Source organism: Brevibacterium sp. Z349TD_9 (genome assembly GCF_056173565.1).
The window spans coordinates 1,597,643-1,712,985 of sequence record NZ_CM149680.1 but is presented as its reverse complement, the minus strand read 5'-3'; the positions used below and the strand labels follow the sequence as shown (position 1 = coordinate 1,712,985).

The following is a 115,343-nucleotide window of genomic DNA, read 5'->3' as shown; positions in this document are numbered from 1 at the left end:
ATGAGCGAATCACCCTGGCCGCCGCCACCGCAGAGGGCAGCGACACCCGTGCCGCCGCCTCGGCGCTGGAGTTCGAGGGCAAGGGTGAGGACGATGCGGGCGCCGGAGGCCCCGATCGGATGCCCGAGGGCGATCGCTCCCCCGTTGACGTTGACCTTCTCCGGATCGATGCCGAGGTCCTTCGTGCTCGCGAGGCCGACGGCGGCGAACGCTTCGTTGATCTCGTAGAGGTCGAAGGAGTCAGCGGCCACGCCTTCGGACTCGGCGGCCTTGCGGATCGCCTGCGAGGGCTGGTGCTGGAGGGTCGAGTCGGGTCCTGCCGTCCAGCCGTGGGCGCGGATCTCAGCGAGGATCGGCGCACCGAGCTCCTCAGCCTTCTCCCGAGACATGACGACGACAGCGGCCGCGCCGTCGGAGATCTGCGAGGCGTTGCCCGCGGTAATCGCCCCGTCCTTGCGGAAGGCCGGGCGCAGCTTCGCCATCGATTCGACCGTCGTGTCCGGGCGCACGCCCTCGTCGGTGTCGACGGTGACGTCGCCCTTGCGGGTGCGGATAGTCACGGGCACGACCTCGTCCTCGAACGCGCCCTTCTCCCAGCCGGCGGCAGCCCGCTGATGCGACTGCGCGGCGAAGGCGTCCTGCTCCTCACGGGAGAACTCGGACTCGCCCTTGTTGGCCTCTTCGGTCAGTCCGCCCATGGCCTGGTCGGTGAAGGCGTCCCAGAGACCGTCGTAGTCCATGTGGTCCTTGGCGACGACGTCACCGTACTTGTATCCGGCGCGGGACTTCTCGAGCAGGTGCGGGGCAAGCGTCATCGACTCCTGCCCGCCGGCGACGACGACGTCGTACTCGCCGGCGCGCACGAGCTGTGCGGCCTGGGTGATCGCGTTGATGCCGGAGAGGCAGAGCTTGTTGATCGTGATCGCGGGAACGCTCATGGGGATCCCCGCCTCGGCGGCGGCCTGTCGGGCCGGACCCTGACCGAGGCCGGCCTGGAGCACCTGGCCCATGATGACGTAGTCGACCTGGTCTCCGGAGATGCCCGCCTTCTCGAGGGCTCCCTTGATCGCTGCGGCACCGAGGTTCACCGCCGTCTGCGTTCCGAGCGCTCCCTGGAGCCGCCCGAACGGGGTGCGGGCACCGGAGACGATCACTGCTTCAGTCATGTTTCCTCCTCGAAGGACTGTGGCTCCGCGAACAGCGGGACGCGTGCAGCGGAGAGCTGTTGAGTACAGGGTAGTCGAGGCCGATGTGGCCTCCGTCACCGGGGTCGCCGAGGCGGTCGCCCGCAGGGGGATTCGGACCCAACACTCATCTTGAGTCCGATAGAGTAGGGACCGCGCAGGCATGACCAGATCCCCTTGACATGACAGGAGTCAGCTTCAGTGACGCCCACCGAAGAATTCCGCACAGCGATGCGCGGGTACGAGAAGAGCGAAGTCGATTCCCGACTGCAGCAGCTGCGCACGGAGATCGAATCCGTGCGGAAGGCGCTGTCGGATGCGCGCAGTCAGGTCATCAACGCCGATCGCGCGAAGCTCCAGATCGCCGGCGAGCTGTCCGAGGCGAAGGCTCAGCTGAAGAAGGCCGCCAATGAGAACGCCGAGGCGGCCGGTCCCCCCGGAAGCCGCATCGACCACCTCCTCAAGATCGCCGAGTCCCAGGCCCGGGAGACCCTCGCCCAGGCGAACTCGGATGCGGAGACGATCCGGAACAAGGCCCGCGCCGAGGCGGCGTCTGCTCGTGCGCGCATGCACACCGAGAGCAATGACACCCTCAACAACGCCCGGTCCGAGGCCGACGCGATCATCAGCTCCGCCGAGCTGCGCGCCGAGGAGGCCGTGAAGTCCGCAGAGAAGCGCGCGGCCGAGCTCAAGGCCACCGCCGAACGCGAGGCGGCGCAGTCGAAGGAGGCCAACGACGCCGCGTCGAAGGAGGCCCGCGAAAGCCTCGAGCACGAACTCGCGGAGCTGCGCGCCGCCGCCGAGAAGGAGGCGACCGACCTCCGCGCCGAGGCGAAGACCCAGGCCGATGAGACGATCGCCGCAGCCCAGGCTCAGGCCGACGAACTGCTCGCGGCCGCGAAGTCCCGCGACGAGGCCTCGAAGAAGTCCGCGAACGACCTCGACGTCGAACTCGCCACGAAGCGTCAGGAGGCAGAAGCCGAGCGCAAGAAGCGCTACGACGCCGCCCAGGCGGAGAACCGGAAGCTCATCGACGAGGCGCAGGCGCGCGCGGCGAAGGCCGACGCGGATGCCAAGGCCGCCGCGGAGCGCGCCGAGACGACCCGCGCCGAGGCCGTGACGAAGGCCGATGAGATCATCGCCGACGGCAAGGCCCGCGCACAGACGCTCATCTCCGAGGCTCGGGCCACCGCCGAGGCGACGATCGAGGAATCGGCCGCCGAAGCCAAGCGCAACGTCCAGTCCGCGCAGTCCCAGGTCGACCTGCTCACCAAGCAGCGCAAGACGATCACAGCTCAGCTCGACCAGCTCCGTTCGCTCTTCGCGATGCCCGGTGTGATGGGCGGCGACGCCGTCGATCCCGCGAAGGCGGAAGCGGCCACGCACGCGACCGAGCAGATCGCCGATGGGGAGGCTCTCGCCGACCTCATCGCCGCCGATTCCGCCGAGGAGGCGGCCGAGAAGTCGGCTGCCGACGGCGGGAAGTCCGGTGCCTCGAAGACGGGAGCCGCCGAGGCGGACGCCCAGACGGCGCAGGGCACAGGTTCCCAGAACTCCGGTGCGAAGTCGGCGGATGCCGCTGCAGAGCAGTCGGAGAACGCGGAGGATTCGGTGGAGACCGAGGCGTCCGAGACTGTCTCCGAGGATCTGCCCAACGGCGCGACCGACGCCGAGACGATCGCGATCGATGCGCAGGTCTCGGGTTCGCCGAAGTCCGGCGGCTCCGGTCAGGGTGGAAACCGTCCGGCCAACTCCAAGGCCGCACGGTCGCGTAACTCACTGCGCTGACGATGCTCAGGCGCTGAGCGCATTCGGCCGCGCACGACTTGCTGTACCGCCGGACGCGCTCCGCTGATGAGGCCCTCACCGACTGAAGAGAACGGGGTCCGCTCACCAGAGCGGGCCCCGTTCCGTGTCAGCCGAGTTCTGTGTCAGCGGAGTTCCGTGTCAGCGGAGTTGCGTGTCAGCGGAACCGCTCGAAGCACCTCGAGTGCCAGTGCCGACGAGAGTCGACGCCGATGTCGACGCCGTGGGAGGCCTCCTGACGCCAGGCGACGATGTGCGCGGTGGCCGCAGAGACCTGCTGTCCGCAGCCCGGGCACACGTAGACCTTGCCGCTGGAGTTGGCGGCCACACGCTGGATCGACCAGGTTCCGTCGGGCAGGTCGCGGCTCACCCGCAGACCGCCCACGGACTCGGTGAGGTCGCGCGCGGGTGCGCTCCATTTGTTCCTGCGACGCGAGGAGTTCGAACGTGGCATGGGGCGATTCTCTCACGTAGTCTGGGACGCGTGCGTCTCGTGATAGCTGAATGCTCTGTCGATTATGCCGGTCGTCTGACCGCGCATCTGCCCCTGGCCACCCGTCTCATCATGCTCAAGTCCGACGGGTCGATCCTCATCCACTCCGACGGCGGGTCGTACAAGCCGCTCAACTGGATGACCCCCCCGCGCGCCGTCCAGGTGGCCGAGCCGACCGACGAGCAGGCCGAAGCAGGTCTGAGCGAGATCTGGACGGTCTCGCAGACGAAGACCGGCGACCGACTCGTCATCTCGATCACTGAGGTGCTCTCGGACACGAGCCACGACCTCGGCGTCGATCCCGGTCTCGTCAAGGACGGAGTCGAAGCGCATCTCCAGGAACTCCTCGCCGAACACATCCATACTCTCGGCACGGGATACAGCCTCGTCCGCCGCGAATTCATGACGGCGATCGGTCCGGTCGACATCCTCGCCCGCGATGCGACCCAGAAGTCGGTGGCCGTTGAGATCAAACGGCGGGGCGACATCGACGGCGTCGAACAGCTCACCCGCTACCTCGAACTGATGAACCGAGATCCGCTCCTCTCCCCCGTCACCGGCGTCTTCGCCGCGCAGGAGATCAAACCGCAGGCACGCACTCTAGCTGAGGACCGCGGCATCCGCTGCGTCGTCCTCGACTACGATGCGCTGCGCGGGATGGACGATCCGGAGACCCGCCTCTTCTGAACACGCGTCTCCTCTCCCGGCCCGCGCCATCGCTCGGTCAAGGCGCAGCGCGGATAGCCGGCCGAGCATCGCCTGCTATCCGCGCTGCCCCTTGACTGACGACTGGATCGCCCTCACTGCGCGCCTTGCATCGGGCCTGCGAGTCGGTCTCGAGCGGCGATCTCCGTCTCGCGGATCCGCACCGCCTCTTTGATCCTGAGGAAGAGGTCTGCGCTGAAGAGATCGGCCCATCGAATGCGGAAGACCATCCACCCCTTGTTCCGCAGAGCGTATTCCCGCTTCCGTTCGCGTTCGAAGGCTCGGTGCGGATCACCGTCATCGATGTAGTACTTGCCGGCGCCATCGAACTCGGCAATGACCTTGACCGCCTCGTTGCCGAAGTCGGACCGAGCGAGGAAGCGACCATCGGCGTCGCAGACGACGAGTTGCGGCTCGAACCCCGGTATCGAATACTCGACGAATCGAACGGCGCAGATCGACTCCGCCACCGTTTCACGCCGTCCGTCGATGTTCTCCAGCACCGCTGTGATCCGCGACTGGCGGGTCCGCACAGGATGCGCCGCCTGGTGCGCTCGGAACTCCTCGAGAGTCACCCGCCCCAAGTGCACCGCGGCATCCGCAACAGCCACGGCGAACGCCAACGGACAATCCCTGGCGACATCGAGGAGCGTCTGCACCACCGTCGTCACCGGAATCCCTTCGACGATTTCCATGGTGTCGGGCTGCAGGGCCCGTCGACGGACCACGAGATCCCTCTGGCGGACCGAGCTGCGCGGGCTCGCGACCTCGACGTACACCTCACCCTTATCGACATACGGCACGGGCAGGCCGTGGACGAGCAGTGCACTGCGATGGGAGAACACTGCGTCGTGCGGCAGATCGGGGACGAATGACCGGACGAGAATCCTCAGATCCTCTCCGCGCTTGAGCATCCCCGCGGTCTCATGGGGCAACGCGGTCTCCTCCGCCTCCGCGATCGCTGCGACGAAGGCGTGCGACGGATTGTCGCACGCACGCGTGACAACGTATCGTCCCCGCCGGAGTCGCCGCAGGCAGCAATCGACGGCAGATCTGATCTGATGGCTGTTCCAGCCTGCCGCCACCAGATCCGAAGTCTCCAAGCACGCAAACATGCAATCGAGGATGGACGAGAAGGCATCCGGACCGCAAGAGGCTCAAAACGCCCTGTGGATAACCACTGAGCATCGAACGCACCTGTGGACAGTCAACCGGCACGAGTACGCCGGTGGTGTCGGTCCAGGCGCAGCGCGGATAGCCAGTCGTGCAACACCGGCGATCCGCGCTCAGCCTGGAGTGAGCGCCCGGGTGGTGTCGGTCCAGGCGCAGCGCGGATAGCCAGTCGTGCAACACCGGCGATCCGCGCTGAGCCTGGAGTGAGCGTGCGGAAGTGCTGGGAGTGTCGAAAAGTGCTGAAGGGCTTGAACGACGGGCGACCGAGCGAGTGGGCGCTCAGTCGAAGCTGTGACAGGCGGCCCGTTCGCGGGCGCTCAGTCGCCGCCACGTCAGTCGCCGCCACGTGAGTCGCTGCCCCGGGTGACCCCGCTCAGTCGAAGCTGAGACCGTCGGCGCGGGTGACGCGCTCGACGTCGGCGCCGAGCGCCCGGAGCTTGTCGACGAAGCCCTCGTAGCCGCGGTCGATGTGGTCGACGCCGGAGACCTCGGTGACGCCGGAGGCCCTGAGCCCGGCGAGGACGAGCCCGGCACCGGCGCGGATGTCCGAGGCCTCCACCTCGGCGCCGGAGAGCTCCTCGACCCCCGTGACCAGGGCGTGGTTGCCGTCGATCCGGACCTTCGCACCGAGGCGGGCGACCTCCTGGACGAAACGCCACCGGGCCTCGAAGAGGTTCTCCGAGAGCAGGCCGACGCCGTCGGAGACGGAGTTGAGCGCGATGACGAAGGGTTGGAGGTCGGTCGGGAAGCCGGGGAACGGCATCGTCGCGACCCTGATCGCGTGCGGACGCTGCGGCCCGACGACGCGGAACGCGCGCCCGAGCGTCCCGTCGCCGAGTTCGACCTCGCCGAGGTCGTCGACCGTCGCGCCGGCATCGCGGAGTTTGATGGCGACATTGGGCATGATCTCGAGTCCGACACCCCGCACGACGACGTCGCCGGCGCTCAGCGCGGCGGCGAAGGCGTAGGTTCCGGCGACGATCCGGTCCCCGACCGTGCGGTGGTCGACGGGACGCAGTTCGTCGACACCGGTGATGGTGAGCTCCGCCGTCCCGATGCCCTCGATCCGGGCACCCATCTGGACGAGCATGAGGCAGATGTCGACGATCTCCGGTTCCTTCGCGGCGTTGGCGATCGTCGTCGTCCCCTGCGCCAGGGTTGCCGCCATGACGAGGTTCTCGGTGGCACCCACCGACGGGAAGTCGAGCGCGATGTCCGTGCCGGTCAGCCCCGTCGGGGCCTCGGCGACGAAGTAGCCGTGGTCGAGGCGGACCTGGGCGCCGAGCGCCTCGAGCCCGGCCTGGTGCATGTCGAGACCGCGCGAGCCGATCGCATCGCCGCCGGGCAGGGCGACGTGGGCGGCGCGCATCCGCGCGGTCAGCGGGCCGAGGACGGAGATCGAGGCCCGCATCGCGCGGACGAGTTCGTAGTCGGCCTGGATCCCCACCGCGGCGGGGACGTCGATGCTCACGGTGCCGGCGTCGGCATCGTAGTCGACGGTGCAGCCGAGGCGGCTGAGGAGTTCGACCATGATCCTCACGTCGAGGATCGCGGGAACGTTGGTGATCGTCGTGCGTCCCACAGCGAGCAGGCTCGCCGCCATGAGCTTGAGGACGCTGTTCTTCGCGCCCCTGACGTCGACGGTGCCGCGCAGCTGCGTCGGACCGGTCAGGCGGAGGACTTCCATCAGGTGAACCGTCCCATCGTCGGATTGAAGCCGGGCGGCGAGGACTCGAGCCACGAGGCCATCGTCGACAGGGACTCGGTGTCCATCGCCAGGGAGACCGAGCGCGGTCTCCCGTTCGCCTTCCCGTAGGAGCAGTCGACGACGACGGCATCGGGAAGGACGGAGTACTGCTCCCCCGACGTCGGTTTGCGTCGGACGAGGATGTCGAGATCGGCGCGCGGCAGTCTCACGGCCGCGCGCCGGTTGAGGGCGAACACGGGATACCAGTCCAGGGAGGACACGGCGAACACCGCGACGCCCAAACGCCAACGTGGGCGGGAACTGGATTCCTCGCCCACGTTGATGGAGCAGTCGAACGCACCTGACAGCTTGGAGATCGACCTGCGCCTGATCGTCACGACGACGATGAGGGCAAGCGCCAGTCCCACCAACGAGAGCAGAACGATCAGCAGGACAGAAGGGTTCACGTTTGCCAAGTGTAATTGACTGTTCAGAGAAGTTCGGCCTGATCAGCCGCGATGATGACGCGATTGTTCTCGACCGAGAGAAAGCCCCCATCGGCCTGGACCCGGATCGTCTGATCCGAGGTCGTGAGAATCCTCGCCTCACCATCGGCTACGACACCGAGAACGGGTTCGTGACCAGGCAGGATGCCGATCTCGCCTTCCAGGGTGCGGGCGACGACGCGCTTGGCCTCGCCGACCCACACCTCCTGGTCGGCTGCGACGACGTTGACATCGAGGACAGCCATGGCTTACTTCTTCTGCATTTCTTCGTAGTTGCGCATGACATCGTCCATGCCGCCGACGTTGAAGAAGCACTGCTCCGGGATGTAGTCGACCTCGCCGGAGACGATCTTCGCGAAGCCCGCGACGGTGTCGGCGACGGGAACGGTCGAACCCGGAACACCGGTGAACTTCTCAGCGGTGTACGTGTTCTGCGACAGGAACTGCTCGATGCGACGCGCACGGTGGACGACGAGCTTGTCCTCTTCCGAGAGCTCGTCGACGCCGAGGATGGCGATGATGTCCTGCAGCTCCTTGTTCTTCTGCAGGATCGCCTTGACCTCGTTGGCCACGCGGTAGTGCTCCTCACCCACGACGAGCGGGTCGAGGATGCGCGAGGACGAGGTCAGCGGGTCGATCGCGGGGTAGAGACCGCGCGAGGCGATGTCGCGGTTGAGCTCGGTCGTCGCATCGAGGTGGGCGAAGGTCGTCGCCGGAGCCGGGTCGGTGTAGTCGTCGGCCGGGACGTAGATCGCCTGCATCGAGGTGATCGAGTGACCGCGCGTCGAGGTGATGCGCTCCTGGAGCACACCCATCTCGTCGGCGAGGTTGGGCTGGTAGCCCACGGCCGAGGGCATGCGACCCAGCAGGGTCGAGACCTCGGAGCCGGCCTGGGTGAAGCGGAAGATGTTGTCGATGAACAGGAGGACATCCTGGTTCTCGACATCGCGGAAGTACTCCGCCATCGTCAGCCCGGCCAGCGCGACGCGCAGACGCGTGCCCGGCGGCTCGTCCATCTGACCGAAGACGAGAGCGGTGTCACCGAAGACGCCGGCTTCGTCCATCTCGAAGATGAGGTCGTTGCCCTCACGGGTGCGCTCACCGACACCGGCGAACACCGAGGTGCCCGAGTGATTGTGCGCGATGCGGTAGATCATCTCCTGGATGAGGACGGTCTTGCCCACACCCGCGCCGCCGAAGAGGCCGATCTTCCCACCCTGGACGTACGGGGTGAGCAGGTCGATGCTCTTGATGCCGGTCTCGAGGACCTCCTGCTTCGACTCGAGTTCGTCGAAGGCCGGAGCCGGACGGTGGATCGGCCAGCGCTCCTTGATGTCGAGCGTCTCACCCTCGGCGAGGTTGAGGCAGTCGCCGGTCGTGTTCCACACGTGCCCCTTGGTGACGTCGCCGACGGGCACCGTGATCGGCGAACCGGTGTCGGTGACCTCCTGGCCGCGGACGAGTCCATCGGTCGGCTGCAGGGAGACGGCGCGGACGATGCCGTTGCCGAGGTGGAGGCTGGTCTCGAAGGTGAGCTTGCGCGTTCCCTCGGCGAGTTCCACGGTCGTGGTCAGGGCGTTGTAGATCTCCGGCACGGAATCGAGCGGGAACTCGACGTCGACGACCGGGCCGATGACCCGGGAAATGCGACCGAGGGCTGTGCCCTGTGCCGGGGAGTTATCCGTAACTGTGGCAGTCATGGTCTCTTTCTTCTCTGCTCGTACCGGTCAGTCGCCGGCTGCCGATGCCGCAAGGGCGTCGGCCCCACCGACGATCTCGGTGAGTTCCTGGGTGATTTCCGCCTGACGGGCCGTGTTGGCCAGCCGGGTGTAGGTCTTGATGAGGTCGTCGGCGTTGTCCGTCGCCGTCTTCATCGCCGCCTGACGCGATGCCTGCTCCGAGGCCGAGGCCGAGAGCAGCGCCGAGAGGATCCGCGAGTCGATGTACCGCGGCAGGAGGGCGTCGAGGACGGCCTCCGCGCTCGGCTCGAACTCGTAGAGCGGCATGCTGCCCGCACCTGAGGATCCCGACGCAGTCGCCGAGGTGGTCGCCTCGTCGGCGTCGACGACCTCGAGGGGCAGCAGACGCCGGTACTCCGGGTCGTGCTTGACCGAGGAGACGAACCGCGTGAAGACCATGTAGATCTCCTGCACTCCGCCGTTGTCGGCATCCGCCTCGAACGCCTTGAGCAGCGCTTCGCCGATCCTCCGGGCGTCTTCGGCGGTCGGGTTCTCGGAGAACCCGGTCCAGGCCTCGACGATCGGACGATCACGGAACGTGTAGTAGCTCTCAGCCTTGCCGCCGACCGTGAAGAGTGCGACCTCTTTGCCCTCCTGGCCCAACAGCCGCACGAGCTCTTCGGCCTCACGGATGAGGTTGGCGGAATAGGCTCCGGCGAAGCCCCGGTCCGGACCGATGACGAGCACCGCCGCGCGGGTGACATGGTCCGGTTCCGTCGTGAGCACATGATCGACGTCGGACTCGCTGGCGACAGCCGAGACGGCGCGGGTCAGCGCGTTGGCATACGGGCTGGCCGCCTGCGAACGCGCGATCGCCTTCTGGATCCGGGACGCGGCGATGAGCTCCATGGCCTTGAAGATCTTCCTCAAGGACTGAGTCGAGCGGATCTTCTGTTTGAAGACCCTCTGCTGGGCTCCCATCAGTTCTTCCTTTCGCCGTTACAGACGCGCCTCAACGCTTCTGCCGAACGATCTGCTCCTGCTCGACCTCATCGGACGAGGCCACGGACGAGTCCTCGGTGCCCGCGCGCGAACCCTGGTTCTCGTCGGCGACCCAGTTCTCGTTGAACTCCTTGAGCGCCTTCTCGAGCTGCTCACGGACATCGTCCTCGAGCTTCTTGGTCTCGCGGATGACGGTGAGGATCTCGGTCTTGCGTTCGAGGGTGTCGAGCAGTTCGGCCTCCCAGCGCAGGACGTCGTCGACGGCGATATCGTCGAGGTAGCCGTTGGTGCCGGCGAAGATCGACACGGTCTGCTTCTCGAACGGCATCGGCGAGTACTGGGGCTGCTTGAGCAGCTCCATGAGCCGAGCGCCACGGGCGAGGTCGCGCTTGGTCGCATCGTCGAGGTCGGAGGCGAACATCGCGAACGCCTCGAGCGAACGGTACTGCGCGAGCGAGAGCTTGAGCGTACCGGAGACGCTCTTGAGCGCCTTGGTCTGCGCGGCACCGCCGACTCGGGAGACCGAGACGCCGACGTCGACAGCGGGACGCTGACCGGAGTTGAACAGATCCGACTGGAGGAAGATCTGTCCGTCGGTGATCGAGATGACGTTGGTCGGGATGAACGCGCCGACGTCGTTGGCCTTGGTCTCGATGATCGGCAGACCGGTCATCGATCCGGCACCAAGGGCGTCGGAGAGCTTCGCACAGCGCTCGAGGAGGCGCGAGTGAAGGTAGAAGACGTCACCCGGGTAGGCTTCGCGGCCCGGCGGGCGGCGGAGCAGGAGGGAGACGGCGCGGTAGGCCTCGGCCTGCTTCGAGAGGTCGTCGAAGACGATGAGGACGTGCTTGCCGTTGTACATCCAGTGCTGGCCGATGGCCGAACCGGAGTAGGGGGCGAGGTACTTGAAGCCGGCCGGGTCGGACGCCGGAGCGGAGACGATCGTCGTGTACTCGAGCGCGCCGTTCTCTTCGAGAGCGCGGCGGACGTTGGCGACGGTCGAGCCCTTCTGGCCGACGGCGACGTAGATGCAGCGGACCTGCTGCGAGGGGTCGCCGGTGGCCCAGGCGTCACGCTGGTTGATGATCGTGTCAATCGCCAGAGCGGTCTTACCGGTCTTGCGGTCGCCGATGATGAGCTGACGCTGACCGCGGCCGATCGGGATCATGGCGTCGACGGCCTTGTATCCGGTCTGGAGCGGCTGGCGGACTTCCTGGCGGTCCATGACGCCCGGCGCCTGGAGCTCGAGCTCACGACGTCCTTCGGTCTCGACCTCACCGAGGCCGTCGAGCGGACGACCGAGCGGGTCGACGACGCGGCCGAGGTAGCCGTCGCCGACGGGGATCGAGAGGACCTCACCGGTGCGGTAGACGTCCTGCTCCTCGGCGATGCCTGCGAAGTCGCCGAGGACGACGACGCCGATCTCGCGCTCGTCGAGGTTCTGGGCCAGACCCAGAGTGCCGTCTTCGAACCGGAGGAGCTCGTTGGCCATGGTGCCCGGCAGACCCGAGACGTGGGCGATGCCGTCACCAGCGGTGACGACCTTGCCGACCTCGGTCTTCTCCGAGCTCTCGGGGTTGTACGACTCAACGAACTTCCCCAGAGCGTCCCGGATCTCCTCCGGGCGAATTGTCAGTTCCGCCATTGTGGTTTCCCTGCTTCCTTTACTCAGAACGTGTGTCCGGCGACCGGGGGGCCGCCTGTGCCGCCGGATCTGCCGGCTGGCGAATCAGCTTGCGAGTTTGCGCTGGACCTCTGCGAGGCGATCCGCAATGGTCGAATTCATCACCTCGTCGCCCACCTGCACCCGAACGCCCCCGATGACCTCGGGATCGACCTGGACGTTGAGGACGAGTTCGCGACCGTAGTTCTTCGCCAGAGCAGCGGCGAGACGCTCGGTCTGCTGCTGGCTCAGCGGCGCGGCCACGGTGACCTCGGCGACGGAACGCTGCTGGCGAGCGGCGAGGATGTCGCTGAAGTGGTCGAGCGCGATCGCCACGCGAAGTCCGCGAGGGTGCACCGCAGCGTGGTCGACGAGGGTGACCGTGTCGGGCTCGGCCCGACCTGCGAGCAGATCGGCCACGAGGGCGCGCTTCGCGTCGGCACCGGCATCGGAGTCGAGTGCGCGGGCGAGCTCATGGTCGGACTCGAGGAGTCGGGCGAAGCGGAAGAGCTCCTCTTCGACCTGACCGAGCTGGCCGACCTCCTGCGCAGCCGCGGCGATCGCCCTGACGCCGGCGACCTCGAGGCTGGTGACGAAGTCCTGCGTGCGCGCCCAGCGCTGAGACACGGCCACCGAGGCGATGCGCAGCGCCGCCTCGGGGATCTGAGCGCCGAACACGGCCTGCAGCAGACCCTGCTTCTTCTCCGCGGGCTCCGAGGAGTCCGCGAGTGCCTTGCGCAGGCCGAGGTTGTCGGCGAGGACGCCGACGACGCCGAGCAGCGACTGCCCGATCTCGCGTGCGTTGCCGCCCGAGATCTCAGCGTTCGCCGCTTCGAGAACGGCCTGCAGGGAGACTCTGCTCGACTGGAGCATCACGCCCCCTTGACCGGCTGGCCGGACGACTGCGTTTCGAGATCGGCGATGAAGCGATCGACGACGCCAGCGGAGCGCTGGTCATCGGTGAGCGATTCGCCGACGATGCGCGATGCGAGATCCGTGGCGAGCGTACCCACCTCGGAGCGCAGCTGCACCATGGCCGACTGGCGTTCGGCATCGATCTGCGTCTGTGCCTGCGCGATGATGCGGTCAGCCTCGCTGTGAGCCTGGGCCTTCATCTCGGCGATGATCTGGGCGCCCTCTTCCTGAGCCTCGGCGCGCAGCCGTGCGGCTTCCGCACGACCGTCGGCGAGCTGCTTCTGATATTCGGCCAGAGCCTGATCGGCTTCGGCCTGCACCTTCTCAGCCTTCTCAATGCCACCCTGGATGCGCGCAGCGCGCTCGTCGAGGGTCTTGTTGAAGGCGGGGAGGACGTACTTCCAGACAACCAGGAAGACGATCAGCAGACAGACGGCACTCCAGACGATGTCATACAGCGCGGGGAGAAGCGGATTCTCAGACGCTGCAACGATTTGTACCGGAGTCATCGTTTAGTCCTCTTCGGATCTGTCGGATCAGGGCAGGAAGAACGGGGTGGCGATGCCGATGAGGGCCAGCGCCTCGATCAGGGCGATACCGAGGAACATGTTTCCGCGGAGCGTGCCAGCCATCTCGGGCTGGCGAGCGGTTCCCTCGATGGTCTTGCCGATGACGATGCCGACGCCGATACCGGGGCCGATGGCGGCGAGGCCGTATCCGACGGTGGCGATACTGCCGTTGACTTCAGCGAGCATATCCATAGGATGCTTTTCCTTTCATATGGCGGTCGGGGGGTTGGCCCGACCTTGTAACACCTGGGTTACAGACTCAGAGGGACGACTCAGTGGTCGTCCGAGATGGCGGCGTTGATGTACACGCACGAGAGCAGGGCGAAGATGTAGGCCTGGAGGACGACGACCAGCATCTCGAGGAGGAAGACGAAGAATCCGCCGGCGAAGGTGAGGATCGCGAAGAACTGGAAGCCGTTGCTCGCGTCGAAGAGGAAGAAGCTCGTCGCGGAGAAGCAGAGGACGAGGAGGAGGTGGCCGACCATCATGTTCGCGAAGAGTCGGATCGCGAGCGTGAACGGCTGCGTGACGAACTTCGTGATGAACTCGATCGGGATGAGGAGGATGTGCATCGGCCACGGAACGCCCGGAAGGATGAGCGCGTCCTTGAGGTAGCCGCCGAGGCCCTTCTGCGCGATGCCCGCCCAGTGGTAGGTGATGTAGACGACCGCGGTGAGCACGATCGGCAGACCGATGACGCCGGAGGCGGGCATGTTGAGGAACGGAATGAGCTTCGTGACGTTCCAGAAGAGGACGCCGAAGAAGATCGCCACGATGAGCGGCATGAACTTCTTCGCCTTCTCCTTGCCCATCGTGTCCTCGGCGATGCCGACGGTGACGAACTCCATCGCGAGCTCCATGGCCGACTGGAAGCGGCCCGGGATGAGCTTCATCCGCTTCGCCCAGATCGCGAGGACGACGACGACGGCGATCGTCGCAAGGATGCGGATGAGCATCACGCGGTTCATCTCGAACGGCGTACCGACGAAGGCGAACGGTGCGGGAAAGAACTCCGCCATGGAAGGGGCCTTGAAACCGCCTTCAGCGGCTTGGATCATTGTCTGCGCGGCGTTGAGTGTACCCACGTTTATGTTTCTCTCCCATGGTCATTGGCCCAAGATGGCCTGGCCTTCGGCTGCGCGATGAGTGCGCGGCGAGCGGTTCAGGAGCGACATGGAGCGACACGGCTCCAGCACCGGAACTACTCTACCAATGGTAGAGAGCGCCGACAAATCCATGGATCTGCGCTGTGCGAACCCTGGCAGCCCCCTGTCGCCGGTGTTCAGCGGCCCGTGCCCGCCTCGGGATCGACGTAGGGCACACGGCCTCTGACGACAGTGAGCGCTTCGACGAGCGAGGATCCGATGACGGCGACGACGATCGTCGCGAACGCCACCGTGCCGTCGAGCCACGCCGCGTCCTTGAGCCGCCAGATGACGATCATGAAGACGAACGCCTTGAAGAGGAAGCCCATGCCGAGGAAGCCGGCAATCGCGGTCAGGCCCATATTGCGCCCGACGTACATGATGACGAGGGTGACGATGATGAAGATCGCTGCCAGTCCCCCGCCGACCGCTCCCCCGGCGAAGCCGCGGGGTCCGGCGACGAGCCATCCGATGCCCATGCCGCCTGCCGCGACGACGGCGACGAGGATCGCCCCGCGGATGAGCATCGTCCTCCACACGCGGGTCCAGGCGGCCTGGACCGCGGTCTCCTCTGCAGGCTGTCGATCGGTCACGAGATCTCCTCTCGGGCATGGCGGCGGATCCGCAGCGGGTAGAACGTGAAGACGAGGGTAATGGCGAAGAGCGTGCCGATGATCGCGATGACGAGCAGCGCCGGCATGAGGAGGAGCATGACCGAGCCGAAGGCGATGAGCGCCGTCCACGTGTAGAGGATGAGGACGGCCCGGGCGTGTGAGTGGCCGAGCCGGAGCATCCGGTGGTGGAGGTGCTTGGCATCGGCGGAGAACGGCGACTGTCCTGCCATGAGCCTGCGCACGACGGCGAGGCCGAGGTCGAGCAGCGGCAGGAACATCACGGCGACGGGAAGGATGATCGGCAGGTACGTCGCGAACACGCGCTCCTGGCCGATGAGCGCGGGATCGACCTGACCGGTGACCCGGATCGTCGAGGCGGCCAGCAGGAGTCCGATGAGCATCGAGCCCGAATCGCCCATGAAGATGCGGGCGGGATTGAAGTTGTGCGGGAGGAAACCGAGGCACGCACCGACGAGGATGGCGATGATGAGCGAGGCGAGGTTCGCGTACGAGTCCGGCGAGGCGTCGGTGGCCAGCCAGTACGAGTAGATGAAGAACGCGCTGCCGCCGATCGCGACGACGCCCGCGGCGAGACCGTCGAGGCCGTCGACGAAGTTCACGGCGTTGATCGTCACGAGGACGACGAGGATGGTGATGATGATCGACATCCGTGGAGAGCCGATGATCACTCCACCGAAGGGGATCGAGAGCAGGGCGACGCCGTTGATCGCCATGAAGCCGGCGGCCAGCGCCTGCCCGGCGAGCTTCGTGATCCAGTGCAGATCCCAGATGTCGTCGATGACGCCAAGGATGCACAGCAGCGCCGCGGCGCCTGCCACGCCGATGATCGGCCCCATGTCCACGAAGATCCGGGCGAGGAACGGAGTCTGGGAGGCGAACACGAGGCCGACGACGACAGCACCGAACATCGCGACCCCGCCCAGCCTCGGCGTGGGAACGGAGTGGACGTCGCGTTCGCGCAGGGGCGAGAAGATCAGTCCTCGTTCGGCGACTCTCCGGACCATGGGCGTGAGCAGGTACGCCACCAGTGCGGAGACGACGAGGATGAAGAGGTAGGCGCGCACTCAGCCGTCCAGGTCAGCAAGGTCGGGGACGATCTCGCGCAGCTCCTCGGCGCTGATCGGTCCCCGGCGGACGATGCGGGGGACGTCCCCGGAGAGGTCGACGATCGTCGACGACTGGCCGGAGGTGCGCTCTCCCCCGTCGAGGTAGATCTCGACGTCGGTGCCGAGCATGTCCTGGGCCTCGTCGGCGGTCGTCGCCGCGGGTCTGCCGGAGAGGTTCGCGCTCGAGACCGCGAGCGGACCGGTGCGCGAGAGCAGGGCGAGGGCGTGCTCGTCGTCGGGCATGCGCACGGCGACGGTGCCGTGGGTCTCCCCGAGATCCCAGTCGAGGGACGGCTGAGCCGCGGCGATGATCGTCAGCGGTCCCGGCCAGAACCGCGCGGTGAGCGCGAGCACGGTCTCATCGACGCCGTCGACGAGTCCGAACACCGTCTCCGACCTCGGCACGAGCACCGGAGGCGGCATGTCCCGTCCGCGTCCCTTCGCGGCGAGCAGGGCCGCGACGGCGGAGGCGTTGAAGGCATCGGCTGCGATCCCGTAGACCGTGTCGGTGGGGATGACGAGGAGGTTCCCCGCCTCGACCACGCGGGCGCACTCGTCGAGGACGAGGTCGCGGATGTCGGCCTGGGTGACGTCGAATCGACGGGACACTCATTCTCCGTTTCTCATCGGGGACGCCGCGGAGTCGCGACGGGCCACCGTATAGCGGTCGCGTCCAGTGTAGTCCGGGAACGTGGCCGCCCCGCTCAGCCCCGGCGTGCCGGCGACGATCTCACGCACCCCGGCCCCCTGGTCCTCGGCGTGCTCCATGACGAAGAGACCGCCCGGCCGCAGCAGCACCACCGCCTGCGCGATGAGGAGGGCGGGCAGCTCGAGTCCCGAGGCGCCCCCGTAGAGAGCGGCCGCGGGATCGTGATCGCGGACCTCGGGATCGCGGGGAACGGCGGCGTCGGGGACATACGGCGGGTTCGTCACGACGACGTCGACGGTGCCGGCGAGTTCCGGGTGATCGACTGCCACCGTCGTCGCGTCCCCGGCGAGGAGGTCGACGGTCGAGGTGCCGAGGTCGAGGTCGACGCGATTCGACTGCGACCACGACAGCGCGGAAGCCTCACGTTCGATGCCGATGACGCGGACCCCGGGGTGTTCGAGCGCGACGGAGAGGGCGATCGCTCCCGAGCCCGAGCAGAGGTCGACGACGAGCGGGGGTGCCCCACCGTCGCCGTGCGCGAGGTGATCGAGGACCTCGGTGACGAGGAGTTCGGTCTCCGGTCGGGGGACGAAGACGCCGGGACCGACCCGCAGGCTCAGGCGGCGGAAGTGGGCGACTCCGGTGAGGTGCTGGAGCGGGATGCGGCGCGCGCGTTCGGCGACGAGGCGGGCGAAACCGGCGGCGACCTCGGCCGGCACGGCGTCTGAGAAGAGGCGCCTGCGGGAGAGGTCTGTCTCGTCGATCTCCCACGCATGGGCGAGCAGCGCGGCGGCATCGGCGTCCGGCGAGGGGACGCCGGCCTCGGTGAGGACGCGCACTCCTGCCCTGAGCAGGGTGGGAACGTCCTGTTCGACCGCGCGGGTGCTCGGGTCCAGCTCAGTCTCCCAGGGCATCGAGTCGTGCGGCTCGGTCGGCGTCGCGGTTCGAGCCGACGACGGGGTCGAGGTCGCCGGCGAGGACCTGATCGAGGTTGTACGCCTTGAAGCCGGTGCGGTGGTCGGTGATGCGGTTCTCCGGGAAGTTGTACGTCCGGATCCGCTCGGAGCGGTCGACGGTGCGCACCTGCGAACGGCGGATGTCAGCGGCCTCCGCCGCCGCCTCCTCGGCCTGCTTGGCCAGGATCCGGGCGCGCAGCATCCGCAGGGCCGCCTCCTTGTTCTGCAGCTGCGACTTCTCGTTCTGGCAGCTCGCGGTGATGCCCGTGGGCAGGTGGGTGATGCGCACGGCCGAATCGGTCGTGTTCACCGACTGCCCGCCCGGTCCCGAGGACCGGTAGACGTCGATGCGCAGCTCGTTCTCCTCGAGGCGGACCTCTTCGGGCTCGTCGACCTCGGGGAAGACGAGGACTCCCGCCGCCGAGGTGTGGATGCGTCCCTGGGACTCCGTGACGGGCACGCGCTGGACGCGGTGGACGCCGCCTTCGAACTTCAGCCACCCGTAGGCGCCGTCGTCGCCGGCCTTGACGGCGAGGGTGACGTCCTTGTAGCCGCCGAGGTCGGAGTGCGTGGCGGTGAGGATCTGCGAGGACCAGCCGTGGGAGTCGATCCAGCGCTGGTACATCCGCAGCAGGTCCCCGGCGAAGAGCGCGGACTCGTCGCCGCCCTCCCCCGCCTTGATCTCGACGATCGCGTCACGGGCGTCGTCGGGGTCGCGGGGAACGAGGAGATCGCGGAGTTCGGCCTCGGCCTCGGCCTGCTCGGTGCGCAGGCGCTCGGCCTCGGCGGCAAGGTCGGGATCCTCGGCGCTGAGCTCCTCGGCGGCGGCGAGGTCGTCGCCGAGGGCATCGACGCGCTTGGCGGCGGCGACGATGCGGTCGAGTTCTGAGTACCTGCGGGTGAGCTTCCGGGCCCGGCCGGCATCAGCGTGCACGGCCGGGTCGGAGAGCTCCTCGGACAGCCTCGCATGCTCGTCGACGACCATGCTCACACTGGCCCTGAGGCTGTCAGTCATCTCAGTGTTCGTCGGTCGAGGACTTCGGCAGCGGCGTCGTCTTCTGCACCTGCATGAGGAACTCGGCGTTCGAGCCGGTCTCCTTGAGCTTGGACATGAGGAGTTCGACGGCCTGCTGCTGCTCGAGACCCGAGAGGAGGCGGCGCAGGCGCCACATCACCTTGGTCTCCTCCGGCGTCATGAGCATCTCCTCGCGACGCGTCGACGAGGCGTTGACGTCGACGGCCGGGAAGATGCGCTTGTCCGCGAGCTGGCGGGACAGACGCAGCTCCATGTTGCCGGTGCCCTTGAACTCCTCGAAGATCACCTCGTCCATCTTCGAGCCCGTCTCGACGAGCGCGGTGGCGAGGATCGTCAGGGAGCCGCCGCCCTCGATGTTGCGGGCGGCGCCGAAGAACTTCTTCGGCGGGTAGAGCGCGTTCGCGTCGACACCACCGGAGAGGATGCGGCCCGAGGCCGGCTGCGCGATGTTGTACGCCCGGCCCAGGCGCGTGATGTTGTCGAGGAGGACGACGACGTCGGAGCCCATCTCGACGAGGCGCTTGGCGCGCTCGATGGCGAGTTCGGCGATCGTCGTGTGGTCGTCGGCGGGACGGTCGAAGGTCGAGGCGATGACCTCGCCCTTGACGGCGCGCTGCATGTCCGTGACCTCTTCGGGGCGTTCGTCGACGAGGACGACCATGAGGTGGACTTCCGGATTGTTCTCCGTGATCGCGTTGGCGACCTGCTGCATGATCGTCGTCTTGCCGGCCTTGGGCGGGGCGACGATGAGGCCGCGCTGGCCCTTGCCGATCGGCGTGACGAGATCGATGAGGCGCGTCGACTGGAGCTTCGAGGTGGTCTCGAGGCGCAGACGCTCCTGCGGGTAGAGGGGCGTGAGCTTCGAGAACTCGACGCGGCCCTTCGCATCGTCGACGCTCAGTCCGTTGACCGAGTCGAGGCGGACGAGGGCGTCGAACTTCTCACGCTTGCCCCCGCGCTCGTTCTCCCGCGGCTGACGGATCGCGCCGGCGACGGCGTCGCCCTTGCGCAGACCGTTCTTGCGCACCATCGAGGCCGAGACGTAGACGTCGTTGGGCCCGGGCAGGTAGCCCGAGGTGCGGAGGAAGGCGTAGTTGTCGTGGACGTCGAGGATGCCGCCGACGGGGATGAGGACGTCGTCGCTGCGGATCTCCGGCTCGTCGCCGCCGCGTCCGCGGCGCTTGCGGTCCCGTCCCCGACCGCGGCGGCCACCGCGCTCGTCATCGTCGCGGTTGCGACGGTCGTTGTCGCGACGGTCGTTGTCACGACGGTCGTTGCGATTGCCGCGGTCGTCGCCACGGTCATCGCCCTCGCCCTGACGGCCGCGACGGTCATTGCCGCCCCGCTCGCCCTTGCGGTCGTTGTCACGGTCTCCCTTGCGGTCCTCGCCCCGCCGGTCGTTGTCCCGGCGGTCGTTGTCGCGGTCGCCCTTGCGGTCGTCGCCGCGGCGGTCGTCGTCACCGCGGCGGCCTCGACGGTTTCCGCGCTCAGCGGAATCGTCACGCGCCTCGGCGGACTGCGTCTCGGCCTCGGCGTCACCGCCGCGGGAGCGCGAACGGCTCCGGCGGCTGCGCTGGCGGTCCTGACCCTGCTCGTCGCCCTCGGGCGCCTGGGTCTCGGTCTCGGTGCGGGCCTCGGGGGCGGTCGCCTCGGCGGACTGCGCGTCCTCGGTCTGCTGATCCGCGCGAGAGGCGGAGGCGGCGCTGCGGCGCGCGGGACGGCGGGAGCGCTTGGCGTCCTCGGTGGTCACGGCCGGAGCCGAGTCGGCGGCGGGCGCGTTCGAGCCGCCCTGGTTGTTGATGGCGTCGATGAGTTCGCCCTTGCGAAGTCGACGGTATCCTTTGATTCCCATTCCGGCTGCCATCTCCTGCAGCTGGGGAAGGCGCAGAGCGGTCAGACTGCCGGTGCGCGGTGTGGAATCCGGGGTTGTGGTTTCAGACACGAAGGTCCTTCTCCCTCATTCGGCCGTGCGGCAAGAGCCGTAGTCCCACGGCGACGGAAACACCCTTGACGGTGCATTGTGAAAGTCGTCCTGCTAAAGACTGAGCAGGAGATGTTCCAGAAGAATCGATGTGGAGTCCGCGGCGACTGCCACGGAAGTCCGCTCATCGGAGGAACACCGTTCAGTGTACCCGCAGCGAGCCGATGTTGCGAATCCCGTCTCACGCGAGTTCTGTGTCGTGTCTCACACGACGTCGGCGATGCGGCAGCCCTCCTCATCGATGTCGACGGTGAGGATGCGCACGCCGGGCGGGACCGCCTCGGCGGGAACGGATTCGGTGAGCGCGAGCACTGTCGGCCCGGCTCCGGAGATCACCGCGGGGATCCCGCGGGAGCGCAGGGCGTCGACGAGGTCCATCGAGCCCGGGTAGGCCGATCGGCGGGCCTCCTGGTGGAGGCGATCGGCGGTCGCGTCGAACAGGGCGTCCCGGTCCTCGGTGAGCGCATGGACGAGCAGGCCCGTGCGCGCAGCGTTCTCCGCGGCGACGGCATGGTCGACGACCGCGGGGATGGCGCCGCGGGCGGTGAGCGTGTCCAGCCGCTCCTCGGGCACGAGAACTGTGACCGCAGACAGCGTGCGCACGGGGACGTTCCATGCCCGCGCGGGATCCGAGAGGGAGATCGTCAGTCCCCCGAAGATCGCCGGTGCCGCGTTGTCGGGATGCCCCTCGATCACGGCGGCGCGCTCGAGGATCTCCTCCGGGGTCAGCCCCCGCCCTCCGGCCGCCTCGCCGAGCCTGCCGGCCAGGGCGATGCCCGCGACCACGGCCGCTGCCGAGGACCCCAGTCCCCTAGAATGCGGGATCCGGTTGGTGCATTCGAGCGTGATCCTCGGCAGCAGCTCCGCGTGGGCATCCGGGGCGATCTCGGCGAGCACCTCGCGGAGGACTGAGACGATGAGATGGGAACCGTCCCGGGGCAGCTCGGCGGCGCTCTCCCCGGTGATCGTGACGACGGCGGTCGGATCGACCGGGGCGTCGTGGACGGTGAGTTCGAGGGTGTCGACGAGGCCGAGGGCGAGGCCGAACGAGTCGTAGCCGGGGCCGAGGTTCGCCGAGGTCGCCGGCACCTCGATCCGCAGACGCCGGATCACTCGTCCTCGAGCCCGAGTGCGCGGGCGGCGCTGACGGCGTCGACCGGCACGCGCACCGGTTCGATCTCCGACCCGTCAGCGGTGTGCAGCGCCCAGCTCGGGTCCTTGAGACCGTGGCCGGTGACGGTGACGGCGATCCGTGCGCCGGCCGGGACCCCGCCCGCCTCCGACATCTTGAGCAGACCCGCCACCGAGGCGGCCGACCCGGGTTCGACGAAGATCCCCTCCTCACGCGAGAGGACCTTGTGCGCGGCGAGGATCTCCTCATCGGTGACCGAGTCGATGAGTCCGCCCGAGGCGTCGCGGGCCTCGATCGCCCGGTCCCAGCTGGCGGGGTTGCCGATGCGGATCGCCGTGGCGATCGTGTCCGGATCGGTCACGGGGTGGCCGAGGACGAGCGGGGCCGCTCCGGCGGCCTGGAAGCCCCACATCTGCGGCAGGCGCGTCGAGACGCCGATCCCGTGGTACTGGTGGTAGCCCTTCCAGTACGCGGTGATGTTGCCGGCGTTGCCGACGGGCAGGACGTGGATGTCGGGGGCGTCGCCGAGGACGTCGACGACCTCGAAGGACGCCGTCTTCTGGCCCTCGATGCGGTCGGGGTTGACGGAGTTGACGAGGTGGACGGGGTAGGACTCGGAGAGCTTCCGGCACAGGGTGAGGCAGTCGTCGAAGTTCCCGTCGACCTCGAGCAGCGTCGCCCCGTGGGCGACGGCCTGGCTCATCTTCCCCGGCGCGATCCTGCCCGCGGGCACGAGCACGGCGCACGTGAGGCCCGCCTTCGTCGCGTACGCGGCAGCCGAGGCGGAGGTGTTGCCCGTCGACGCGCAGATCACGGCCTTCGCCCCGTGCGCCTTCGCCTTCGTGATCGCCATCGTCATCCCGCGGTCCTTGAACGATCCGGTCGGGTTGAGGCCTTCGTACTTGACCCACACCTCGGCGCCGGTCATCGCACTGAGCTTCTCCGCGCGGATGAGCGGAGTTCCGCCCTCTCCGAGGGTGACAGACGGGATGTCGGCGGCGATGTCGAGCAGGCTGCGGTATTCGTCGATGACGCCCTGCCACTGGTGGCGGGGGTACTGGCTGTTCGTCACGGGGGTCTGGTCCTTCGTCTCGCTCACTGGCCCTCCGCCCGGATGACGGAGGCGACTGCGCGCACCACGTCGAGGTCGCCGAGGCGGTCGACCGTGCGTGAGAGCGCAGCGTCGGTGTTCTCATGGGTGGCCAGCACGAGCTTCGCGTGCTGGATCCCCTCGTCGTCGACCTCGCCGATGGTCTGGCGCATGAGCTCGATCGACGCACCCTCGTCGGCGAAGACCTCGGAGACCGCGGCGAGCACGCCGGGACGGTCGACGACGTCGAGGGTGATGTGGTAGCGGGTGGTGATGGCCGAGATCGGCAGCACCCTGCGTTCGGGGTGAAAGGGGCGTTCGTACTGTCCGCGCCCGCCGAGCACCTTGCGCCGGGCGACGGAGACGACGTCGCCGAGCACCGCCGAGGCGGTCGGGGCTCCCCCGGCCCCCTGGCCGTAGAACATCAGCGACCCTGCGGCCTCGGCCTCGACGAACACGGCGTTGAACGCTCCGTGGACGGAGGCGAGCGGGTGGGTGCGCGGCAGCAGCGCCGGGTAGACCCGCGCGGAGAGTCCCGCACCGGCCGGTGAGTCCGTCACGCGTTCGCACACGGCGAGCAGCTTGATGACGAAGCCCTGGTCCTTCGCCGTCTCGACCATCTCCGCGGTGATGCCGGTGATGCCCTCGACGTGGACGTCGTCGATCGTCACCGGTGCGTGGAAGGCGAGGGAGGAGAGGATCGCGGCCTTGGCAGCGGCATCGTGACCGCCGATGTCCGCTGTCGGGTCGGCTTCGGCGTATCCGAGCTCCTGCGCCGAGGCCAGGGCTGCGTCGAAGTCCCAGCCCTGCGAGTCCATCTGGTCGAGGATGTAGTTCGTCGTGCCGTTGACGATGCCCATGATCCGATCGATCCGGTCTCCCGCGAGCGAGTCGCCGACGGGGCGGATGATCGGGATCGCTCCGGCCACGGCCGCTTCGTGCTCGAGGCGGACCTCGGAGTCGTCGGCGGCGGCCATGAGTTCGCCGTAGGCGGCGGCGAGCAGCGCCTTGTTCGCGGTGACGACGGACGAGCCCTGGGCGAGTGCACGGGTGATGAGCGTCTTCGCGGGCTCGATGCCGCCCATGAGCTCGATGACGATGTCCGCACCGTCGATCGCCGCCTCGGCGTCGGTGGTGAGCACGCTCGCATCGACACCGGGCCGCTCCTTGTCCGGGTCGCGGACGACGACCGCGGTGAGCACGAGCGGAGCGCCGATGCGCTCCTCGAGCGCCTCAGCCCGCGACTGGAGTCGGGCGGCGACTTCCGAGCCGACGACTCCGCATCCGAGCATGGCGACTTTCAAAGGCTGCATGGCTTACTCTCTGTTCTCAGTGGTTCTCGGTGGTTCGCAGGTGATCTCAGCGCTCTGCCGGATCAGGATTCTTCCCGTCGGTGGTCGGGTCCGCCATCCCCGGGTCGCTCGCGAAGAGCTGCGAGTACGTCTCCGGGGTGACGATCCACTCCACCCTATCCCGTGTCACGGCGAGCACCCCCGGCCGAGTGACATGATTGTAATTGCTCGACAGCGACCGACAGTAGGCGCCGGTGCCGGGAACGGCGACGAGGTCGCCGGGTGCCACGTCACCGCCCATGTACTCGTCACGGACGATGACGTCGCCGGACTCGCAGTGCATGCCGACGACGCGGACGACGACGGGAGCGGCGGGCGAGTTCCGATTGGCCAAGGTACACGAATAGTCGGCGTCGTAGAGAGCTGTCCGAATGTTGTCGCTCATCCCGCCGTCGACGGCGACGTAGGTGCGCACACCTTCGTCGGTGACGACCTCCTTGACGGTGCCGACGCGGTAGAGCGTGAACACCGCGGGCGAGACGATCGCCCGGCCCGGCTCGATCGAGATCCGCGGGACGTTCGTGCCCAGTCCGCGGCACTCCTTGGCGACGACGGCGGCGAGTTCGGAGGCCATCTCGGCGACGGGGATCGGCGTGTCCTGCGAGGTGTAGCGGATCCCGAAGCCGCCGCCGAGGTCGACCTCGGGGAGGTCGACGCCGTGGGTGGCCATGATCTCGGCGCGCAGGGCGAGCACGCGGGCGGCGGCGACCTGGAAGCCGGAGATGTCGAAGATCTGGGAGCCGATGTGCGAGTGGAGCCCGTCGAGGCGCAGGTGGGCGGAGTCGACGACGCGCGCGGCGGCGGCGCTCGCCTTGCCCGCGGACACGGAGAGACCGAACTTCTGGTCCTCGTGGGCGGTGGCGATGAAGTCGTGGGTATGGGCTTCGACGCCGACGGTGACGCGCAGCATCACAGGCGCGACGACGCCCTTGGCCGCGGCGATGGTCTCGAGACGGTCGATCTCGTCGAGGCTGTCGACGATGATCCGTCCCACCCCGTAGTCGAGGGCGTACTCGAGTTCGGCGACGGACTTGTTGTTCCCGTGCAGGCCCACGCTCGCCCCGGGGACTCCGGCGGCGCGGGCGATCATCATCTCTCCGAGCGAGCACGTGTCGAGTCCCAGTCCGGCCTCGTGCACCCACCGGGCCACCGCCGTGCAGAGGAACGCCTTGCCCGCGTAGAAGACGTCGGCGCCGGCAAGCCCGTGCTCCGGAGCGAATGCGGCCGAGTACGCCTGGCGGAAGAGCTCTGCGCGGGAGACGAAGTCGTCGACGTCGAAGACGAACGTCGGCGTGCCGAAGCGTTCGGCGAGGTCGGTCACGGGGTGACCGGCGACAGTGAGGACGCCGTCTGAGTCCTTGGCGACGTTGTCCGACCACAGGCTCGGCATGACGGCGTTGACGTCGTCGGGATAGGGCAGCCACACGGGGGCGGGCGTCGCGTGCAGGGGGCCTGCGATGTGAGCGGGCATCTACATCCTCTCCGGGGCGCGCACGCCCAGCAGTCTCAGTCCTCGGGCGAGGACGGTGGTCACAGCATCGACGAGTACGGCCCGGGCGGCGTGGACGGCGGTGATGTCGGCGTCGAGAGTGGGGACGAGCGTGTGGCTCGCCGCCCAGTCGAGGTAGGCGTGGGCGAGGTCGGCGAGCGTTGCGGTCAGCGCCGCCGGGTCCCGCGTGCGCGCGAGGGTGTCTGCCGCCTCGGTGACGTGGACGAGCAGGCTCCGCTCGGCGGTGTCGAGGGTCTCGGCGCCGACGATCTCGGCTGAGTCCGGTCGGGCCTCCCCCACTCGGACGTCGCCCTTGGCGGCTGTGCGCGGGCATCCGCCGGGGACTCCGGCGGCGGCTGCATTGCGGAGCAGTCGGCGGCCGTGGGCGTGGCTGCGGCGGATGAGGTGGACGGGATCGTCGTCGAGGGCGCGGGCCGGACCGTCGGGGACCTCGGGTGCCGGATCCCCGTCGTCGGCGGATGTGTGTGCGTCAGCGGCGGGGACTGCGTCAGCGCCCGGTTCCGCATCAGCGATCTGCTCGGCGATGATCGCGCAGACGGCGGCGAGGAGGCTCGCCGCGGTCACCTCGATGCCGAGGAAGCCCGGACCCGACACGGTCACCGCCGCGATGTCGGGATGGCGGCGAAGCGCCTCGGCGAACTGCTCGGCGACGTCATGGGCGTCGGCTCCGTCGAGGCGAGCCGCGGTGCGCAGGGCAAGGTTCGAATGCCAGTGACCGGGGGTTCTGCCGTCGGCACGACGCAGCACCGCACCATCGGCCGGATGCGCAGTCCGGGCGGTGTCGGCCGCCGCCTCGGCGAGGACGGTGCGCAGCTGTTCCGGGGTCACCCGTCAAGCGTACTCGGCACGCGATCTGCGCACCGAATCGCCTGGCTCAGATATGGCCGGCCCGGGTGGCGGGGACGGTGACGGCGAGTTTGATCCCGACGGAGGCGAGGACGAGGACGAAGGCGGGCCACAGACTCCCTCCGGCTCCCACCAGGAGGCCGAAGAGCAGGGGACCCGTCGCGGCGAGCAGGTAGCCGCCGCCCTGGACGAATCCGGACAGCGCCGCCGAGGCCTCGGGGCCGCGCGAGCGCAGGGTGATGAGGGTGAGCGCGAGCGGGAACGTGGAGATGCCGATGCCGAGCAGCACGGTCCACAGCACCGGGGCCGCCTGCGGGGCGAGCCAGAGGCCGAGGTAGCCTGCGGCGAGGCTGAGGCAGAAGGCGACGACGATCGCCGCCGAGGAGCGCAGCCTGGCGGCCATTGCCGGGAGGACGAAGCCGAGGACGAGCGGGATCGCGGTGACGAGGGCGAGCATGGCTCCGGCGAACGCGGAGTCGAAGCCTGCGCGGGTGAGCAGCGGAGGCAGCCACGTGAAGAGGATGAAGTTGTTGAACGAGGTCATGCCCGTCATTGTCATCAGCGCCCAGGCCCGCGGGGTCGAGAGCAGCCGGCGCAGCTCCCGGCCGCCCACGGATGCGGCTCTCACCTCGGTCTGCGGGGCGGGACGGCACGCGGCGATGACGCCCCACACGGCGACTGCGAGGCCGGCGCAGGCGACCCAGACGAGCAGCGAGCCGCGCCAGCCGAGTTCGCGGGCGAGCGGGACGGCGACGAGCGGGGGCACGAAGGTCCCGAGCTGGAGGAGACCGACGTGGACGGTGGAGACGAACGCGACCCGATCCGGGAAGTACGCCTTGACGATCGGGGGCACGACGACGTTGCCCAGCCCCATGCCCGCCAGCGCGAGGACGCTGAGGGCGAGGAAGAGGCCGGGGTCGGAGACGAGGGCGCGGACCCCGAGTCCGAGGGTGATCATGGCCATCGCCGCCACAGTCATCGTCATCGCGGAGAAGCGGGTGATGAGGCGCGGGGCGAGGAACCCGCAGAGCCCGTAGAGCAGCGGCGGGAGCATGCCGATGACGGCGAGGAACGTCCCGCCGAGGCGGATCTCGCCGCCCATCGTCTCGAGCAGCGGGGACAGTCCGGTGACACCGGGCCGAAGGTTGAATGCGGCGACGACGATACCGGTGAGGATGATCCCCGACGTCCACGCTGGTCTCATGTGTGCCTTTCTACCACTGAGGCCGTGCCCGGCGACCGGCAGGGTCAGGTCTCCTGCTTGAGCCCTTCGACCGGGGACAGCCGTGCGGCGCGACGGGCCGGGGCCAGCGCCGAGAGGATCCCGGCGATGACGGCGACGGCGAGGATGCCGAGCGAGGCGGGGATCGACCAGTCGACGACGAATGCCGATGAGAAGTCGACGGTGATGAGTCGGGTCGCGACGATGCCCAGGGCCCCGCCGAGGCCGAGCCCGATGAGCGCGGCGACGACGGAGATGAGGACCGCTTCGAAGGCGAGCAGAGCGCGCAGCTGCGCGAGGCTGAGGCCGAGGGCGCGCAGCAGCGAGTTCTCCCGTCGGCGTTCGATGACCGAGAGGCTGATCGTGTTCGAGACCCCGATGAGGGCGATGAGGACGGCGATGAGGAGGACGCCGACGGCCGTGAGGAGGAGCACGTCGATGACCTGGGCGAAGAGCCCGCGTTCGACCGCCGAACCGATGACCTCGTCGGTGGCGACGTCGAGTGCCTCGGCGACCTGCTGCCGGATGCGCAGGACGTCGGAGCCGCTCTGGTCGGGGGCCAGGGTGATGAGCACAGCCGTCGACGCCGCGGAGATGCCGATCCTGTTGCCGACGTCAGCGGTCGTGAAGTAGGCCCGGCTCGACTCCCCCGACTTCTCGACCGGCAGCGTCGCCGTCGTCAGCCCCTGCACCTGCACCGACTGCCCCGGGTAGTTCTCAGGCACCGTCACCCGCCCGGCGACCACCGGGGGCGCCGACTCGCCGAGGAGGGCCGAGAGCGAGCTCGGATCGACGATGTAGAGCTCGGCATCGTCGTCGACGACGGACCCGTGGTACGCGAGCACCGCCGTGGCGACGCCGTCGATGTCGCGGATCTCCTCGATGACGTCCTGATCGGCGGCGGTGCCGAGGTTGACGGCGACGTCGACGGGGAAGTGCTGTTCGAGGCCCGCCCCGAACGTCGCCTTCGTCGACATGCCGCCGACGACGAGAGTGGAGACGAGCGTGACGCCGATGACCAGCGCCGCGGCTGTCGACCCGGTGCGGCGGCGGTTGCGCAGCGTGTTGAGCGTGGCCAGTTGGCCCGGCAGACCCCACGGGGTGACGACGAGGTCGCCGATCCACGAGACCACGGGCGGGATGATCTGGCCTGAGCCGAGGACGAGTCCGACGACGACGAGGATGCCGCCGAGGGCGCCGACGAGGATCCAGACGGGCGAGTCGACGGCGAAGACGAGAGCGAGGACGACGGCGAGGGTGCCGATGACGATGCTCCCCCACCCGGAGAGGACACGCGCCCGCGACTGCGAGGTCGGAGCGCTGGGGACGTCGAAGGGCTGCAGCGCCTCGAGCGGGGTCACCGCGATCGCGCTGCGTGCCGGCCGGATCGTCGCCGCCACGGTGAGGAGGACGCCGACGACGACGCCGGCCAGCAGCGTCCAGGCCGGCACCGTGAGCGAGACGTAGGCGAACTCGTCCTTCCAGACCCGGGTGGCGACGGCAACGAGCAGGGCGCTCACCCCGATCCCGGCGATGACCCCGAGGAGCGAGCCGAGGAGTCCGACGAACACGCCTTCGACGAGGACCGAGCCGTAGAGCTGTCGGCGGGAGGCGCCGATGCAGCGGAGCAGGGCGAGTTCGCGGCGACGACCGGCGACGATGACCGAGAACGTGTTCGAGACGACGAGGACGGCGACGAGGACGGAGATGCCCGCACAGCCGAGCAGCATCCATGCGATGAAGTCGCTGCCCTCGGAGAACTCCGCGACCCGGCGGTCGACCGCCTCGTCGACGGTCATCGTCTCCATCCTGTCGCGGAGGACGGAATCGGCGATGCGGGTCTCGATCGCAGAGCGCACCGTTTCCGGGTCGGCATCGGAGGACAGACCGAGCTGGATGGCGGCGACGTCACCGGAGCGGGCGAAGTGCTCGCGGTAGCTCGCCCCCGTCGTCAGGGCCCGGGGCATGCCGACGAAGGTGGGGTCGTCGCCCATCTCCGCGATGCCGACGACGGTGAAGTCCGTGGCCGAGTGCCGCGGTCCGCGGTAGACGGGCATCGAATCGGTGTCGGTGTCGATCCGGGCGGTCGCCGTGGTGAACCGCAGGGTGTCTCCGACACCGACGCCGAGGTCGGCAGCCGTCGCCGTGTCGACGACGACGTCCGTGGGCTCCTGCGGACGGGATCCCTCGACGACGGAGAACGTGTCGAGTCGGGGATCTCCCGGCGCGGGGGTGACGGCGAAGTCGGTGTCGGCGATTCCGCCGCCGCGCGCCGAGGCGACGGCGCTGGCGGTGACCTCGACCGCACTCACCCCGGGCACCCCCGCCAGCGACTCCGTCACCGCGGCGACCTCAGGCGGGTCGATCGCGGCTCCGGTGACGGGCATGACGACGACTCCGGCCCGGGAGAACGACTGTCCGATCCCCTCCCGCAGGCTCTCCTGCAGCGAGGTGTTGATGATGAGGGTGGCCGAGACGAATCCCGCAGCGAGCGCGATGCCGAGACCGATCGCTGCGAACCGCGCCCAATGGGCGCGGATCTGGGCGAAGGCCACGGAGATCATCGCGCGCTCAGCTCGCTCAGGGCGGTGACGACTGTCTCCGTCGTCGGGTCGGCGATCTCACCGCCCACACGACCGTCCTTGAGCAGCACCACCCGATCGGCGTGGGCTGCGGCGACGGGGTCGTGGGTGACCATGATGATCGTCTGGCCGTACTGGGCAGCGGCGGCATGGAGGAGGTCGAGCACCTCGGCGCCGGAGAGGGAGTCGAGGTTGCCCGTCGGCTCGTCGGCGAAGACGACATCGGGCTTCGTCAGCAGGGCACGGGCGACGGCGACGCGCTGCTGCTGGCCGCCGGAGAGCTCGTGGGGACGGTGCCGGAGTCGGTCGCCGATGCCGAGGCGCTCGACGATCTCCGCCTTCCACGCCTCGTCGACGGAGCCGCGGGCGAGCGAGACCGGCAGATCGATGTTCTGGTCGGCATCGAGGGTGGGGACGAGGTTGAAGGCCTGGAAGATGAAGCCGACGCGGTCGCGGCGCAGCTGGGTCAGCTGCCGGTCGTCGAGTCCGGTGATGTCCTCGCCGCGCATGAGGATCTCCCCCGAGTCGACGCGGTCGAGGCCGGCGAGCACATGCATGAACGTCGACTTGCCCGACCCGGAGGGGCCCATGATGGCGGTGAAGCGCCCGGAGTCGAAGTCGACGCTGATGTCGTCGAGCGCAGTCACCGCGGTCTCGTCGCGGCCGAAGCTCTTGCGCAGGTGACGAGCGCACAGCACCGCCTCGTCAGAGCTGCTCGGCGCGGGGGAAGGAGTCGACATCACTGTCCTCGTGATCGCGGTCGGCGCGGGATAGACGAACCGCCCATCTCGACGTGGGAGATGGGCGGATCACTGTGCCCGCGACAGGATTCGAACCTACGACCTTCTGCTCCGGAGGCAGACGCTCTATCCGCTGAGCTACGCGGGCAACGCATGTCATGCTATCACCGACTGGGATCCGAACCCAAAACGCCGCCCGATCGTGTCGGACGGCGCAGCGGGTCGGGACTCAGGAGCCCTTCATGCCTTTGCGGCCGGGCACGTACTCCCAGTGCCACAGCTCGTACGAGTTGGCCTTGGCCCAGTCCGGGTTCTCCCAGCCGTACTTGCCGGCGTTGGCGGCGAGCCAGTCGTAGTTCGAGGTGTCGAGGTCGAGCGCGAGACCCCAGCCGTGGTTGGAGGTGCCCGGGCGGGCGGCGAAACCCGGCTTGCGGGCCGCGACCGAGATCTGCCCGGCCATGTCACGGTACGAGTCCGTGATGCCGAGGTCCTTGCCGGTGTCCTTCTTGAACGCGGCGTTCATCTCGGCGAAGGCGACAGCGGCGTCCGAGCGCAGCTTGTGGTCGCCGACGCCGATGCCGCACAGCCATTCGTCGGGCAGCTCGCCGTTCGAGGGCGAGCCCTTCGGAGCCTCACCGGAGCAGCCGGGCAGGACCGACTTCTCGATCGCACGGGACGCGGCCTCGGCCTTGTTCTGCTTGGCGCTGGGAGCGCCGATCTCGATGCTCGTCTTCTCGTCGGTCGCGGGAATGTCCGCGGAGACCGATTCCGCGTTGATCGCACGCGCCGGGGCCGCGGCCGCGGTCTCATCGACCTTGACCTCCTGGCCGCCCATGTTGCCGGCGATCATCACGGCCGCGATCGCGGTGCCGGTGACCGAGACGGTCGCCAGCGCCGAGGCGGTGGTCACCCGCTTGCGGCGGACGGAGCGGAGCAGGGAGCCGTCGGAGCCGCGGTTGCCCGCGAAGGCGGCGACGCTTCCCGAGGCGCGTTCGGCGGCCAGGGCCGCACGCCTGGGCGAACCCGCCTGCGCCGCAGCCTCAGCGGCCATCGCCGCTCGCCGGGGCGAGAGGGGCTGGGACTGAGGCTGAGATGCGGATTCCCGCGTCTGCGGGGTCGTGTCGGCGGTGCGCCGGGAGAGGAGAGAGGGAACGCTCGAGGAGGCGTGCTGCTTGCGTAGATCGCGTCGGCGCACAGGCGCCTCCACGGTCGAGGTGTCACTCGACATATCACTCCGAACTGTCGTCTGCTGTGCTGCACGCCCGCGGTCGGGCAGGCGGCCGAAAAGCTTATGTCACAACACTATAACGGCATTGTTACAGAAAGTCATGTCTCTGCAACGTTTCGGCTCTGACCTCGCAGAACGCCCAGGGCAGGCGTGTTGGAGCACCGCTGATCCGTGACCTGGCGCACATCGATCGTTACATTCCGTTACACAGGCCACGCCGTTCGGGAGACCGGGATCACCGTTGGGGCGTGCGAATGTGGGCGAACTCACCTCAGCCGTTCGCGCGACCGCGCTGCATCGCGTCCTGGACCTCGCCGACGAGCTCCTCGAGGACGTCCTCGAGGAAGAGGACGCCGAGCACCTCGTCGTCGGCCGAGAGGACCCGGGCGACGTGGATGCCGACCTTCTGCATCTGCGCGAGCGCCTCCTCGACCTCGTCGTCGGCGCGCACGGTGAAGAGCGGGCGGAACCGCTTCGCCGGCACCGGCTCGGTGTCCCGATCGGCGTAGAGGACGTCCTTGATGTGGAGGTAGTTCTCCGGATACCCGTCATCGTCGACGACGAAGTACCGCGAGTATCCCGTGCGGCCGACGAGGGTGACGAGCTCGTCGGGAGTCACGCTCTCGCTGATCGTCACGAGTTCGGACATCGGCACCATGATGTCGGCGGCGGTCTTGTCGCTGAACTCGAGCGCTCCCTTGAGCAGTCCGATGTCGTCGCTGAGCAGGCCCTCGCGCTTCGACTCGGCGACGATCGATTCGACCTGCTCGATCGTGTAGGCCTCGTTGACCTCGTCACGGGGTTCGATGCCGATGAGGCGGAGCACGGCGTTGGCGAGTCCGTTGAGCGGTCGGATGACGAAGCCGAAGACGCGGGAGAGGAACACCAGCGGCGGAGCGAGCAGCATCACGGCACGCCCCGAGGTGGCCAGGGCGATGTTCTTCGGCACCATCTCGCCGATGACGACATGGAGGTAGGTGACGATGCCGAGGGAGAGGATGAACGAGATCGTCGACGAGAGGCTCGCCGGGATGCCGAGGCCCTCGAGTGGCCCGGAGAGCAGATGGTGGATCGCCGGCTCAGAGACGTTGCCGAGCAGCAGCGAGCACACAGTGATGCCGAGCTGGCAGATCGCGAGCATGAGCGAGACGTGCTCCATCGCATAGAGGGCCGTGCGCGCGGCGGCGGAGCCCTCGGCGGCCTTGGGCTCGACCTGTGAGCGCTTGGCGGCGACGATGGCGAACTCGGCGGCGACGAAGAACGAGTTGCCGAGCAGCAGGACGACGAGCCAGACGAGTCCGAACCAGTCAGCGCTCATGCCGCACCGCCTTCCTGCTCGTAGAGTGCGTGGTCGGTGGCGCGCAGCACCACCCGGAGGCGTTCGATGCGCCGGCCGTGCATGCGCTCGACCCTGATGAGCGCGTCGGGCGTGCGCACCTCGTCTCCGGGCACCGGGATCCGACCGAGCTCCTTGAGGACGAAGCCGGCGACGGTCTCGTAGTCGGGGTCCTCCGGGATCGTCAGCCCGATCGTCGTCTCGATCTCGTCGGGGCGCAGCTGACCGGGCACGATCCACGAGCCGTCGCGGGCGGGCCGGGCGGCCACCCTCATCCTGTCGTGCTCGTCGGCGACCTCTCCGACGAGTTCCTCGACGACGTCCTCGAGGGTGACGACACCGGCGGTGCCGCCGAACTCGTCGACGACGACGGCCAGCTGCATGCCCTTGCCGCGCAGCTCCATGAGCAGCGGGTCGAGGCGCAGCGTCTCGGGGATCTCCGTGACCTCTGTCATCAGCCCTCCCGCGTACGCGTCATCGCGGTTGGCCACGGGAACGGCGAAGGCCTGTTTGACGTGGACGACGCCGACGATGTGGTCCTTGTCCTCGCCGGCGACCGGGAACCGGGAGTAGCCGGTCTCACGCGCCTGCTCGATGATCTGCCGCGCGGTGGTGTCCTTGACCACCGAGGACATCCGTGTGCGCGGCGTCATGACGTCCTCGGCGGTGCGCTCGGAGAAGCTCAGGGTGCGCTCGAGCAGACCGGCGGTCTGCTCGTCGAGGACGCCCTCCTCGGCGGAGTGGCGCACGAGCGAGGTGAGCTCGTCCGGGGAGCGCCCGACAGAGCCCTCCTCCTGCGGTTCGATCCCCATGGCGAGCAGGATCTTGTTCGCCGTGCCGTTGAGTGCGGCGATGAGCGGGCGGAGCACGACGGAGAACGCGTACTGGATCGGCGCGGCGATGCGCCCGGTGGCCAAGGGCACTGCGATCGCGAGGTTCTTCGGAACGAGTTCGCCGAAGATCATCGACAGCACCGTCGAGACGATGAGAGCGATGGTGAGCGCGAGCGGCTCCGACAGGCCCGGGCTCAGTCCCCAGGTCTCGAAGACCGGGGAGAGCAGTCTGCCCAGCGACGGCTCCATGAGGTAACCCGTGAGCAGAGTGGTGATCGTGATGCCGACCTGCGCGGCGGAGAGCTGCGTGGACAGGTGCGTCATCGACTGCCGCAGCGTCTTCGCCCCGACGACGCCGTCGGCGACGGCTCGGTCGGCCGTGTGGCGGTCGAGGGTGAGGAGGGAGAACTCCGCTGCGACGAAGATGCCCGTGCCGGCGATGAGCAGAAGGGCGAGGGCGAGGAACAGCCACTCCATCAGCGGTGCGCCCCCTCATGCAGGGGCGGGGTGAGAGTCTCGATGTCTCCGCTGACCCTCACGGGTCGGGGGTCATCGTCTGGGTCGCCGGCTTCCCGCCGGCGGGGACTGTCACTCTGCATGCGACGATCCTACCAACTTCCGCTCACAGGTCGACCTTCTTCGTAGCCCGCCGTGCTCTGCACGCCCACGCTCGCCCGATCGGCGAATTCCTCGAGATCCGCGGCTCCGGCGTAGGTGAATGAGCTGCGCACCCCGGAGGTGATCGAGTCGAGGAGGTCCTCGACGCCCGGGGACGCCGGATCGATGTACATCGTCGACGAGGAGATGCCCTCCTCGAACAGTCCCTTGCGGGCGCGCGAGAACGCCGACTCAGTGCGCGTCCGGTTGGCCACCGCGCGCGCCGAGGCCATGCCGAAGCTCTCCTTGTACTTCCGCCCCTCGCCGTCGACGAGGAGGTCGCCCGGGGATTCATGCGTGCCGGCGAACCACGAGCCGATCATCACCTGGGAGGCCCCGGCGGCGAGTGCGAGCGCGACGTCACGGGGGTAGCGCACTCCCCCGTCGGCCCAGACGTGGGCACCGAGCTCGGCGGCCGCTTCGGCGCATTCGCGCACGGCCGAGAACTGCGGGCGTCCCACCGCCGTCATCATCCGCGTCGTGCACATCGCTCCCGGACCGACGCCGACCTTGACGATCTGCGCCCCGGCCGAGACGAGGTCGCGGACCCCGTCGGCGGTGACGACGTTGCCGGCGACGATGGGCACACCGAGGTCGGCGTCCGCGACGGCCGTGAGGACGTCGAGCATCTTCGCCTGGTGGCCGTGGGCGGTGTCGATGACGAGAGTGTCGGCTCCGGCCTCCACGAGCGCGCTCGCCCGTTCGACGGCGTTGCCGTTGACGCCGATCGCCGTGGCGATCTTGAGACGTCCCCCGTCGTCGAGGTTCGGCGTGTAGATCGACGACCGCAGCAGCGACTTCGGGGTGAGCGCCCCGAGAAGGACGCCCGCGTCATCGACGACCGCGGCGTAGGCGGTGCGCGCCTCGTTCATCGTCTCGAACAGCTGTGCGAGGGCTTCCTGGTCCTCCCAGTCGATCTCGTCGGCCCGGATGACCTGCGGGGAGGTCTGGACGAGTTCGCCCACCGCGGTGAAGCGATCGACATCGCGCAGGTCGGCGGCGTCGATGACCCCGACGAGCCGACCGGCATCGTCGACGACGGCACCGAGACCGTGGGCGCGCTTGCCGAGCACGTGGAGGGCGGAGAGGACGGTGTCCTCGGCGGAGAACCGAAGCGCCGACTCGAAGACCCGGTCCCGGCTCTTCACCCAGCGGATCGTGTCCTCGGCGGCGGTGAGCGGGATGTCCTGCGGCAGGACTGCCAGGCCGCCTCGGCGGGCCATCGTCTCCGCCATCCGTCGCCCGGACACGGCCGTCATGTTCGCGGCCACGATGGGGGTCGGGGACCCTGTCGGATCGGTGGTCGTGAGGTCGACGTCGAAGCGCGAGGTCAGCGACGAGGAGTTGGGGACAAGGAACACGTCGGAATACGTGAGATCGTGATCCGGTTGGTGTGAAATGAAACGCATGACACTATTGTCCCCCATGTGCACACAGCGGAGCACATCGCGTTAGGCTGGTATGTGTCGTATTGCAGCAATTCGTGAACAGGAAGTAGGCGATCAGCGCCGTGTCCGTCAATACTCCGAACCGCACCGTCGACGACTTCGGATCGAACGAGTGGTTGGTCGAGGAACTGTACGAACAGTACAAGTCAGACAAGAACTCTGTAGACAAGTCCTGGTGGCCGTTCTTCGACCAGTACGAGAAGACGGACGGAGCGCAGACGACGAAGGCTGCGGATTCCGCATCCGGTGGGGATGCCCCGCAGAAGAAGGCGGCCGACGAGCCGCAGGGCAAGACCGAGGCGAAGTCGGCTCCCCAGGCGAAGGGGTCACCGCAGGCCGAGGACGCGGGAACCGCGGCTCGCCCGGATTCGGTCCCGGCCGCGAAGGAGACCTCGCGCGGCGTCTCCCCGTCCTCGGCCGAGACGGAGACGCTCAAGGCGGAGTCGAAGTCGGTGCCGAAGGTGACGACGAAGGACGTCGAGCCGAAGCCAGCCCCGGAGGAGACCGTCACCCCTCTGCGCGGACCCGCCAAGCTCATCGCCAAGAACATGGACGAGTCGCTCGAGATGCCGACGGCGACCTCGGTGCGCGCCCTGCCGGCGAAGGCGCTCATCGACAACCGCATCGTCATCAACTCGCACCTCAAGCGCACCCGCGGCGGCAAGGTCTCGTTCACCCACCTCATCGGCTTCGCCGTCATCCGCGCCCTGAAGAACTTCCCGTCGATGAACGTCTCCTACGACGTCCGCGACGGCAAGCCCGCGATGGTCTCGCCGGCGCACGTCAACTTCGGCCTCGCCATCGACGTCCCGAAGAAGGACGGCACCCGCTCACTGCTCGTGCCCAACGTCAAGAAGGCCGAGACGCTGACCTTCCGGCAGTTCGTCGACGCCTACGACGGCCTCGTCGACAAGGCCCGCAAGGGCAAGCTCACCGCTGACGACTTCGCCGGCACGACGGTGTCGCTGACGAACCCCGGCGGCATCGGCACCGTCCACTCGATCCCCCGCCTGACCAAGGGGCAGGGCGCGATCATCGGAGTCGGTGCGCTCGACTACCCGGCCGAGTTCCAGGGCGCGAGCCAGCGCACGATCAACGACCTCGCCGTCTCTAAGGTGCTCACGCTCACCTCGACCTACGACCACCGCGTCATCCAGGGCGCGGGCTCGGGCGAGTTCCTCAAGCTCGTCCACGGCTACCTGCTCGGTGAGGACGGCTTCTACGACGACGTCTTCGAATCGCTGCGCCTGCCCTACGAACCCGTGCGCTGGGTTCCCGACGTCTCCGCCGAGGACCAGGACGACGTCAACAAGACCGCCCGTGTCATCGAACTCATCGACGCCTACCGGACGCGCGGCCACCTCATGGCCAACATCGATCCGCTCGTCTACCGCCAGCGTTCGCATCCCGACCTCGACATCAACCAGCACGGACTGACCCTCTGGGACCTCGAACGCGAGTTCCCCACCGGCGGTTTCGGCGCGAAGCCGATGATGCCCTTCCGCAACATCCTCGGTCTGCTCCGGGAGAGCTACTGCCGGACCATCGGCTTCGAGTACATGCACATCGCCGATCCGCTCCAGCGCCGCTGGTTCCAGGCGAAGATCGAGGTCCCCCACCAGGAGCTCACCCGCGCCGAGCAGGGGCACATCCTCGGCCGTCTCAATGCCGCCGAGGCGTTCGAGACGTTCCTGCAGACGAAGTACATCGGACAGAAGCGCTTCAGCCTCGAGGGCAGCGAGTCGGCCATCGTCCTCCTCGACGAGGTCCTCAACCAGTCCGCAGACGCCGGACTCGAAGAGGTTGCGATCGGCATGGCCCACCGCGGTCGCCTCAACGTGCTCACGAACATCGCGGGCAAGTCCTATGCGCAGATGTTCCGGGAGTTCGATGGCACCATGTCTCCCGACAGCGTCCAGGGCTCCGGCGACGTCAAGTACCACCTCGGCACGCAGGGCTCGTTCACCTCGCCCTCGGGCAACTCGACGAACGTCTACGTCGCAGCGAACCCCAGCCACCTCGAGACGGTCGATCCCGTCCTCGAGGGCATCGTGCGCGCGAAGCAGGACGTCATCGACCAGGGTGAGGCAGGCTTCTCCGTGCTTCCCGTCCTCGTCCACGGTGACGCCGCGTTCGCGGGTCAGGGTGTCGTCGCCGAGACGCTCAACCTCTCCGAGCTGCGCGGCTACCGCACCGGCGGGACGATCCACATCATCATCAACAACCAGGTCGGGTTCACGACTCCGCCCGCCTCGGCGCGTTCGTCGTTCTACTGCACCGACATCGCGAAGTCGATCAACGCCCCGATCCTCCACGTCAACGGCGATGACCCCGAAGCCGTCGTCCGGGCGGCCCGTCTCGCGTTCGAGTACCGCCAGGAATTCAATCGCGACGTCGTCATCGACCTCGTCTCCTACCGCCGTCGCGGACACAACGAGGGCGACGACCCGTCGATGACCCAGCCGCTCATGTACTCCCTCATCGAGAAGAAGGGGTCGGTGCGCAAGCTCTACACTGAGTCCCTCGTCGGCAGGAAGTGCATCACGGATGAGGAGGCCGCCGAGGCGCTCAAGGACTACCAGTCGAAACTGGAGTCCGCGTTCGCCGAGACGAAGGCCGCCGAATCCGGGTCGGGCAAGGGCAGCGCGTTCAACGCCCCGCACCGACCGAGCGACATCGAGGCCCTCAACGACGTCTCGACGGCGATCAGCCCCGAGACCCTGAAGCGCATCGGCGACGCATTCGTCGACGTGCCCGAGGGCTTCACGGTGCACAAGAAGCTGCGCGCGCTGCTCGAGAAGCGCCGGGAGATGGCCATGCACGGCGGCATCGACTGGGGCTTCGCGGAGCTGCTCGCCTTCGGCTCGCTGCTCATCGAGGGCATCCCGGTGCGGCTGGCCGGGCAGGATTCGCGCCGCGGCACCTTCGTCCAGCGCCACTCGGTGCTCATCGACTCCGTCAACGACAACGAGTGGACGCCTCTGCAGAACATCAGCGACGACCAGGCGCGGTTCTACGTCTACGACTCGCTGCTGAGCGAGTACGCGGCCGTCGGCTTCGAGTACGGCTACTCCGTCGAGCGCAAGGACGCCCTCGTGGCGTGGGAGGCGCAGTTCGGCGACTTCGCGCAGGGCGCCCAGTCGGTCATCGACGAGTTCGTCTCCTCGTCCGAGCAGAAGTGGCAGCAGAACTCCGGTGTCGTCATGCTCCTGCCCCACGGGTACGAGGGACAGGGACCCGACCACTCCTCGGCGCGCATCGAGCGCTACCTGCAGCTGTGCGCGGAGTCGAACATGACCGTCGCGTTCCCCTCCAGCGGCGCCTCGTACTTCCACCTGCTGCGCCGGCACGCGCTGACCCCGAACAAGCGCCCGCTCATCGTCTTCACCCCGAAGTCGATGCTGCGCCTCAAGGCGGCGGCGAACTCGCCGGAGGACTTCACCTCCGGGAAGTTCGAAGCCGTCATCGACGACCCGAGCATCGATCCCTCGAAGGTCGAGAAGGTCGTCCTCGTCTCCGGCAAGCTCTACTGGGAGCTGCTCGCCCAGCGCGAGAAGAACGGTGACGACACGACCGCTCTCGTGCGCGTCGAGCAGCTCTACCCACTCGACGAGGACGCGATCACCGCGATCCTCGACCGGTACCCGGCCGATGCCAAGCTCGTCTGGGCGCAGGAGGAGCCGGAGAACCAGGGCGCGTGGCCGTTCATGGCCCTCAACCTCACCCCGCTCCTCGGCGGTCGTGACCTCACCCTCGTCGCCCGACCCGCTTCGGCGTCGACGGCGACGGGACTCAAGCACGTCCACGAGCTCCAGCAGGAAGAGGTCGTCGGCAGGGTGCTGCAGCGGTGAGCTCCGAGACCTCGACGACGATCGCCGTGGTCGGCGGCCCCTTGGTCGCCGGCCACGGCGATGGCCGCGGTCTCGGATGGGTCGGCAGGGTGACCGCACGGACCCTGCCGAGTCTGCCGGGCATGCGGGTCTACCCTCTGGCCGTCGGCCATGAGGATTCCGCAGGCCTCCATTCCCGTGCGATGTCGGAGGCGGCGCTGCGCTTCTCCGACGGTGCCGACAATCGGCTCGTGCTCGCACTCGGCTCCGGCGACCTCGATACCGGTCGCTCGGTGGCCCGCGCCAGACTCGACGTCGCCAACGTCCTCGACGAGGCGCTGGCGCGGAAGGTCTCGGCCTTCGTCATCGGTCCTCCGCCCGATCACGGAACGGATCGCAACCGGGCCATCGCCGAGCTGAATACGAGCTTCTCCGATGTCGCCAAACGCCGCGGCATCCCCTACGTCGACACCTACACCCCCCTGCTCGGCCATCCGGTCTGGCAGCGGGAGCTCGCGTCCTCGCACGACCGACTGCCGGCTCAGGAGGGCTACGGGCTGCTCGCGTGGCTCGTCCTCCACCGCGGATGGTTCCCGTGGCTGGGCGTGCGCGACGTGCTCGGAGACGACGGGTGAACTTGGCCCTCGGTCCACAGGCGTGAAACAATGAACCGTCCAATCGAAGGAGAACTGCCATGAGCAAGCGAGGCCGCAAGCGTCGCGATCGCCGTCGTTCGAATGCCAACCACGGCAAGCGTCCGAACAGCTGATCCACCGTGCACCGCGGGTGCACAGAGAAGGCGGGGAGAGTCATCCGACTCTCCCCGCCTTCTGTCTGCTCCATGCCTCAGCGCTGCCAGCGCACCTGCTCGACTGCGATCCTCCGCCGGATCTTCTCCTTGAGTCCCAGCGGGGCCTCCTCGCGGCCGCACGACCGCCGCACGACCTCTTTGAGCATCGCTTCGATCTCGTATTCGTCGTGGCAGGCCGGGCAGTGCTCGAGGTGGATCGAGATCTCACGGATCTCGGTCGTCGTCAGCTCCCCGTCGAGGTAGTGGTAGATGCGCATGAGCGATTCGGCCCGCATGCTCTCACAGCAGTCTCCGTCGGTCATTTCTCCCCTCCTTCGCGCTTGCCGAAGCCGCGCTCGGCGGCATACTCGGAGAGCATCTCGCGCAGCTGCCTGCGTCCGCGATGGAGTCGCGACATCACTGTGCCGATCGGGGTGTCCATGATCTCAGCGATCTCCTTGTACGGCAGGCCTTCGACGTCGGCATAGTAGACGACCATCCGGAAGTCCTCAGGCAGGGCGGAGAGCGCATCCTTGACGTCGGAGTCGGGCAGGTGATCGAGGGCTTCGAGTTCGGCCGACCGCCCCTCGGAGGAGGTGTGGCTCGCGGCCTGGGCGATCTGCCAGTCCTCGATGTCCTCGCTGCCGTGCTCCTGCGGCTGCCGCTGCTTCTTGCGGTAGTTGTTGATGAAGGTGTTCGTGAGGATCCGGTAGAGCCACGCCTTGAGGTTGGTCCCCGGGGTGTACTGGTGGAAAGCTGCGTAGGCCTTCGCGTACGCCTCCTGCACGAGATCCTCGGCGTCGGCGGGGTTGCGGGTCATCCGCAGAGCCGCCGCGTAGAGCTGGTTGAGGTACTCGAGGGCGTCGCGCTCGAAACGAGCCGAGCGCTGTGCGTCGGTCTCGGTCTCGGTGGCTTCTCTGACTGATTCGGTCATCACCGTCAATGGTACGCCCGTTCTCTCCAGCACGGCAGTGGCACTCACTGACTCCTCCTCGTCCTCGGCGCTCTCCCACCGCGCACCCAGGTCGCGTGGATCCCGGCGAGCGGTCGGTCGTTGCCGTCGTCGGACCTGACATGCCGACGACATCGTGTACCGTCAACGCCGTCGCGCGGTTCCGATATTCCCTTTCGGCTATGCTTGCGGGTGAGATGCCCGACAGCCTCAGGAAGGAACCCTGTGTCCCCGATTCGACTTCTCGCAAGGCCCATGCTCGCCGCCGGCTACATCAGCAACGGCGTCGACCGTCTCCGCCGCCCTGAGGCAGCCGCAGCCTCGATCGCGCCGCTGCTCGCCCAGGCCCGCAAGCGCGTGGAGATCCCGCTCGATGCGACGACGATCGCCCGCGCCACCGGTGCCGCGCAGGTCGCTGCCGGTTCCCTGCTCGCCATCGGTCGCTTCCCCCGGTTGAGCGCCTCGATCCTCGTCGGCACCTACCTCCTCGACACCGTCGGGGAGCGCATCGCCGCGGAGAAGGCGACGTCGAAGGAGGAGAAGCGCACCCGCCTCGAGCGCACCCTCACCCGGACCTCGATGCTCGGCGGCGCCCTGCTTGCCAGCGTCGACACCGCCGGCAAGCCCGGACTGTGGTGGCGCACCCAGCACGCAGCCGAAGACCTCTGGTCCTCGGTCGAGAACACGTCGAAGCAGGCAATGAGTGCCCTTGGCGTCGACTGAGCCTCCCCCGTCAGCCGTGGGCGACTGGCGGCCTCCCCGCGCTCCCGAGGCCCTCGACGCCGTCGTCACGGTTCCCGGGTCGAAGTCGCTGACCAACCGCTATCTCGTCCTTGCCGCGCTCGCTGATTCCGAGTCGATCATCCGCGGGTGGCTGCGCAGCCGCGACACCGAGCTCATGGTCGGCGCCCTGCGCAGCCTCGGCGCGGAGATCACGGAGTCCGGCGACGACCTCCACGTCACCCCGATCGACTTCACTGCCGGTGGAGAACCGGTGGCGATCGACTGCGGTCTCGCGGGGACCGTCATGCGCTTCGTCCCCCCGATCGCCGCGGCCACCGGCCGTGAGGTGGTCATCGACGGGGATGAGCAGGCCCGGGCACGGCCGATGGACGTCACAATCGACTCCCTCACCCGCCTCGGCGCGTCCATCACCGCGGTCGACGACTCCCTGCCCCTGACGATCCATGCGGGGTCCGAGCTGCGCGGGGGGCATCTCGAGATCGCCGCGGGGACCTCGAGCCAGTTCGTCTCGGGTCTCCTCCTCGCCGCGGCGGCGATGCCGCTCGGCCTCGACCTGAGCAACCGGGGTGACAGTGTGCCCAGCCGGGCCCACATCGATATGACCCTCGAGGTTCTCGCCGATGCCGGAGTCGACGTCACCGAACCGGAGCCCGAGCACTGGATCGTCGAACCGGGCCTGCCGCGCGGGCTCGACGTCGTCGTCGAACCCGACCTCTCCAACGCCGCAGCCTTTCTCGCCGCGGCACTCGCCACCGGGGGCACCGTCACGGTGCCCGGCTGGCCGGCCCACACGACGCAGGCCGGTGACGACTTCCGCCGCATCGCCGAGGCGTTCGGCGCGGAGGTCGATCTCGATCGCCGTGGTCTGCGAATCCTGGGACCTAAGCGGCTCTCCCCCGTCGACCTCGACCTCTCGGCCGTCGGCGAGCTCACCCCGGTCGTTGCGGCGCTGGCCGCACTCGCCCCCGGGACGTCGCACCTGCGGGGAATCGGCCACCTGCGCGGGCACGAGACCGACAGACTCGCAGCGCTGTCCGCGGAGCTCGGCGCGCTCGGCGTCGAGGTCGATGAGAGGCCCGACGCCCTGACGATCACCGGGGCGCGGCTGCGCGCGGGCACGTGGCACACCTACCACGACCATCGCATGGTCATGGCCGGGGCGGTCCTCGCCCTGGCCGCCGAGGACATCGTCATCGAGGACGTCGGCACGGTCGCGAAGACCCTGCCGGAGTTCGCGGGCCTCTGGGAAGCCATGCTCGCCGCCGAGCCCTGAGATGGCGCGCATCTTCCGCGATGAGGACTACCGGCCCAGACCGAACCGGCGCGGCTCGCGTCCGCGGACGAAGCACCGTCCCAGTCACGAGTCAGCCGTCGACGGCCTCGTCACCGCCGTCGACCGCGGCCGCTACCGGGTCGTCCTCGCCGACGCCGACGGCGGCTTCGACGGCGACGGCCGCACCGTCACCGCGGTGCGGGCCTCCAACCTGCGCAGGGTCGCCGTCGTCCCCGGCGACATCGTGCGCATCGTCGGCGACACCACGGGGCGCGATGGCACACTGGCCAGGCTCGTCGAGATCACCGAGCGGCGGACCCTGCTGCGTCGCAGCGCCGACGACACGGACCCCACCGAACGGGTCATCGTCGCCAACGTCGACCTCATGGGCATCGTCACCGCCACCGTCGACCCCGAACCGTCTTACGGCCTCATCGACCGGGCTCTGACCGCGGCCATCGACGCCGGCATCACCCCACTCATCATCGTCACGAAGACGGATCTCGCTCCCGCCGACGACATCGCCCGCCGCTTCTCCGCGGCCGAGGTCGACATCGTCTCCTCGGGGCTGCGCTCCGACGGCAGCCTCGCCGACGACGCGGTCGCCGACCGGCTGGCCGGTCACATCAGCGTCCTCGTCGGGCACTCCGGCGTCGGGAAGTCGACGCTGACGAACGCCCTCGTTCCCGCCGCCGACCGGGCCACCGGCGACGTCAACGACGTCACCGGACGCGGTCGCCATACTTCCTCCTCGGCGGTGTGCCTGCCCCTGACGACCGGCGGCTGGCTCATCGACACCCCGGGCGTGCGCAGCTTCGGCCTCGCCCACGTCGACCGCGACGGCCTGCTGGCCGCGTTCCCCGAACTCGTCGAGGCGACGACCGAGTGCCCGCGCGGGTGCACCCACCTCGCCGATGCGCCCGGCTGCCGGCTCGATGCGTGGGTGGAGTCCGGGAAGGCCGGCCCCGGAGGGGTCTCACGGCTGGAGTCGCTGCGGAGGCTGCTCGCCAACGCTGGTTAGAGTGGGAGGATGAACGACCTCGACCTCGCGCTCGACCTCGCCGATCTCGCCGATTCGCTGAGCCTCTCCCGCTTCATCGCCCAGGACTTCACGATCGAGACGAAGCCGGACCTCACCCCCGTCACGGAGTGCGACCGGGCCGTCGAGTCCGCGCTCGTCGACCGCCTCGCCGTCACCCGTCCCGACGACAGCGTCCTCGGCGAGGAGTTCGGATCGCACGGGAGCTCGGAGCGGCGCTGGATCATCGATCCCATCGACGGGACGAAGAACTACGTCCGCGGAGTGCCCGTGTGGGCCACCCTCATCTCCCTCTACGAGGGTCAGCGGCCCCTCCTCGGCGTCGTCTCCGCCCCCGCGCTCTCCCGTCGCTGGTGGGCGGCAGCGGGACAGGGTGCCTTCGCACGGGGTCCCGGCGGTCCGGACCGGCGCATCGAGGTCTCGCGGGTCGACGACCTCGGCGACGCCTCCCTCTCCTTCGCCTCGCTGAGCGCCTGGCGCGATCTCGGGGTCCGCGACGAGTTCATCGCCCTCACCGATGCCGTGTGGCGCACGCGCGGCTACGGGGACTTCTACTCGTACATGCTCGTCGCCGAGGGCGCCGTCGACATCGCCTGCGAACCGGAGCTCGCCCTCTACGACATGGGGGCACTCGCTCCGATCGTCCTCGAGGCCGGGGGCACCTTCACGAACACCGCCGGGGTGCCCGGGGTCTTCGGCGGCAACGCCGTCGCGACGAACGGGCGCCTCCACGAGCGGGTGCTCGACGCCCTCGGCCGCGTCGCCCCCGAGGTCGCAGAATGAGGCCGGATCTCTCCCGCGCGATGCTCTGGCACGAGATGGCGGACGCGGCAGGACTCGTCGGTGCCGACGGGGAGCTCTCGGAGACGATCTACGGCCAGATGACGCAGCTGGCGGCGGCGACGGGGGCGGTCAACCTCGGCCAGGGTGCTCCGGGCACGGATGCGCCGGCGTCGCTCATCGAGGCGACGGCCGAGACCATGCGCGAGGGCTTCAACCAGTACGCCCCCGGGCAGGGACACCCGATCCTCCGCGAGGCGATCGCGCGCCGACGGGCGAAGGACTTCGGCCATCCGGTCGCCGCCGAGGAGGTGCTCGTCACGTGTGGGGCCACGGAGGGGCTGACCGCGGCGATCCTCGCCCTCGTCCCCCCGGGAGGCCGGGTCGTGACGTTCGAACCGTACTACGACGCCTACCCGGCTGCGGTCGCGGCGGCCGGCGGTGAGTTCGTCACCGTGCCTGTGCTCCAGACCGAGAGCGGATTCCGACCCGACTGGGAGGCGTTCGAGGCCGCGATGGCCGACGGTGCGGCGCTCGTCATCGTCAACACTCCGCACAATCCCACGGGATTCGTCTTCTCCGCTGAGGACTCCGCGCGAATCGTCCGCGCCGCCGAGACCGCGGATGCGTGGGTGCTCACCGACGAGGTCTACGAGCAGCTGGTCCTCGACGAGAGTGCGCACATCCCTCCGGCCGTGGCCGCAGCCGACCCTGCCCGAGTCGTCACGGTCTCCTCAGCGGGCAAGAGCTGGAACATCACCGGGTGGAAGATCGGCTGGGTCATCGCCGCACCGGAGGTGCGGGAGGCGATCCAGGCCGTCAAGCAGTTCCTCACGTTCACCGGCGGTGGGCCGATGCAGGTCGGCCTCGCCCGTCTGCTGGACTCGGACGACGATTTCGTCGCGGGCAATCGCCGGTCCCTGCGCGAGCGAGCCGAGGTGCTCGTCGCCGCATGTGCGAGCGTGCCCGGTGCCCGGGCCTCGGATCCGGCCGCCGGATACTTCACCGTCGTCGACTTCTCTGCGCTCACCGATCTCGACGCGTTCGCCCTCAATGATCTCCTCGCCCGCAGGCACGGGCTCGTCGGCATTCCCGTCCCGGCCCTGTGCCGGCCGGACTCGACCGCGTCCGAGGCCTACCGGAGCGCCATCCGGTACTCGTTCTGCAAGTCACCGGCCGACGTCGCCGAAGGGGCCCGACGGTTCCGCTCCCTCGCCGAGGCGGTCGCCGCCGATCCGCGGCTGCTCGCCGGCTGATGCGGCTGGCGCCTGGGCGGCGCCGCCTCTTCTACTGACACGGCTGGTGCCCGGGCAACGCCGGCTCCCCGGCCGATTCGGCTGATACCGCTGGGCCCTCGGGACACGCGACAGCGGGCCGCTCGGAGAGAGCGGCCCGCTGTGGGGTCGTCCGGACACAGGCGCACACCTGTGTCCGGACAGAATGGTGTGAGTACCGGGCGATCAGGCCTTGGTGAGCTCAAGGTCGAGGGCGATCTTGATCTTGTCGGACACGAGCAGCTCGCCGCCGCCGAGCACGGCGCTGAACTCCATGCCGAACTCCTTGCGATCGACCGTCGCCTCAGCCGAGAGCCCGGCGACCTGGTTGCCGTTCGGATCGGTGGCGACGCCGTTGAACTCGCTGTCGAAGGTCACGCGCTTCGTCACTCCGCGCATCGTGAGGTCGCCTTCGAGCGCGAACTCGTCGCCCGACTCGGCCTTGATGCCGGTCGAGGTGAAGGTGAGCTTCGGATGCTGATCGGCAGCGAAGAAGTCGCTCGTCTTCAGGTGCTGGTCACGCTGGGCGTTGCGGGTGTTGATCGAGTCGACGACCGCTTCAGCGGTGACCGAGCTGTCCTCGAGGGTCTCACCGACCTGGACGGTCCCGGCGATCGTCTCGAAGTTGCCGCGGACCTTCGAGACACCCGCGTGCCGGGCGGTGAAGGTGAACTCCGAGTGGTTCGGGTCGATGTTCCACGTTCCGGGGGTGAGTCCGTTGGGAAGTGCGGTCATGTGCCTGTCCTCCTTTTGATTGAAATTTGAAGTACGTCAGTGACTATAATTGAGACTTCAACCAGATGCAAGCCCTGCGCGCGGAGGCCCTCTGCTCGACGGGCCTTCTGTGCACAGTCGCACCGGACCCGCCTTGGCATCATCGCCCCCGCGCCCGCCCGGCATCCTCTCAGGATCTGCGGTTCGGGTGAACCCCAGGTTACCGTGTGGCAAAGGTCACTTGTCCAGGATTTTGCTCCGGGAATTACGCTCGTGTAATGTGGAGACCACGCCGCGGGGTGGAGCAGTTCGGTAGCTCGCCGGGCTCATAACCCGGAGGTCGGAGGTTCAAATCCTCCCCCCGCCACCAAAGTGGCAGAACCCTCAGTCAGTTCAACTGGCTGGGGGTTCTTCTCATTCACAATGCCCTCCCCCAGCAGCTGCGAAAGCGAAATGCCCATGTACCGGGCGATGGCAAGCAGCTCATCGATCCGGAAGGGCATCTCGCCGCGAATCCGCTTCGACACATTCCTCTGGGCAAATCCGAGAATCTCGGCGATGTCCGCCTGTCGCAGGTTGTACCGCGTCATCCACGCGGCAACTTCGCGTCCGACTCTCTCGTTCTCAGTCAACTGAAGCTCTCCAATAGTCATGAGTCCAGCGTAGATCGAAAGCGGCACAATGTAAACGATATGGCGACACGCTGAGAACCTATAGATCTACATTTCCTTGACCGGTAGAACCTATGTGTATACGGTGGCACCATGAGATATACACGACAGGTGCGAGCTAACGTGCTCGCCGAGATGGGCCGAAGAGAACTCAAACAAGGTGACGTTGCTCAGATTCTGAACACAAGTCAGCGTTCAGTGTCGAAACGCATGACCGGCGATACAGACTGGCGGATCGGGGATCTGCTGCGGCTGGCGCAAGCGTGGGATATTCCGACTGCAACTTTGCTCGAAGGTACAGAGGACGACCCGTTCGCTCCTAATGGCGACCCGAAGCCGGTAGGTGCATGATGGCCCTCGCACTGGAATCAAAATTCTCTGAAGCCGAGGCACGCGAGCTTACAGACGAACTGCGAAGTGACTACGGATCGCTACAGGTCAAGATCTCCACCGCGTGGCAGGGACGAATTTGGCTGGCGCTCGGGTACGACTCCTGGCAGGACTACCTCGACAATGAGTTTAGAGATGTCAGCTTGCGTCCGCCGAAGGACCTTGAAGAACAAGTGATCTCCGAGCTTCGGGCAGCAGGGATGAGCACTCGAGGGATCGCATCAGCGGTCGATATTAGTCACCCTACGGTGTACCGCCGTCTGCGGGATGCAGGTGTTTCAAATGAAACACCTGAGGACGCGGCCCGCACAGGTGAGCCAAGTGATTCATCTGCCGTTCCTGCCCCGGTCATCGGTCTGGACGGCAAGTCTTACCAGCCTCAACGTCCGACTCCCCCGGCTGACCGGACAGAGGACATCGTGGATGCCGAGGTCATTGTCGAAGAGTCATGGCGCTTGACCGGTCAGGAGCCGGACACTGACCGGCTGGCATCAGACCTGGGAATCGAGCCGATCACGGTCACCATGACCGGCACGGACGCTCGCCTGTCCGGGGCACACATTGTCCGGGTGGTCCACGAACTGCACGCAGGCACACGGGCACCTCTGCCCCTGGTCAAGAAGAAGTCCAAACTCCTTGAGCAGGCATTCGCGACCGGTCTGGCCAACAGTGACCAGTTCGAGTTGGAGCAGATCACGGACCTCGGTCAGGACGTCGCGGACACGGTCGCCGTGCTGACCGACCTACTGACCGCAATGGACAGCAGCGGACCAAGTGTCCGGTCAGTGCTGACTGACCGGGATACTGCCGGTTCCATGCGGAAGGCAGTCAAGAACCTGAGCATGATCACGGGTGACCGGTCATGACCATGGACCGCCTACCCAAGCTGACCGGACGAGCTGTCCGCCGAGCATCAAAGGAACGCCCCCGCTTCTTCATCTCCCTCGGAGCAGATGATGCCGTGGTCGTGATGCCACGCGGTTGGATAGACAAGATCGCACTGCTGAACACTCAGCCGGTGAACTTGGTCAACTTCACTGACTCACTTGAGAACAAGGTCGTCGTGATCGGTGACCGGATCGTTCTTCACCGGTACACGTTCTGCGGCCTCCTATTCGGGAGCATGACAGGCGTATTCGCAACGGCACTCCTTGGGTCGATCATTCCGCTCGTGATCGGAGTAATCGGCGCACCAATGCTGCTGAGCCTGTGGAACATGGTCAGGGAATCACGCGGCATCGGCGTCGATAAGCAATTCCGGGCGCTGCGGCGGGTCTACTCTCCGAGTCTCATGCATTCGAACTGCGCGGTGGATGCGCGCATGTGCAACTGGGATGGACCGAATGCAGTGGTTCCCATCGAGTGGCTGCGGCTCATCGAGCGTGAGCCAGCCAAGCTCGTCGCACTCGAACGTTGGGTCAAGCATCAGGCCGCACTGGACCGCCTCGGACAACGGTGGGTTGAGGGCCAGAAGCACTTGGCACAGGTGTCCGTGGGCTGACCCCGGGATGTAGGTCCAGTCGTTGTGTGAGTCGTCTTGATGCTCGCTGCTGCGGGCAGGAAGACTGGTCTCATCATGACGAACACGAGGAAGCGGCACACGCCTGAGCAGGTCGTGCGCAAGCTCGGACAGGCCGACCGGATGCTGGCCGATGGCGCGGACGTCGCGGCGGTGTGCCGCGAGCTGGGCGTGTCGGAACAGACGTACTACCGGTGGCGCAACCAGTACGGCGGGCTCAAGGCCGACGACGCCAAGCGCCTCAAGGAGCTCGAGAAGCAGAACGCCACCCTCAAGCGTCTGCTCGCTGAAGCAGAGCTGGAGAAGGCGGCGCTGAAGGAGCTGGCAGAGGGAAACTTCTAGGCCCGGGCAGGAGGCGCGCCGCTGTCGCTCACCTCATCGCGAAGATGCGGGTGAGCGAGCGGATGGCGTGCCGGCTGACCGGGCTATCCAGGTCCGCCTACCGGCGCACCCTCAAGGCCGATACCGTCGCCGACCCCGACGCCGCCTTGCGTGAATGGCTGCGCGGTTACGCGAAGAAGCACCCCCGCTGGGGCTACCGGCGCGCGTGCCACGACGCCCGCGGCGAGGGCTGGCAGGTCAACCACAAGAAGATCCAGCGGCTATGGCGCGAGGAAGGCCTACGCGTGCCCCAGCGACGTCGCCGTAAGCGCATCGGCTCCTCGACCACGGACGCCCCCAAGGCGTGCGCCCCGAACGTGGTGTGGGCCATCGACTTCCAGTTCGACGTCGACGAGGCCGGGCGTCCGATCAAAATCGCGTCGATCGTGGACGAGCACACCCGGGTCTGCCTCGGCGGCCTCGTGGAACGCTCCATCACCGCCGACCGTCTCACCGACCATCTCGACGACCTCGTTAAGCTGCACGGACCGCCCGCGGTCCTCAGAAGCGACAACGGGCCCGAGTTCATCAGCCAGGCGATCGCCGACTGGGCCGGCACCCGCACCGGCTTGTCGTACATCCCGCCCGGCTCGCCGTGGCTCAACGGCTACGTCGAGTCGTTCAACTCCCGCCTGCGCGACGAGTGCTTGAACATCAACAGCTTCTACTCACTGCTGCACGCCCAGGTCGTCATCGGCGACTGGAAGGTCGAGTACAACACCGTGCGACGCCACTCGGCGCTGGGCTACCTCACCCCGGCCGACTATGCTCGCCACTGCACCCACGAAATGGAACCCGACGACTCACACAGAGACCGGACCTAACAACGGGGGCGGCCCATCCGGCACACCGGTCGAGGCCAGCGTGAAGCTCGAACTCGACCACATCAACGACCAAATCAATGAGCTCGAATCAATCTCGGCAGACATCGCTGACGACTTCGATGTGACTGGGCGAGCAACAGCAATTGGCGAAGAAGAAGCCCGACGAGTCGAAGCGCAGGAGATCGCCCAGAAATGGCTGGATGACGACCGAAACGCCGAGGACGACAGATGAAGGAGGCAAACGTGAGTAGCAGCGCAATCGCCGAGAACACACCACACGAGAACGAGGGAGCGGTCGCCCCTAACGAGACGACCGCCCTGCCTGAGAGTCATGCAAGAGCTATTACAGAAACTGCAGGCGAACACCAGAGTACACGTCGGGAGGCGACTATTTCTGTAACCCGCGCACGGTCGTCACGAATCAATCCCGACGACCCCAAATTCATCCGAATTATCACCATCGGGGTCGCGTTCGCTGGGCTGGTCGCATTCGCAATCTCGTTCGTGACGTTGATGGAAGTCGCGTCCTGGCTGGGACTGCCACAGTGGATGAACTGGGCCGTGCCTGCGTTCATCGATATGTCAAGCCCCGGGTTTCGTAGAGGCTCCTATTCTTGGTTTCCTAAGCAGCCGCGGGTTCTGTCCCGGACTGGTTGATCCATTCGGAATGGACCTCGACGGGCGGTCGGTAGTTAATCGCTGAATGCAACCTGGACTGGTTGTACCAAGCCACCCACTTCGACGTCTCCGCCATCACCTCGATCAACCCCGACCACCCCTTCCGGTCGATGAGTTCGGCCTTGTAGACCGAGTTCAGCGCCTCGGCCATGGCGTTGTCGTACGAATCCCCACGCGACCCCACCGACGCCACGACCTCGGATTCCGCCAGGGTCTCGCCATAGCGAATCGATCGGAATTGCACCCCGCGATCCGAGTGGTGCACCAGCCCGGAAACGTCTTCACCGGCCCGATATTTCGCAGCGAGAGCCATCGTCAGAGCGTCCCTGGCCAGGGACTCCCGCATGTGGTTCGTCACCTGCCAGCCGACGATCTCCCTGTGGAAGACATCGAGGATGAACGTCGTGTATACCCACCCAGCAGTCGTCGGAACATAGGTGATGTCCGCGACCCATAGACAATTGGGTGCCGGTGCTGCGAACTCACGCTCGACAAGATCATCCGGACACTCCTCAGCCCTAGCCGAAGCCGTCTTCGGGCGCTTCCTCCTGCGTCGAATACCGTCGATGCCTAACTGGCGCATCAACCGCTCCACCGTGCAGCGGGCCACCGGGCCGAACTGATCCGCGTACTCGCGGTTGATCGCCTTCCACATCTTCCGCACCCCGTAACACGAGTAGTTCGCCTCATAGACATCCTGGATGACGACCATCAGCGCCTGGTCTCGGCGGGCCCTGGCCGATGGTTCGCGTTTCTTGAACGCGTAATACGAGCTCACAGCAATCCGTGCCGCAGTCCCGGACAGGGCGCGTACGATTGGCTCGACTCCGAACTCGTGACGATTGTCGTCGATGAAGACGACAATCACTTCGATGGGCGGTCGAGCTCCGCCGCGAAGAAAGCCGACGCTCTCTTCAAGATCTCGTTGGCCCGCTTCGCTTCAGCCAACTCCGCCCGCAGCCGACGGTTCTCCGCTTCCAAATCGACTGACTCAGTCGGTGTGGCCTTGCCGGAGTCTTTGTGCTTACGGACCCAGACTCGCAGGGTCTCTTTGCTCAGACCGAGCTCGCCGGCGACACGGGTGATTGCCCCGTTCGCCGTCTCCGGATCGGCCTGAGCATGAATGACGAGTTCGACGGCGCGAGCCTTGAGTTCGTCGGTGTATTTCACTGGCAAGAGAGAATCTCCTTCTTCCAATCTCCCTGCCTCTATTATCCCCGGGGCGATTCATCGCCTCCGCATTCGACCACTGGGACTCGCGTGCCGGTGACCCGCAGCTGCACACTCACCTGGTCATCGCCAACCGGGTGCAGCGTGCCTCCGACGGGCACTGGGTCACCATCGACTCCTACACGCTCCACCGGCACGTCGTGGCCATCTCGGAAATGTACAACTCCCTGATCTTCGACCGGCTCGCCGCCGACGTCGGCACTGTCGCCGAATCGCGCACCGACGTCGACCTCGACGTCCAACAGCTCATCGAATCCGGCACAAACACCGACTCGGAATACGAACCCGCCCATCGAGTCGAACTGGCCGGAATCCCCGACGAGCTCATCGAGGAATTCTCCAGCCGGTCAATCAGCATCGAGACCCGCACCGATGAACTCATCGCCGAATACACCGACACCTATGGCACGCGACCCACCCCACGAGAGGTGCTGCTCATACGCCAGCAGGCCACCCTCGAGAACCGGCCCAAGAAGAACACCATCGAGCGCACCACCCTGCCGGAGAAGATGCACTGGTGGAGGCAACGCACCCATATGGCCGGTCTTGACCCGGACACTCTCGTGAAGAACGCGGTCGGTCACCATGTCCGGACAGTGACCGCCGACATGCTCACCGGCGACATCATCGAACAGATCAGCCAGTGGACACTGACCGACGCCTCCCATCGCCGCACGACGTTCTCCCGTGCCAACGTGCGCGCCTCGGCTGAACGAGTCCTCCGCCTCGTCCGGTGTCCGACCGTCGAAGACCGGCACGCGCTCGTGGACAACATCGTCGAACTCACCCTCGACAAGGCCGTCTCTCTGGCCCCCGACCGGTCACGAGCACCCGAGGGACCGGACACCACGGTCAACCTCCGTGACCGGTCAGTCTTTGACCACCAGCATCACTCCGGGGTCTACACGACCGAGCAAGTCATGGCCGACGAAGACCACCTCATCTCGCGCGTGACCGCGACCGGCGCGCCGACCCTGGCCGGACACCCAGAGCACGTGGACGTCCTCGAACACTGGCGCACCGATGACGGCCACCCGCTCAGCGCGGATCAGATGCGTGCCTCGAAACACGTGCTGTCCTCCGACGCTGGAATCTCCGCCATCATCGGTCCCGCAGGCACAGGCAAGTCCACCACTATGGGCGCGATCACAGACACCTGGCACTCGGTTCACGGCGAGCATTCCGTCATCGGACTCGCTCCCTCCGCTGTGGCCGCAGGTGTCCTCGGTGATGAAATCGGAGTCGACACCGACAACGTCGCCAAATGGCTCTTCGAATCCGTCGGGGAAGGCGCAGCACGGCGTGCCGAACGCGTGGCCAACCTCGAATCACGACTGGCCACACTCAACACGACTATCGACGGTACGCCCCATCGTGACCGGGCCAGACTCGTCCAACAATGTGAGGCCATGCAGGCCAAGCTTGCCGCCGACTACGCCACCCAAGCCCAGTACCAATTCCACCCCAACCAGCTCATCATCGTCGACGAAGCCTCCATGGTCTCGACTTCCAACCTCGCTGAGCTCTCTCGACAAGCCGAAGCTGCAGGAGCGAAACTTCTCATCGTCGGCGACCCCGCCCAGCTGGAGGCCGTCGACGCCGGAGGCTTCCTTGGCCATGTCGAACGCAACCTCGATCACACCACCCTCGATACGGTCTGGCGGTTCAAAAACGAATGGGAACGTGCCGTTTCACTCAAACTCAGGTCGGTCACCGACAAGGACGGCATCGACGCTGTCGTCGATACCTACGACGAGCATGATCGCATTCACGGAGACCCTGACCACGAGACCGCCGACACGGCTTATTCTGCGTGGAAAGCTGACCGAGACGAGGGTCTGTCGTCGATTCTCATTGCTTCGGACAATGAGACCGTCGCCGAACTCAATCAGCGTGCCCACACCGACCTGGTGGAATCGGGCGACGTGGACATCACGCAACAGGTCACTCTGCGCTCCGAGGCTCAGGCTGGAATCGGCGACGTCCTCCTGGCCAGGCGCAACGACCGCAGCATCCGCGACTCCAACGGTGCCTTCGTCGCCAACGGCACCCGCCTGACCATCACAGCGATCCGCCCCGACGGTAGCGTCGAGGCCAACGTCCAGACCGGAGAAGACGGCACGCCTCCAACGATCGTGCTCGACGCCGACTATCTCGCATCGTCTGTCGAACTTGGCTATGCCACCACCGCTCACCGGTCACAGGGAGTCACCGTCGATACCGGCCACGCCGTTGTTACACCGAAACTCTCTCGTGAACTGTTCTACGTCGCAATGACACGGGGCAAACGAGGCAATCATGCCTACGTCGACATCGATGACCCTGAGAACCCCACACCTGAGGACTGGAACGTGCAGATGACTGCCGCCGCCGTCGACAAGGACGGGCAAGTCATCGACGACCCTGCCTACTACATCAAGTCCGTCGTCTCCCGCTCTACGGCTGAGAAGTCCGCACACGAAGTCCAAGACGCTGAACTCGGCTGGGCCAACGATGTCGGCCGCATCTGCCACGAACTCACGTACCTCAGCTGGGCGGCAAAAGTTACCCGCACCCAAGAATGGCTCGCCGCACACGCTGACCCGACGCTTGCCGAACAGATCCTTACCAATAGCGACTGGCAACGCCTCATCAGCGTCGATCCGGCGCAGAACATGTGCGGCGAGCTTCAACCTACCGACACAGCCGAAGCGATCATTTACCGCTGTCACAAGCCCGTCGATCCTCCGTTCACTGGGTCCGGTGACATGATCGCCGACACCACGGCGGCCACCGACGAGCAGGCTCAGGTTTGGGCGCAGTCCATCTACGACCTCCGAGACCAAGTTGCTGCACGTCGAGCAGTGCTGACGAAAAATCCTCCCGAATGGTTTTCGACCCTTCGCGAACAGTACGCGCATCATCCCCGCCTCGACGACGTTATCGACGCAGTGATCGTATGGCGCGGCATATCCGACCAGACCGACGCGGAGACCCCAATAGGCGAAGAACCACCTCGAGGCGACTATCTCCGCCCGTACTGGGACCGTCTCCATACAGTCATGAACGGCCATCCCGAACCCGCCGAAGCCGCGTCCGCCACCACTTTTCAAATCGAAGAAGGTGCGCCAGTTAACTGGGAGGCGTTCACCCGCTCCGACGACGACTTCGCAGCTCTAGACGACTGCGCTACTCCACAACGCGCGCCACGTCCACACGCCCATGCGCCACAGCAGACTTCCCCCACTCACTCAGTTCCAGACCGAGACCTTTAACTCAGCGGTCGACGTTCTTCGGCCCATCCGGCACAATCGCCATCCCATGCTTCACCGCAGCGAGTCCGAGAATTAGTACCCCCACAACCCACCAGGTATAACCGCATCCACCACACTTCCCCAGTCTCTGCTGGCCCACCCCCGATAAGCTCTGTGGCAAGTGTGCATCCGACCGCGCCGTAATAGGTGCTGTTAAGGACCAGGACAGCGCGCATCAGCCAGTCCATGCTGGTTTTTCCTGCCGTCCACAACCCGAGCAAACTCACCACCCCGACCATGGCAAACACAACCGCGTGGATTGTGCTCAGCGACTTTACGCTCGTGATCACTCCTAGGCCGATACTCAGGACCGCAACACCGGTATCCACTGCCGCCCAGCCAACGGCTCTCCAGGCTTTCCTGCGGCGTACTCTTTGCTCTGGTCTCACACTCTTCCTGTGCGTTTCCACTAGTCGCGGATTCCATGGATTCCCGTTCACCCATGCGCTCACGCTCTCTAAATGCAAACACGCGAAAGCGAATCCACCGAACCCGACCACGAGTGTCACAATGTTCAGTTGAGCCGATGTGACGAACCCGAACATTTCCAGTCCGACTCCCACGTTCCACCACAGGTGCGCCGCAATCAGCGGCATCAGTGTCCGCCCATATAGGTAGAGCACGACTGCGACACATGCCCAGAACAGGTAGGCAACTGAGCCAGGGCCGTAGTCCCCGTCAGTCGACGTGTCCAGTTGCATCGTGAAGAGGCTGCGCTGCTTCCACCGTCCTTGCCGTCGTTCGAACGCGAACCGTTCAGCTCGTAGCTGCCTGACCCGTTCTACAACGTCATCACTCTAGGTTGCGTCCGCGTTCGTAACCATGATGGCTGGTCGTGCCGACGCTAAGCCCGAGCCGCACGTCGTATTTGGTGTTCATGACAGTCTCGCTTCGACCTCCAAGACATTGTCGCAGATGCGTCGTGGCACCCGATGCTGCCACACCACAGAAACCTCAACAGTGTTAGACCCTTTCGGCATCAACGCGTCATGGATTCCTAGCGACAACACCCACGCTCAGAATCGTTAAATGACGGGGAGAACCAGCCATGCCAGCCTCAGTGGCCAGACCCCGTGTCGGGGGCCGTGAACACAGTTACAGCCACTGGACTGATGCTGCGTTTGCTGTCAGCGTCGTGGTCAGTCACCGGGCCAGTCACCAATGAACTTCGCAAACACGTTCGCCATTCCGCGATCGATCAGTGCCTTCACCAAGGCGAAGAGCGCACCCTGGAGGAGTAATTGTCAAGACCTGTGGATCGGCGTGTCACGCTACGTGTTGCTGGTTTGCTGATTCCTCGGGTCGTTCGACGAGCTTTCCCTTCTCGAAGGTGGCGCCGGCGCGGACGAGGGCCACGAGGTGGGGTGCGTTGACCGCGCGCCAGCGTCGTTGCGCGGACTCGATGAGCTTGAACGCCATGGCGATGCCCGCGGCGCGCGAGCCCGGTCCCTTGGTGACGCGCTGCCGCAGCCGGACGGTGGCGAACGTGGACTCGATCGGGTTGGTCGTGCGCAGGTGCACCCAGTGCTCGGCCGGGAAGTCGTAGAACGCCAGCAGCACGTCCAGGTCCTCGGTGATCTTCGCGGCCGCCTTGGGCCACTTCGCACCGTAGGCGGCCGCGAACGCCTGCGCCGCGGCCTCGGCGTGCTCGCGGTCCTGCGCGTTGTAGATCTCGGCGAGGGCGGCCTTGGCGTCCTTGTGCACCGACTTGGGCAGCGCGGCGAGCACGTTGCCGATCTTGTGCCACCAGCACCGCTGCTCGGCGGTCTCGGGAAAGACGTCCCGCAGCGCACGCCAGAACCCCAGGGCGCCGTCGCCGACGGCAAGGACGGGGGCGGCCATGCCGCGACGCTTGCACGAGCGCAGCAGGTCTGCCCAGGACTCGGTGGACTCGCGGTGCCCGTCCTCGAGCGCGACGAGCTCCTTGGTGCCGTCGGCGCGGACGCCGACCATGACGAGCAGGCAGACCTTGTCCTGGGTCAGGCGGACCTTGAGGTGGATCCCGTCGACCCACACGTACACGTAGTCGGTCTCGGCCAGCGACCGCTGGTTGAACGCGGCGGCCTCGGCCTGCCACTGCTCGGTCAGCCGGGTGATCGTCTTGGCCGATAGTCCGGAGGCGGTGCCCAGGAACTGCTCCAGCGCCGGAGCGAAGTCCGAGCTCGACAGGCCGTGCAGGTACAGCAGCGGCAGCACCTCGGCCAGCTGCGGGGACTTGCGGGCCCACGCGGGCAGGATCGCCGAGGCGAACCGCTTGCGCTGACCGGTGGCCTCATCCACCCGCCGGTCGTTGACCCGAGGCTGCCGGACCGGGACCGCACCAGCGGCGGTGGTCACCACCCGGGGCGCGTGGTACCCGTTGCGCACCACGAGCCGGTGGCCGTGCTCGTCGACCTCCTCGATGAACCGCTCAATGTAGGCGGCGACCTCGGCCTGCAGCGCGGCCGCGAGCATCTGCCTGGCGCCATCGCGCACGATCTCATCCAGCAGCGACCCACCCCCAACGGTGGTCGCGTCGACGTTGGACTTGGTGCTCTCCTGGACTACCTTGAGCATGGGCGTACCTTCCCGAGCCGGCGCGCCAACGCCGACCCTGATCAGAACTTGTATGGGCTTCAGATCTTGCTCGGGAGGTACGCCACTTTCACGTCACCCCGCCGAGGGCCATCCACAGGTTCTGATCATTGCTCACCCTGGAGAGCGGCTGCGACGAGGATCTCGCGTAGACCATGTTCAGACTCCAACGCACCGGGTGCATCGGCATTCTCACCAGGCGTTGCCCGCTTCCATATCTGTTTGAACACGAGGCCGGCCAGGGCGCCGCCAACGACGCTGCCTGCTAGCCCGAACGGACGATACAGCAATTTGGCCGCTCTACTACCGTTTCTTTCTTGGGTCTTGACCATTACTCCTTCTCCTTCGGTAATCATTTGCTACTAGGCATTGCGAGTCGGCTGGGCGTTCTTGCCTCGAGATTTTCGCAGGGCCCGTGCTCTGCGGGTATCTTTCGCGTTCTTCTTCTCGGCCTTATCCAGTGTCGTGGTATCTCGTGGAGGTAGCTGAATGTCTTCTTCAGCTCGTATTCCCCCCTGGAGTTGGCGCCCACGTTCGATCTCGGCATTGAGCTCCGCCCCCAGTAGCAGAGCGATATTCGTGATCCACAACCAGAGCAAGAAGATAATCACCCCGGCCAATGACCCATAAGTCTTCGCGTAGTTCGAAAAATTCGCAATGTAGAAAGCAAAAGCCGCCGACGCCAGGACCCACACAACGATCGCGAACACAGACCCGAGACTGATCCACTTCATCCTTGGCTGACGGACATTTGGTGTCGCGTGATAAAGCAAGGCTACTAAGACGATCGCGATGACGAGCAAAATGGGCCATTTCGCGATCTGCCACACCAATATCGCCGTCGACCCAATCCCTATTGCATCACCAATCGCCTGCGCCACCGGTCCCGAGACTACGAGGATCAACGCCGCGATCACGACGAGGATCACCGCACCGAGGGTGACTAGGAGCATGACGGGACGAAGTTTCCAGACCGGGCGGCCTTCATCCTTCTCGTAGATGCGATTCATTGCCTTGCCGAATGCAACAACATAACCCGATGCCGACCACAGCGCGACGAGAAGGCCAATGATAAATGCCAACCCCGCTGTCGAGTTCTGTGCCAGTTCGGTCAGGGTGGGTGTCAACGTTTGCGCGATCGTTCCTCCGCCGAGATCGGTGATGATTCCGGTGACTGTTTCGACTGTCTGCTGACTCTGGCCGACTAGACCCAGGATCGACAGGATCGCTAGAAGAGAAGGGAACAACGCGAGAACTAAATAGTAGGTCAGACCAGCGGCCAGTTGCAGGCAGTCATCACCGAGGAACTCCCGCAGTGTCTTGCTCGCCACGTACTTCCACGTTGGGCCGGTCAGCTTCTGCGGAGCATCGGGCTTGACCGGGTCCTCGGCTGCGACCCCCTGTCTCGAGTCCTTTGCCTCGGCATAGGAGGCTGGACCCGTATCGTCCCTTTCCGCGGACTCTTCGAGACTCGAACGCTCCCCGGGGTATGTCTGGTCGCTCTGGGCAATCTTTCTACGGCCAATCATCGGCGCCACCCAACCGCAACGATGACGGCAGCCAGCGCGAGCCCCGAAGCAATCACCAACGGCGCAAGGTCAGTCCAGCCAGCTCGGGACCTCAACGCCAAGTCACTGTCGATAGCCTCGTCTGGATCAGTCACGCCGGCCGAATCGCCGGCGGCATCGTCAGAGGAGAGCACAGATTTAACTGCCCCTTTGGCTCCGGCGACTACGTTTTCCGTCTTGTCGCGTACGTCGCCTATGGCACCGGCGGCACGGTCTTTGACATCGTCTAAAGTGTGTTCCGCTTGGGCTTTGACGTCGAATCTCTCGACGAGTTGAGCCAAAGTCTGTCCAAGTTCTTCACGAGTACGGGCAATGTCAGCTTGAATCTCGGATGGTGAGGCGTTGGGACCTGTGTCATTTGTGTCGGCCATCACGAGCCCCTTTCTTCAGCGTGTCCACAGTCTCCTTCGCAGCCTCAACCGTGCGCTCAGGCACCGGCGTGGTCTCGGAGACCTTCCGTTTACCGATCACGGCCCCGACACCGGCGATAGCCAGGAGGAACACAGTCACGACCAGACCCGCTAACCACGCCGGCATGATGAGGGCTAGGGCGATGATGGCAGTCGCAATCCCTGCACCGAGACCATAGAGGGCGATGACGCCGCTTGCACCAAGCAGACCCGCGCCGAGGCCGGCCTTCTTGGCTTTCGTGCTCATCTCGATCTGAGCGAGTTGAATTTCGTCACGGATCAACCGGCTAGCCTGCTCCGATAACTGCGATACGAGCTCACCGGTCGATAATGACGGTAGAGAGGAAGGGTCATTCATCAGGGGCCTGCTTTCGACGATGAGACCAGACTGGCCTCGCTGTTTTGGCATAGGGATGGGGCTATGTGAGGCGGAACGGTAGCGCGAGTTCAGTTGAAGGGGACTGATGCAAGGAGAGGTGACAATTCGGGTGTCACGCTGCGACTGCAGGTGACTCAATAATTGCTTCGTACTCGACAGGTGTCAAACGACCCAACCGGGCTTGCCGCCGACGACGGTGATACGTCTGCTCGATCCACGTCACGATCGCGATTCTCAACTGCTCCCGACTCACCCACCGGCGACGGTCGAGAACGTTCTTCTGCAGCAGGGCGAAGAATGACTCCATGGCCGCGTTGTCGCCAGCAGCACCGACCCGGCCCATCGACCCAACAAGGCCGTGGCAAGCCAGACTCTGAGTGAATTTCCTTGATCGAAACTGACTGCCACGGTCGCTGTGTACCGTGCATCCGCCCACATCACCACCCCTGCGGGCCACCGCCATCTCGAGAGCGTCAACAGCCAACCGGGCCTTCATCCGCGCACTCATCGAGTAGCCGACGATCCGGCCCGAGTAGACGTCCTTGATCGCACAGAGGTACAGCTTGCCCTCATCGGTGTGGTGTTCCGAAATGTCGGTCAACCAGAGCCGGTTCACGCCATCGGCTGTGAACTTGTGCCGGGTCCGACCGTCCTCGTCGACCACGGCACACAGGTCGTCGTGGACGGGTGGACCGGGCTTCTTTCCATTCTTACCCCGGCCCTTGCCGAAGGCTGAGAACCAGGAGTTGGTCGAACACAACCGCCACGCGGTGCGCACTGCCATGGGATGGCCGGCCGACTCTGCTTCATCGGCGAGGTATCGGTATCCGAACTCGGGATCGTCGCAGTGGGCGTCGAACAGGGCGTTGGCCCGGTACGCTTCGACGATATCGGCTTCAGGGACCGGCGTGGCCAACCACCGGTAGTAGGGCTGGCGCGAGAGCTTCAAGACCCGGCACGACACCGCCACGGGAATACCGTCGACGGCGAGCTCTCTCACGAGCGGGTAGAGCCTTTTGACGGCAGATTCGCCTGCGACAGATACGCAGCCGCGCGGCGCAGGACTTCGTTCTCTTGCTCCAACAGGCGAGTCCGCCGCCGCAGCTCCCGCAGTTCAGCGGATTCGTCGGTGGTATTGCCGAGCTTGTTACCAGCATCGATCTCGGCCTGGCGGAGCCATTTCGCGATGGTGCCTTCGTGGACGCCGAAGTCCTTGGCGATCTGTCCGATCGTGGTCTTCTCGTCGCGGTTCAAGGCCACGCGGACGACGTCATCGCGGAACTCTTTCGGATAGGGCTGGGGCATGGTGTCTATCCTTCCAGGCTTGCCTGTGTACAAGCCAGATCAGATGTCACCAAACCCTGCATCAGTCCCAAGGAGGCTTGCAGGGCGCTCGATAGCTCACCCCAAGGAGTTGCTTAAGCATCCTTTGCTTGGGGCGCTGGTTGTGGCGTGACCTCATCGTGGGCGTTGCCATTGGAGTCACGATCACCTTGGGCAGCCGCATTCGCTGCTGCCTGACCACCGTGCTCGGCTGCATCCTGCGCGAAATCACCAGCCTTGTCGAGATTCTCGGCCAGTCCGGTTCGTCCTTGGGCTCGAGCTTGATTCGCAGCTTTGACACCGAATTGCTTCACTTTCGCCCCCGCCTGGCCAGCGAAATCGGGTGCGTGGTCTTTCACTGCACCAGTGGTTGCATCGACCACTCGCCGGGCCTGGGGACTGTTCCACAGTTCGCGGACCTTGGCGACGAGGGCGTTGTACTGTTTTCGGCCCGCACGCGAACCGAGCACAAACCCAGCCCCGACACCGACTGCCAATATCAGCTTCTTCTTCATAAAAATCGATCTCCCCTGTTGCATAACCGGTGCTTCCCGCAACGACTTACTGATAGAGCTGAGCTCCACGCTCTTTGACGATCGTACGAGTCTCAGCCGCGAAGCCTACTGGTTATTTCATGTTCAAGTGTCATCGTTTACTGTATAAACTTCTTCATGATCGGGCAAGTGGGCTGACCCCGGGATGTAGGTCCAGTCGTTGTGTGAGTCGTCTTGATGCTCGCTGCTGCGGGCAGGAAGACTGGTCTCATCATGACGAACACGAGGAAGCGGCACACGCCTGAGCAGGTCGTGCGCAAGCTCGGACAGGCCGACCGGATGCTGGCCGATGGCGCGGACGTCGCGGCGGTGTGCCGCGAGCTGGGCGTGTCGGAACAGACGTACTACCGGTGGCGCAACCAGTACGGCGGGCTCAAGGCCGACGACGCCAAGCGCCTCAAGGAGCTCGAGAAGCAGAACGCCACCCTCAAGCGTCTGCTCGCTGAAGCAGAGCTGGAGAAGGCGGCGCTGAAGGAGCTGGCAGAGGGAAACTTCTAGGCCCGGGCAGGAGGCGCGCCGCTGTCGCTCACCTCATCGCGAAGATGCGGGTGAGCGAGCGGATGGCGTGCCGGCTGACCGGGCTATCCAGGTCCGCCTACCGGCGCACCCTCAAGGCCGATACCGTCGCCGACCCCGACGCCGCCTTGCGTGAATGGCTGCGCGGTTACGCGAAGAAGCACCCCCGCTGGGGCTACCGGCGCGCGTGCCACGACGCCCGCGGCGAGGGCTGGCAGGTCAACCACAAGAAGATCCAGCGGCTATGGCGCGAGGAAGGCCTACGCGTGCCCCAGCGACGTCGCCGTAAGCGCATCGGCTCCTCGACCACGGACGCCCCCAAGGCGTGCGCCCCGAACGTGGTGTGGGCCATCGACTTCCAGTTCGACGTCGACGAGGCCGGGCGTCCGATCAAAATCGCGTCGATCGTGGACGAGCACACCCGGGTCTGCCTCGGCGGCCTCGTGGAACGCTCCATCACCGCCGACCGTCTCACCGACCATCTCGACGACCTCGTTAAGCTGCACGGACCGCCCGCGGTCCTCAGAAGCGACAACGGGCCCGAGTTCATCAGCCAGGCGATCGCCGACTGGGCCGGCACCCGCACCGGCTTGTCGTACATCCCGCCCGGCTCGCCGTGGCTCAACGGCTACGTCGAGTCGTTCAACTCCCGCCTGCGCGACGAGTGCTTGAACATCAACAGCTTCTACTCACTGCTGCACGCCCAGGTCGTCATCGGCGACTGGAAGGTCGAGTACAACACCGTGCGACGCCACTCGGCGCTGGGCTACCTCACCCCGGCCGACTATGCTCGCCACTGCACCCACGAAATGGAACCCGACGACTCACACAGAGACCGGACCTAACAACGGGGGCGGCCCATGGGGACCGGCCTCTCTCAACCACGGCACCAACCAGGGTGCCGGAGCCGATGAACGCAGCGTTAGTTCACGCCTGGTCCGTCGGATCCAGGAGGTTCGACCGAAGGGGCAATCATGGTCGGATCAGTGGGCGAAACAGTTTTGCTGGCCTCAGGGGCTGTATCCCATCCGCGTTGTGACGTCCACTGGTGACACCGAGGGTGTGCGGGGTTGAGGGCTGGTGCCAGTAGTGTGCCGACGAGCTTTTCGGCTGCGTGAACGTCTTCGAGTCCCTGGCAAGCTGGCACACCCTTTGTCATCTGTGAGTATCGTGCACTCCACCCGTCGGGGACTTTGAATTGAGCGGGGATCGGTTCACGTCGAGCCGTGAAGCGTGCTTCTATCGCTGCTCGCATTTTGTCGACATCAACTGATTGTGTGCGCGCGATGACGACGAGATCCACGAGGTCCTTGGTCCTCGTGCTCGGTCGACCGTTGAAGCGAAGCATGGTGGCACTGGCCTTATCGGCGATCTGATCTGCCAGTGGATAAAGACGGTAGGGGGCTGTCGGCAATCCCCTTGATGGCATGACTCTGGAGGCTGGATCAATCACTTCCGTCCTGCCGATCAGACCGTCCTCGACGACCAAGTCAACAGGAATCGTGTGGATGAGCTTCAACGTCTGAGCATCACGCATCTCGAATGTGATTCGTCGCCCTGTGACATCGGGTTGCACGTCACGTTCGACGATGGGGCGACTGTCGCGGTGGTGGATCACTGCATGGTCGCCGATGTCGTTGAACGCGGCTTCGATCAGTGCTCGTTCGGCATCGTCGATCGACATGGCCGAGGTAGTGAGATCCACGTCTTTGGTGGCTCTAGTGTCGGGGACTCGGGCGAGCATGCCAGAACCACCTTTGAGCACCCAGCGGTTTCCCTGCGATTCATCGAACACGCGAGAGAGGAACCGGTCGAAGTAGGCGCCGCGAATGAGGGCGTGAAAGTCTCGTCCTTGCTCTTTCGAAATTGTCCTCGCCGCTGCTTTGATCGCCTTGTCGGTGGCCGTCCAGGTCGAGTAGCCGGAATCTGTCATGCGGCGACTCTATCGGCGTTCGGCCCGATGTAGTCGAGGAGTGCCGCTCCGTCGCCTCGGGAGAATCCATGAATGTGGGCATGTCGCCCAAGAAGAGCCACCAGACGCTCAGGCCTCACAATCCTCCCCAGTCGACGGGCATCCCTGTAGGCATCCCCAATCAGTGACAGATCTGCACCTTGATCTGGTCCCGCCAGATCCGCCAGGGTGGCCTCGATAGTCAGGACCGGAATCGAGTCAACATAGTCGACATCAATCGGCTCGACTGTCCGCCTCCGAAGCCGCACGTCATCGATTCGAGTGAACCGACGGGCAGTGACGATGAAGTCAAAGCCGCGAGGCCAGAAGTCACCGATGTCGTGGAGCTCAGCGGCATTCTCTCCCGCCACAATGACCGGTGGTACACCGTCGCTTCCGTGACGGTCGCCCTGGCTGACGGCGAGCCACCGCCAGAACGTCGGATCGGAGAGCTGCCCAGGGGCAGCTTCGAACCGGTAGATTCCATGTTCAACTCGCTCCAGGACTCCAGCGTCAGCCATCGACTTCAGCTGCGTATTCGACACCCCTACGTCGTGGGCCTGCCGAGAGGTCACGAACCCGTTGTAGTCGTAGGCCACGGGACTAAGCGCGGCAACCACTTGATAGCTCATGACATCAATAATACCAGCCAGAAGCATTAATGATGCTCCAGGCTGGTGGAAGTGTGCCGATAGAGAGTGCTGTAGTGCGATCAGGTCAGGCTGGGACCTGTGCTGCGCGCCGGTGGGTGAGGCGGCTGAGCGGATAGTGCGCTGAGGTGCGCGTCGGAGGCGACGGGGTTGCCTGGCCCTTCGGGGTCGGTCGGAGCGTCTTCGAGTGGAGTGACGGGCCCGAAGAATCCATGCGGAGTCTCTGGGGTGAATTGTTCGACTGAAATAGTTGAGCCGAGGACACTTTCTTCTTCGAGACGGAGGCCGGGGGTCGCACAAGGGGCAGCCTCGCCAGGGTCGAGGATCTCGATCTTGTGCTCCAGGGGCGTATCAGTACCAGCGTCGTTGAAGTACTCTTGCGTCACTTCAGCGGCGTAGCCACTCTTGACTGCGATCTGAGCAAGCTTTCGATGGGCATCCCAGTCTCCAGTTTCGAGGTGGTGGCCGGCGGCGGCCAGCGTCGCACGGTTGTACGTGCGTTCGGATAGCGGATCCGCTGTGGGGGCAGGGGCCGGGTTTGAGTCGGTGGTGCGGCGTTCTTGATCCATAGCTTTGGCCTTTTCGATGATCTGTTCGTCTCGGATTCGAGCGGCTTGGCCTGCGTCGGTGTTCTGGTAGGACGTGGTACCTGCTCCGTCTTCGGCGAGAGCGACGACGAACTGGGTTTCGTCGCCGTCGAAGAGACGGTGGTCGAATTCCTCGTTATTGAGCAGTTTAGTTGCGATTCGGTCGTGGATTGCTCTGTAGTCGTCGAGCGACATATCGCTGTCAGCGATGTGGTCCATCATCCGAGGATCGTTGCGTACTTGGACTTCGAAGTCGCGGATCCCATCGAGGACGAGGATGCGCAAGGCGTGGTTCTCGGCTCCGGCGAATGTGGTGAACCCACTCATTGTTCTTCTCCTGGTCTCGGAAGTCTGTGCACGGGTTTCGTATCGCAGGCAGTCGTGTGTTGATCACTGCACATTCGGACGATTAGTCGTTGGACAGGCACTGGTCCGTGTCGGAGGCGACGAAGTTGCTGGGGTCCTCGAACTCGTAGCCGGTGACTACAGGGCGTCCATCGTCGTCTCCCATGGTGATGGAGTATTTGCGTGGTCCTTCGATGACGGGTTCGTGCGTTTCAGACACCCAGGCCCAGCAGACTTCGACTTCGAAGGAGTTGGATCCTGTGCCTTCGTAGATGTCGATGGGCCACGAGTACGATTCGGCATCGTTGTCAGCGGCTTCAAACCACTTGGGGGTATAGGTCGGGCGTTCTGGCTCGGTGATGGAGTCAGCGAGTGACTTCGACATTAGTTGGTGCGTGCGGTTGAACCCAGAATGCGGGGTGTCTTTGCTTGCGTGCCAGGTGGTCGTCGCGGTGGCGAATTGCAGTGCCGCGGCGTCTGATTCGAGGTTGTCACTCTTGATTGTTTTCGGGTCGGTGATGTCGTCACGAGACAGCGCTTCGACTTCATCTCGAGTCGGCAGCGGTGGAACGACAGCCTTCTTCGGTCCGGTGTCCATCTCTTCGACGATTTCGTAGTCGTGTGGATCTTCGTTGATGGACTTGAGCCATCGGTAGAAGTCGTCGCGGCCCTGATCGGCGTTGTCGGGGTAGAGGAAGAGGTGGATGCCGAAGTCGTGGTCACCGTCCTCGGATTCTCCCTGGTAGGCGCGGTACGTCATAGTCTCGCGTGGCAGTTCGTCGAGGATCGGCCAGTCTGCGCGAAGTTTTTCCGATTCGCGGAGGTACTTCTCGGTGGCGTCCTCCTGCTGGTCGAGGTCTCCTTCTTCTCGGAGTGTCTTCTCGGCTTCATCGGTTTGAGGCACTAGGCCGATGAACGAACTGACCTGCTTTCCATTGATCGATTCGACGATGGTGTCATCAGCGAACCCGTCAGCGGATGCGGTGATGCTCAGAGAGTCTTCCTTGGTTTCGACGGGGAAGGTCTTGCCTGATTTGCGTGTGCCGAACGACTCACCGTTGATGGTGATCTCCACGGTGTGCGGCTGTGAGGTGATGGTGACGAGTACCTTGGTGGGTTTGGACATGAAGTACCAGACCGCTCCGGCGACGACGAGGGCGACGACGGCGAAGATGGTAATGATGATGGTGAGTGAGTGCTTGTAGTTCATGATTATCCTTTGACCAGTCGGGCGGCGGTGTAGGAGCCGAAGCCGTAGGTGTCCTGCCCACTGGGAGGGCGAGTGTAGAGGCTGGCGGCTAGTGAGGTGTTTGCTGGTCCACTGCGTCGCTTGCCGCTGTAGATGTAGATGTGGCCAGGGGTGATCATGATGTCACCGGCCTTGAGGTCGCCCTCGGACTTCGGCTTGAACGTCTTGTACTTGTCCGACTGTTTCAGGTAGGGAAGCTGGACGTCGGTGGTGCCGCGCAGTGGGAATTTCTTATCCGCCCCAGACGCTCGCATGACGGTGGCGACGTAGACTCCGCAGTCGGTGAAGAAGGCTGTGGTGACTGATTTGTTGTACTTTTGTGAGGCTTTGACGTATTCCGGTTTTGCTGCGTCCGGGACTGCTGAGGGTTTAGTTGACTTCACGACTGGATAAGTTCCAGGAAGGATGGAAGTCATGCCAAAGATCTACACCGATGAGTTCAAGCAATCAGCTCTCGAGCTCCTGGGCGAGGGGATGACCCAGAAGCAGGTCTGCGCCGACCTCGGCATCTCGAAGTCAGCTCTCCAGGCCTGGGTCCGTGACTCCCGCCTGCGCGAGCACGGCCTCGAGCCCTCCCGTGATCCCGAGGAGTCACGCGCCCAGGCAGCAGCACTGAAGCGGATCAGGGAACTCGAGCGGGAGAACAAGATCCTCCGCGAGGCTGCAGCGTATCTCTCGCAAGCGAACTTGAAGCTCGGTGGTCATCACCCAAAATGATGTACCCGCTGGTCCTCGACCTTGCTGCCGCCGGGGTGCCGGTGGCAGTGGCCTGCCGGGTACTCGGCTTTACCAAGCAGGGTTTCTACAAGTGGTGCGCGAAACCTGTCTCTGACCGGGAACTCGAGGAGGCGCACTTGATCAATGCCGCCTACGACGTTCATACGGACGATCCTGAGTTCGGGCACCGGTTCATCGCTGATGAGCTCCAGGCGTGCGGATACAGCGCCTCTGAACGTCGTGTGTGGCGGCTGTGCTCGCAGCAGGAGCTGTTCTCCCACACGATCAAACGAGCCCGGAAGCACGGTAAGAAGCCCGGCCCGCCAGTGTGTGATGACCTCGTCGAACGCGACTTCACAGCAAAGGCAGTCAACGAGTTGTGGCTGACCGATATCACCGAGCATCACACCAGTGAGGGCAAGCTGTATATGTGCGCGGTCAAGGATGTGTTCAGCAACAGAATCGTCGGTTATGCCATCGATTCGAGGATGAAATCTCGTCTGGCTGTGGCGGCGATTGATGACGCTGTGGCTCGTCGTGGCGGACCGCGAGCCGTGGCAGGGTGTGTCGTTCACTCGGATCGCGGGTCGCAATTTCGCTCTCGTAAGTTCCAGCAGGTTCTACGGCGTTACGGGCTAGTCGGATCGATGGGTCGGGTCGGCGCTGCTGGTGATAATGCGGCGATGGAATCGTTCTTCGCTGTGTTGCAGAAGAACGTCCTCGACCGGGGCCGTTGGGACACGCGAGCGAGGTTGCGGACATCGATCGTCCACTGGGTCGAGCGGACCTACCACCGGAAGCGTCGGCAACGGCGTTTGGGTAAACTGACTCCGGTTGAATACGAGCTTGTTCACCACAAGGCCGTCGCTCTGGCGGCATAAACCCCGGAGTCAACTAAACCGTCAGCAGTCCCGCAGGACTGACAAACCGGCCGATCATAAGATTCGCCCCCGCCTCAGATGGCGGGGGCGAATTCGTGTGACCAGGACAGGTGAAGGGCACCTGGACGCTATGAGACAGCCTCCAGGTCAGCATCTTGACCGCCCGGTTCGCTGACGGCCTCGGACGTGGGCTGCTCGCTCACGAGCACGCCTGCCTCGTCCAGAGCCGCCCGAACCGGGCTCCGGCCCACCCCGAGCCTTCGAGCGATCGCCCGCATCGATACCCCAGCCCGGAACAGACGAACAGCTTCGGCCCGGTCGTCCACACCGAGTCCCGGACGATGTAGCGCAACGTTGCGGCGGCGCAGGTGCGCGGAGACAGTGCCTCGATGAATGCCGTACTTCTTCGCCAATCCACGAACGCTCAGACCTGCGTCGTAGTCCGCGACGAGTCGATCGACCTCGGCAGGAGTCAGAAAAGTTTGAGCCGACCCGATCCTCCGCACCAGCGGCCCTCGATCCGTCTGCACTGGCAGCGTCGATGCCCGCCTCGCACCTCCGTAGACTCCCCGATTCCAACGCTCAACCAGCGTTGTCGTCCGACGGGGAAAGTTGCTGAACGTGCTACGCAGTGACCCCAAACGGGTCAGGTTTGAACTCGCGGCCAAGGGTCCGCCCTTGGTCGAGGGTTCAGCCTGGCCCATCTTCTTTGCCTCGGCGGCCCAGCTCAGCGCGTCGGCATGGAGGCCGGGGATGCTCAGCCTGAATCGCCCCGGGGATGATAGAGGCAGGGAGATTGGACGAAGGAGTTTCTCTCATGCCAGTGAAGTACACCGACGAGCTCAGGGCTCGTGCAGTAGAGCTCGTCATTCACGCTCAGGCCGATCCCGCGACTGCCAACGGCTCGATTACTCGGGTCGCGAAAGAGCTCGGGTTGAGTAAGGAGACCTTGCGCGTGTGGGTGCGGAAGCACAAGGAATCCGGCAGGATCACACCGTCGGAGTCTGTGGATCTGGAATCGGAGAACCGACGCTTGCGGGCGGAGCTGGCCGAAGCCAGGCGAGCAAACGAGATCCTGCGCAGAGCATCGGCTTTCTTCGCGGCGGAGCTCGACCGCCCATCAAGGTGATCGTCGACTTCATCGACGAGAATCGTGACGAGTTCGGAGTCGAGCCGATCGTGCGGGTCCTGCGCGGGACTGCTGCACGGATCGCTGTGAGCTCGTACTACGCGTACAAACTGCGCCGGCCCTCGGCCCGGGCTATTCGGGACTGCGATCTCATGGTCGTCATCCAGGACATCGACGAAGCGAACTACTCCTGCTATGGAGTGCGCAAGATGTGGAAAGCGATCAACCGTGATCACGCCGACCGGTTCGGGCCGGTGGCCCGCTGCACGGTCGAGCGCTTGATGCGCCGACTGGGCATCGATGGGGTGCGGCGCAAACGCAAACGTCCCAAGACGGCATCGGCCAGAGCCGAGGAGTGCCCGGAGGACCTCGTCGAGCGGGAGTTCACCGCGTCTGCACCGAACTGCTTATGGGTGGCCGATATCACCTATGTGCCGACGCGCTCGGGGTGGGTGTACACGACGTTCATCCTCGATGTGTTCCATCGCGAGATCGTCGGCTGGCAGGTGACGAACCATATGCGTGAATCCCTGGCCCGGGACGCGCTCACGATGGCTCTGGCGGCGAAGTACCGGGCCGGGCACGATGTATCCGGGCTCGTGCACCACTCGGATCGCGGAGTCCAGTTCCGCTCGATTCGCTATGGCGAAACGCTGGCGGAGTCTGCGATTGTGGCATCGGTGGGTTCGCGGGGCGATTCCTTCGATAACGCGATGGCCGAGGCGCTGAACTCGGTGTACAAGGCCGAACTGATCGACCGGCGGGAGTGGTCGGGAGTGATCGAAGTAATGGCCGAGACGTCGAAGTGGGTGGCTTGGTACAACCACGTCCGACTGCATTCGGCGCTGCACTACCGACCGCCGATCGAGGCGCATTCTGATTGGATCAAACAGCAGACCACTACAGGCGTGGCCGCATAGGAAACCAAGAAAAGAAGCCTCTACCAAACCCAAGGCTTGACACCTCCAGCGTGTGGCGATAACCATCTGGAAGAGCGACATCTGCAGAAGCCATACGCCTCATTGTCCCGGCATCCGGGCCTGCTGCGGGAATCGCTTCGCCCACCGGGTGTTAGACGAGTTGCAGGTCGGTGATGCAGGAGGCGCCTTCGTCGGTGGTGGTGAAGTCCGAGGTGCCTGTCCGGCCGTCGTAGCTGATCTCAATGGTGCCGTCGATGTCGCTGGGCACCCAGAAGCCGACGAACCCGTTGTCGAAGGTGGTCGCCTGCTCGTCGACCACGACGTCCCCAGTAGTGCTGTCGGTGATTTCGACGTCGACGGCTGCGTTGCTGAGCTCACCCTGGCAAGTGGTCAGGCTGTGATAGAAGCAGTCATGTGTCTGCTCGACGTACGGGGCGATCGACAGATACGACAGGTTCTGCGGCAGGTCCAGGACCACTTCCTGCCTGTTGTCGGTCAGCACCAGCTCATCGGGATAGACCGATGCGATCAGGTCTGCTGGTCTTTCGGCTGTCTCGAGCCGGTCCAGATGATCGATGATCTCGACGGCATCCATGTCGTCGAGGTCGTAAGTGTTAAGGAACTCAGCCTGCGAGTCGGTGCTTGGTGATGGTTCGGAGTCTGCTGCCGGCGCGCATCCTGCCAGCACCAGCGAGAGTGTCGCTGCAGCGATCGCTACTCGTTTCACGTTCATCTCCTTGTCGTTCGGGCCGGTGCCCGAGGGTCAGCATGCGCAGGCGTGACGACTGCCCACGCGTGGTCTCACTGAATGGTCTGGGGTGTGTCAGATGATGGTTTCGAAGCCGCCGATCATGCCTTGCAGGCTGTTGACCCACTGGGTCCAGACGCCGCTGACGAGCAGCACGCCGATGATGATGAGCATCGCCCCGCCGATCCGGCTTATCAGCAGGTGGTGGTCTCTGGCCCACTGTAGCCTGCCGGTGCCCTTGACGATGAGCACGGCCACGACGATGAACGGCACTCCCAGCCCGAGGCAGTACATCAGCGTCAGCATGGCACCGCGCCAGATGCCGTCGGTGCCGGTTACCCCGAAGCTGGTCGACAGCGCCAGCACCGCCGCGAGTGTGGGACCCATGCACGGGGCCCAACTGAACGCGAAGGTGGCACCCAGGGCGGGGGCACCCCACAGCCCGGCCGGTGGACGCTTGGAGATGCGGGCGGTGCTCTGGAACATGCCGATCCCGCCCATGAACACGATGCCGGCGATGATGACGACCACGCCCATCACGCGGTTGAGGACATCGGCCCACTGGCTGAGCAAGACACCGGCGAGACTGAACGCCAGGCCCATCGACACGAAGACCGCGGCGAAGCCGACAATGAACAGAGAGACCCCGATGACGACCCGGCTGATCTTCCGGTCGGTCAAGGCGGCGGCGCCCAACCCGGTGACGTAGCCGACGTAGCCGGGGACCAGCGGCAGGACGCACGGGGAGAAGAACGACACCGCCCCGGCCAGGATGGCCACCGGGATCGCCAGCAGCATCGGACCGGACAGGGCGGTCTGCGAAAAGGTCTCACCGATGAAGGCTGTGAGTGTCATGCCGACTCCTCCAGCACGTCACCAATCAACGCTTTAAGGGTCGACGCGTCCACAGCTCCCATCACCCGCGCCGCCGCCCTGCCCTGAGCGTCCAGGACGACGGTGGACGGGACCGCCTGCGCGGGCAGCACCGAACCGAGCGCCGCGACCCCGAGGCCGTCCTGATCGAGCATGGACGGAAACGTCAGATCGAACGTCCTGGCGAACGCGTCGGCGGCCGGTGCCTCATCGCGAACATTGATGCCCAAGAACTTCACGCCGTCGGCTTGGTACCGCTCGTAGTTGGCCTGCAACGCCGGTGCTTCCTTGCGGCACGGGGGGCAGGCCGCGTACCAGAGGTTGAGCACCACCGGGGCCCCACGCCAGTCGGCAAGGGCGAAGGCGGTGCCGTCGGTGTACTCGCCGGCCAACTCGATCGGCTCACCCCGCTCACCGATGGGGAGTTGGGTGATGACGCCGGCCCCGGAGATGTAGCCCTGCTCAGTGACCTTCGGCACCTGGTCGGCCAACTCGTCGGGATCGCTGCCGCACCCGGCCAGACCGAGCGCGAGGAGGACGGTCAACGAGCCTGACCGGCGGATCATCGAACGACGCGACAGAGGTGAGAGCATCCTTCTTCTTCGACTCGCAGGAAAACGATTCCCTCCATTCTGGTCGAGCTGCCGATGGTGAAAGGACCAGGCTTCTTGAAGATTTGACGAAGATTGCCCTGGTGACAGCCCCGTCGAGTTGAGGTGGGTTACATTCGGATTAGCGTGCGGCCCGACGATGCCGTGCGCTGTCTCCCCGGAAGTTCAATTCCCCTGACAGGTCAACGCGGAGGCCAGGATGAGCGAACACAGCGGACATCTGCCAGTCGACGGAGACCGCAAAGCCCTCCGGATCTCCGGGTGGCTGACGGGAGTGTATTTCGTCATCGAGCTAGTCATCGGGCTGTGGTCCGGGTCGGTCGCGGTGATCTCCGATGCCTTCCACACGTTCTCGGCTGTCGGCGGGGTGCTGATCGCGCTGGTCGCCCAGCGTCTGAGCCAACGCCCCGCCACTGCGCAGGAGACTTTTGGGTGGGCCCGCGCGGAGATCATCGGGGCGCTGTTCAACGGACTCTTCCTCGCCCTCATGGCCGCCTACGTGTTCTACATGGGTGCCATGCGGCTGGCCGATCCGATCGAGCTGCCCACCACGGTGATGCTCTGGGTGGCCACCGGTGGCATTGTCACCGAGCTCATCGCGTTCTGGTTGCTCTACCAACGTCAGAAGACGAACCTGAACATCAAGGGCGCGTTCTGGCACATCCTGCAGACCTTCGTCGGCAGCCTCATCATCATCATCTCCGCGGTGGTCATCCGACTGACAGGCTTCCTCGCGATCGACCCGCTGCTGGGCATGGTCTTCGGCGTGGTGCTGCTGTTGGCATCGTGGACCATCATCCGGTCAGCCCTGAGAATCCTGCTCCAGGGCACCCCTGAACACCTCGACCTGCCGGCAGCGATCACCGCGCTGGAGGAGATCGACGGGGTTGAGGACGTCCACCACGTGCACGCCTGGACCATCACCTCAGGGCGCACCGTCTTCTCCGCGCACCTGCACGTGGTCAACCCGGCCCAGCATGAGGCCGTGCTGGAACAGGCGACCGATTTGCTCACCGACCGGTTCGACATCTACTTCTCCACGCTGCAGATCGAGCGCACCTGCCCGGCCGAGGCCGCCACGAGCATCGACATCACCAGACCCCCCGAGCGCGGGACAGACCCGGGCATTTGAAGGTTTGACGAAGATTCCGGCCGCAGCGGGCGCTGAGGGCTGTGTGCCGCCAGCGCTGGGGACAGACTGGGTACATGCGGGCTGAACGAACCGACCACCACTCTGGCGGACGCATCGTCGTTGCCGAGGATGAAAAGCCTTTGGCGCAGATGGTGGCGACCTATCTGAGCCGAGACGGCTTCCACGTTGAGCAGGCACACACCGGAGTCCAGGCGCTCGACAGCGTCAGGGCCGAGGAGCCGGACGTGCTGATCCTCGACCTCGGACTGCCCGGGCTCGACGGAATCGAGGTCTGCCGTCGCGTGCGGGCGATGTCGGAGTGCTACGTGCTGATCCTGACCGCCCGGGGGAGCGAGAAGGACAAGCTCCTGGGGCTTGCCGCCGGCGCAGATGACTACATCACCAAACCCTTCAGCGTCCGGGAACTGGTCGCCCGAGTCCACGCCGTGCTCAGGCGTCCCCGCACCGGAAACCCACCCCAGGATTCCGTCCGCGTCGTCGGTGATCTCACCATCGACCTCGCCGGCCACGAGATCCGGCGGGCTGACGCGGTGCTTCCCCTGACGCGCACCGAGTTCAACCTGCTGGTCGCCTTGTCTGCAGCACCCAACCGCGCGCTCTCCCGCCGGCAGCTCATCGACGCCGTCTGGGACACGTCGTGGGTCGGCGACGAACGGATCGTCGATGTCCACATCGGCCATCTGCGGCGCAAGCTCGGCGAGGAGCCCGACGGTGGCGGCCTCATCGAGACCGTCCGCGGCGTCGGATACCGAATGGTGCCCCGATGAGACTGCGCAACTCCGGCTTGGCCGCCCGCCTGTTCGCCACCCAGCTGATCGTGGTGGCGGCAAGCCTGCTCGGAGCGGTGGCAGTCGCCACCCTGGCCGGGCCCCCGCTGTTCCACGAACACCTGGAGCTGGCCGGCATCCCGGGAGGATCCCCGGAACTGTTCCATGTCGAACAGGCCTACCGCGACGCGAACCTGATCACTCTGGCAGTAGCCCTGGGCACCGGTCTGGCCTGCGCGCTCCTGGCCAGCTTCCTGCTCTCCCGCACGATCCGCACCCCGCTGGAACAGCTCACCGCTGCGGCAGCCGAAGTTGCCCATGGCAACTACGACGTGCGCGTTCCGGTGCTCGGCGCCGGCGTCGAGCTCGATTCCCTGGCCCGGGCGTTCAACATGATGGCCGACCAGCTGACACGCACCGAGGAAACGCGGCAGCGCATCCTGTCCGACCTCGCCCACGAGATGAGCACCCCGGTCTCGGTCCTCTCCGTCTACCTCGAGGGGCTGCAGGACGAGGTCGTCGAGTGGAACCCCACCACCGACGCCGTGATGGCCGAACAGCTGGCACGCCTGACACGCCTCGTCGAAGACATCGACGATGTCTCCCGCGCCGAGGAGGGCCGGATCGACCTCGACCCGGCCCCCCTGCCCCTAGCCGACCTGCTCGAAACTTGCGCCGCCGCAGTCCGGGAGAACTATGCGGCCAAGGGAGTGACGCTCACCACCGCGGCCGACGCCGACGTCCTGATCGCCGACCGGCAACGGCTGGCACAAGTCCTCGACAACCTCCTGTCGAACGCCCTGCGCCACACCCCACCGAAGGGAACCGTCTCCCTCACCGCCACCGGCACCAGCGACACCGTGCTCATCCGCGTCACCGACACCGGCGACGGCATGACCGCCGACCAGCTCACCCACATCTTCGAACGCTTCTACCGCGGCGACACCGCCCGCGACCGCGACCACGGCGGCTCCGGCATCGGCCTGACGATCTCCCTCGCCCTCATCGCAGCTCACGGCGGCACCCTCACCGCCTCCTCCGCCGGCCCCGGACACGGCTCCGAGTTCACCATCGAACTGCCCCGCACCCCTGGAAAGGCCTACCCGTGAGAACAAGCACCTTTACTTACATACCCCCCGGGGGTATAGTCGGGGTTGTTGGAGGCTCTCTCCACCTCTCCGAGCCCACTAGTCAGGAGCACATCATGACCGCATCCTCCCGCCAGCTGCCCCTCGCATCGGCAGGATGTGCCTGCTGCGCACCAGCCGACACCGCCACTGCAAACGCAACCGGCAGCAGTGCTGAGCCGGTCTCCACGGTCACGCTCGCAGTGGAGGGGCTGACCTGCCAGGGCTGCGCCTCGCGGGTAACCAACGTCGTGCAAACACTGGATGCGAACGCCCAGGTGGACGTCACGCTGGTGCCCCACGGCCAGTCCACTGTCACGGTGAACAGCAGCGCACCGGTGGACTCTGCGGCGCTGCAATCGGCGCTTTCCGCGGCCGGTTACCCCGCAGCAGAAGCCTGATCGGCTACCCATCCCCGACTGTGAAGGACAACGATGAGCAATCCGGAGCACCACCACCAGCACCACGACGATCACCTCGACGCGGGCAGCCACGGACAGGCGATGCCGCAGGGACACCGGCACTCCGCCCTCGATGAACGCCCGGCACCGGCCCACGGTGGTCATGCCGGGCACGACCATGACGAGCATTCAGGCCATGGGGAGCACGCCGGGCACAGTGTTGCGATGTTCCGGAACCGGTTCTGGGTCAGTCTGATCCTGTCGGTGCCGGTCGTCATCTTCAGCCACATGGTCGCCGACCTGCTCGGCTATCAGGTGCCCGAGTTCTTCGGCTCGGCTTGGATCGCCCCGGTGCTGGGCACGGTCATCTACGTCTACGGCGGCATGCCCTTCCTCAAGGGCGGGCTCAATGAGCTGAAATCGCGGCAGCCGGGGATGATGCTGCTGATCGCGATGGCCATCACCGTGGCCTTCGTCGCCTCCTGGATCACCAGCTTGGGCATCGGCGACTTCATGCTCGACTTCTGGTGGGAGCTGGCACTGCTGGTCACCATCATGCTGCTGGGCCACTGGATGGAGATGCGTGCACTCGGTGCGGCATCCGGCGCGCTCGACGCGCTGGCCGAACTGCTGCCCGACGAAGCCGAAAAGGTCACCGATCTGGGCATCATCACCGTCCCGATCGCCCAGCTGCGCATCGGCGACACCGTCCTGGTCCGGTCCGGGTCCCGGGTTCCGGCCGACGGACGCATCATCGACGGGCGCGCCGAGTTCGACGAGTCCATGATCACCGGCGAATCGAAGCCCGTCGCCCGCGAGCTCGGCGACACGGTGGTCGCCGGCACCGTCGCCACCGACAACGCGGTACGTGTGAGGGTGGAGGCCACCGGCGGGGACACCGCCCTGGCAGGCATCCAGCGGATGGTCGCCGAAGCCCAGGCGTCCTCGTCGCGGGCGCAGGCGCTGGCTGATCGCGCCGCGGCGCTGCTGTTCTGGTTCGCGCTGGTCGCGGGCATCATCACCTTCGCCGTCTGGCTGCTGCTCGGCTTCCCCGACCAAGCGGTGATCCGCACGGTGACGGTGCTCGTCATCGCCTGCCCGCACGCGCTCGGCCTGGCGATTCCGCTGGTGATCGCCATCTCAACGGAGAAGGCCGCCCGGTCGGGCGTGCTCATCAAGAACCGGCTCGCGCTGGAGCGGATGCGCTCGATCGACGTCGTGCTGTTCGACAAGACCGGCACTCTCACGCAGGGCGCGCATGCGGTCACCGGGATCACCCATGTCACCGGCACCACCGCCGGGCGGGTGCTGGCGCTGGCAGCTGCCGCCGAGGCCAACAGCGAACACCCGGTGGCACGGGCGATCACCGCAGCGGCAGCCGAGGACCCGGAAGCGGCCTCGACTCGTCTGCAGGCACGCGAGTTCACCGCCGCCGCCGGTCGCGGGGTCCGCGCCATGGTCGATGGTTCCGAGATCACCGTCGGCGGGCCCAACATGCTGCGCGACTACGGATTGGAATCACCAGCCGAGATCGCAGCCGATGTCGAGGAATGGACGCAGCGCGGTGCCAGCGTCCTGCACATCGTCCAGGACCGGACCATTATCGGCGCGGTCGCGCTGGAGGACCGTGTGCGGCCGGAATCCCGGGCCGCGGTCCACGCCCTGCAGGAACGCGGCGTCAAGGTCGCGCTCATCACCGGTGACGCGCAGCAGGTCGCCGACGCCGTCGGCCGCGACCTCGGCATCGACGAGGTCTTCGCCGAAGTGCTCCCGCAGGACAAGGACTCCGCCGTCATCGACCTGCAGAACAGGGGACTGTCGGTGGCGATGGTCGGCGACGGCGTCAACGACGCCCCCGCCCTTGCCCGTGCAGATGTCGGCATCGCCATCGGGGCGGGCACCGACGTGGCTATGGAATCGGCCGGGGTCGTACTGGCCGGCAACGATCCACGGGCAGTGCTGTCGATGATCGACCTGTCCCGGGCCAGCTACCGCAAGATGATCCAGAACCTGGCCTGGGCGACCGGCTACAACGTCCTCGCCGTCCCGCTGGCCGCCGGAGTCCTGGCCCCCATCGGGCTCGTGCTCTCCCCGGCCGTCGGCGCGATCCTGATGTCGCTGTCGACGATCGTCGTCGCCCTCAATGCACAGCTGCTGCGCCGCACCGAACTCAACCCGGCATGGCTGGCACCAACCCCGACTGAGACGTCCCGACCAGAAACCGTCCACCCCCAAGGAAAGGTCACATCATGAAGCGCACACCACTGGCAGTTGCGGCAGCCGTCGCCGGCACGCTGATCCTCTCGGCTTGCACCGGAAACGCCGACCCCGGTAGCACAGGGGAAGATCCGGCCCCTGCGACCTCGGTCGCCACCGACACCGCAGGCTCCGGTGAGGAGATCTCCGAGGAGCACAACGATGCCGACGTCATGTTCGCGCAGATGATGATCCCGCACCATCAGCAGGCCGTCGAGATGAGCGAGACCCTGCTGGCCAAGGACGACATCCCGCAGAACGTCGCTGACTTCGCCCAGGGAGTCATCGACGCGCAGGGGCCCGAGATTGACCGGATGAACGCCATGCTCGAAGCCTGGGGCCAGGAACCCATGGGCGACATGGGTGACTCGGGCGGTCACGGCGGTCACGGCGGCATGAGCGGGATGATGAGCGAGGACGACATGCAGCAGCTCGAAGACGCCACCGGCACCGAGGCCGCGAAGCTGTACCTGGAGCAGATGACCAGACATCACGAGGGCGCCGTAGAGATGGCCGAACAGCAGGTGTCCGACGGGCAGAACCCGCAGGCGATAGCGCTGGCCGAGCAGGTCATCGAAGACCAGGAGGCGGAGATTCAGGAGATGAAGACGATGCTCGACGAACTCTGACCCGCGGGCGACGAGCCCACCGTGGGACACGCGCACCACCTCGAAAGGAATGAGCATGGACACCAAGATCAAAGTCGCGGTGAATGGATACGGGGTCATCGGCAAACGCGTCGCCGACGCCGTCCTGGCCCAGGACGACATGGAACTCATCGGCGTCAGCGACGTCACCGCCGACTATCGGGTCGCGGCCGCCGCCGCGCGCGACATCCCTGGGGTGTATCAAGGTTCTTGGACAGTTCCTCTTGATGGGAGAGGATCAAGAGCATGGCAAGTGCATCACGGCGGAAGTTCAGCCCGCAGTTCAAGGCTGAGGCGGTCCAGCTGGTCGTGCAGAACGATCGGCCGATCGTCGAGGTGGCCGGCGAGCTGCAGGTCAATCCGGGGACTTTGGGCAATTGGGTCAAGCGTTACCGGCAGGACATCCCGGAACCGGTTCAAGAGTTGAAGCCGGCCGATCACGCTCGGCTGGCTGAGTTGGAAGACGAGGTCCGGCGGCTGCGGATGGAGAACGAGTTCTTGAAAAAAGCCGCGGCCTTCTTCGCCAGGGAGCAGGACTGAATGAGAAGTCAGCCCTGATCGAGGCGGAGAAGGGAAACTATCCGATCAGCTGGATGTGTCAGAAGCTGGGCGTGGCCCGGTCGTCGTTCTACGCGTGGCGGGCTCGAGTCGGGACCCTCACGGCGACGCAGGCGCGTCGCGAGGCGCTGAAGAGCGAGATCGTACGGGTCTTCGCACAGCAGCGCGGGACTGCGGGATGCCGGCGGATCGCGGCCGAGCTCAACGACAACGAGTTCCCCTGCTCTGTGGGACTGGTGGCCGATCTGATGCGCGAACTGGGGCTGGCTGCGATCCAGAAGCGCGCCGACAAGCGCACTACCGTCGTCGATGAGCAGGCCCAGGTTTTCACCGATCGGCTGGAACGCGACTTCGACCCGGACTCTTATGCGCCGGGGCAGGCGCTGGTCGGCGACATCACCTACCTGCGCACCGGCCAAGGCTGGTTGTATCTGGCCACGGTGATCGATTTGGCTACGCGCATGGTCATCGGCTGGCAGATCGCCGAGCGCATGCGCGCCAGCCTGGTCGTCGATGCTCTTGAGATGGCGCGCACGCAAGGCGGAGCCACGGCAGGAGGGGACTGCTGACGGTTTAGTTGACTCCGGGGTTTATGCCGCCAGAGCGACGGCCTTGTGGTGAACAAGCTCGTATTCAACCGGAGTCAGTTTACCCAAACGCCGTTGCCGACGCTTCCGGTGGTAGGTCCGCTCGACCCAGTGGACGATCGATGTCCGCAACCTCGCTCGCGTGTCCCAACGGCCCCGGTCGAGGACGTTCTTCTGCAACACAGCGAAGAACGATTCCATCGCCGCATTATCACCAGCAGCGCCGACCCGACCCATCGATCCGACTAGCCCGTAACGCCGTAGAACCTGCTGGAACTTACGAGAGCGAAATTGCGACCCGCGATCCGAGTGAACGACACACCCTGCCACGGCTCGCGGTCCGCCACGACGAGCCACAGCGTCATCAATCGCCGCCACAGCCAGACGAGATTTCATCCTCGAATCGATGGCATAACCGACGATTCTGTTGCTGAACACATCCTTGACCGCGCACATATACAGCTTGCCCTCACTGGTGTGATGCTCGGTGATATCGGTCAGCCACAACTCGTTGACTGCCTTTGCTGTGAAGTCGCGTTCGACGAGGTCATCACACACTGGCGGGCCGGGCTTCTTACCGTGCTTCCGGGCTCGTTTGATCGTGTGGGAGAACAGCTCCTGCTGCGAGCACAGCCGCCACACACGACGTTCAGAGGCGCTGTATCCGCACGCCTGGAGCTCATCAGCGATGAACCGGTGCCCGAACTCAGGATCGTCCGTATGAACGTCGTAGGCGGCATTGATCAAGTGCGCCTCCTCGAGTTCCCGGTCAGAGACAGGTTTCGCGCACCACTTGTAGAAACCCTGCTTGGTAAAGCCGAGTACCCGGCAGGCCACTGCCACCGGCACCCCGGCGGCAGCAAGGTCGAGGACCAGCGGGTACATCATTTTGGGTGATGACCACCGAGCTTCAAGTTCGCTTGCGAGAGATACGCTGCAGCCTCGCGGAGGATCTTGTTCTCCCGCTCGAGTTCCCTGATCCGCTTCAGTGCTGCTGCCTGGGCGCGTGACTCCTCGGGATCACGGGAGGGCTCGAGGCCGTGCTCGCGCAGGCGGGAGTCACGGACCCAGGCCTGGAGAGCTGACTTCGAGATGCCGAGGTCGGCGCAGACCTGCTTCTGGGTCATCCCCTCGCCCAGGAGCTCGAGAGCTGATTGCTTGAACTCATCGGTGTAGATCTTTGGCATGACTTCCATCCTTCCTGGAACTTATCCAGTCGTGAAGTCAACTAAACCCTCAGCAGTCCCAACTCATCGGTGTAGATCTTTGGCATGACTTCCATCCTTCCTGGAACTTATCCAGTCGTGAAGTCAACTAAACCCTCAGCAGTCCCTCCTCACCGTGGCGAGCGGCCGTACTACGGGGCAGTTGGACTCGTTTATCCCAGGCGAGGTGTTTCGCGGTCTTGAGGATGTCTCCGCCGCCTCCGGCTCCACTATCGCCGGGATCTTCACAGTCGGTGGTGTAGTCGCCTTTGGCGGCCTTGGTGATGTTCTCGACGTAATTGCGGGTTTCCTCGATCTTGTTGATCTTGTTCATGTCGTAGTCGAGTTCCTTCACCTTGCCGGGGCCAGCGTTGTACGCAGCCAGGGTGAGCTCTACCAGGTTTTTGTCGCCCTTGGCGTGGTCTTTGACGAGGTTCTTCAGGTGCTTCATGTATCGCCCCTGGGCGGCGATGGCGTCCTTGGGGTTGAACGGATCGCCACCATTACCGAATTCTTTCCACGTTTCGGGCATGAACTGGGCAAGTCCCTTTGCTCCGACGGGGCTGACGGCTTTCGGGTCCCAGTTCGATTCGGCTTTGAGTTGGGCGGCGATGATGCCAACGGAGAGGCCTGATTCCTTGGCGGCGGCATCTACGTAGTCTTGGTACTCGTCGGGGACGACGACAGCCGAGGAATTGCCGCCGCCCGGTGTGCAGGTCGGTTCCTCGGCTGCTGAAGCGTCCTCGCTCGGGGCGGTGAGCAGTCCGAGCACGAGGACGATGAGCAGGATGATCGCCGTAGCGAAGACCACAGCGGCCCCAAGGAGTGTGGGGATCAGCTTACGAACGATCATGCTGGTGAAACCTCCATTTCAGTGGCAGGTGAGGCTACGGACTACTTCTTGGTCCGACGGTTAAAGGCGATCACGCCGAGGCCGGCTGCGGTGAGAATGACCAATCCGCCGATAACGAGACCGATGACCAGTCCATTGGGTGAGCTGGTCGCTGACGAGTCAGGCTGGGAGCCGGAGTCGGTGGTGACGGTTCGGTCATCGTCTGATGACGGAGTCGGGGCAGGTTCGCTGCTGTCTGATTCGGACGGTTCGTCGTTGGGTTCGTCTTCGTTGGTCAGTCCGAGGTCATCACCTGGTTGCTGTGGCGTTTCGGTGTCATCGCCGGGACCGGTTGGTAGCTCGGGTACGTCGACTGGGTCATTCGGTGCAGGCTTGTCGAGGTTGGAATCGTCGGCATTGCCCTCGGCTTTGTCTTTGGAGTCAGCAGGTTCTTTGCCTCCGTCTGCCTTGGTCTTGCCATCGTCACCGTCGTTAGCCCCGTCATCGGCGTGGCCCTCGTCGGCGTTGTCGTTCGGGCCGTCTGCGCCGGAGCCAGCATTGGCGCCGGTTCCGCCAGCGTCGGTTGTGGCGTCGTTGCTGTCGCCGGGGTCGTCCGTTGCTGAGTCGGAGTCGGAAGCGTCGTTCCCCGGGCCGTTTGCGGAAGCGGATGCGTCTTGATCGGTGCCGTCGGCACCATCATTGCTAGAGGCATTGGCCTGCGTGCTGTCGTCGTCATCGGACCCATGCGAGTCAGCCTGTGAAGAGCCACCACTCGCGGTTCCTTCTGACGTTCCGTTATCGCCCGATTTGTCATCGTCGCCGTCTGACTGCGAGGTCCCGTCTCGACCGGTGTCCGAGTTCGCGGTGTCGGCGGCGTTGGATTCTGATGACCCGGTGTCGTCGGTGGTCGCGTTGGAATCGGCAGGGTTGTCGATGGTTCCTCCCCCGGTGATGGTGACCCGGCCGGCGACCCAGTTGCCGTCATTGTCGAGGACTGTGTACTTGATCGTCACGGACCCGTCGAAGGGCGCATAGGGGGTGAAGTTGATCTGGCCATCACCGCGAATGGTGAACGTGCCGACATCGAGGACGATGAGTCGAGTGGGAGTGCCAGTGGTGGGATCGATGAGAGCCAACGATGACTGATCGTAGTGATCTTCGGGAATTGCGGGCTTGAGGTCAACCGCATCCGAGTTGTCCTTGGGGTATTTGTGGCCGGTCTCTTTCGGGTGTTCCGGATCGCCGGGTTCGGTCGGTGGTTCCTCGCCAGGATCTGCCGGGTCGTAGCCGTCCTGGTCAGGAGGATCTGTGGGGTCTGGTTCTTCCCCGTCGGCATCCGCATCGGCCTCGGCGTCATCATCGGTGTTCGCCGTCGCATCATTGTCATCGTTGCCGTCGGTCGCAGCACCAGCGTCGGCGTTGTCGTCTGGGCCGTCGGCCTCGGCTTCGGACGACGCGTCGGCTTGTGTGTCGTCTGCCGGTGCGGTTGGGACAGTGGCATCGACGGGGGAATCAGGAGTCTTCGACGGAGCAGGTGCCGTTGGAACTGTCGGGTCGGCGGTCGGTGCTTCGGCGGGCTGAGTCGTTGCGGTCGGGCGACTGTCAGGGGACGTATCCACCGTGGGCGATACAGGTCTCGTCGTCGCTGGTGGCTGAGTCGTGGCTTCGTGAGCGAGGGCCGGTGCGACTGCTGTGGCGGGGATCGCGAGGCCGAGGATCACGGCTGCTGCCGTGGCGCGATGCTTGGGGGTGTGCATTTACTTTCCTTCCGTGTTGGTAAGAGCTGTGATGGACCCGTCGGGGTTGCGAACTATTGCAGGCCCCTTGTCGGTGTAGCCGAGCAGGCGTGCCTGATCGGGTTCGGGGTAAGTGGATGTTGCGTCGAAGTAGGTGCGTTGTCCGTTCGCCTCGGTGACGGCGAGGGGACCGAGCGCGGTCGTGAACGGTGTTCCGTTGCCATCGGCGATTAGGCTTCCGTCCGCGAGGTTGACCGCTTTGTCACCGATGATGCCGGTGCCCATGGTGCGACCTACTTGCCAGGAATCAGCGGCAGCGGTATCTGACAGCGGGAAGGCCGCGGTGATCGCGGCGTCGTCGTCGAGATTGTGCACGGTCACGGTGGGCTGACCATCAACGGTCCATTCGGCGACCGTGACCCCGTGTCCCGATGAGATGTGCCGTGAGAATGTCGCGGAGTCCGTGGGGGCAGGGAGGTCAAGGGTCTTCGCTTCAGCCTTGTCGTCAAGGGGGTCGATGACCACTTGGGGGCGGGCTGAATCTGCTTGAATCAGCGTCTTGCCGTCGATGGCAGACGGAATGAATGTGGGCTGACCCCGGGATGTAGGTCCAGTCGTTGTGTGAGTCGTCTTGATGCTCGCTGCTGCGGGCAGGAAGACTGGTCTCATCATGACGAACACGAGGAAGCGGCACACGCCTGAGCAGGTCGTGCGCAAGCTCGGACAGGCCGACCGGATGCTGGCCGATGGCGCGGACGTCGCGGCGGTGTGCCGCGAGCTGGGCGTGTCGGAACAGACGTACTACCGGTGGCGCAACCAGTACGGCGGGCTCAAGGCCGACGACGCCAAGCGCCTCAAGGAGCTCGAGAAGCAGAACGCCACCCTCAAGCGTCTGCTCGCTGAAGCAGAGCTGGAGAAGGCGGCGCTGAAGGAGCTGGCAGAGGGAAACTTCTAGGCCCGGGCAGGAGGCGCGCCGCTGTCGCTCACCTCATCGCGAAGATGCGGGTGAGCGAGCGGATGGCGTGCCGGCTGACCGGGCTATCCAGGTCCGCCTACCGGCGCACCCTCAAGGCCGATACCGTCGCCGACCCCGACGCCGCCTTGCGTGAATGGCTGCGCGGTTACGCGAAGAAGCACCCCCGCTGGGGCTACCGGCGCGCGTGCCACGACGCCCGCGGCGAGGGCTGGCAGGTCAACCACAAGAAGATCCAGCGGCTATGGCGCGAGGAAGGCCTACGCGTGCCCCAGCGACGTCGCCGTAAGCGCATCGGCTCCTCGACCACGGACGCCCCCAAGGCGTGCGCCCCGAACGTGGTGTGGGCCATCGACTTCCAGTTCGACGTCGACGAGGCCGGGCGTCCGATCAAAATCGCGTCGATCGTGGACGAGCACACCCGGGTCTGCCTCGGCGGCCTCGTGGAACGCTCCATCACCGCCGACCGTCTCACCGACCATCTCGACGACCTCGTTAAGCTGCACGGACCGCCCGCGGTCCTCAGAAGCGACAACGGGCCCGAGTTCATCAGCCAGGCGATCGCCGACTGGGCCGGCACCCGCACCGGCTTGTCGTACATCCCGCCCGGCTCGCCGTGGCTCAACGGCTACGTCGAGTCGTTCAACTCCCGCCTGCGCGACGAGTGCTTGAACATCAACAGCTTCTACTCACTGCTGCACGCCCAGGTCGTCATCGGCGACTGGAAGGTCGAGTACAACACCGTGCGACGCCACTCGGCGCTGGGCTACCTCACCCCGGCCGACTATGCTCGCCACTGCACCCACGAAATGGAACCCGACGACTCACACAGAGACCGGACCTAACAACGGGGGCGGCCCAGAACCCCTGCCCAGAGTCCGCAGTAACTGCGGCGCTCAGGCGGTGCACCCGAATCCAAGACGTCATGATGCTCTTGCTCGGCGAGTATCAGGGACTCAGAGCATCTGAGACTGCCCAGCTCCACACGAGCGACTTCGACCCAGTTCACGATCAGCTCCGCGTGACTGGCAAAGGCAACAAAACGAGAATCCTCCCTCTGCATCCCATCGTGAAAGAGGCCCTCGCCCACTTCAGCCCAGGCTTCCTCTTCCCGTCCGACCGAAACCCCACCGGTCATGTCCTTGGACGCTCACTAGGTCGGCGTGTCCGGCATCTCCTTGGCCATGTCCCCAAACTCAACGCTCACAGCCTTCGGCATAAGTTCGGATGCGAAACTCTCGAGCTCAACCCGGACCTGTTGGCCCTCCGCGACTTACTCGGCCACGAATCCGTCGAGACCACCCAGATCTACGCTCGCGCCTCGGCACAACGTCTGCAGAAGATGGTATTCGCGTTGCCCACGAAACCTGACCGAATGTCCACACTCACCGAAATCGACGCGGGAACCAGCGCTAGGCACCAATAGATCTCGACAAGCACAATCAGTCGCCGGCACCGAACCTTCACCAGGAACGCAACCAACCCTGAGGAAGACGCCATGGCAATCCCAACCCACTACCCGATGAAGTACAAATGTGGACACACTGTCAAAACCGACCTCTCCAAGATTCCGGCCTCAAAGCGTGCCGCCGCTGCACAGTCTGACTTCTACGTCAGCCGCGCCCGAGACGGCAAGGGCATGGACTGCCCCAACTGCTTCAAGAAGAACAGCGCAGCCGACAAAGAACAGTTCCTCAAGCAGCTCATGCTCGACACCATCGCGTTCGAAGACGAGCACGGCCTGCCGGAGCTAACCGGCACCGACAAGATGATGTCTTCCGGACTCATCGACTCGGCCAGACGCGATCGCTTCACCGCTCTGGCTATGGTGGCCGACGACGAGAACTACGCCAATGACTGGGCCGGAATCATCACGGACACTCAGTCGCTGACCTGGGCCGGATGGTGGGTCAACAACTTCTCCTACAAGGTCCGCAAGGCCAACGACACCACTAGCGAAGACGTCGTGGAACTCATTCGCGACGGAGCAGAGCAGGAGGCCACCCGTCCCCAAACTGATGCCTATGCCACGGAGAACCCCCATGACTGGAACCCCGATGAAGAACACCCCGACGACTAATTCTCATAAGGAGGACGACACCATGACTGGAATCACCGTCTGGACCAAGCCTGACTGCACTCAGTGCACGGGCACATTCCGATTCTTCGAAAAGGAGGGCATCTCCAAGGCTGCTCTCACGGTGAAGGACCTCACCCACCCGGACAACGCAGCTCAGCTCCAGAACTTCAAAGACCGAGGGCTGATGCAAGCACCGATCGTGCAGACACCGCAGGACACCTGGAGCGGATTCAACCCCGACAAAATCAAAACTGCCGCAACCCAGATGCGAACCAGCACGCCGTCACCGGCCATGTCAATGACCGGCCCTGGTCTCCATTGATTGCTATCCGCGATCACCAGATTCGTGGCCGTCTTCCACCCGCGAAGACGGCCACAGTCACGTTCGTAACCGATTCTTGACAAACATTTGCCCACCGAGGCCGAGAAACCCCAGAGACGACCATTGAACCCCCTCACGGCGGAGGCCGAGATTCATGCGCAACGATAAGGCGGAGAGCACGCTGACACAGCGAGACGACATCCTCCCGACCGACCACGGACGCTCCTTCATGATCACAGCGGCCGTAACCATCATCGACAGGTCCAACACCGAAGTTGAAGCCAAGAGCTTCGACGACGCGATCCGTCTCATCCGCCGCCGCTACCATCCCACCCCACCCGTCGTTGAACTCGCACGCGTGCACACCAACGACACCGACTGCTTCGATCCTCGCAAATGGGTCATCACCCCAACCGAGTTCCGTGAACTCGACGACGACGAAGCCGAGACGGCCCGAGCGACCTACCGATTCAAGTACGTCGACTACAGCGTCATCGTTCCCGGCGAAGGGTCATTCCGAACCCACCGCACCACACTCGAAGGAGTCGTCGCCGCCGCTCAGGCACTGTCGAACCGCGAACTGAGCGAAATCGAGCTGACGAGTCACCTCCCTGGTCTGAAAGCCCGAACACTCGAACCTCAACAGTTTGAAGACGCCACTACTGTCGTGTCCGTACCTGAACGTCCCACCTACGCACCTCGGCGTCAACGGCTCCGGCCTAGGAAGTTTGCGCCGGTGACCAATCGCCTCAATTCGATCACTACGGCAATGGCAGCTCGACGCGCTGCCAAGTCCAAGGCGAACCCACCGGTCCCCAAAGGAACGACAAAGTCCACCTCCACTCGGCCCGGACTCAAACTCGACCGCAAATGGATCCCCGTCGTCATTGCCCTCGCCCTCGTCGCAGTGCTCATCGTCTTGATCCCACTGCTAGTCCGCAACGGCGATGAAGCTGAGCCGGTCTCAGCTCCCGTCTGGGCTACGACCATCGCTCCTGCGACTCCGAACTCAACACCCCTGCTCGACGGATACGACAACGAAGCATGGAGCCTTCCAGCAGGCAAAGCCGAAGCCGCATCAGCATTCGCCGCAGGTGTCGCCTACGTGGCATCTGAACCCCGCGAACTCGTGCTCCTCGACACCAATTCAGGTAAGGAACTGGGCAAGACGGGCCTGGATTCGTCCATCAGCTACAGCTCGGAATTCATAGCCGGTGATGTCCCAGCGGTGGCAGCTCGCACGGAGAAGTCTCTCACTGCCATCACCGCCAAAGGCGATACGCAGGCATGGAAGATCGCCAAAGACGATACCGTCCGTATCACAGGAACAACCCCCATGGTCGTGTCCAAGGACGGCAAGGTCTCGGCTCTCATTGTTGGTGAGGACAAGCCCGTCGCTGTCACTCGTGATACATCATTTGGGCCGCCCCCGTTGTTAGGTCCGGTCTCTGTGTGAGTCGTCGGGTTCCATTTCGTGGGTGCAGTGGCGAGCATAGTCGGCCGGGGTGAGGTAGCCCAGCGCCGAGTGGCGTCGCACGGTGTTGTACTCGACCTTCCAGTCGCCGATGACGACCTGGGCGTGCAGCAGTGAGTAGAAGCTGTTGATGTTCAAGCACTCGTCGCGCAGGCGGGAGTTGAACGACTCGACGTAGCCGTTGAGCCACGGCGAGCCGGGCGGGATGTACGACAAGCCGGTGCGGGTGCCGGCCCAGTCGGCGATCGCCTGGCTGATGAACTCGTGGGCCGCCCCCGTTGTTAGGTCCGGTCTCTGTGTGAGTCGTCGGGTTCCATTTCGTGGGTGCAGTGGCGAGCATAGTCGGCCGGGGTGAGGTAGCCCAGCGCCGAGTGGCGTCGCACGGTGTTGTACTCGACCTTCCAGTCGCCGATGACGACCTGGGCGTGCAGCAGTGAGTAGAAGCTGTTGATGTTCAAGCACTCGTCGCGCAGGCGGGAGTTGAACGACTCGACGTAGCCGTTGAGCCACGGCGAGCCGGGCGGGATGTACGACAAGCCGGTGCGGGTGCCGGCCCAGTCGGCGATCGCCTGGCTGATGAACTCGGGCCCGTTGTCGCTTCTGAGGACCGCGGGCGGTCCGTGCAGCTTAACGAGGTCGTCGAGATGGTCGGTGAGACGGTCGGCGGTGATGGAGCGTTCCACGAGGCCGCCGAGGCAGACCCGGGTGTGCTCGTCCACGATCGACGCGATTTTGATCGGACGCCCGGCCTCGTCGACGTCGAACTGGAAGTCGATGGCCCACACCACGTTCGGGGCGCACGCCTTGGGGGCGTCCGTGGTCGAGGAGCCGATGCGCTTACGGCGACGTCGCTGGGGCACGCGTAGGCCTTCCTCGCGCCATAGCCGCTGGATCTTCTTGTGGTTGACCTGCCAGCCCTCGCCGCGGGCGTCGTGGCACGCGCGCCGGTAGCCCCAGCGGGGGTGCTTCTTCGCGTAACCGCGCAGCCATTCACGCAAGGCGGCGTCGGGGTCGGCGACGGTATCGGCCTTGAGGGTGCGCCGGTAGGCGGACCTGGATAGCCCGGTCAGCCGGCACGCCATCCGCTCGCTCACCCGCATCTTCGCGATGAGGTGAGCGACAGCGGCGCGCCTCCTGCCCGGGCCTAGAAGTTTCCCTCTGCCAGCTCCTTCAGCGCCGCCTTCTCCAGCTCTGCTTCAGCGAGCAGACGCTTGAGGGTGGCGTTCTGCTTCTCGAGCTCCTTGAGGCGCTTGGCGTCGTCGGCCTTGAGCCCGCCGTACTGGTTGCGCCACCGGTAGTACGTCTGTTCCGACACGCCCAGCTCGCGGCACACCGCCGCGACGTCCGCGCCATCGGCCAGCATCCGGTCGGCCTGTCCGAGCTTGCGCACGACCTGCTCAGGCGTGTGCCGCTTCCTCGTGTTCGTCATGATGAGACCAGTCTTCCTGCCCGCAGCAGCGAGCATCAAGACGACTCACACAACGACTGGACCTACATCCCGGGGTCAGCCCACTCGGGCCCGTTGTCGCTTCTGAGGACCGCGGGCGGTCCGTGCAGCTTAACGAGGTCCTCGAGATGGTCGGTGAGACGGTCGGCGGTGATGGAGCGTTCCACGAGGCCGCCGAGGCAGACCCGGGTGTGCTCGTCCACGATCGACGCGATTTTGATCGGACGCCCGGCCTCGTCGACGTCGAACTGGAAGTCGATGGCCCACACCACGTTCGGGGCGCACGCCTTGGGGGCGTCCGTGGTCGAGGAGCCGATGCGCTTACGGCGACGTCGCTGGGGCACGCGTAGGCCTTCCTCGCGCCATAGCCGCTGGATCTTCTTGTGGTTGACCTGCCAGCCCTCGCCGCGGGCGTCGTGGCACGCGCGCCGGTAGCCCCAGCGGGGGTGCTTCTTCGCGTAACCGCGCAGCCATTCACGCAAGGCGGCGTCGGGGTCGGCGACGGTATCGGCCTTGAGGGTGCGCCGGTAGGCGGACCTGGATAGCCCGGTCAGCCGGCACGCCATCCGCTCGCTCACCCGCATCTTCGCGATGAGGTGAGCGACAGCGGCGCGCCTCCTGCCCGGGCCTAGAAGTTTCCCTCTGCCAGCTCCTTCAGCGCCGCCTTCTCCAGCTCTGCTTCAGCGAGCAGACGCTTGAGGGTGGCGTTCTGCTTCTCGAGCTCCTTGAGGCGCTTGGCGTCGTCGGCCTTGAGCCCGCCGTACTGGTTGCGCCACCGGTAGTACGTCTGTTCCGACACGCCCAGCTCGCGGCACACCGCCGCGACGTCCGCGCCATCGGCCAGCATCCGGTCGGCCTGTCCGAGCATGCGCACGACCTGCTCAGGCGTGTGCCGCTTCCTCGTGTTCGTCATGATGAGACCAGTCTTCCTGCCCGCAGCAGCGAGCATCAAGACGACTCACACAACGACTGGACCTACATCCCGGGGTCAGCCCAGTTCGGTATTCCTTTTGGGGCGCTGATGGTTGGGAAGTCGTCGGCGAGGTTGTGCTCGGTGTATCTGTGGCGGCGTGCCCACTTATAGAAGACCGAGGCTGAGGACTTCGCGCTCCGTTTGGTCCACGGGGATGGGCCTATAGATTTCGACAACCAGGTAAGGATGTCTTTGAGCTCCAGAGAGAGGATGTGGCTGTTGCGGGCGGATGCCCACTGTGCGAGTCGCCGAACGTAGTAGGTTCGGGTCTCAACCGTGCCTGGGGAGAGGTAGGCTGCGATAGTGATTTCAAACTGTTCGATCAGATCGGCGTGATCGGGAAGCATGTGACCTCACTTTCATTGGAAGTGAAGATGGTTCTACATGCTTTAGGCATCGGCAACACGAATTGTCTCAATAGGTCAGACCCCTACGGCAGTGGAAGCTGGCCGCTACCAGTCAACGGGCACGACTGTTATCCCCCGACGTAGCAATCATCCCTATCGTCACAAGGGGACCAAAGATCGCCATTCCCCAGACGATGGCAGTCGCGTCGCCGCCGGAAAGGATGACGTACCAGCCCCAGACTGCGGCACCAGCGCTGACCAGGATCAGAAGCTCAGCAGCGATGCCGAATGCGACGAGGGCAAGAAACCCGACGATGATGAGGGCCACGATATCTGAGAAGTTCATGGCTTCCCCCTCCTTCGTTGTTCGTTCTAGTGTTCCAAGTCACTGTAGCTTGAGGCTCTGACACGAGTGGCGGATTACTGCGGGAAGTCGCCCCGTGAGAAGAAGTCTCGGTCCGGATATGGAGCGCATTCGAGGCCACGGTCGAATAGTGCTGTCCTGACAGGTCCACGTGCAGATTTCGGACCAGAGACTTCGATGTCTACTTTCTCGACGTACCTGCCCGCGTAGATCCCTGCGTCATGCTGGCCGGATCGGTCGTGTCGTGTGAAGGAGAGTCCGTCCGTGTCGACACCTGCGCGAGTGAGCATCGTTTTGAAGCTTCGAACGCTGAGATGCGTGGTCATCAGTCGACACCCCCGGAAGTCGTTTCCACGAGGCTGAGGACTGTTGCCAGCGCGAGAAGCTGCCCTCCGCCGATGCTCAGTTGATCAAGAACCAGTGAATCGCTTAACCCGGAGGTCGGAGGTTCAAATCCTCCCCCCGCCACCACAGTGGCAGAGGCCCCGTCCAGTTGATTTGGACGGGGCCTCTTCTCATCCCCGGACGCGCCCCGGCAATCGGGACGCGCGCTGTACGGTCGGGCCGGACCCGCGAGGCGCAGCCGGCCCGAACCACCAGGTGAGGTTAGACTCACCTTATGACCAGATTCTCTCAACTCCCCCGCCCTTCCCGTCTCCGCACGATGACCGCGACCGTGCTCGCCGTCGCTCTGCTCGCCTCCGGCTGTGCCGTCGAGTCCGAAGCGACATCCGGAGACAGCGCCGGGAACACCGATGTCGCCACCGGCGGCCGACTTTTCGACACCGCCGACGAAGAGACCGCGAAGCTCGGCAGCGATGCGGCACCCGGTGAGTTCCCCCGCACCGTCGAACACGCCAATGGGACGACGGAGATCGAGGCGAAGCCCGAACGCGTCGTCGTCCTCGACACCGGAGAACTCGACGATGTCATCGCCCTCGGCATCACACCGGTGGGCATGGTGACCACCAAGGGGGCGAACCCCGTTCCCTCCTACCTCGCCGAGAAGACTCAAGGTGTCGAGACCGTCGGGACGATCAGCGAACTCGACCTCGAGAAGATCGCCTCCCTCGAACCCGACCTCATCCTCGGCAGTCAGCTGCGTGCCGACAAGCTCTACGACCAGCTGTCGGCGATCGCTCCCACGGTCTTCTCGATCCGCCCCGGCTTCCCGTGGAAGGAGAACTTCCTCCTCGCCGGTGAGGCGCTCGGCACCGAGGAGGCGGCCACCGAGAAGCTCAACGAGTACGGACGGGCGGTGACCGAGCTCAAGGAAAGCGTCGAGGGCGACCCGACGATCTCACTCGTGCGGTTCATGCCCGAGCGTCTGCGCCTCTACGGCAACCTGTCCCTCATCGGAGTCGTCCTCGCCGATGCCGGTCTGGCACGCCCGGAGATGCAGGACGTCGACGATCTCGCCGTGGAGATCTCTCCCGAGAAGCTCGACCAGGCCGACGGCGACTACCTCTTCTACACGAGCTACGGCGATCCCGGTGCCACCGGGGAGACCCGGGCGCTGTCGACGAGCCAGTGGACGGGACTCGAAGCGGTCAAGGACGGCCGGGCGCACCGCGTCGACGACGACGTGTGGTTCCTCGGCCTCGGCCCCGTCGGAGCGATGGAGATCGTCGAGGACCTCGACGGGTATCTGACGCAGTAATCACCGCTCCCCCGCCGAGGCGGCCCCATCCGGTCCGCCCTGCACGACGACGGCCCCCGGAGAAGTCCTCCGGGGGCCGTCGTCTTCGGCTCAGGCTGCGTTCGGCTCAGGCCGTCTTCGGCTCAGTTCCCGCCCTCATTGGGAGCAGGCGACTGGGTGCCGTCCTCGGCGATCGAGGGGTCGGCGGCCACGGCGTCCTCGAGGGCCTTCCGCAGGCGGTCCTGCGCCTTGCCGTACTCCTCGAAGTTGCCCTCCCTGAGCGCGGCGTCGGAGTCCTCCATCGCCTTGCGCGCCTCCTCGAGGGCATCGTTGAGGCTCTTGTTGGCGGGCTGATCGCCCTCACCCTCGCCTCCGGAGGTGCCTGCGGTTCCGCCACCGCCGGACTCCGTGCCCGCGTCGCCGGCCTCGGCGCCCGAATCACCGCCGAACACCTGGTCAAGCGCCTCGTCGAGGGTCGGGGCGAACCCGATGTTCTCACCGAAGGCGACGAGCACGTGCTGGAGCAGCGGGTACGAGGTCTCACCGGCCGAGCGGACGTAGACGGGCTGGACGTAGAGCAGTCCGCCGCCGAGCGGCAGGGTGAGCAGATTGCCGTTCTGGACCTGCGACTCACCCTGACGCAGCAGGTTGAGGCTGCGCTGGACCTCGGGCGCGGTGTTGAAGTTGTTCTGCGCCTGACCGGGGCCTGGAACGGTCGTGTTGCGCGGCAGCTGGAGGAGCCGGAGCTTGCCGTAGTTCTCCGAGATCTCGCCCTTCGTCGCCCCGGCGTCCGCATCGGCGGAGAGGAAGCCGGTGAGGTTGTTCCGCGACTGACCCTCCGAGGATCGGGCCGGGATGTAGGAGCTCGTGAGCGAGAACGAGGGCGCTTCCTGACCCGGCATCTGCAGGGTCATGTAGAACGGCGGCTGCGTGAGACCGCTGTTCGCCTGCTTCGTCGGATCGGTCGGCAGGGCCCAGAAGTCCTGCCCGGTGTAGAACTCGCTCGCCGTGGTCACGTGGTAGCGGGTGAGCAGCTCACGCTGGACCTTGAACATGTCCTCGGGGTAGCGGACGTGGCTCATGAGGTCACCGGACATCTCCGACGCGGGCTGGATGAGACCAGGGAAGATCTTCATCCACGTCTTGAGCACCGGGTCGTTCTCATCCCACTGGTACATGTCGACGGAGCCGTCGTAGGCGTCGACGGTGATCTTCACGGAGTTCCTGATGTAGTTGACCTCCTCATCCGGCAGGGTCGCGACCGTGCCGGGTGCGGTCGCCGTCGTCGAATCCTCCGTGGCCTCCTGGAGGGGCTGCGGTGTCGAGTACGGGTAGTCCTTGGCCGTCGTGTAGCCGTCGAGGATCCACTTGATCTTGCCGTCGACGACCGCCGGGTAGGGGTCGCCGTCGATCTTGAGGAACGGAGCGAGCTTCTCGACGCGCTGACGCGGATGGCGTTCGTAGAGGATCTGCGACTCCGAGTTCACCGCATCGGAGAGGAGGATCTGCTCGTCCTGGTACTTCAGCGCGTATGCGAGGCGGTTGAAGAGACTGCCCACGGATGGGCCGCCGTCGCCCTGGAAGGTGTTGTTGACCTGACCCGAACCGCCCTCTTCGTCCGAGGGGTAGTCGAGCTCGCGCGGTGTGGCCCCTTCGGGTCCGCCGACGATCGAGTACTCGGGAGAGCTCTCGCCGAAGTAGACGCGCGGCTCGTATTCGGGGAACTCGCCCTGCGGCGGGATGTCCGACTCCATGAACGTCGGTTCGCCGTCGGGATTGCGCTGGTTGCCGTTGGCGGCGACGACGCCGAATCCGTGCGTGTAGACGATCGCCCGGTTGTACCAGCTCTGGTTGTTCACCGAGGCGGGGCTGAGCTCGCGCACGGCGATGACCGTGTCGCGCATCTGCCCGTCGATGTTGTAGCGGTCGACGTCGAGCTGGGCGGGGAACGAGTAGTACGGCCGCACCTGCTGGAGTTGGCGGAAGGTGTCGGAGACGAGGTTGGGATCGAGGAGGCGGATCGATGCCGCGGTCTCGGCGTCCTCGCGCAGCGCTCCCTTCTCACCGCTCGTGCTCGGCTCGTACGGGGTGACCTCGATGTCGTCGAAGTCGAAGGCCTCCCTGGTCGCGTCGATGTTGCGCTGGATGTACTCGGATTCGAGGCTCTGCTGGGAGGGATTGACCTGGAACTGCTGGACGAGCGCAGGGTAGGCGATGATCGAGACCCCGCCGAGGACGAGGAGGGTGAGGGTGGCGATGATCGAGATCCGCCAGTTGCCCTTCCACGCGGTGTAGACGAAGAGGAGGGCGACGAGGACGGCGGCGATCGCGACGATCGCCATCGCCGGCAGCGCGGCCCGGTCGTCGACGTAGGTGACACCGGGGACGATGCCGCCGGTCGCGGTGAGCCGGTCATAGCGGCTCAGCCACAGGCGACCGGCCTGGACGAGGACGAGCACGGCGACGGTGATGCCGATCTGCCACTGCGCGGTCTTCGTCAGCACGATCCCCCGCTGCTCTCCTGGGCGGATGCCGCCGAAGAGGTAGTGCGCGACGAGGGCGGCGATGAGCGAGAGCACGAGCGCCATCCCCAGCGTGTCGCCGATGAGCCGCAGACCGGGAAGGACGAAGACGAAGAAGGACTTGTCGATGCCGAACTGCGGATCGGTCTCGCCGAACGGCGTCGCGTTGATCCACTGCAGGACCGTGCTCCACTGCGCGGAGGCGGTGATGCCGGAGAGGATGCCGACGACGGCGGGGATGGCCAGGGTCGCGACCCGGCGCAGGGGCTCGATGGCCTCGCGGTAGCGGTCGAGGTTCTCCTGGCGCGGGGTCGTCGGTGCGTACACCGGTCGGTTCCTATACGCCAGGTGCAGGCTCAGCCACACCGGGACGGCCATGACGACGAAGCCGGCGAGGAAGGTGATGCCGCGGGTGAACCACATCGTGCGGAACACGTCGCCGGCACCGATCTGACCGAACCACAGCACCTCGGTGTAGACCTGGGTGAACGCGATGAAGGCGACGAGGAGGATCGCCACCGTCACGAGGGTGAGCAGCAGGGGGGAACGCTTGGATCCAGATCCGGGCATTCTCGCGGAGGTGGGTGAGGACGAAGTGCTCACTGCTTCCCTTTCTCATTGGTGGAGTCGCCGGCCGGGCACGTCTTCAGTGCGGACGTGTCCCCGGCGGCGAAGCCCTCGACGGCGTTCTGCGCGTCGTCGAGGGTGTCGATGCGTGCAACGGTGATCTTCGACTGGTCGGCTGCGGCGATGACCTCGGCGCAGTTGCCGGCGGGCGAGAGGAAGAGCTTCGCTCCCGCCGCGGTCGCCGCCGCCACCTTCTGCCGGGCTCCGCCGATGGGGCCGACCTGTCCGGCGGGGGTGATCTCACCGGTGCCGGCGACGTGCTTGCCGCCGGTCATCGCCCCCGGAGTGAGCTCGTCGACGATCGCGAGGGCGAACATCGTGCCGGCGGACGGTCCGCCGATGCCGTCGACGTTGAAGGTGACGTCGACGGGGAACTCGAAATCCTGTTTCATCGTGATGCCGATGGCGTTGCGTCCCTGGATCGTCGCAGGCTCGAGGGTGAGCTCGACCTGTTCGCCGTCCCGGTCGACGACGAGATCGACGGAGTCCGAGTTCTGCACGGTCGTGCTCATCTTCACAGCCGCCTCGGGGTCGGATTCGAGGCCGGTGCCGTTGACGGAGAGGATCCGGTCTCCCGACTCCAGCCGACCGTCGGCCGGAGCACCCTGGGTCACCTCGTCGACGAGGAGGGAGACCGTGTACGGCTTGTCGAGCTGCTCCATCGCAGCGGCGACGGCGACGTCCTGGCTCGACGTCATCTCATACGAGTTCGATTCCGCGACCTGCTCGCGGGTCGTCTCGAGCGGATAGTAGGCCTCGGTCGGAACCACCGTCTCCTTGCCGCGGATGAGCGCCCCGAGCGCCTGCGAGGCATAGGTGTCGCGTCCGGGTCCACCGCTCACGGCGACGGTGAGCATGTCGATCTTCCCGTCGGTGGGGTAGGTCTGGGCGCCGGAGACGCTGATCATCGGCTTCCCCTGATAGTCACCGAGGGTGTTGAACACCGGCCCCGGCAGCTGGAGCATGTAGGGCACGGGCAGGAGCACGGCAAGGGCGATGAGGAGATAGGTCATGACGCCGGAGGACGTGGCGAAACGGGGTGAACGTCGGCGGGCTCGGCTCCGCTGGGACGGCGCCGTCACCGGCACGGCCCGGGGGGCATTCTCAGACATGTATTCCTTTCGCTGCACCGCGTGACCAGTCTAGTTGAAAGCAGGTCACGGAATTCTCAGACTCCTTTCGCCCGGTGCGAACATCGGGCGGGATTGGGAAGCTTCTGACAGGTACGGCGGTTACCGTGGTGATGACTACGATTCGTGAAGGCGCGTGAGATCATGAGCAACGACAACACCAACGACAACAGCAACGAGCAGAACCCCTTCGAGCAGATCTTCGGAATGCTCTTCGGCCAGGGTGGTCAGGGCGGCTCGGACGGCGCGCAGGGTGCCGGCGGTGCACAGGGCTTCTCGATCGACCCCGCAATGATGGCGACGATCATGAACCAGATGCAGGGGCTCTTCGGGCAGGGAGCCGACCCGACTGCGCAGGCGACCTCGATCGCCCTGCGCAGCGTCCCCTCCCCCGATCCCGCTGTCGGCGATGACGCGGTCCACGCGACCACGGATGCATTCCGCCTCTCCGAGCTGTGGCTCGCCGAGGCGACGGACCTCTCCGTGGCCAATCGGTCGACGTCGACGCTCACCCGCGCAGACTGGGTCAAACGGACGATGCCGGGCTGGCAGCGCTTCGTCGAGCCGATCAAGGACAACATGTCGACCGCGCTCACCGACACCCTGCAGACCCAGATGCCCGAAGAGATGAAGGGCATCCTCGCCGGTGCCTCGTCGATGTTCTCCTCGATGAGCGATTCGATGTTCTCGATGCAGATCGGTCAGGCCGTCGGGGCGCTGTCGGAGAGCGTGCTCACCGGCACCGAGGTGGGACTGCCTCTGCTCCCCCACGACCAGGCCGTCCTCGTCGAGTCGAACATCGCCGCGTTCGCCGAGGAGATCGGCGTCGACGTCTCCCAGGTCCGCATCTACCTCGCCGCCCAGGAGCTCGCGCACCTCGCACTCTTCGAGCGCGCTCCGTGGCTGAGCGCTCAGGTCGAGACCGCACTCACCCGATACGCTCAGGGCCTCAAGGTCGACACCTCGCAGATCGAGGAGATGGCTTCGTCGATCGATCCCTCGAACATCTCCGACCTCAGCGACAACATCCGCCAGGGCCTGTTCAACCCGCCGACGACGGACGAGCAGAAGCGGGCGCTGACGACCCTGGAGAACCTCCTTGCGGTCATCGCCGGCTGGGTCGACGTCGTCGTCTACGCCGCGTGCGAGAAGCTTCCGGCTCGCGAGCAGATCCGCGAGGCCCTGCGCCGTCGACGGGCGACCGCCGGCCCTGCGGAGAAGACCTTCTCCACCCTCGTCGGACTCCAGCTCAATCCTCGCCGGCTGCGCGACGCCGCCGCGCTCTTCGGGTACCTCGAGACGCAGGGCGGGGCGGAGGCCCGGGACAAGGTCTTCTCCCATCCCGACCTCCTGCCCACGACCGAGGACCTCGACGACCCGCTCGGCTACAGCGAACGCCGTCGCGCGGAATGGGAGGGCGGATCGACCCTCGACGAGGCGCTCAGCCGCATCCTCGCCGAAGGCACGGACGGCAGCGACGCCACGGCCACCGCGACCGACTCGTCTGCCGGTGCCGAGGATCCGGCGCAGGCGCGCGGCGACGCCGAGGACGGTTCGGCATCCGCGTCGCACGATGGCGACTCCTCCGCCGACGACTCCTCCACCGACGGTTCCCAGGCCGACAGCGCGCGGGGTGACAGCGCGCGGGGCGACAGGTCGACGGATGACGAGTCCGCGGCGACCGAGGACGAGTCGACCGCTGAGGGCCCTGACTCCACGGACCGCGACGAGAAGTGAGGTGATCGACCTCGACACCGCTCGCGCGGAGATCACGGGCATCGTCAACGCCGAGGCGTTCGCTGAGCTCTTCGAGCACAGCGGGGCCTCGGCGCTCGTGCGTGAGGGCACGTCCGAGCATGTCACGGCGAGCTGCCTCGTCATCGACCCCGCCGCCGAAGCGGTCCTCCTCAACCACCACCGGAAGGCCGGGGCCTGGATGCAGTTCGGGGGTCACCTCGAACCCGGTGATGCGAGCCTGCGGGAGGCGGCGAGACGCGAGGCGCTCGAGGAGAGCGGGATCGGCTCGCTCTCATGGGTCTCCCCTGCCCCCATCGACCTCGACATCCACGAGCTGGCCGGTGACTTCGGCACGTGCCGACGCCATTTCGACGTCGTCTACGGTGCCGTCGCCGAGACGGCGGATCTGCCGAGGGTCTCCGAGGAATCGATCGACGTGGCCTGGTTCCCCATCCGCAGACTTCCCGAGGACCTCATGCCCGACCTCGTCGAGCGCCTTCCGCAGCTCTATCGGGCCACAGCCGAGGTGTTCGCACTAGGCGCCTGAACGGATCGATGAGCGGTCGGTCACGCGGCAGCCGAACGGACCCCGCGCACGGCCGCCTCAGGTGCCGCGGCCGAAGCGCTCCCCCGCGCTGAAGCCGTCGAGATAGAGCTTCGCCTCCGCCTGCCTCGGGTGACGGTCGGCAAGAGCGTGGAACTCCTTGGTGTGCGGGCCGATCTGCAGGTGCGCGAGTTCGTGGACGATGACGGTCTCGAGCACCCAGCGCGGCACGGACTGCAGCCGGTGGGAGATCCTGATGTCGCCGGTCGACGTCGTCGTCGACGCCCACCGGCTGAGGTTCTGGTTCGTCACCCACCGGATCGACGCCGGCCGCAGGCGTCCGGCGAAGTAGCGGTCGTTGAGTTCGTCGGCGAGGGCGACGAGGTCGGCAGCCGAGGAGTGGTCCTTCGCGGCGAGGCGGTTGAACAGATCGGTCAGCGACCGGATGTTCGACTCGACGCTGTAGCGGTCGGGAGCACTGAGCACATAGGTGTCGATCTCCTTCGACACCGCGATCGTCTTCTTCCGCCGTGCCGAACGCCGCACGACGATCTCTCCGCGGGCGATCGCCCGGAGCACACGCTCCTCCGTCCACCGAACCTGCTCTGCCATGCCCCAATGATAGGGAACGACAGTGACACGAGAGCGCGTGAGGGGCCGTGGTGGCTACTTGTGAGTTTCCTGAGTATCGTGATCCAGCGCCCTCACACCTCCGTCCACAGACCGATGGGAGCCGCCGACCGACCGCGCATCGGAAGTGACCTACGCATTCATCTGCCCCCGGCGCGTTTCGACTCGACGGGCGGCGAGTCGCTCCTCCACAGCCCGTCGGCAGGTGTCCACACGTTATCCACAGATCGGCGGACCGCGGCGGCCGGATGCGCCATTGACGGGGCCGCGAATGGGGCATAGGTTCTATGTTTGACCCCGGAAAACCCGGAGATGCGTGCGGAAGGGGAAGCCGCACGAGTCGCCGCGAGCGCCTGGGGCATCATGCGGTTGAGGGCATGTCGGATTGACTTTCCGACCTGTCCTCTTCCGTTTTTCCACAAGGTTTTCCACAGTCTGGCATTCGCTCTGGTGCGCGGGCTGCGCATTCACTACCGTAGAGGCTCCCGAACCGAGAGCGAGGACTGTGATGCTGAGGATCTGTCCGAGTGTGCCGATCACGTGGCGCGGCCGCGGCTGCCTCCAGTTCGGGGTCGAGGATCCCGTCCTCATCGACGGTCTCCTCCCCGCGGAGGCCTCGCTCATCGAGGACCTGCGGATGGGGCTGGCCTCCGCGCAGTTCCACCACCGCGCTCAGGAGCTCGGTATCGACCTCGCTCGGGCGACCTCGCTCATCTCCCTCCTCGCCGAGGCCGATGTCCTCATCCCCTCGGACTCCGACACCTCGGCGATGGCGAAGGGGTCGAAGGCACTGTCCACGGCTCGGCTCTTCCGGCGGACCCCCGACGAGACCTCCGAGGTCCTCGCGGCACGCACCGTCGCAGTCCTCGGACCGCTTCGCTCTCCGGTGGCCCACCAGCTCTCACTGGCCGGGTTCGCGGTCTCGACGGCATCACGCGTCGACGAGAGCGAGGCCCTCGCCCATCCCATCGTCGTCACGACCTCGCACCTTGTACCCGATCTCCACTCGGCCACCTGGCTCGTCGATCGCGAGATCGACCACTGCCAGGTCGTCGCCGGGGAGTTCACGGTCACCCTCACCGGGCTGGTGCGACCGGGACGCACGCCGTGCACGCTCTGCGGGTGCCTGAGCCTCCGGGACGCCGATGCGGACTGGTTCGACCAGTACCCGCGGATCAGAGCACTGCAGGACCGGGACGAGCTCAGCGATCCTCTTGCGGCCGGAGTCGCCGCCACCCACATCGCCCTCGTCCTCCGGCGCGCGCTCCTCGAGGACGCAGCCGAACCGATGGTCCGCTCCGTCGACCTCCGCACGGGATTCGCCGACGAGGAGGAGCTGGCCTTCCATCCGCGCTGTCACTGCCGGGCGCCCGTCCCCCGCTTCGGTCGTCCCGAGGAGGCGGCGCAGTGACCGCTACCCGGCGATGAGGCGCAGCAGACTCGACCCGTAGAGTTCGAGCTTCGTCGCTCCCACCCCTGGGATGCGGGCCAGGGCTGTGAGGTCGCCCGGGCGCATCTCGGCGATCGCCGAGAGCGACGTGTCGGTGAGGACGAGGTAGGGAGGGAGGCCCTGTTCGAGTCCGACTCGGGCCCGCCACCGGCGCAGCCGATCGAGGAGTTCGAGATCGACCTCGGCGGGGCAGCCCGCGCACCTGCCCAGAGCTCGATCGGCCTGGGAGACGAGGACCCGCCCGCAGGCACGGCACCGGTTGGTCGTCACCGTCGTCCCCGGCCGCCGACCCCCGCCGGTGCTCTCCTCGACCCGTCCGAGTTCGGAGAGGAAGCGCGAGGGGCTGCGCGGCTTCTGCTTCGAGGCGTGACGGGCGAGCGACCAGCTCAGCGACAGGTCCGCACCGGCACGCGTCACGGCGACGTAGAAGAGCCGACGCTCCTCGGCGATCGCCCGGGGCGTCTGCGCGTAGCTGATCGGCAGCAGCCCCTCGCTCAGCCCGACGAGGTGGACGCTGTCCCATTCGAGGCCCTTCGCGGCGTGGAACGAGGCGAGCGTGACGCCCTCGATGTCGGGGGCGAACTGGTGCTCGGCGCGATCGGCGAGGTCGGCGAGGAAGGCGTCGAGGGGAACCGGCAGCTCCGAGGCCGCCTGGTGAGTCTCGGCGAGATCGACGAGGGCTTTGAGCGACTCCCACTTCTGCCTGCTCGCTCCGGCCGGGGGCGGGGTGCGGGTGTAGCCCGCCGAGGCGAGCACCTCGGCGACGATCTCCGGCAGCGGACGCGCCCCCGCCGCCGCTCGGGCGGCCCTGAGCATGAGGATGCCCTCCTTGACCTCCTTGCGGGCGAAGAACCGCTCCCCGCCGCGGAGGAGGTAGGGGATTCCCGCCGCCGTCAGCGCCTGTTCGAAGGCCGGACTCTGCCCGTTCGTGCGGAAGAGGACCGCGATGTCCCGGGGGCGACGCCCTGCCCTCACCTCGGCGGCGATCGCCTGGACGACTCCGACCGCCTCCGCCTCGTCGGTGGGATATTCGACCATCCGCGGGGACCGTCCCTCGGGATTGTCCGTGCGCAGGGTCAGCGCCGTGCGCGAGGTGTGGCGGAGCAGGCTGTTGGCGGTGGAGACGATCGCCTGCGACGAACGGTAGTTGCGGACGAGGCGGATCGTCGTCGAGGACGACAGGGACGAGGGCAGGGACTCGAGCAGGGACGCATCGGCACCGGCGAAGGAGTAGATGGTCTGTGCGGGGTCACCGACGACGCAGAGGTTCTCCCGCGGCCCCAGCCACCGGGTGAGCAGATCGAACTGGAGCGGTGAGACGTCCTGGAACTCGTCGACGACGAAGTGCCGGTACTGTTCACGGACTTCCGCGGCGATCGCCGGGTACTCGGCGAGGGCCCCGTCGAGGACGAGGAGGACGTCCTCGAAGTCGAGGAGTCTCCCCCGGGTCTTCGCCTCCGAATAGGCTTCGGCGATGCGCACCATGTCCTCGACGCCGAGGTCGCCGGGCAGCTCGCGCGCCTGGGCCTTCATCGCGTAGTCCTCGATGCCGAGCAGGGAGGCCGCGGCGTATTCGATCTCCGCGGCGACGTCACGCGCGAGCTCACGGCTGACGTCGATGCCGAGGTCCTGCATGACGGAGCCGAGCACCCCGGCCTTGTTCTCGATGATGCGGGGGAAGTCACCGCCGGCGAAGCGGTCCCAGAAGAACCGCAGCTGGCGCAGGGCAGCGGAATGGAAGGTCCGCGCCTGGACTGCGGGGACGCCGAGGGAGCGCAGCCGCGCGCGCATCTCGCCGGCCGCCTTCGCGGTGAAGGTGAGGGCGAGGACGTGGTGGGGTGGGAAGACCTCGGTGGCGATGCCGTAGGCGATGCGGTGGGTCATCGCCCGGGTCTTGCCGGTTCCGGCACCGGCGAGGACGATGACCGGGGATGAGAAGTGGGTGGCGACCTCCCGCTGCTCGTCGTCGAGAGCCGCGAGGAGGTCGGCGGCGCGAGTGTTCACTCGTTCTCCAGCCACGCCCGCAGCAGCTGGCCGGCGATCGACACCGTTCCTGGGGCGCTCACCCGGCCGGCGGCGATCTCGGCGTTGAGCTCGGCCCTGGTGAACCACCGCAGCGAGGCGATCTCCGCTTCGTCGGCGGCGACGTCGAGGCTCTCCGCCTCGGCGGAGAATCCGAGCATGAGGGAGCAGGGGAAGGGCCACGGCTGGGAGCCGAGGTAGCGGGGATTGACGACTCTCAGATGCGCTTCCTCCCAGATCTCGCGGATGACCGCGTTCTCCAGCGTCTCGCCGGGTTCGACGAATCCGGCGAGGAGGGAGTAGCGTCCGGCGGGCCAGGCGGCGTTGTTGCCGAGCAGCACCCGTTCGACGCCCTCAGCATCCGTGTGGACGATGACGACGATGACCGCAGGGTCAGTGCGCGGGAAGTGCTCGCTGCCGGTCACCGGGTCCCGACGCACCCAGCCGCCGAGCACGGGTTCGGTGGGGGTCCCGGTGAGCGGGGAGAACGGGTGGGCCCGGTGCCAGTTGCCGAGGGCGACGATCTCACACGCGAGGGAGACGTCGACGTCGTCGAGCGCCTCGGCGAGCTCCCGCAGAGGCAGCCACACGGGTTCGGCGCTCTCGACACCGCCTCCGGGGGCGGTGAGGAGGTCGGTGGCGTCGCGGGCGCGGGCGGCGGCGAACTCGGTGTCGAGGGCGCTGCGGCCGGCATCGTCGAGGCTGACGCCGATGTAGCGCTGACCCGCCTCGTCGCGGCCGAGGTAGATCTCCGTCTGCCCGGGCGGAACCTGAGCCCGATCGGCGCGGAGGAGCCCGCCGCGGGCGACGAGGAGGGAGCCGCGATGTTCGAAGACGGCGAGGGCTCCGGACTCCCACAGCTGCCCGAGATCGCCGTCGCCGCCGCGGGCCAGATGATCGCGGTCGATCCCTTGGCGAGCCAGGCTGACTGGGGCGATGGCGGGCAACGGTTCCATGGCCTCCACGATAGCTCAGGCCCCTGACGCGCCTGACACGCTCGAGGCCCGAATCCCAGGGCTGGCGGGGAGGCAGACGGTACATTGGGGAAGGTGGATACGAAGGCGCTCAAGTTGGCAGCAGTCGCAGCGACGATGCTCGACGATTTCTCCCCGACGACATGGACATCCCTCCCGCCGCTCGATGCGGGAGTGAGGATTCTCATCTCCGACGGGGAGACCGACTACGTCGCCGCCGCGCACCTGCGCATCGACCGTTCCGCCGATGCGGGATCGACCGCCGAGGCGGCGCGCATCTACGAGACCGCCTACCCGCACGCCGACTTCACCTGGCCGCACCTGCGGGCGATCACCGAGGTCGAGGAGAAGGTGTTCGGCACCGACTCGCCGGTCACGGTGACCCTCTCCGATCCCCTGCCGGGAGCCCCGGTGGGTGATGAGCCGATCGCCGACGTGGCCCGAGCGAGCTCGCTGGCGCAGACGCTCGCGACCATCCACTCCGCCGCCCCCGAGCCGATCTCCGATGCGGGCTTCCCCGTCGAGGAGCCCTCGCGCTTCCAGTTCCAGATCCTCGAGCGCCTCGACCAGGCTGCGGCGACCGGGCGCGTGCCGGCGACGCTCCTCCAGCATTGGGAGGAGGAGTTCGAGAAGGTCGCCCTCTGGCATTTCCTCGCCACCCCGATCCACGGCGCCCTCGACGAGGCCAACGTCTACACCGACGAGGAACGCGTGCTCGCCCTCGCCGACATCGGTCGCATGAGGGTGGCCGATCCCGCGATCGACCTCGCAGCCGCCTCGGCGCTCATCGATCCCGCAGCGGTTCCGACGTTCTTCACCGAGTACCGCAGCTCACGGCCCCGCGCCGATGACCACATCGTCACCCGCGCCGAGCTGCTCGCCGAGTTCGCCGTGCTCGACTGGCTGCTCGAAGCCGTCGAGTCCGGTGACGACGAAGCGATCGCCGATGCCGCGGACCTGCTCACCTCCTTCGACCAGGTGCTGCTGCGTCCCGACGGCTCCCACGTGCCCACCGCGCCGGTGTCCTTCGACGACGTCGCCCAGGGGTCGAACGGCACCTCCGCCACCGAGGAGTCGGCTGACGATCACGGCACCTCCGACGGCGGCGTCCGACGTTCGTCGCCGTCCGGTGCCGACCGTGGCTCGGCCGGTGCAGGCGTGTCGGAGCACGCGTCGCCCGGCGGCTCCGGGCACGCGTCGCCCGGCGGCGGCACCTCCGGGCGCACATCGGCCGGGGACGGTGCGTCCGGAAGCCGATCGGCAGGCGCCGCCGAGAACGGCCCCGAGTCCTCGGGATCCCCGGAGCGCTGAACACCACGGCCGGCCCCGGCCCGACGTGGGTCCGTGCCGCCTTCGGTTCCCCTTGAGCCCGGCTCCTTCCGAAGCCGGCGACTTCTCTCGGCCGGGTGCCGCGGCTTCGACGACTGCAGATCAGTCGTGGGCCTCAAGCCATGCGATGACCTCCTCCTCTTCGGGCAGGTCGGTGAAGCTGACGACCTCGTCGCTGCCGACGAAGTAGAACGTCCCCGTCACCTCCGTGACCTCCGGATGCACCCGCTGGACGGCGAACCGGTAGAGCGCGAGCTGCCATTTCATCACCTCGAGCGCCTGCGCGTTCGGCTTCTTCGCCGTCTTCCAGTCGACGACCTCGGCGTGGTCGCCGGTGATGAACACGGCGTCGATCTTGCCGGGAACCCGGAACCGCCCGAGGACGAGTTCGAAGGACATCTCGATCTCCGTCGCCCGGCGGGACGCGAACGAGGACGCGAGGAACGTCTCCTGCAGCCGCTCGAGCACAGCGGTGTCCCGGGCGCGGCCGGAGTCGGTGTCATCGACCTCGATGCTCGCCTGCCCGAAGCGGCGTTCGACCCAGGCATGGAAGCTCGTCCCGATCTCGGCGGCCCGGCTCGGCGGCTCCGGAACCGGTCGCAGAGTGCTGGTGCGGAACGATTCGGGGTCCCTCCGCCACGAGACGAGGTCGGTCGCCGAGAGCCGATCGGGCAACCTGCCGTCGGTCGCAGGGGCGCGATGGGCGAGGATCCGCTGGGCTCTGCGAGCGAGGACGGCGACCTGCGAATCACCGCGTGCGAGTGCAGCGAGGTCCGCTCCCGCCGCGCTCTCGACCCACTCCCCTGCCCGCTGTGCGACGGCGACGCGCTCATCACGAGGCACCGGCCAGATGCTCGTCTCGATCCGATCGGCCGCCGACTCCTCAGCCGGCTCGGGGATCTCCGGGTCAAGGCCCGCCGCCTCGATGGCCTCGGTGAGGAACGGGGAGGGCTCGTCGGGGGTCGATCGGGAGCCCATGAGCTCGGCACCGAGCCACAGGTGGTGCTTCGCGCGGGTGAACGCGACGTAGGCCAGTCGCCGCTCCTCCTGCTCGTGGGCGTCGGCCACGACCGGCCTGATGAACTCGTTCACCCATTCGTCGAGGGCCTTCTTCGTCTCGAACTCCGCGCCCCGCAGGTCGTAGTCGACGAGGTGGGCACGATCCCCGCGCAGCGGATAGGGCAGAGAGGTGCGGCCCATCCACCCCTCTCTGTCCCGGGGTTCGGTCGGGAAGTCCTTGACGACCAGTGAGGGAACGGCCACGGCATCGAACTCGAGACCCTTCGACGCATGGACGGTCATGACGTTGATCGCCCCGGGGGCGACCGTCGGTTCGGCTGCGCTCAGCGCGTCCTTGACCTCCATGAGGGAGAGCCACTGCAGGAACCCGGGCACCGATGGCCGCTCGACCGACGCCGAATACTGTGCTGCCGCGGAGAGGAACGCGTCGATCGCCTGCCGATGGACGCGTCGCAGCGCGTCGCTCAGCCCCCAGATGTCGGAGTCGATGCCGGTCTCGCGCAGCGCGGTCCGCAGCACCGAGGTCACGGTCCCGGATCCCGAGCGCACCGTTCGCAGGGCGCGGGCGAAGCGGACGAGACGCTCGCGCGCCGGCTGGCTCAGGCCGGTCTCCCGGCCCGCGGGAACGTCGATGAGCTCGTCGAGTCCTTCGACGATCGTCGGCACGTCGATGGACTCGGGCACAGCCTCCGCGGTGCCCTCGCCGACACGTCCCGAGTCACTGGCCGCGGCCAGGGCGCCGTCGGCGTCGGCCGCACCCTCAGCGCCGGCCCGGGCTTCGCGCGCGTCGGCATCGTGGCGCCGCTGCGCCTGGCGGCGGGTGAAGGAGGACAGCGCGGCGATGTCGGAGGCCCCGAGACCGAGGAGGCGGCCGCTGAGGAGGCGCATGAGCTCGTCGCCGGCCATCGGGTCGACCGCAGCGGCGAGCACCGCCCGCAGGTCAGCGACGTACGGGTCGGTGAGCAGCCCCGAGGAGCCGTGGACGTGGACGGCGAACCCAGCCGCCTCGAGGGCGGCACTCACCGGCGCGAAATGCGCGCGTTTGCGGCAGAGCACCGCCGTCGACGAGCCCGCCGGCAGTCCCGCGACCCAATCGGTGAGCGAGCGCATGCCGACGGTGAGGAACTCCTCGTCGTGGGCCCCGGAGGACACATCGACGACGACCTCGCCGGGACCGGCGCCGGGCCTGGTGGTCAGCGGAGTCTCCCGTGAGCCCGTGAGCCCGTCGGCGACCCGATTGGCCACGGTGAGGATGGTGCCGTCGTTGCGCCAACTCGTGCTCAGGGTCAGCGGCCGGACGTCGGTGAAGTCGGTCTCGAAGCGGATCATGTTGTCCGCGCTGGCCCCGCGCCACCCGTAGATCGCCTGCCGCGGGTCGCCGACCGCGGTCACCGCGCTGCGCTTGAACAGCGTCGAGAGCAGGGTGAGCTGGGCGACCGAGGTGTCCTGGAATTCATCGAGGAGGATGATCTTCCAGCGTGCGCGTTCGGCGGCCAGCGCCTGCGGAACCTCGTCGACGATCCGCTGGGCGAAGCGGACCTGATCGGAGAAGTCCATCGCCAGGTGCCGTCGCTTCGCGGCCATGTACTCTCCGGCGAGGCCGGCGATCCGCTTCTTCTCCTCGAGCTTCCGTCGACGGCCGTTCGGGTCGACGGGTTTTCCCTTCGACGACATGAGGGCGGCCAGGCAGGCGTCGAGGTAGTCGGTGACCTCCTCGACGTCGCGGCCGTGGTCGTTCATCGCTCCGGCGAAGGCGATGATGTCGGCGATCATCGTGTCCCTCGCGTAGCTGCCGGGGATCTCATCGGGAAGGGCCGCGTCGAGCACTTCTCCGGCGATCGTGTGCGCGGCCGCCTCGTCGAGGAGCACGGTCTCGGGTTCGATGCCGATGCTCGCCCCGTGTTCGGACACGATCGCAGCGGCGTACGAGTTGTACGTCGACACGGTCGGATAGTCGAGTCCCGGCAGGCTCGGTGTCGTCCCTTCGCCGAGGCTGTGCCGCAGGCGGGAGAGCAGCACCCGGATCCGGCTGCCGAGCTCCCCCACCGCCTTCCGGGTGAAGGTGAGTCCGAGGATCTCCTCGGGGGCGACGAAGCCGTTGGCCACGAGCCACACGACGCGTTGGGAGATCACGGTCGTCTTGCCCGATCCGGCACCCGCGGTGACCTTCATCGACAGCGCCGGATCGGCTTCGATGATCTCCCGCTGCTCAGGGCTCGGCCCGAAGGCCCGGGCGGGATCGGCGGCGGTGAGACGGGCGAGGTCGTCGGCGCTGAATCTCATCAGTCGTCCTCCAGCATGTGCGGCCCGATCGCCGGGCATGAGGAGCGGACAGGGCAGGACTGGCACTTCGGCGGGTCGACTCGAGCCGGGAAGTGGGCGGCACGCATCCCCTCCGAGACCTCCCCGATGAGCGCCCGGGCCCACTGCGGATCCTCGTCGGCGCTCACCGCATCCTGGCGCCGTGCCGTCCCGGCGGTGCGGCGGAGGAAGACGAGTTCGGCACCCGCCGAGCGGGCATCGACACTCGATCCGTCGGGGAGTTCGAGGACTCCGGAGTCGACGGCCTCCTGATAGACGCCGAGCTGCGGGTGTCTGGGCATATCGGCGCCGGCGGGCACGGCCTTGCCGGTCTTGAAGTCGACGATCCGGACGCCGCCGGCGACCTCTTCGACACGGTCGAGTCGGCCTGTGACCTTCCATTCCTGTCCGCGGTCGTCGACACCGGTCGCATAGACGCGGGCTTCGACGCCGAGGACGTCGCCGGGTGAGTTCTCGATGTACTCGCCGAGGCGGTCGACCATGGCCATGGCCGTCGCGTGCTCACGTTCGCGCTCCCAGTCGGTGTCGAACTCGAGGGCCGCGAACTCACGGTCGACGAACTCTCGGATCTGCGACGTCGGCCCCTCGGGGTGGTGTTCGGCCGCGGCATGGAGGATGGTGCCGATGCTCTGTGCGGTCGTCGCCCCGCGGTCGCCTCCGTGGCGGGTGAGGAACCACCGCAGGGAGCAGTCGGAGAACGTCTCGACCTGCGAGGGCGAGATCGCCACGGTGTCCTCGGCGTCGAAGAGCGGGGTGAAGGAGGTGAGGTCCTCGGCCTCCCGCCATGCCTCGGGACCCAGCATCTGCGCATCGGCGCCCGCCAGTGCCGCCGCGAGCCGGGCCCACTCGATGGTCTCTGCATCAGGGTCGCCGTCGCTCTCCCGTGCGGCGGTGAGCAGGTGTGCCCGGGACAGGGCGGCGATCTCCTCGAGCCCGAGCGGGGGCAGTTCGTCCTCATCGGTGATCGCGTACCCGTCGCCGGCGGCCGTGCCCTGCCGGGTGGCTGCGGCGATGACGTCGAAGAACGCCGAGGGCGAGGACTCCGAATCCGACAGTGCGGTGACGATGACGCGGTGGGAGGCTCGGGTGAGCGCGGTGTAGAAGAGCTCGGCCTCCTCCCGGAGGTTCGTGCGCTTCGCGTAGGCGTGGTAGCCGGGGTCGACGGTGACCGGATCCTTGCCCGCGAGGACCGCGACGAGGTCGCTGAGACCGAGCATGCCGCCGCGCAGCTTCGGGTTCGGCCACACTCCTTCGTCGACCTCGGCGATGATGACGAGCGGAACGCGCACGTGCGCGAGGGAGGCAGGCGTCCCGACTCGGACGTGGTCGGCGAACCCCGCGGTCCTGGCCAGAGAGTCCTGGGCGATGTCCTGTTCGGCGACGATGCCGGCGAACGAGCGGGCGGTGAACCCGCCACGGTCGGAGATCTTCTCGGCGAGGGTGAAGAGGCGGAGCACGGAGTCGAGGTGTGCGCCCGCCTGGCCGTCGGGATCGCGCAGCGCCTCGGACTGCCAGCGTTCGGACACGCCCGCGGCCTCCCAGATCGCCCACAGCGCGGTGTGCGGATCCGCATCGGCATTCTCCCCAGCCGCCCTGAGCATCCGCGAGAGCGTGTCGAGGCCGGGGATCTCCGGGGCGAGTTCGTCGCTGCGCAGGGCCAAGGCGAGCGAGGCAGTGCTGTCGGCGGCGGGGAACCGGGTGCGGACGAGGCGCCGGAAGCGGCGGATCGCCACGGAGTCGAGGCGGACGTAGACGCTGCCGGCCAGTGTCAGCGCCACCGTCGTCAGCGTCTCGTCGTCGCTGAGCCCCGGGGCGACGGTGAGCAGTTCGAGCAGGGGCGCGGTCGCCGGGTCGACGTTGAGCGGTTGGACGATCGTCGCCGTGGGAGTGCCCGCCGCCTGCAGCTCTCCGGCCATCACCCGCGCCGTCGAGGCGTTGCGGCAGATGACGGCGACGTCGGAGTGCGCGCTGCCGTCCGCGACGAACTCGGCGATGCGCCGGGCCAGGTAGCGGTGCTCGGACGCCGCGCTCGCGAACACGTGCGCTTCGACCGGCGGATCGGCCGGCACGCTCAAGCCCACACCGGCGGCGTCCCGAGCATCCGCACCCGCACCGACGCCGGACCCGTCCGCACCCGCCGGCCGCGGAGTCTCCCCCGGCCCGGGTTCCGGACCCGGCTCGGCAGTGGTGCCCGCAGCGTCACCGCTCGAGGCCGTGTCCGTGCCGGCACCCGGCCGGGGCATGTGCCCGAGCCCCCACCGGGTGGTGATGCGGGCGCCGAAATCGTCGCAGATCGCGGTCAGCGCCGCCTCGGCGCCGTACGGGTCCTCGAGCACGACCGTCGTGAAGTCGGCCGCGGCCGCCGCGCGGTCGAGGACCGATGCGTCGGCACCGTGGAAGCGGCCGGTGACGGTCTCGGGCGCGCCGAAGAGCGCGAGCGCGGACCCGCGCAGCCGCAGCTGCTCGAGCAGACCCCAGCTCGCGGCGGGGAAGTCCTGCACCCCGTCGGCGAGGACGACGGAGGGCACCCGGTCGGGAGCGAACGACCACGGCCTGCCCGCGGTCACCTCGGCGGGTTCGCGGAGGACTTCGAACGCCGAGCGGGCGAGCACGGTCGCCGAATCGATCCCCCCGTACCCGGGCATGCTCATGATCCCGAGGTACTCCTCGAGGATGCGGGAGAGCGCCGCCCAGCGGGGGTCGGGACGGACCGCGAGGACCCGGTCCAGGGCGCTCAGCCCGGCATCGAAGACGTACTCCCCGTCCCGGGTCGGTGCGGGGGTGCGCACACCGAAGTCGAACTCCATGACCCGGTTGAGGGCGTCGCGGATCTCGGTGCGGAAGGCGGAGGTGGCCCGCACCTCGGCGGTGATGTCGGTCGGCCATGCGGGCATCCGACCGCGGCCGGCCTCATG

The 115,343-nt window shown here is 66.3% G+C and carries 106 protein-coding genes, 2 tRNA genes, 2 pseudogenes and 2 other annotated features (2 of these 112 running past the window's edge); of the genes and pseudogenes, 40 read left to right on the top strand and 70 right to left on the bottom strand.

What is annotated here, in order from left to right:
- Nucleotides 1–1,166 carry the 5' portion of an acetyl-CoA C-acetyltransferase gene (locus tag AC0VYB_RS07745; protein WP_095375847.1) on the bottom strand. The gene continues 25 nt to the left of window position 1, outside the view, so 1,166 of the gene's 1,191 nt are visible here — the first part of the coding sequence; the start codon lies at nt 1,164–1,166; the stop codon falls past the left edge of the window.
- A gap of 219 nt (nt 1,167–1,385) precedes the next feature.
- Here AC0VYB_RS07745 and AC0VYB_RS07740 point away from each other — a divergent pair, with 219 nt between their 5' ends.
- Nucleotides 1,386–2,972: a coiled-coil domain-containing protein gene (locus tag AC0VYB_RS07740; protein ID WP_009375334.1), complete on the top strand. Its 1,587-nt coding sequence runs from the start codon at nt 1,386–1,388 to the stop codon at nt 2,970–2,972.
- A gap of 175 nt (nt 2,973–3,147) precedes the next feature.
- Here AC0VYB_RS07740 and AC0VYB_RS07735 read toward each other — a convergent pair whose 3' ends face one another.
- On the bottom strand, nt 3,148–3,444 hold the full coding sequence (locus AC0VYB_RS07735) for a hypothetical protein (protein WP_009375332.1): 297 nt from the start codon (nt 3,442–3,444) through the stop codon (nt 3,148–3,150).
- Between the two features lie 30 nt (nt 3,445–3,474).
- On the opposite strand from AC0VYB_RS07735, the gene nucS reads away from it, so the two are divergent.
- Nucleotides 3,475–4,170, top strand: a complete 696-nt coding sequence (gene nucS, locus AC0VYB_RS07730) for an endonuclease NucS (RefSeq protein WP_475385116.1) — start codon at nt 3,475–3,477, stop codon at nt 4,168–4,170.
- A gap of 113 nt (nt 4,171–4,283) precedes the next feature.
- On the opposite strand, the gene AC0VYB_RS07725 is transcribed toward nucS, so the two are convergent.
- From AC0VYB_RS07725 to guaB1, 30 genes are all read right to left on the bottom strand, one after another.
- Entirely contained in the window at nt 4,284–5,123 is an 840-nt protein-coding gene (locus AC0VYB_RS07725; protein WP_009375330.1) for a hypothetical protein, read from the bottom strand.
- A gap of 611 nt (nt 5,124–5,734) precedes the next feature.
- Complete coding sequence (gene murA, locus AC0VYB_RS07720; RefSeq protein ID WP_101623870.1) at nt 5,735–7,048, bottom strand: UDP-N-acetylglucosamine 1-carboxyvinyltransferase; 1,314 nt, start codon at nt 7,046–7,048, stop codon at nt 5,735–5,737.
- A complete protein-coding gene (locus AC0VYB_RS07715; protein WP_040340974.1) occupies nt 7,048–7,515 on the bottom strand; it encodes a DUF2550 domain-containing protein in 468 nt (155 codons plus the stop codon). Before AC0VYB_RS07715 ends, murA begins: the two co-directional genes overlap by 1 nt.
- 23 nt (nt 7,516–7,538) lie before the next feature.
- Nucleotides 7,539–7,799, bottom strand: coding sequence for a F0F1 ATP synthase subunit epsilon (locus AC0VYB_RS07710; RefSeq protein ID WP_009375325.1), 261 nt, complete (start codon nt 7,797–7,799; stop codon nt 7,539–7,541).
- A 3-nt stretch (nt 7,800–7,802) separates the two neighbouring features.
- Nucleotides 7,803–9,254, bottom strand: coding sequence for a F0F1 ATP synthase subunit beta (gene atpD, locus AC0VYB_RS07705; protein WP_009375323.1), 1,452 nt, complete (start codon nt 9,252–9,254; stop codon nt 7,803–7,805).
- Between the two features lie 27 nt (nt 9,255–9,281).
- Complete coding sequence (locus tag AC0VYB_RS07700; protein WP_009375321.1) at nt 9,282–10,214, bottom strand: F0F1 ATP synthase subunit gamma; 933 nt, start codon at nt 10,212–10,214, stop codon at nt 9,282–9,284.
- Between the two features lie 31 nt (nt 10,215–10,245).
- Nucleotides 10,246–11,880, bottom strand: a complete 1,635-nt coding sequence (atpA, locus tag AC0VYB_RS07695; RefSeq protein WP_009375319.1) for a F0F1 ATP synthase subunit alpha — start codon at nt 11,878–11,880, stop codon at nt 10,246–10,248.
- 84 nt (nt 11,881–11,964) lie between these two features.
- Nucleotides 11,965–12,771 carry a F0F1 ATP synthase subunit delta gene (locus tag AC0VYB_RS07690; RefSeq protein WP_475385115.1) on the bottom strand — a complete coding sequence of 269 codons (807 nt, stop codon included), beginning with the start codon at nt 12,769–12,771 and terminating at the stop codon, nt 11,965–11,967.
- Complete coding sequence (locus AC0VYB_RS07685) at nt 12,771–13,322, bottom strand: F0F1 ATP synthase subunit B (protein ID WP_009375315.1); 552 nt, start codon at nt 13,320–13,322, stop codon at nt 12,771–12,773. The genes AC0VYB_RS07690 and AC0VYB_RS07685 overlap by 1 nt, the downstream gene beginning before the upstream one ends.
- 27 nt (nt 13,323–13,349) lie before the next feature.
- Nucleotides 13,350–13,574, bottom strand: coding sequence for a F0F1 ATP synthase subunit C (gene atpE, locus AC0VYB_RS07680; RefSeq protein ID WP_009375307.1), 225 nt, complete (start codon nt 13,572–13,574; stop codon nt 13,350–13,352).
- An 80-nt stretch (nt 13,575–13,654) separates the two neighbouring features.
- On the bottom strand, nt 13,655–14,401 hold the full coding sequence (atpB, locus tag AC0VYB_RS07675) for a F0F1 ATP synthase subunit A (RefSeq protein WP_009375306.1): 747 nt from the start codon (nt 14,399–14,401) through the stop codon (nt 13,655–13,657).
- A 263-nt stretch (nt 14,402–14,664) separates the two neighbouring features.
- Nucleotides 14,665–15,120, bottom strand: a complete 456-nt coding sequence (locus tag AC0VYB_RS07670) for a Cg1360 family ATP-synthase-associated protein (protein ID WP_009375304.1) — start codon at nt 15,118–15,120, stop codon at nt 14,665–14,667.
- Nucleotides 15,117–16,226 (bottom strand): MraY family glycosyltransferase, encoded by a 1,110-nt coding sequence (locus AC0VYB_RS07665; protein ID WP_009375302.1) that lies wholly within the window; start codon nt 16,224–16,226, stop codon nt 15,117–15,119. The genes AC0VYB_RS07670 and AC0VYB_RS07665 overlap by 4 nt, the downstream gene beginning before the upstream one ends.
- The gene (locus tag AC0VYB_RS07660) at nt 16,227–16,877 is read right to left on the bottom strand and encodes an L-threonylcarbamoyladenylate synthase (protein WP_009375300.1); all 651 of its coding nucleotides are present in this window, start codon (nt 16,875–16,877) and stop codon (nt 16,227–16,229) included.
- The gene (prmC, locus tag AC0VYB_RS07655) at nt 16,878–17,831 is read right to left on the bottom strand and encodes a peptide chain release factor N(5)-glutamine methyltransferase (protein ID WP_063249735.1); all 954 of its coding nucleotides are present in this window, start codon (nt 17,829–17,831) and stop codon (nt 16,878–16,880) included.
- Nucleotides 17,815–18,888 (bottom strand): peptide chain release factor 1, encoded by a 1,074-nt coding sequence (prfA, locus tag AC0VYB_RS07650; protein ID WP_475385114.1) that lies wholly within the window; start codon nt 18,886–18,888, stop codon nt 17,815–17,817. The genes prmC and prfA overlap by 17 nt, the downstream gene beginning before the upstream one ends.
- A 1-nt stretch (nt 18,889) precedes the next feature.
- On the bottom strand, nt 18,890–20,851 hold the full coding sequence (gene rho / locus AC0VYB_RS07645; protein WP_131248536.1) for a transcription termination factor Rho: 1,962 nt from the start codon (nt 20,849–20,851) through the stop codon (nt 18,890–18,892).
- Between the two features lie 243 nt (nt 20,852–21,094).
- The gene (gene thrB, locus AC0VYB_RS07640) at nt 21,095–22,003 is read right to left on the bottom strand and encodes a homoserine kinase (RefSeq protein ID WP_009375286.1); all 909 of its coding nucleotides are present in this window, start codon (nt 22,001–22,003) and stop codon (nt 21,095–21,097) included.
- A complete protein-coding gene (thrC, locus tag AC0VYB_RS07635; RefSeq protein WP_176472451.1) occupies nt 22,000–23,121 on the bottom strand; it encodes a threonine synthase in 1,122 nt (373 codons plus the stop codon). Before thrC ends, thrB begins: the two co-directional genes overlap by 4 nt.
- Nucleotides 23,118–24,425: a homoserine dehydrogenase gene (locus tag AC0VYB_RS07630; protein ID WP_040340970.1), complete on the bottom strand. Its 1,308-nt coding sequence runs from the start codon at nt 24,423–24,425 to the stop codon at nt 23,118–23,120. The genes thrC and AC0VYB_RS07630 overlap by 4 nt, the downstream gene beginning before the upstream one ends.
- A gap of 46 nt (nt 24,426–24,471) precedes the next feature.
- A complete protein-coding gene (gene lysA, locus AC0VYB_RS07625; RefSeq protein WP_095375834.1) occupies nt 24,472–25,935 on the bottom strand; it encodes a diaminopimelate decarboxylase in 1,464 nt (487 codons plus the stop codon).
- Entirely contained in the window at nt 25,936–26,802 is an 867-nt protein-coding gene (locus tag AC0VYB_RS07620; protein ID WP_131248535.1) for a DALR anticodon-binding domain-containing protein, read from the bottom strand.
- Between the two features lie 46 nt (nt 26,803–26,848).
- Complete coding sequence (locus AC0VYB_RS07615; RefSeq protein WP_095375832.1) at nt 26,849–28,024, bottom strand: MFS transporter; 1,176 nt, start codon at nt 28,022–28,024, stop codon at nt 26,849–26,851.
- Nucleotides 28,025–28,068: 44 nt separating this feature from the next.
- Nucleotides 28,069–30,606, bottom strand: a complete 2,538-nt coding sequence (locus AC0VYB_RS07610) for an FtsX-like permease family protein (protein WP_095375831.1) — start codon at nt 30,604–30,606, stop codon at nt 28,069–28,071.
- Entirely contained in the window at nt 30,603–31,364 is a 762-nt protein-coding gene (locus AC0VYB_RS07605; RefSeq protein WP_009375275.1) for an ABC transporter ATP-binding protein, read from the bottom strand. Before AC0VYB_RS07605 ends, AC0VYB_RS07610 begins: the two co-directional genes overlap by 4 nt.
- Nucleotides 31,365–31,439: 75 nt before the next feature.
- A tRNA-Arg gene (locus AC0VYB_RS07600) sits at nt 31,440–31,512 on the bottom strand.
- 81 nt (nt 31,513–31,593) lie between these two features.
- Nucleotides 31,594–32,592, bottom strand: a complete 999-nt coding sequence (locus AC0VYB_RS07595; RefSeq protein ID WP_040340968.1) for a M15 family metallopeptidase — start codon at nt 32,590–32,592, stop codon at nt 31,594–31,596.
- Between the two features lie 271 nt (nt 32,593–32,863).
- Complete coding sequence (locus tag AC0VYB_RS07590) at nt 32,864–33,910, bottom strand: hemolysin family protein (protein ID WP_009375271.1); 1,047 nt, start codon at nt 33,908–33,910, stop codon at nt 32,864–32,866.
- Nucleotides 33,907–35,238: a hemolysin family protein gene (locus AC0VYB_RS07585; RefSeq protein WP_009375269.1), complete on the bottom strand. Its 1,332-nt coding sequence runs from the start codon at nt 35,236–35,238 to the stop codon at nt 33,907–33,909. Before AC0VYB_RS07585 ends, AC0VYB_RS07590 begins: the two co-directional genes overlap by 4 nt.
- Nucleotides 35,239–35,369: 131 nt before the next feature.
- Entirely contained in the window at nt 35,370–36,827 is a 1,458-nt protein-coding gene (gene guaB1 / locus AC0VYB_RS07580; RefSeq protein ID WP_009375267.1) for a GMP reductase, read from the bottom strand.
- Between the two features lie 101 nt (nt 36,828–36,928).
- Between guaB1 and AC0VYB_RS07575 the strand changes: the two genes are divergently transcribed.
- From AC0VYB_RS07575 to AC0VYB_RS07565, 3 genes are read left to right on the top strand one after another with little or no spacing between them, the layout of a single operon-like run.
- Nucleotides 36,929–40,717, top strand: a complete 3,789-nt coding sequence (locus AC0VYB_RS07575) for a multifunctional oxoglutarate decarboxylase/oxoglutarate dehydrogenase thiamine pyrophosphate-binding subunit/dihydrolipoyllysine-residue succinyltransferase subunit (RefSeq protein ID WP_009375265.1) — start codon at nt 36,929–36,931, stop codon at nt 40,715–40,717.
- A complete protein-coding gene (locus AC0VYB_RS07570) occupies nt 40,714–41,331 on the top strand; it encodes a GDSL-type esterase/lipase family protein (RefSeq protein ID WP_009375263.1) in 618 nt (205 codons plus the stop codon). Before AC0VYB_RS07575 ends, AC0VYB_RS07570 begins: the two co-directional genes overlap by 4 nt.
- 59 nt (nt 41,332–41,390) lie before the next feature.
- Entirely contained in the window at nt 41,391–41,465 is a 75-nt protein-coding gene (locus AC0VYB_RS07565) for a 50S ribosomal protein bL37 (RefSeq protein WP_100227367.1), read from the top strand.
- Between the two features lie 77 nt (nt 41,466–41,542).
- Here the strand turns inward: AC0VYB_RS07565 and rsrA are convergent, their stop codons facing one another.
- Entirely contained in the window at nt 41,543–41,809 is a 267-nt protein-coding gene (rsrA, locus tag AC0VYB_RS07560; RefSeq protein ID WP_009375261.1) for a mycothiol system anti-sigma-R factor, read from the bottom strand.
- Nucleotides 41,806–42,450, bottom strand: a complete 645-nt coding sequence (locus AC0VYB_RS07555) for a sigma-70 family RNA polymerase sigma factor (protein ID WP_269668304.1) — start codon at nt 42,448–42,450, stop codon at nt 41,806–41,808. The genes rsrA and AC0VYB_RS07555 overlap by 4 nt, the downstream gene beginning before the upstream one ends.
- Nucleotides 42,451–42,663: 213 nt before the next feature.
- Between AC0VYB_RS07555 and AC0VYB_RS07550 the strand changes: the two genes are divergently transcribed.
- Genes AC0VYB_RS07550 through AC0VYB_RS07530 form a run of 5 tightly spaced genes read left to right on the top strand, consistent with a single transcriptional unit; the run spans nt 42,664 to nt 47,530 of the window.
- On the top strand, nt 42,664–43,161 hold the full coding sequence (locus AC0VYB_RS07550) for a DoxX family protein (protein WP_040340965.1): 498 nt from the start codon (nt 42,664–42,666) through the stop codon (nt 43,159–43,161).
- Complete coding sequence (gene aroA, locus AC0VYB_RS07545) at nt 43,148–44,455, top strand: 3-phosphoshikimate 1-carboxyvinyltransferase (RefSeq protein ID WP_227007046.1); 1,308 nt, start codon at nt 43,148–43,150, stop codon at nt 44,453–44,455. Before AC0VYB_RS07550 ends, aroA begins: the two co-directional genes overlap by 14 nt.
- A 1-nt stretch (nt 44,456) precedes the next feature.
- Nucleotides 44,457–45,476, top strand: coding sequence for a ribosome small subunit-dependent GTPase A (gene rsgA / locus AC0VYB_RS07540; protein ID WP_190246709.1), 1,020 nt, complete (start codon nt 44,457–44,459; stop codon nt 45,474–45,476).
- A 9-nt stretch (nt 45,477–45,485) separates the two neighbouring features.
- Nucleotides 45,486–46,277 carry a histidinol-phosphatase gene (gene hisN / locus AC0VYB_RS07535; RefSeq protein ID WP_193338287.1) on the top strand — a complete coding sequence of 264 codons (792 nt, stop codon included), beginning with the start codon at nt 45,486–45,488 and terminating at the stop codon, nt 46,275–46,277.
- Nucleotides 46,274–47,530: an aminotransferase class I/II-fold pyridoxal phosphate-dependent enzyme gene (locus tag AC0VYB_RS07530; protein ID WP_227007045.1), complete on the top strand. Its 1,257-nt coding sequence runs from the start codon at nt 46,274–46,276 to the stop codon at nt 47,528–47,530. The genes hisN and AC0VYB_RS07530 overlap by 4 nt, the downstream gene beginning before the upstream one ends.
- 204 nt (nt 47,531–47,734) lie before the next feature.
- Here AC0VYB_RS07530 and AC0VYB_RS07525 read toward each other — a convergent pair whose 3' ends face one another.
- Nucleotides 47,735–48,283 (bottom strand): YceI family protein, encoded by a 549-nt coding sequence (locus AC0VYB_RS07525; protein WP_009375251.1) that lies wholly within the window; start codon nt 48,281–48,283, stop codon nt 47,735–47,737.
- Between the two features lie 272 nt (nt 48,284–48,555).
- On the opposite strand from AC0VYB_RS07525, the gene AC0VYB_RS07520 reads away from it, so the two are divergent.
- Nucleotides 48,556–48,632 (top strand) — tRNA-Met (locus tag AC0VYB_RS07520).
- On the opposite strand, the gene AC0VYB_RS07515 is transcribed toward AC0VYB_RS07520, so the two are convergent.
- A complete protein-coding gene (locus AC0VYB_RS07515; RefSeq protein WP_227007054.1) occupies nt 48,589–48,852 on the bottom strand; it encodes a helix-turn-helix domain-containing protein in 264 nt (87 codons plus the stop codon). The two genes, AC0VYB_RS07520 and AC0VYB_RS07515, sit on opposite strands and share 44 nt — an antisense overlap.
- Nucleotides 48,853–49,026: 174 nt before the next feature.
- On the opposite strand from AC0VYB_RS07515, the gene AC0VYB_RS07510 reads away from it, so the two are divergent.
- The 6 genes from AC0VYB_RS07510 (at nt 49,027) to AC0VYB_RS07485 (ending at nt 52,704) form a co-directional block, all read left to right on the top strand.
- Nucleotides 49,027–49,284, top strand: coding sequence for a helix-turn-helix domain-containing protein (locus AC0VYB_RS07510; RefSeq protein ID WP_475385113.1), 258 nt, complete (start codon nt 49,027–49,029; stop codon nt 49,282–49,284).
- The gene (locus AC0VYB_RS07505) at nt 49,284–50,189 is read left to right on the top strand and encodes a helix-turn-helix domain-containing protein (protein ID WP_146001399.1); all 906 of its coding nucleotides are present in this window, start codon (nt 49,284–49,286) and stop codon (nt 50,187–50,189) included. Before AC0VYB_RS07510 ends, AC0VYB_RS07505 begins: the two co-directional genes overlap by 1 nt.
- The gene (locus AC0VYB_RS07500) at nt 50,186–50,824 is read left to right on the top strand and encodes a hypothetical protein (protein WP_144589553.1); all 639 of its coding nucleotides are present in this window, start codon (nt 50,186–50,188) and stop codon (nt 50,822–50,824) included. Before AC0VYB_RS07505 ends, AC0VYB_RS07500 begins: the two co-directional genes overlap by 4 nt.
- 75 nt (nt 50,825–50,899) lie before the next feature.
- Nucleotides 50,900–52,047 (top strand): IS3 family transposase gene (locus tag AC0VYB_RS07495; RefSeq protein ID WP_100227560.1). Its coding sequence is split into 2 segments (ribosomal slippage): nt 50,900–51,170 and nt 51,170–52,047, totalling 1,149 coding nucleotides; the frame shifts between segments, so codons are not numbered across the junction.
- Between the two features lie 40 nt (nt 52,048–52,087).
- A complete protein-coding gene (locus tag AC0VYB_RS07490; RefSeq protein ID WP_453983913.1) occupies nt 52,088–52,279 on the top strand; it encodes a hypothetical protein in 192 nt (63 codons plus the stop codon).
- On the top strand, nt 52,276–52,704 hold the full coding sequence (locus AC0VYB_RS07485) for a DUF2637 domain-containing protein (protein WP_475385112.1): 429 nt from the start codon (nt 52,276–52,278) through the stop codon (nt 52,702–52,704). The genes AC0VYB_RS07490 and AC0VYB_RS07485 overlap by 4 nt, the downstream gene beginning before the upstream one ends.
- Here AC0VYB_RS07485 and AC0VYB_RS07480 read toward each other — a convergent pair.
- Together AC0VYB_RS07480 and AC0VYB_RS07475 are read right to left on the bottom strand one after the other, a co-directional pair.
- The gene (locus tag AC0VYB_RS07480; RefSeq protein ID WP_009381362.1) at nt 52,670–53,593 is read right to left on the bottom strand and encodes an IS3 family transposase; all 924 of its coding nucleotides are present in this window, start codon (nt 53,591–53,593) and stop codon (nt 52,670–52,672) included. The two genes, AC0VYB_RS07485 and AC0VYB_RS07480, sit on opposite strands and share 35 nt — an antisense overlap.
- Nucleotides 53,501–53,629: a sequence feature (AL1L pseudoknot), on the bottom strand. It overlaps the preceding gene by 93 nt.
- A complete protein-coding gene (locus AC0VYB_RS07475) occupies nt 53,590–53,895 on the bottom strand; it encodes a transposase (RefSeq protein ID WP_009381361.1) in 306 nt (101 codons plus the stop codon). (Overlaps the previous feature by 40 nt.) The genes AC0VYB_RS07480 and AC0VYB_RS07475 overlap by 4 nt, the downstream gene beginning before the upstream one ends.
- Here AC0VYB_RS07475 and AC0VYB_RS07470 point away from each other — a divergent pair.
- The gene (locus tag AC0VYB_RS07470) at nt 53,889–57,209 is read left to right on the top strand and encodes an AAA family ATPase (RefSeq protein ID WP_475385260.1); all 3,321 of its coding nucleotides are present in this window, start codon (nt 53,889–53,891) and stop codon (nt 57,207–57,209) included. The two genes, AC0VYB_RS07475 and AC0VYB_RS07470, sit on opposite strands and share 7 nt — an antisense overlap.
- Nucleotides 57,210–58,514: 1,305 nt before the next feature.
- Here the strand turns inward: AC0VYB_RS07470 and AC0VYB_RS07465 are convergent.
- From AC0VYB_RS07465 to AC0VYB_RS07435, 7 genes are all read right to left on the bottom strand, one after another.
- Complete coding sequence (locus AC0VYB_RS07465; RefSeq protein WP_125106307.1) at nt 58,515–59,804, bottom strand: IS256 family transposase; 1,290 nt, start codon at nt 59,802–59,804, stop codon at nt 58,515–58,517.
- Between the two features lie 125 nt (nt 59,805–59,929).
- The gene (locus tag AC0VYB_RS07460) at nt 59,930–60,154 is read right to left on the bottom strand and encodes a DUF4235 domain-containing protein (protein ID WP_475385111.1); all 225 of its coding nucleotides are present in this window, start codon (nt 60,152–60,154) and stop codon (nt 59,930–59,932) included.
- Between the two features lie 30 nt (nt 60,155–60,184).
- Nucleotides 60,185–61,153 (bottom strand): YihY/virulence factor BrkB family protein, encoded by a 969-nt coding sequence (locus AC0VYB_RS07455; protein WP_475385110.1) that lies wholly within the window; start codon nt 61,151–61,153, stop codon nt 60,185–60,187.
- A gap of 194 nt (nt 61,154–61,347) precedes the next feature.
- Nucleotides 61,348–61,761, bottom strand: a complete 414-nt coding sequence (locus tag AC0VYB_RS07450) for a DUF3618 domain-containing protein (protein ID WP_101624974.1) — start codon at nt 61,759–61,761, stop codon at nt 61,348–61,350.
- Nucleotides 61,745–62,158, bottom strand: a complete 414-nt coding sequence (locus tag AC0VYB_RS07445; protein ID WP_101624975.1) for a phage holin family protein — start codon at nt 62,156–62,158, stop codon at nt 61,745–61,747. The genes AC0VYB_RS07450 and AC0VYB_RS07445 overlap by 17 nt, the downstream gene beginning before the upstream one ends.
- A gap of 133 nt (nt 62,159–62,291) precedes the next feature.
- Nucleotides 62,292–63,484 (bottom strand): IS3 family transposase gene (locus AC0VYB_RS07440; RefSeq protein ID WP_435382378.1). Its coding sequence is split into 2 segments (ribosomal slippage): nt 62,292–63,197 and nt 63,200–63,484, totalling 1,191 coding nucleotides; the frame shifts between segments, so codons are not numbered across the junction.
- Between the two features lie 113 nt (nt 63,485–63,597).
- A complete protein-coding gene (locus AC0VYB_RS07435; protein ID WP_146001456.1) occupies nt 63,598–64,017 on the bottom strand; it encodes a hypothetical protein in 420 nt (139 codons plus the stop codon).
- Between the two features lie 252 nt (nt 64,018–64,269).
- Here AC0VYB_RS07435 and AC0VYB_RS07430 point away from each other — a divergent pair.
- A protein-coding gene (locus AC0VYB_RS07430) for an IS3 family transposase (protein ID WP_100227560.1) occupies nt 64,270–65,417 on the top strand; the annotation gives its coding sequence in 2 pieces (ribosomal slippage) (nt 64,270–64,540 and nt 64,540–65,417; 1,149 coding nt in all).
- A gap of 77 nt (nt 65,418–65,494) precedes the next feature.
- Here the strand turns inward: AC0VYB_RS07430 and AC0VYB_RS07425 are convergent.
- From AC0VYB_RS07425 to AC0VYB_RS07405, 5 genes are all read right to left on the bottom strand, one after another.
- Nucleotides 65,495–66,505: a nucleotidyl transferase AbiEii/AbiGii toxin family protein gene (locus AC0VYB_RS07425; protein ID WP_101624968.1), complete on the bottom strand. Its 1,011-nt coding sequence runs from the start codon at nt 66,503–66,505 to the stop codon at nt 65,495–65,497.
- Nucleotides 66,502–67,155 (bottom strand): type IV toxin-antitoxin system AbiEi family antitoxin domain-containing protein, encoded by a 654-nt coding sequence (locus AC0VYB_RS07420; RefSeq protein ID WP_180960671.1) that lies wholly within the window; start codon nt 67,153–67,155, stop codon nt 66,502–66,504. Before AC0VYB_RS07420 ends, AC0VYB_RS07425 begins: the two co-directional genes overlap by 4 nt.
- Nucleotides 67,156–67,235: 80 nt before the next feature.
- A complete protein-coding gene (locus tag AC0VYB_RS07415) occupies nt 67,236–68,087 on the bottom strand; it encodes a hypothetical protein (protein WP_101624966.1) in 852 nt (283 codons plus the stop codon).
- 82 nt (nt 68,088–68,169) lie between these two features.
- Complete coding sequence (locus AC0VYB_RS07410) at nt 68,170–69,315, bottom strand: hypothetical protein (protein ID WP_193338870.1); 1,146 nt, start codon at nt 69,313–69,315, stop codon at nt 68,170–68,172.
- 2 nt (nt 69,316–69,317) lie between these two features.
- Nucleotides 69,318–69,770, bottom strand: a complete 453-nt coding sequence (locus AC0VYB_RS07405; RefSeq protein WP_193338869.1) for a hypothetical protein — start codon at nt 69,768–69,770, stop codon at nt 69,318–69,320.
- On the opposite strand from AC0VYB_RS07405, the gene AC0VYB_RS07400 reads away from it, so the two are divergent.
- Nucleotides 69,769–70,952 (top strand): IS3 family transposase gene (locus tag AC0VYB_RS07400; protein WP_414017399.1). Its coding sequence is split into 2 segments (ribosomal slippage): nt 69,769–70,026 and nt 70,029–70,952, totalling 1,182 coding nucleotides; the frame shifts between segments, so codons are not numbered across the junction. The genes AC0VYB_RS07405 and AC0VYB_RS07400 overlap by 2 nt on opposite strands.
- A gap of 128 nt (nt 70,953–71,080) precedes the next feature.
- Here the strand turns inward: AC0VYB_RS07400 and AC0VYB_RS07395 are convergent.
- Nucleotides 71,081–71,656, bottom strand: coding sequence for a helix-turn-helix domain-containing protein (locus tag AC0VYB_RS07395; RefSeq protein WP_475385109.1), 576 nt, complete (start codon nt 71,654–71,656; stop codon nt 71,081–71,083).
- 119 nt (nt 71,657–71,775) lie between these two features.
- Between AC0VYB_RS07395 and AC0VYB_RS07390 the strand changes: the two genes are divergently transcribed.
- Together AC0VYB_RS07390 and AC0VYB_RS07385 are read left to right on the top strand one after the other, a co-directional pair.
- Complete coding sequence (locus AC0VYB_RS07390) at nt 71,776–72,081, top strand: transposase (protein ID WP_175406905.1); 306 nt, start codon at nt 71,776–71,778, stop codon at nt 72,079–72,081.
- Nucleotides 72,042–72,158, top strand: a sequence feature (AL1L pseudoknot). Its footprint overlaps the gene before it by 40 nt.
- Nucleotides 72,078–73,001: an IS3 family transposase gene (locus AC0VYB_RS07385; RefSeq protein ID WP_415711846.1), complete on the top strand. Its 924-nt coding sequence runs from the start codon at nt 72,078–72,080 to the stop codon at nt 72,999–73,001. (Overlaps the previous feature by 81 nt.) Before AC0VYB_RS07390 ends, AC0VYB_RS07385 begins: the two co-directional genes overlap by 4 nt.
- Nucleotides 73,002–73,152: 151 nt before the next feature.
- Here the strand turns inward: AC0VYB_RS07385 and AC0VYB_RS07380 are convergent, their stop codons facing one another.
- The 3 genes from AC0VYB_RS07380 to AC0VYB_RS07370 all read right to left on the bottom strand — a co-directional run bounded on the left by AC0VYB_RS07380 (nt 73,153) and on the right by AC0VYB_RS07370 (nt 75,215).
- Nucleotides 73,153–73,734: a CueP family metal-binding protein gene (locus tag AC0VYB_RS07380; RefSeq protein WP_415711845.1), complete on the bottom strand. Its 582-nt coding sequence runs from the start codon at nt 73,732–73,734 to the stop codon at nt 73,153–73,155.
- Between the two features lie 90 nt (nt 73,735–73,824).
- Complete coding sequence (locus AC0VYB_RS07375) at nt 73,825–74,604, bottom strand: cytochrome c biogenesis CcdA family protein (protein WP_415711844.1); 780 nt, start codon at nt 74,602–74,604, stop codon at nt 73,825–73,827.
- Complete coding sequence (locus tag AC0VYB_RS07370) at nt 74,601–75,215, bottom strand: TlpA family protein disulfide reductase (protein ID WP_415711843.1); 615 nt, start codon at nt 75,213–75,215, stop codon at nt 74,601–74,603. The genes AC0VYB_RS07375 and AC0VYB_RS07370 overlap by 4 nt, the downstream gene beginning before the upstream one ends.
- 217 nt (nt 75,216–75,432) lie before the next feature.
- Between AC0VYB_RS07370 and AC0VYB_RS07365 the strand changes: the two genes are divergently transcribed.
- The 8 genes from AC0VYB_RS07365 to AC0VYB_RS07330 all read left to right on the top strand — a co-directional run bounded on the left by AC0VYB_RS07365 (nt 75,433) and on the right by AC0VYB_RS07330 (nt 82,711).
- Nucleotides 75,433–76,365: a cation diffusion facilitator family transporter gene (locus AC0VYB_RS07365; protein ID WP_415711842.1), complete on the top strand. Its 933-nt coding sequence runs from the start codon at nt 75,433–75,435 to the stop codon at nt 76,363–76,365.
- A 74-nt stretch (nt 76,366–76,439) separates the two neighbouring features.
- Nucleotides 76,440–77,153, top strand: a complete 714-nt coding sequence (locus AC0VYB_RS07360; RefSeq protein ID WP_415711848.1) for a response regulator transcription factor — start codon at nt 76,440–76,442, stop codon at nt 77,151–77,153.
- Nucleotides 77,150–78,262 carry a sensor histidine kinase gene (locus tag AC0VYB_RS07355; protein WP_415711841.1) on the top strand — a complete coding sequence of 371 codons (1,113 nt, stop codon included), beginning with the start codon at nt 77,150–77,152 and terminating at the stop codon, nt 78,260–78,262. The genes AC0VYB_RS07360 and AC0VYB_RS07355 overlap by 4 nt, the downstream gene beginning before the upstream one ends.
- Nucleotides 78,263–78,357: 95 nt before the next feature.
- On the top strand, nt 78,358–78,681 hold the full coding sequence (locus AC0VYB_RS07350; protein ID WP_247618489.1) for a heavy-metal-associated domain-containing protein: 324 nt from the start codon (nt 78,358–78,360) through the stop codon (nt 78,679–78,681).
- Nucleotides 78,682–78,714: 33 nt separating this feature from the next.
- Nucleotides 78,715–80,934, top strand: a complete 2,220-nt coding sequence (locus AC0VYB_RS07345) for a copper-translocating P-type ATPase (RefSeq protein ID WP_415711840.1) — start codon at nt 78,715–78,717, stop codon at nt 80,932–80,934.
- Entirely contained in the window at nt 80,931–81,566 is a 636-nt protein-coding gene (locus AC0VYB_RS07340) for a DUF305 domain-containing protein (RefSeq protein ID WP_415711839.1), read from the top strand. Before AC0VYB_RS07345 ends, AC0VYB_RS07340 begins: the two co-directional genes overlap by 4 nt.
- Before the next feature lie 264 nt (nt 81,567–81,830).
- Entirely contained in the window at nt 81,831–82,124 is a 294-nt protein-coding gene (locus tag AC0VYB_RS07335; protein ID WP_415711838.1) for a transposase, read from the top strand.
- On the top strand, nt 82,121–82,711 hold the full coding sequence (locus AC0VYB_RS07330; protein WP_415711847.1) for an IS3 family transposase: 591 nt from the start codon (nt 82,121–82,123) through the stop codon (nt 82,709–82,711). The genes AC0VYB_RS07335 and AC0VYB_RS07330 overlap by 4 nt, the downstream gene beginning before the upstream one ends.
- A 21-nt stretch (nt 82,712–82,732) precedes the next feature.
- On the opposite strand, the gene AC0VYB_RS07325 is transcribed toward AC0VYB_RS07330, so the two are convergent.
- The 4 genes from AC0VYB_RS07325 to AC0VYB_RS07310 all read right to left on the bottom strand — a co-directional run bounded on the left by AC0VYB_RS07325 (nt 82,733) and on the right by AC0VYB_RS07310 (nt 87,027).
- A protein-coding gene (locus AC0VYB_RS07325; protein WP_414017399.1) for an IS3 family transposase occupies nt 82,733–83,916 on the bottom strand; the annotation gives its coding sequence in 2 pieces (ribosomal slippage) (nt 82,733–83,656 and nt 83,659–83,916; 1,182 coding nt in all).
- 127 nt (nt 83,917–84,043) lie between these two features.
- Nucleotides 84,044–84,787: a lytic transglycosylase domain-containing protein gene (locus tag AC0VYB_RS07320; RefSeq protein ID WP_193338904.1), complete on the bottom strand. Its 744-nt coding sequence runs from the start codon at nt 84,785–84,787 to the stop codon at nt 84,044–84,046.
- Nucleotides 84,788–84,828: 41 nt separating this feature from the next.
- Nucleotides 84,829–86,523 (bottom strand): hypothetical protein, encoded by a 1,695-nt coding sequence (locus AC0VYB_RS07315; protein WP_193338903.1) that lies wholly within the window; start codon nt 86,521–86,523, stop codon nt 84,829–84,831.
- Nucleotides 86,524–87,027 (bottom strand): hypothetical protein, encoded by a 504-nt coding sequence (locus tag AC0VYB_RS07310; RefSeq protein WP_101624983.1) that lies wholly within the window; start codon nt 87,025–87,027, stop codon nt 86,524–86,526.
- A 145-nt stretch (nt 87,028–87,172) separates the two neighbouring features.
- Between AC0VYB_RS07310 and AC0VYB_RS07305 the strand changes: the two genes are divergently transcribed.
- From AC0VYB_RS07305 to AC0VYB_RS07285, 5 genes are all read left to right on the top strand, one after another.
- Nucleotides 87,173–88,320, top strand: a protein-coding gene (locus AC0VYB_RS07305; RefSeq protein ID WP_100227560.1) for an IS3 family transposase whose coding sequence is annotated in 2 segments (ribosomal slippage) — nt 87,173–87,443 and nt 87,443–88,320 — 1,149 coding nt in all. Because the reading frame shifts where the segments join, the coding sequence is not laid out codon by codon here.
- Nucleotides 88,272–88,901 (top strand): tyrosine-type recombinase/integrase, encoded by a 630-nt coding sequence (locus AC0VYB_RS07300; RefSeq protein WP_227007392.1) that lies wholly within the window; start codon nt 88,272–88,274, stop codon nt 88,899–88,901. The genes AC0VYB_RS07305 and AC0VYB_RS07300 overlap by 49 nt, the downstream gene beginning before the upstream one ends.
- A 72-nt stretch (nt 88,902–88,973) precedes the next feature.
- Nucleotides 88,974–89,555 (top strand): hypothetical protein, encoded by a 582-nt coding sequence (locus tag AC0VYB_RS07295; RefSeq protein ID WP_193338918.1) that lies wholly within the window; start codon nt 88,974–88,976, stop codon nt 89,553–89,555.
- 22 nt (nt 89,556–89,577) lie between these two features.
- Entirely contained in the window at nt 89,578–89,877 is a 300-nt protein-coding gene (locus AC0VYB_RS07290; RefSeq protein WP_180960672.1) for a thioredoxin domain-containing protein, read from the top strand.
- Nucleotides 89,878–90,031: 154 nt separating this feature from the next.
- A complete protein-coding gene (locus AC0VYB_RS07285; protein ID WP_146001457.1) occupies nt 90,032–91,333 on the top strand; it encodes a hypothetical protein in 1,302 nt (433 codons plus the stop codon).
- On the opposite strand, the pseudogene AC0VYB_RS07280 reads toward AC0VYB_RS07285, so the two are convergent.
- The 5 genes and pseudogenes from AC0VYB_RS07280 to AC0VYB_RS07260 form a co-directional block, all read right to left on the bottom strand.
- Nucleotides 91,313–91,615 (bottom strand): annotated as a pseudogene (locus AC0VYB_RS07280) (integrase core domain-containing protein); the annotation flags it as partial. The gene AC0VYB_RS07285 and the pseudogene AC0VYB_RS07280 overlap by 21 nt on opposite strands.
- A 17-nt stretch (nt 91,616–91,632) precedes the next feature.
- Nucleotides 91,633–92,780 (bottom strand): IS3 family transposase gene (locus AC0VYB_RS07275; protein WP_100227560.1). Its coding sequence is split into 2 segments (ribosomal slippage): nt 91,633–92,510 and nt 92,510–92,780, totalling 1,149 coding nucleotides; the frame shifts between segments, so codons are not numbered across the junction.
- A gap of 65 nt (nt 92,781–92,845) precedes the next feature.
- Nucleotides 92,846–93,711 (bottom strand): annotated as a pseudogene (locus AC0VYB_RS07270) (IS3 family transposase); the annotation flags it as partial.
- 62 nt (nt 93,712–93,773) lie between these two features.
- A complete protein-coding gene (locus AC0VYB_RS07265) occupies nt 93,774–94,118 on the bottom strand; it encodes a hypothetical protein (protein WP_101624868.1) in 345 nt (114 codons plus the stop codon).
- Nucleotides 94,119–94,230: 112 nt separating this feature from the next.
- The gene (locus AC0VYB_RS07260; protein ID WP_101624867.1) at nt 94,231–94,464 is read right to left on the bottom strand and encodes a hypothetical protein; all 234 of its coding nucleotides are present in this window, start codon (nt 94,462–94,464) and stop codon (nt 94,231–94,233) included.
- 637 nt (nt 94,465–95,101) lie between these two features.
- Here AC0VYB_RS07260 and AC0VYB_RS07255 point away from each other — a divergent pair.
- Nucleotides 95,102–96,142, top strand: a complete 1,041-nt coding sequence (locus tag AC0VYB_RS07255; protein WP_193338826.1) for an ABC transporter substrate-binding protein — start codon at nt 95,102–95,104, stop codon at nt 96,140–96,142.
- Between the two features lie 122 nt (nt 96,143–96,264).
- Here AC0VYB_RS07255 and AC0VYB_RS07250 read toward each other — a convergent pair whose 3' ends face one another.
- Nucleotides 96,265–99,246 (bottom strand): UPF0182 family membrane protein, encoded by a 2,982-nt coding sequence (locus AC0VYB_RS07250; RefSeq protein WP_009375249.1) that lies wholly within the window; start codon nt 99,244–99,246, stop codon nt 96,265–96,267.
- Nucleotides 99,243–100,382 carry a YlbL family protein gene (locus tag AC0VYB_RS07245; protein WP_227007346.1) on the bottom strand — a complete coding sequence of 380 codons (1,140 nt, stop codon included), beginning with the start codon at nt 100,380–100,382 and terminating at the stop codon, nt 99,243–99,245. Before AC0VYB_RS07245 ends, AC0VYB_RS07250 begins: the two co-directional genes overlap by 4 nt.
- A gap of 162 nt (nt 100,383–100,544) precedes the next feature.
- Between AC0VYB_RS07245 and AC0VYB_RS07240 the strand changes: the two genes are divergently transcribed.
- Both AC0VYB_RS07240 and AC0VYB_RS07235 read left to right on the top strand, forming a co-directional pair.
- Complete coding sequence (locus tag AC0VYB_RS07240) at nt 100,545–102,137, top strand: zinc-dependent metalloprotease (RefSeq protein WP_227007347.1); 1,593 nt, start codon at nt 100,545–100,547, stop codon at nt 102,135–102,137.
- 1 nt (nt 102,138) lies between these two features.
- A complete protein-coding gene (locus tag AC0VYB_RS07235; protein ID WP_193338827.1) occupies nt 102,139–102,684 on the top strand; it encodes an NUDIX hydrolase in 546 nt (181 codons plus the stop codon).
- 57 nt (nt 102,685–102,741) lie between these two features.
- On the opposite strand, the gene AC0VYB_RS07230 is transcribed toward AC0VYB_RS07235, so the two are convergent.
- Nucleotides 102,742–103,293: a M48 metallopeptidase family protein gene (locus AC0VYB_RS07230; RefSeq protein ID WP_040340957.1), complete on the bottom strand. Its 552-nt coding sequence runs from the start codon at nt 103,291–103,293 to the stop codon at nt 102,742–102,744.
- 547 nt (nt 103,294–103,840) lie between these two features.
- Here AC0VYB_RS07230 and AC0VYB_RS07225 point away from each other — a divergent pair.
- The gene (locus tag AC0VYB_RS07225; protein ID WP_101624861.1) at nt 103,841–104,722 is read left to right on the top strand and encodes a hypothetical protein; all 882 of its coding nucleotides are present in this window, start codon (nt 103,841–103,843) and stop codon (nt 104,720–104,722) included.
- A 3-nt stretch (nt 104,723–104,725) separates the two neighbouring features.
- On the opposite strand, the gene AC0VYB_RS07220 is transcribed toward AC0VYB_RS07225, so the two are convergent.
- Entirely contained in the window at nt 104,726–106,765 is a 2,040-nt protein-coding gene (locus tag AC0VYB_RS07220; protein ID WP_009375235.1) for an ATP-dependent DNA helicase UvrD2, read from the bottom strand.
- Nucleotides 106,762–107,739 (bottom strand): NAD(+) diphosphatase, encoded by a 978-nt coding sequence (nudC, locus tag AC0VYB_RS07215; RefSeq protein ID WP_101624859.1) that lies wholly within the window; start codon nt 107,737–107,739, stop codon nt 106,762–106,764. Before nudC ends, AC0VYB_RS07220 begins: the two co-directional genes overlap by 4 nt.
- 114 nt (nt 107,740–107,853) lie before the next feature.
- On the opposite strand from nudC, the gene AC0VYB_RS07210 reads away from it, so the two are divergent.
- The gene (locus AC0VYB_RS07210; RefSeq protein WP_313420501.1) at nt 107,854–109,068 is read left to right on the top strand and encodes a phosphotransferase; all 1,215 of its coding nucleotides are present in this window, start codon (nt 107,854–107,856) and stop codon (nt 109,066–109,068) included.
- Nucleotides 109,069–109,188: 120 nt separating this feature from the next.
- On the opposite strand, the gene AC0VYB_RS07205 is transcribed toward AC0VYB_RS07210, so the two are convergent.
- Together AC0VYB_RS07205 and AC0VYB_RS07200 are read right to left on the bottom strand one after the other, a co-directional pair.
- Nucleotides 109,189–112,389 carry an ATP-dependent helicase gene (locus AC0VYB_RS07205; protein ID WP_131248465.1) on the bottom strand — a complete coding sequence of 1,067 codons (3,201 nt, stop codon included), beginning with the start codon at nt 112,387–112,389 and terminating at the stop codon, nt 109,189–109,191.
- Nucleotides 112,389–115,343 carry the 3' portion of a PD-(D/E)XK nuclease family protein gene (locus tag AC0VYB_RS07200; protein WP_131248466.1) on the bottom strand. 357 nt of this gene lie beyond the right edge of the window, so 2,955 of the gene's 3,312 nt are visible here — the last part of the coding sequence; its start codon lies off the right edge, out of view — the gene reads right to left on this strand; its stop codon occupies nt 112,389–112,391. The genes AC0VYB_RS07205 and AC0VYB_RS07200 overlap by 1 nt, the downstream gene beginning before the upstream one ends.

Coding starts and splice junctions, on each gene's coding strand:
- AC0VYB_RS07320 (WP_193338904.1), bottom strand. CDS start 84,787: ATGATCGTTCGTAAGCTGATCCCCACACTCCTTGGGGCCGCTGTGGTC.
- AC0VYB_RS07405 (WP_193338869.1), bottom strand. CDS start 69,770: ATGACTTCCATCCTTCCTGGAACTTATCCAGTCGTGAAGTCAACTAAA.
- prmC (WP_063249735.1), bottom strand. CDS start 17,831: ATGCCCTGGGAGACTGAGCTGGACCCGAGCACCCGCGCGGTCGAACAG.
- AC0VYB_RS07605 (WP_009375275.1), bottom strand. CDS start 31,364: ATGTCGACTCCTTCCCCCGCGCCGAGCAGCTCTGACGAGGCGGTGCTG.
- atpA (WP_009375319.1), bottom strand. CDS start 11,880: ATGGCGGAACTGACAATTCGCCCGGAGGAGATCCGGGACGCTCTGGGG.
- rsrA (WP_009375261.1), bottom strand. CDS start 41,809: ATGACCGACGGAGACTGCTGTGAGAGCATGCGGGCCGAATCGCTCATG.
- AC0VYB_RS07350 (WP_247618489.1), top strand. CDS start 78,358: ATGACCGCATCCTCCCGCCAGCTGCCCCTCGCATCGGCAGGATGTGCC.
- AC0VYB_RS07610 (WP_095375831.1), bottom strand. CDS start 30,606: ATGATCTCCGTGGCCTTCGCCCAGATCCGCGCCCATTGGGCGCGGTTC.
- hisN (WP_193338287.1), top strand. CDS start 45,486: ATGAACGACCTCGACCTCGCGCTCGACCTCGCCGATCTCGCCGATTCG.
- AC0VYB_RS07230 (WP_040340957.1), bottom strand. CDS start 103,293: ATGGCAGAGCAGGTTCGGTGGACGGAGGAGCGTGTGCTCCGGGCGATC.
- AC0VYB_RS07415 (WP_101624966.1), bottom strand. CDS start 68,087: ATGAGTGGGTTCACCACATTCGCCGGAGCCGAGAACCACGCCTTGCGC.
- atpB (WP_009375306.1), bottom strand. CDS start 14,401: ATGGCGGAGTTCTTTCCCGCACCGTTCGCCTTCGTCGGTACGCCGTTC.
- AC0VYB_RS07285 (WP_146001457.1), top strand. CDS start 90,032: ATGCGCAACGATAAGGCGGAGAGCACGCTGACACAGCGAGACGACATC.
- AC0VYB_RS07445 (WP_101624975.1), bottom strand. CDS start 62,158: ATGAATGACCCTTCCTCTCTACCGTCATTATCGACCGGTGAGCTCGTA.
- AC0VYB_RS07315 (WP_193338903.1), bottom strand. CDS start 86,523: ATGCACACCCCCAAGCATCGCGCCACGGCAGCAGCCGTGATCCTCGGC.
- AC0VYB_RS07410 (WP_193338870.1), bottom strand. CDS start 69,315: ATGAACTACAAGCACTCACTCACCATCATCATTACCATCTTCGCCGTC.
- AC0VYB_RS07255 (WP_193338826.1), top strand. CDS start 95,102: ATGACCAGATTCTCTCAACTCCCCCGCCCTTCCCGTCTCCGCACGATG.
- AC0VYB_RS07205 (WP_131248465.1), bottom strand. CDS start 112,389: ATGAGATTCAGCGCCGACGACCTCGCCCGTCTCACCGCCGCCGATCCC.
- AC0VYB_RS07370 (WP_415711843.1), bottom strand. CDS start 75,215: ATGCTCTCACCTCTGTCGCGTCGTTCGATGATCCGCCGGTCAGGCTCG.
- AC0VYB_RS07395 (WP_475385109.1), bottom strand. CDS start 71,656: ATGGGCCAGGCTGAACCCTCGACCAAGGGCGGACCCTTGGCCGCGAGT.
- AC0VYB_RS07590 (WP_009375271.1), bottom strand. CDS start 33,910: ATGAGCGCTGACTGGTTCGGACTCGTCTGGCTCGTCGTCCTGCTGCTC.
- AC0VYB_RS07450 (WP_101624974.1), bottom strand. CDS start 61,761: ATGGCCGACACAAATGACACAGGTCCCAACGCCTCACCATCCGAGATT.
- AC0VYB_RS07485 (WP_475385112.1), top strand. CDS start 52,276: ATGAAGGAGGCAAACGTGAGTAGCAGCGCAATCGCCGAGAACACACCA.
- AC0VYB_RS07525 (WP_009375251.1), bottom strand. CDS start 48,283: ATGACCGCACTTCCCAACGGACTCACCCCCGGAACGTGGAACATCGAC.
- AC0VYB_RS07355 (WP_415711841.1), top strand. CDS start 77,150: ATGAGACTGCGCAACTCCGGCTTGGCCGCCCGCCTGTTCGCCACCCAG.
- AC0VYB_RS07245 (WP_227007346.1), bottom strand. CDS start 100,382: ATGTCTGAGAATGCCCCCCGGGCCGTGCCGGTGACGGCGCCGTCCCAG.
- guaB1 (WP_009375267.1), bottom strand. CDS start 36,827: ATGCGTTTCATTTCACACCAACCGGATCACGATCTCACGTATTCCGAC.
- AC0VYB_RS07500 (WP_144589553.1), top strand. CDS start 50,186: ATGACCATGGACCGCCTACCCAAGCTGACCGGACGAGCTGTCCGCCGA.
- AC0VYB_RS07700 (WP_009375321.1), bottom strand. CDS start 10,214: ATGGGAGCCCAGCAGAGGGTCTTCAAACAGAAGATCCGCTCGACTCAG.
- AC0VYB_RS07690 (WP_475385115.1), bottom strand. CDS start 12,771: ATGCTCCAGTCGAGCAGAGTCTCCCTGCAGGCCGTTCTCGAAGCGGCG.
- nudC (WP_101624859.1), bottom strand. CDS start 107,739: ATGGAACCGTTGCCCGCCATCGCCCCAGTCAGCCTGGCTCGCCAAGGG.
- AC0VYB_RS07505 (WP_146001399.1), top strand. CDS start 49,284: ATGGCCCTCGCACTGGAATCAAAATTCTCTGAAGCCGAGGCACGCGAG.
- AC0VYB_RS07365 (WP_415711842.1), top strand. CDS start 75,433: ATGAGCGAACACAGCGGACATCTGCCAGTCGACGGAGACCGCAAAGCC.
- AC0VYB_RS07375 (WP_415711844.1), bottom strand. CDS start 74,604: ATGACACTCACAGCCTTCATCGGTGAGACCTTTTCGCAGACCGCCCTG.
- AC0VYB_RS07585 (WP_009375269.1), bottom strand. CDS start 35,238: ATGGAGTGGCTGTTCCTCGCCCTCGCCCTTCTGCTCATCGCCGGCACG.
- AC0VYB_RS07240 (WP_227007347.1), top strand. CDS start 100,545: ATGAGCAACGACAACACCAACGACAACAGCAACGAGCAGAACCCCTTC.
- AC0VYB_RS07515 (WP_227007054.1), bottom strand. CDS start 48,852: ATGACGCGGTACAACCTGCGACAGGCGGACATCGCCGAGATTCTCGGA.
- AC0VYB_RS07380 (WP_415711845.1), bottom strand. CDS start 73,734: ATGAACGTGAAACGAGTAGCGATCGCTGCAGCGACACTCTCGCTGGTG.
- AC0VYB_RS07595 (WP_040340968.1), bottom strand. CDS start 32,592: ATGTCGAGTGACACCTCGACCGTGGAGGCGCCTGTGCGCCGACGCGAT.
- AC0VYB_RS07615 (WP_095375832.1), bottom strand. CDS start 28,024: ATGAGACCAGCGTGGACGTCGGGGATCATCCTCACCGGTATCGTCGTC.
- AC0VYB_RS07295 (WP_193338918.1), top strand. CDS start 88,974: ATGGCAATCCCAACCCACTACCCGATGAAGTACAAATGTGGACACACT.
- AC0VYB_RS07335 (WP_415711838.1), top strand. CDS start 81,831: ATGGCAAGTGCATCACGGCGGAAGTTCAGCCCGCAGTTCAAGGCTGAG.
- AC0VYB_RS07420 (WP_180960671.1), bottom strand. CDS start 67,155: ATGAGCTATCAAGTGGTTGCCGCGCTTAGTCCCGTGGCCTACGACTAC.
- atpD (WP_009375323.1), bottom strand. CDS start 9,254: ATGACTGCCACAGTTACGGATAACTCCCCGGCACAGGGCACAGCCCTC.
- AC0VYB_RS07290 (WP_180960672.1), top strand. CDS start 89,578: ATGACTGGAATCACCGTCTGGACCAAGCCTGACTGCACTCAGTGCACG.
- prfA (WP_475385114.1), bottom strand. CDS start 18,888: ATGACTGACAGCCTCAGGGCCAGTGTGAGCATGGTCGTCGACGAGCAT.
- AC0VYB_RS07340 (WP_415711839.1), top strand. CDS start 80,931: ATGAAGCGCACACCACTGGCAGTTGCGGCAGCCGTCGCCGGCACGCTG.
- AC0VYB_RS07345 (WP_415711840.1), top strand. CDS start 78,715: ATGAGCAATCCGGAGCACCACCACCAGCACCACGACGATCACCTCGAC.
- AC0VYB_RS07460 (WP_475385111.1), bottom strand. CDS start 60,154: ATGGTCAAGACCCAAGAAAGAAACGGTAGTAGAGCGGCCAAATTGCTG.
- AC0VYB_RS07530 (WP_227007045.1), top strand. CDS start 46,274: ATGAGGCCGGATCTCTCCCGCGCGATGCTCTGGCACGAGATGGCGGAC.
- atpE (WP_009375307.1), bottom strand. CDS start 13,574: ATGGATATGCTCGCTGAAGTCAACGGCAGTATCGCCACCGTCGGATAC.
- AC0VYB_RS07710 (WP_009375325.1), bottom strand. CDS start 7,799: ATGGCTGTCCTCGATGTCAACGTCGTCGCAGCCGACCAGGAGGTGTGG.
- AC0VYB_RS07260 (WP_101624867.1), bottom strand. CDS start 94,464: ATGAACTTCTCAGATATCGTGGCCCTCATCATCGTCGGGTTTCTTGCC.
- AC0VYB_RS07465 (WP_125106307.1), bottom strand. CDS start 59,804: ATGCTCAAGGTAGTCCAGGAGAGCACCAAGTCCAACGTCGACGCGACC.
- AC0VYB_RS07510 (WP_475385113.1), top strand. CDS start 49,027: ATGAGATATACACGACAGGTGCGAGCTAACGTGCTCGCCGAGATGGGC.
- rsgA (WP_190246709.1), top strand. CDS start 44,457: ATGGCGCGCATCTTCCGCGATGAGGACTACCGGCCCAGACCGAACCGG.
- lysA (WP_095375834.1), bottom strand. CDS start 25,935: ATGCCCGCTCACATCGCAGGCCCCCTGCACGCGACGCCCGCCCCCGTG.
- AC0VYB_RS07435 (WP_146001456.1), bottom strand. CDS start 64,017: ATGAAGAAGAAGCTGATATTGGCAGTCGGTGTCGGGGCTGGGTTTGTG.
- AC0VYB_RS07425 (WP_101624968.1), bottom strand. CDS start 66,505: ATGACAGATTCCGGCTACTCGACCTGGACGGCCACCGACAAGGCGATC.
- AC0VYB_RS07360 (WP_415711848.1), top strand. CDS start 76,440: ATGCGGGCTGAACGAACCGACCACCACTCTGGCGGACGCATCGTCGTT.
- AC0VYB_RS07685 (WP_009375315.1), bottom strand. CDS start 13,322: ATGACTCCGGTACAAATCGTTGCAGCGTCTGAGAATCCGCTTCTCCCC.
- AC0VYB_RS07735 (WP_009375332.1), bottom strand. CDS start 3,444: ATGCCACGTTCGAACTCCTCGCGTCGCAGGAACAAATGGAGCGCACCC.
- AC0VYB_RS07630 (WP_040340970.1), bottom strand. CDS start 24,425: ATGCAGCCTTTGAAAGTCGCCATGCTCGGATGCGGAGTCGTCGGCTCG.
- AC0VYB_RS07265 (WP_101624868.1), bottom strand. CDS start 94,118: ATGCTTCCCGATCACGCCGATCTGATCGAACAGTTTGAAATCACTATC.
- murA (WP_101623870.1), bottom strand. CDS start 7,048: ATGGAAGTCCTCCGCCTGACCGGTCCGACGCAGCTGCGCGGCACCGTC.